Here is a 110,268-nt window from a genome sequence, read left to right on the forward strand (position 1 = left end):
CGCCACGCCCGATCAGATCGAGCAGCCGGTACCGGCTCTGGATCAGCCTGGTCTCCGCCATCTCCCGCGATCGCCCCCGTCGCTGCTCGCCCCGCGCCCTCCCCCGGCCCGTCCAGTATGGCGAGTTATCTGCCGACTTTGTACGGCGCCGGGCGTGAGCCGGGGCCGAGCCGTGACATGGCGCGCAGAATGTGTTTGGGCGGGAGTTGCCAGCGCAGACGTGCGGGAACACAGCGCAGCAAGGTGCCCGTGGCACGCAGGCGCCGGGTCACCGTGGCGGGCGGCGGGGCCGGCCTGCCGTACAACTCGTGGGCGTACGGCGGCAGAGAGGCGTACGCCAGACGCGCCACACGCCGCCACAGCAGTGCGCGCGCCGGTACGAGCAACGGGTGGGTCGGCGGACGCGTCAGGAAGTCGTCCACCTCCCGCGCTTCCGGCCCCGCCGCCAGGTCCGGCAGCACCTTCTCGAAATACGCGGCGAGTTGGGCTCGGTCCGCAGGTACGGCCTCTGGGTCGAGGCCCACCAGCCGTGCGCCGACCCGGTGTTCACCGATGTAGCGGTCGGCCTGCGTGTCCGTGAGACGGAACCCCGAGCGGCGCAGCACATGCAGATAGGAGTCGATCTCCGCGCAGTGCACCCACAGCAGCAGCTCCGGCTCGTCGATCCGGTACCGCTCCCCCGTGTCCGGGTCCGTCGCCGTGAGCATCGTGTGAATCTTTCGTATCCTCGCCCCCGCCCTCTCGGCGGCCTCACTGGTCCCGTACGTCGTCGTCCCCACGAAGTTCGCGGTCCGCATCAGCCGGCCCCACGCGTCGCGCCGGAAGTCCGAGTTCTGCATGACACCCCGCACCGCGCGCGGATGCAGCGCCTGCAAATAGAGCGCACGGATCCCGGCGACCCACATCATGGGGTCACCGTGCATCTGCCAGGTCACCGAGGAGGGGCCGAAGAGCCCGGGGTCGCCTGCGGGAGAGCCGTCCACACCGCCCAGTGTGACCAAGTGCCCCCGGGCCATCAAGCATCGGTGCGCGGCCTCATTCGGCGACCGCGGCCGGGGGCCGGGCGTAGGTCACGGTCAGGACGGCGATGTCGCGGGCGCTCAGCACGATGAGGTTGACGTTCGGCAGGGGTGCGGCGGCCCGGCCGCGGGCGGTCCGGTAGGTGATCTCGCCCCGCAGGGTGAGGTCGCCGCTACCGCAGCGACGCGATCGTCCTCACCGCCGCCGGCGAGGGCCTGTCGACCCCGCGGTCACAAGCACTCACGCGACCGGCAGGTCCGGCCGGACGAGCGTGCCCGACCTGCCGTGGACGATCTCGTACGCCGCGTCCAGAGCGCCGATCGCGGCCAGTCCGCCGGTACGTTCGACGAACCGGCCGGCGGCCTCGGCCTTGGGGCCCATCGAGGCGTCCGGGAAGCCGCCCCGGCGCAGCTCGGCGGGCGTGGCACCGAGCACGGGCCGCTGGTGGGGGGTGCCGTAGCCGTCGTAGACACAGGGCACGTCGGTGAGGATGAGCAGGAAGTCGGCCTTCAGGTCCTCGGCGAGCAGGGCCGCCGTCAGGTCCTTGTCCATGACGGCCTCTGCTCCCGTAAGCGCCCCGGTGTCATGGTCGGCGACGACGGGGACGCCCCCACCGCCTGCGCAGATGACGAGCGTGCCGCTGTTGAGCAGTTCGTGGATGGTCTCGGTCTCGACGATCCGCTCGGGCACCGGGGAGGGGACGACGCGGCGCCAGCCGGTGCTGTCCGCGGCAATGTGCCAGCCACACTTACGGGCCAGTGACGCCGCCAGTTCGTAGGAGTACACCTGGCCGACGAACTTCGTGGGACGGTCGAAGGCCGGGTCGTCGGCTCGAATCAGGGTGTGGGTGACCAGCGCGGCGATCCGGCGTCCGGGGAGCGCGTTGCGGAGGGTGCGGGCCAGCAGGGAGCCGATCATGCCTTGGGTCTGGGCGCCTAGCAGGTCCAGCGGATAGGGGGCACTGAGGGCGGGATCGGCAGCGCTCTCGATGGCGAGCAGACCGATTTGGGGGCCGTTGCCGTGGGTGACAACGATCTCGTGCTCGTGGGCGAGGGCGGCGATCGCGGTGGTCACCCGGTCGATGTTCGTCTGCTGGACGGCCGCGTCGGGATATTCGCCGCGGTGCAGCAGGGCGTTGCCGCCGAGGGCGATGACGATGCGCATGGCTCGGTCCTCCAGGGGGGCGACGAGTACGGCCTTGACGATGTGCAGCCGGTTCTCCGCCTGGTCGAAGACGATCGAGGCAGGCGAGGCACGGCACGGCACGGGCGTGTGTCGTACGAGCAGGGCGCCCACACGGCTTTCAGGTGGAGAGTCGGACGGTTCTCAGGAGGAGAGGTCGATCCCGTAGACCGTGCGCCCGCCGACGAGTTGACGGCCCGTCACCAGCTCGGCCGCGATGCGGATGAAGACCTCTTCGGGCGAGGCCACCCATGAGCGCGGACCGCTCCGGGACAGCCGTCGGTGCTCGACGGGGTCGGTCACCACCGTGGCACGGCCGGTGACGACGACGCTCCAGCCGGAGTGCGCTGCGGCATCGACTTCGTCCACTTCGAAGGCGACGACCACACCGTCGATCGCATCGGCCAGTTCCGAGTCCGCCGAAGTGCGCAGCAGGACCGCGGAGTCGGTGTCCAGGGAGAAGTTGAGGGGCAGCACCGCGGGCAGAGCGTGCCGCGTGTGGACGACGCGGCCGATCGGTGCCCGCTCCAGCAGGCGCAGGCACTCCTGGCGGCCGAGTTCTCGGAAGCCGTCGTTGGGATTCATTACGGGCGCTCAACTTTCACGCGGTACAGGGGTATGCGTCTCATCGTGTGCGGCGACGGGCCTCAGCGGCGAGGGACCATCGGTCCAGGGCGGCCGGAGAGTGTCCGCCCGTCGGCATCCGGGTCAGGGGACCTCGATCCGTCGCCCGGAGATGGCGACCGGGTCGACGCACACCCACAGGAGGCGCTCTCCGCCCGCCCACGGACCGCTGTACGCGAGCTCCTCCAGCCGGCGCACAGTGTCGGGGTCCGTCACGGCACGCGCGCGGCCGCGTACGAGCACGCTCCAGCCCTTGCTGAGTACCTCGTCGATGTGGTCGACCTCGAAGGCGACGTCGGTTCCGACGGCGTGGGCGGCCGCCGTGTCGGCTGCTGTCCTGAAGGTGATCTCACCGTCGACGACGCTGTAGTTCAGGGGGACGACGAGCGGCCCGTCGGGGGTGGTCGCAGCGAGCCGTCCGACGCCGTGCGTGGACAGCCGTTGCCGGCTCTCCTCGGCGCTCATTTCGATCAGCTCGGGGTGGCGGGCGGCCTTGCCGATCCCCGGTGGGAGGTCGGCCTCACCGCCGCGCAGGGCCGCCACGCTGGTCTGCAGGACGTCGGCGAGCCGGATGAGAACGCTGACGCCCGGCATGGCGGTGGGCTGTTCTTCCAGGTACTGGATGTAACCGGAAGCCGTGCCCGCCCTGTCGGCCACTTCCTCCCGGGTCAGGCCGAGCTCCTCACGTCGCTCGGCGATGCGACGCCCGATGTCGCCGTGTGCGTCTGCCGCCTCTGCGGCCATCGCGTTCAGCGGTGTCTGTTCGGACATGGCCCATCACTTCTTCCTGTCAGGACGTCCTGACCGTCAGGGCATCGTGCTGCTGCCCGCCGAGGACGATCTTGAGCGCGCCGGTATCGGCGGCTCTCGAGAAGACGTCGTACGCCTCCTCCATGGCATCGAGCTGGAAGGTGTGGGTGACCATGAACGAGGCGGACAGGTGGCCGGCGGCCATCATGCGCAGCAGAGTCGGAGTGGAGTGCGTGTCGACCAGGCCGGTGGTGATCGTCACGTTCTTGATCCACAGGTCTTCGAGGTGCAGTGTCGCGGGCTTTCCGTGCACGCCGACGTTGGCCACGTGCCCGCCTGGCCGCACCATGCGCGTACACATCTCGAAGCTCTCCGGCACCCCGACCGCTTCGATGACCACGTCGGCTCCGAGGCCCTGCGTGAGGTCGGCCACCAGCTGCTCGGCCTCCTCGCCGGCCACGGCCACGGCGTCGGCACCAAGGCGTTTGGCCGCGTCCAGCCGGGCAGGTGCGAGGTCCACGGCGATGATCTTCTCGGGCGTATAGAACCGCGCCGTGGCGATCGCGGCGAGCCCGATGGGCCCTGCACCGACCACGACGACGGTGTCTCCGGGCCGTACCCGCCCGTTCAGCACACCCACCTCGTAGGCGGTGGGGAAGATGTCGGCCAGCAGCACGGCATCCTTGCTCTCCAACGCGCCGGACAGGAGATGCGTGGACAGGTCGGCGTGTGGCACGCGGACGTACTCGGCCTGCGTGCCGTTGATCAGGTGGCCGAGAATCCAGCCCCCGCCGTCGCGGCACTGCCCGTACGTGCCTTCGCGGCAGAACCGGCAACGGCCGCACGCCGTGATGCACGAGACCAGGACACGGTCCCCGGGGCCGACCGTGTGGACGTTGCTGCCCACCTCGACCACCTCCCCGACGGCTTCGTGCCCGAGCACGGTGCCTGGGCGTACCTCCGGGACATCGCCCTTGAGAATGTGCAGGTCGGTCCCGCAGATGGTGACGGCATCGACGCGGACGATCACGTCGCCGGCGTCCTGGATGCCGGGGTCGGCGACGTCCTCCCATGCGGACTTCCCTGAGCCGTGGAATACCAGTGCCTTCATGTCGATCCCTTCCTGGACCTGGCCGCTGCCGGTCGTAAGGGACCGGGACGACGATGAGTAAGCAGCCGGCCCCTACACCCGACACGCGGCCCCTCCGCTCCCGCCGGAATCATTGATTCCGGCTTTGCTTGGACACCGCTGGGCGGCCTCCTCGTGCGCGGATTGACCTCCTCTGTCCAGCCTGACCGTGGCAGCTGCCCTCCGCATGGGCCGGTCGGTCCCCATTGCCGGACCGAGCGGGCCCGTTCCACGCCGGCGCCGCCTGTGGGTGAGCGCACCAAGCCGACCGCTCCTCACCAACCCGGGCCGAACGGCCCAACGCCGGATGGGAGTGAGCCCGGTCGGCCCAGCGATGCCGTCCGATCGGCCCCTGCCACCACCCACGCCCACCTGTCACGTTGTTGTCTGTGGCGACGAGGAGGTGCATCGCGATGCGCAGGACAAAGCGTGCGAGGCAGTTGCTGTGGCGGTGGCGGAGCAATCCGTTGCGTCGGCACGACGACGTCGTCGAGGCCTGGATCGTTCTGGCCGTCTGGACCGTCATCGCGTTGGGGGGCGCCCTGGTCGGCGTGGTAACAGCCCATGCCGCCGACGATGCCTTCGGGCAACTGCGCCACGGGCGGCACTCTGTCCGCGCCGTCCTCGTCGAGAGCACGACACGGATAGCGCCGGCGGTGGAAGGTACGACCTATGACCGGGTCAGGGCGATGGCCCGCTGGACGGCGTCGGACGGCTCCACCCACACAGGCCGGGCCCTGGTGGGCTCCGGGCACCAGGCCGGATCGCAGGTCGTGATCTGGCTGAACAGCGCGGGACAGCCCACCACGGAGCCGCCGACCGCCTCGGTGGCGGCTTTCGAGGCGGGCATGCTCGGTGCCGGGGCCGCAGTCGCCTTCGCCGGCCTTGCGTTCGCCGCCGGCCGCGTCGCGCAATGGCGGCTCGATCAGCGCCGCTACGACCAATGGGCCCGCGAGTGGGACCGGCTCGGACCGCAGTGGGGACACAAGACCACATGACCTGGAGCGGTTGGCCTCCGCAATGGTCCAACCGTCCAGGCGGAGTCGACATCGCGGGGCCTCCCTGTCGTGGTCGCCCCGTCGTCGTAGCCCCGCCGCGGCACGAGCACGCACCGAACACGGCCGGTCACGGAGGTCGACCGGCCTCCCAGGTCGGTCCGACACGGCCCGTGCGACGTCGCTTCGCGAAACGGCGAGACTGGTCCTGAGCCCGACCCGGCCACTCACACGCCGGGGTGAAGGAGCTGATCACCATGACGACTCTGGTGGGATTCCCGGACCGTCCGGTCCGGGTGAACGCACGTCTGGACGCACCGTTGTCCCAGTGGCTGTGGCTGGTGAAGTGGATTCTGGCCATTCCGCACTACGTGGTGCTGTTCTTCCTCTGGATCGCCTTCACCGTGGTGAGCGTGATCGCGTTCTTCGCCATCCTGTTCACCGAGCGCTATCCGCGCCCGCTCTTCGATTTCAACCTGGGCGTACTGCGGTGGAGTTGGCGAGTCGCCTACTACTCGTACGGCGCCCTGGGCACCGACAGGTATCCACCGTTCAGCCTGGGCGAGGAACCGGACTACCCCGCGCGGCTGGACATCGCCCATCCGGAACGGCTCTCCCGCGGTCTGGTGCTGGTGAAGTGGTGGCTCCTGGCCATTCCGCACTACATCGTCATCGGTTTCTTCCTCGGCGGCGTCCACCACGGCTGGTGGGGTGGCGGACTCATCACCGTGCTGACGGTCATCGCCGCGGTGATCCTGGCATTCACCGAGAAGTATCCGAAGGACCTGTACGACCTGATCCTCGGCCTCAACCGGTGGGTGCTGCGAGTCGCCGCGTACGCGGCCCTGATGACCGACACTTACCCGCCGTTCCGCCTCGACATGGGCGGCTCGGAGCCGACTGTCCCGCAGGACCAGCCGTGATCACCGCGGTGGTGGCGGGCTTCCTGATCGTGCACGGGCGGCCTTGGCGAGTCCGATGACGGATTCGTCGCCGAGGCCGATGTCGAGGATGGTCTCCATCATCCCGGGCATCGAGAACTTGCTGCCCGAACGCACGGACAGCAGCAGCGGGTTGTCCCGGCCGCCCAGCTCACGGCCGGTCCGGCGCTCCAACTCGGCCAGTATGTGAGCGACTTGGGCGCCCAGCTCCCCGGGTTCCTCACCGGTGGCCAGGTACTCCCGGCAGGCCTGGGTGGTGACGGTGAAGCCGTGCGGTACGGGCAGTCCCAGCCGGGTCATCTCCGCGAGGTTCGCGCTCTTGCCGCCGAGCAGGTCCGCCATGTCACGGCCGCCCTCGGCGACGTCGGACGTACCGGGTCATCTCTCTCACCCTCCGGGGCTGTTCAGACGTGCGGGACGACGGCAACGGGGCAGGGCGCGTGGTGCAGCACGGCGTGTGCGACCGAGCCGACATGGGTGCCAGGACGGGCTTCCCGCGTCCGGCGTCCCACCACGACGAGGGCGGCGCCGGCCGAGGCGCGTACCAGCTCACTGGCGGCACGCCCTTCGGTGACGGTCTCGGCGACGGCGACCCCGGGGAACTTCTCGCACCAGGGGCGCAGCGTCGCGACCACTGCGTGCTCGTGCTCGGCGAGCAGCTCCGGGCCGTTCACCGGGGCGAGCCTGTCCACCGCCGCGAAGGCCGACGGGGCGCTGAAGGCGTGGATCACCCGCAGGGGGGCTCCACGGCGTCGGGCGGCGTCGAAGGCGAACTCGATCAGTTCGTCACAGGGACGGTCGGTGCCGAGGCCGAGAACGACGTCGCGGTAGGGGGTCTCGGGTATCTCGTCGGGGGAAATCCCGTCCACCGCCGAGAAGTGCTCGTCGGCCGCGCACTCTCCCGCGCGCACCAGCACCACGGGATTCGGTGATCTGGCGACGACCCGCTGCGACACCGATCCCGTCAGGAACCCCGCGACGCCGCCGAGTCCGCGGGAGCCGAGAACCAGCAGATCCGACTGCTCGGCCGCCGCCAGAAGGGCTGCCACCGGCGAGTCGGCCACGGACTGGTCGATGACCTGCAGGCCGGAGTGCGCGGCGCGCACGCTGTCCGCTGCTCGCGCCAGCAGGTCCTCGGCCCAGGACCGCTGCGACATGTCCGCGGGCACGGACGGGGCCGGCCGCGGCTGCCACTCCCATGCGTGCACCAGGCGCAGCGCCGTGCCTCGGCGCATGGCTTCCCGGGCCGCCCAGTGCGCGGCGGCCAGGCTTTCGGGAGAACCATCGATCCCCGCGGCGACGTGTCGAAGCATGATCCGCACCTCCTGCCTGCATGCCCGTGGATTCCTCTTCTCCCCATCGAGCCTGGTACCGGGGCGGGCACGGTTGCAGGGGCCGGGCAGGCCCTTCCGAAGGGCCCTTCGGCCCAAGGCTGTCCCAGCGCCCACGGCACGAGCGGCATCCCTCCCGCATGGCGCGGGGACAGGCTCGACCTCAGCTCTGACCGATGCCATGCGGCCCGGCCTCGGGGCCGGGTGGCCCATGGTGAAGGCGGGGTGCTGGGGCGAGATTGGAGTTGGCAGGATCACGCTCCCCGGAAGAGGACAGGATCATGAACGCTTCCCCCACTTCCAGCATGCTGCGGGCGTTGCCCGCGGGCCACAGCGAGCGACTGATGGGCATCGCCCGGGAGGTGTCGTTCCCCCAGGGAACCCGCCTGTTCGAGGAGGGACGGCGCGCGGACCGATTCTGGATCATCCGGACCGGCACGGTGGCCCTCGACATCCATGTGCCTGGCCGACGCGCGGCCGTCATCGAGACCCTCGGGCACAACGAACTCATCGGCTGGTCCTGGCTGTTCGGACCGCGCACCTGGCACCTGGGCGCCGAGGCCACCAGCCCGGTGCGTGCGTACGAGTTCGACGCCGAGGTGGTACGCGCCATGTGTCAGGCCGATCCCGCGCTGGGAATGGCAGTGGCCCAGTGGGTGGGTGACATCGTCGCCCATCGACTGCGGTCGGCCAGGACCCGGCTGCTGGACCTGTACGCGCCCTATGGCAGCGGAAACCGCGGCTGACCGCGTCGGAATCCACCAAGGAGTCACCGTGCATGGGAGCCGACCCACACCGTCGCAGCCGTCGGCCGTGGGGCCAACTTCAAGGAAATCGTGCAACTGATGGAGCAGTGGAAGGTCAGCGCCCTGCCCGTCCTGGAGGGCGAGGGCCGGGTGATCGGCGTCGTCTCCGAGGCCGATCTGCTGCCCAAGGAGGAGTTCCGCGACAGCGACCCGGACCGCTTTACGCAACTACGGCGCCTCTCGGACCTGAATAAGGCCGGCGCGTTGACCGCCGGGGAGCTGATGACGTCGCCGGCTCTCACCGTCCAGGCGAACGCGACCCTGGCACAGGCCGCCCGGATCATGGCACACGCCAAGGTCAAGCGGCTCCCCGTCGTTGATGAGACAGGCAAGCTCGAAGGCGTCATCAGCCGCGGCGATCTCCTCAAGGTGTTCCTCAGGGACGACGAGGACATCGCCGAGGTCCGCAGGGAAGTCGTGGCGTACCTGTTCCGCGCGCCGTTGTCCCCTGTGCGTGTGCAGGTGCGGGAGGGCGTCGTCACACTCGCCGGCGAGGTCAGGGACACCTCCTTGGTGCCCGTGGCCGCGCGTCTGGTGCGGGCCGTCGAAGGTGTGGTGGACGTGGACTTCGAGCTGACCGGCCCGGCCCGCCAACCGCAGCCGTGACCCGGGGCCGAACACACAACTACGCTCTGGTTGGGCCGGTCGGCACCTAGTGCATTCGGTTCCGCAGGGCGATGATCGTCGTCACAGTCAGCTCATGGTCCGCAGTCCACCAGCGAACAAGGGGTCGTCATGGCCGAGGCGCGTACCTTTTCGGAACAGGACCCCATCCGGGTCTTCCTGCTGGACGACCACGAGGTGGTACGCCGCGGTCTGACCGACCTCCTGGACGCCGAGCCGGACATCTCGGTGGTCGGCGACGCGGACAGCGTCGAGCACGCGCTGGTGCGCGTGCCGGCGCTGCGTCCGCATGTGGCCGTCCTCGATGTCCGCCTGCCGGACGGTGACGGAATCAGCGTCTGCCGGGAGCTGCGCAGCCAGATGCCGGAGCTGTCCTGTCTGATGCTGACGTCGTTCGACGACGAGGAAGCGCTGCTCGACGCGATCATGGCCGGAGCCTCGGGCTATGTGCTCAAGCAGATCAAGGGCTCCGACCTGGTCTCGGCGGTACGCACGGTCGCTTCCGGTCAGTCGATGCTGGACCCCACGACGACCGCCCGGCTGATGCGCTCGCTGCGCGCGGACCCCACCGAGGCACCGGCCCTGCCACCCGAGCTCGCCAGTCTGTCGCCCCGCGAGCGGGACATTCTCGCGCTGATCGGTGACGGACTCACCAACCGCGAGATCGGCAAGAAGCTCTATCTGTCCGAGAAGACGGTCAAGAACCACATCTCCCGGCTGCTCGCGAAACTCGGTGTCCAGCGCCGAGTCCAGGCGGCCGTCCTGGCCAGCCACCTCGAACAGCCCGACTCCACCGACCACCCGACGCGCTGAGTCCTCCCGGCCTGCCCTCTTCGTCCTGACCCGCGGCCGGGACCACGCCCTCCGACGGGTCAGCCTCCCGCCGCGTCGCCGTCCGCGCGCACGGGAACCCGCCACACCAGCCGCGTGCCGCCGCCCTCCGGCCGTTCGGCGAGCGTCAGTGTTCCGCCGAGACCGACGGCCCGCTCCTCCAGGTTCTTGAGCCCGCTGCGCTGGACGTCGCTGGGCACTCCGCAGCCGTCATCCGTCACCGTGAGCGTCAACTCGCCACCGGCGCACTGAAGTCGAACGTCCACGGCTTGAGCGCCGGAGTGCCGGGCCGCGTTGCTCAGCGCTTCGCCGAGCACCGCGACCGCGTGGTCCGCGATGTGGTCGGGGACGTCCGTCTCGACAAGCCCTTCGATCCGTAGCGCGGGCGGGAATCCGAACGATGTGGTGGATGCCGTCACCGCCTCGGACACCCGGCCCCGCAATCCGTTGCCTTCCCTGCCGCTTCCGCCGTGTGTACGCAGGCCGAAGATCGTGGATCGAATGATCTTGATGGTGTCATCGAGGTCGTCGACGGTTCGTGTCAGCCGCTCCATGCCCTCGGGGTGCTCCATGAAGCGCTGGGCGCTCTGCAGCGTCATCCCGGCCGCGAAGAGCCGCTGGATGGCGAGGTCGTGCAGGTCACGAGCGATACGGTCGCGGTCCTGGAGCAGCGCGATCTGTTCCGCGTCCCGCCGCCGTTCGGCCAGCTCCAGGGCAAGCGCCGCCTGGTCGGCGAACCCGAGCAGCGGTCCGGTGTCCGCGTCGCCGAACGGCGTACCGCCCGGCACTCGCCCGAGCAGCAGCACGCCTCGCGCCTTCCCGCTGGTGCCGAGCGGCACCGCGACCACGGGTCCGAGCCCGGCCCACTGGGGCTCCCCCTCACCGGTGCGGGAGTCGTGCTCGATGTCCGCGCTGACCACCGGCTCCGCGGAGCTCAGTGCGGCGGCGACGAATCCGTCCCGGGCGGGCAGCACCAGTCCGCTGCGCTGCTCCGTGCCCAGGCCGACCGCAAGCACCGGCCGCAGTGTCTCGTCACCCGTCAGGCGCTCCGCGATCATGCCCATGTCCGCGGAGACGATCTTCCGGGCCTCGTCGACGATCAGTTCCAGCACCTCCGCGCTGGGCGCGCCGGTCAGAAGAATGCTCGTGACCTTGCCGCTGGCCCGCTGCCAGCGCTCGCGGAGCCTGGTCTCCTCGTACAGCCGTGCGTTCTCGATGGCGACCCCGGCGGCCACTGCCAGCGTCGACAGGACGGACTCGTCCTCTGTGTCGAATTCCTTGGCACTTCGCTTCTCGGTGAGGTAGAGGTTGCCGAACACCTCGTCGCGTACCCGGATCGGGACGCCGAGGAAGGAGTGCATCGGGGGGTGGTGGGCCGGGAAGCCGTACGACGCCTGGTGCTCCGAGAGCTCCGGCAGCCTCAGGGGCACCGGGTGCCGGATGAGTTCGCCCAGGATCCCGTGCCCGCTGGGCAGCGCCCCGATCTCGGACCTCTGCTCCTCGTCGATGCCGACGGGGATGAACGCGGACAACTTCCGGTCGCTGCCGATCACGCCCAGCGCCCCGTACTCGGCGTCGACCAGGACCACGGCGGCCTCGACGATGCTGCGCAGCACCTGCGGCAGGTCCAGCTCTCGCCCGACCGACAGGACGGCCTCCAGCAGGCTGTGCAGGCGGTCCCGGGTACCCCGCACCGCGTCGATGCGCACCTGTAGTTCGCCCAGCAACTCGTCGAGCCGAAACTTGGGCAAATGCTGCTCGGAACCCCCGCGCGCGTCCACGCCCATCGCTTCCTCCGGCCGATTCAGCGGACAAGAGACCGACCGCGCACCAGTTCGCCTGCCCTCACCGTACTGCTCGGAAGGCCTGGGCATCACTGTGCAATGGGCCGAAGACCGGGTGGGGCCCGGTTGCGCCGAAGCGCTGAGGGGCATGGTCCGGTACTTCAGCAGCACCGGACCGGAGCCGCAGGTCCTGCTGCGGACCGGTCGGCCGACGGGTACGGCTCAGCTCCTCGGGGCCCCGGCCACCAGCTCGGTGCCTATATGCGCGGCCCATGCCTCGATCTGCTCGAAGTCACGGAAGTCCCCGCCCTTCCCGGAAGAAACTATCTTCCGGGCTATGAATCCTTTCGCTCCCTCTTCGAGACAGCCACCGAACGTGACGTGCTCATCGACATCGAGCCGGGTCATGGCCCGCTGCACGCCGGGGACGGGCGGGATGTCCTTCTCCGAGGCCGAGGCATCGAGCGGTCCGCTGCTGAAGAACCACAGAGGGCACCCGACCAGCGCACGCCCGTGACGGCGGACGAAGCGACGGGCGTCCTTGTGCCAGCGCCCCGCGTACAACCCGCCGCCGACCACTACGGCGTCGTACGAGTCCACACTCGTGACGGACCGGGCGGGCTTCGCCTCGGCTTGCACTCCCTGCTTGCGCAGAACTTCTGCGATGGTCTCGGCGATCCGCGCGGTCGATCCGTTCTTCGTTCCATAGGCGACCAGCACATTGCTCGGCATGGCGGTGCGCCTCCTTTCAGAGCCTTCGCAGCCAGTCCTCGGTGACACCGTGCACCGCAGGCTCGTCCGGCCTCAGGTGCGAGTCGTCGAGCCGGTAGGTGAGCTTGTCGACCACCCCGACCACGCCGTCGATCCGGTTGGTCATGGAGGCGGCTGTCTCCGCCTCACTCTTGCGCTCCACGTGGCCGTCGAGCGTGACGACACCCTGGTGCACGCGAGTGAGGGCGTGAGCCACGGCGAGCGGACGAGGACCTCGTCGATCACCTCCCGGCGAATCACATCGTCCGGTTGCAGGAAGACCCGGATCAGGTCGCGGCGGGTGACGATGCCTACGAGCCGTTCCTCTTCGTCCACCACCGGCAGCCGCTCCACGCGGTGCTGCGCCATCGTCCGGGCGGCCTCGGCAATGGTGTGGTCGGCGTGCACGGTGATCGATGGCACGGTCATCAGGTGTCCGGCCGTGCGGGCGTGCGCCTTCGCGGCCTGCCGGCGGGCGCGGCGCGTCAGCCCGGTGAACCGGAAGCGGCGCTTCGTCTCGTACGGGTCGGGTATGTCCGCCTGCCGGGCCATGAGGTCGGTCTCGGAGATCACGCCGAGGACCTTCTCGTCCTCGTCGACGACCGGCAGCCCGCTGATGCGGTGCTCGGCCAGCAGCCGCGCCACCTCCTTGAACGGGGTGCCGTACTGGGCCGTGACGACCTCGGTCGCCATCACGGATCCGACCTTGTTGTGCTTCATGTGTGTTCCTCCTCAGCGCAGTCGGCGCAGATAGGGGTCCTGGGCTCGGCGCGGCAGCAGGCGGACGCGTGCGTCGAGCACGGTGACCGCGGCGGGAGTCGCGAGGACGGGGTTGAAGTCGGCCTCGGTGAGTTGCGGCAGGTCGCCCGCCATGCGGGACAGACGCAGCAGAAGCTGTTCGAGGCCTTCGAGATCGACCGGCCGGCCGCCGTGCGCGCCGAAGAGCAGCGGCGCGCAGCGCGGGGCGGTGATCAGGTCGTGAACGTCGTGGTCGGTCAGCGGGGCGAGGCGGGCCGCGTGGTCGGCCAGCACCTCGGTCGCCGTACCGCCGAGCCCGAACAGCACCAGCGGGCCGAAGACCTCGTCCTGCGCCACGCCCGCGAACAGTTCGGTGCCGCGCGCGGCCAGCGGCTGGACGACCACCCCGGTGATGAGTCCGGCGAACCGGGTCTCGAAGTCCCGGAAAGCGGCGCGCACTTGGGCGTCACCTTCGAGATCGAGATGCACGGCGTGCTGTTCGCTCTTGTGGACCAGACCGGGCCAGTGGGCCTTCATGACCACACGGCCGTCGGGGCCGCGCAGCCGCTTCGCGGCGATGACGGCGTCGTCCTCGGCCTCGGCCCACGCCCAGGGCAATTGCGGAATTCCATAGCAGGCCAGCAGTTCGGCGCAGGTGCGCGGATCGAGCCAGCCGCCGTCCGGGTGGGCGGCGAGGTAGGTCTCGGCGACCGCGTGCGCCCGGGCCGTGTCGACCTGGACGAGCTCTGGAACCGTGCCCGCAGGTCGGCTCAGCCAGGCTGCGCGCCGGGCGGCATGCGCCAACGCCCTTGCCGCCGCTGCCGGCTCTGCGTACGACGGGATCGTGCCCCCCTCCCTCGCGGGCAGCAGCCTGACCGGCAGGTCCTGCTCCAGCCGCACCGCGGCGACCGGCCGGGTCCGACGGCCGGGTCCGTCGGTGAGCGCCCGGACGAGGTCGTCGCCGGTCGCCGCGGCGACCGCGGTGGGAACGAGGGCGAGGAGGACGGCGTCGATGTCCGAGAACCGCAGGAGCCGGTCCACGCAGTCCCTGAGCTGGTCCTCCGTGACGGACGCGGTGACGTCGACGGGGTTGCCCACGGCGGCACCCTGGGGCAGCACGGCGAGCAGGTCGTCGATCAGAGCGGGGGTGGAGGGAGGCAGGGACAGCCCGGCCTCGATGCATGCGTCGGCCGCGAGGACACCCGCGCCGCCCGCGTTGGTGACGATCGCCACGCGGGTTCCGGCCGGGAGTGGCTGGGAGTGCAACAGTGCGGCGGTTTCCAGGAGCTCGCCCACCGAGCGGGTGGCGGTGATGCCCGCCTGGGTGAACAGGGCCTGCCGCGTCATGGTCGGGGTCGCGGCGGCCGCGGTGTGCGAGGTGGCGGCGCGACGACCGGCCTCGGTGCGGCCCGCGTCGACCGTCAGGACGGGCATGCGGCGGGTCACGCGCCGAGCGGTGCGTGAGAACGCGCGCGGATTGCCGAAGGACTCCAGATGCAGCAGGGCGAGGTCGGTGCGGCCGTCGCTCTCCCACCACTGCAGCATGTCGTTGCCGCTGACGTCGTACTTGTCGCCGAGGGACGCGAAGGAGGAGACGCCGATGCCGAGCCGGGACAGGCCGTCCAGGAGGGCGATGCCCACTCCTCCGGACTGCACGGCGACACCCGCCGTGCCGGGGCTGGGGTGGTCTGCGGCGAAGGTGGCGTCGAGGCGGAGCCTCGGCTCGGTGTTGGAGACGCCAAGGCAGTTGGGCCCGACGAGCCGCATGCCGTAGGTGCGACACGCCGCAATCACCGCTTCCGCCTGGTCGCTGTCGAGCCCGGCCGACACGACGAGCAGCGCCCGTACGCCGGCCTTGCCGCACTCTTCGGCCGTGGCAGGGAGGGCTGCGGCCGGGATCGCGAGGACCGCGAGATCGGGGACCTTGGGCAGCGCGCTGACCGACGGGTAGGACGGCACCCCGAGGATCGACGTGACGCTGGGGTTCACCGCAAAAAGCCGCCGGGTGAAGCCGCCCGCGTGCAGATGGTGCAGCAGGGCCCGCCCCACCGACCCCGCCCTGCGCCCGGCACCGACCACGGCGACGGCGTCCGGCCGCAGCAACGGCTCCAGGCTGGCCACGTCGGCGGCCCGGCCACGTGCCTCGACAGCCGTGAGGTAGGCGTCGTCCTCGTCGAGTGCGATGGTGCAGCGCGCCTCGGGGCCCTCGAAATGGCGTGCGGTCCGCAGGCCCAGGTCGGCGAAGAGCCGAAGCACTTCGTGGTTCTCCGAGAGCGCGTCGGCCGTGAACGTGGTGATGCCGTCCGCACGGGCGGCGGAAATCAAGTGCTCGACGAGAAGGGTGCCGACACCCCGGTGGTGCAGCCCGTCGGCCACGGCGATCGAAAATTCCGCGGTGTCCGCGTCGTGTCCGGACTCGTATTCGGCCAGGCCGATCACCTGGCCGCGCGTCTCGGCGAGGAGTGCCCGGTATCCGGGGCGCGGTGGCGCACAGGCCCGGTCGGCGGCCATGTCGGCGCAGCGGCGGCTCGCGGCGAAGAACCGCAGCCGCAGGTTCTCGGGCGACATCTCCTCGTACAGGCCACGCAGTGACTCGCGGTCGCCGGGCTTCACGGACCGAATGCACACGGTGGCGCCGTCCTGGAGCAGGGCGTGAACGGTGGGGCGGCTGCGCTCGTCGTCCGTCATCTCGGGCCTCCTTGAAACCTCTCGACAGTTCGAGCATCCAGCGGTCCGCAGGCACCTCCCAGGGGCTGATCGGGTGCGGCGTATGGGCCGGTCGGCCCCAAGTCCGGCCCAGCACGCTGCGCGGGGCCGGCAGGCCCACTTCGGATCCATACGGCCCCTGTGCGTCGCGTGGGCGTTCGACGGACTGTGAATCCCTGAACTCCACTGCGGACAGAGGATGAATCGCCATGGCGCAGTCGATCGTCGTCGGGTTCGACGGATCCACCCACAGCCGGACCGCGGTCCACTGGGCGGCTGGCGAGGCGGAGCTGCGCGAGCTGCCGCTGCGCGTCGTACACGTCTCACAGTTGCCCGACGAGCAACTGCTGACGACTTGGCCCCACCGCCGCGAACCCGCTCCCGCCGCCTTGGTCAAGTCGCTCGAAGAAGATCACCCCGGGCTCCGGGTCGAGGTGGTCGTCCTCACCGGAGCCACGGTGCCGACGCTGCTCTCGCTCGGCTCTCGAGCTTCCTGCACGGTTCTCGGGCTGCGTGGCGCGGGAGACTTCCCGGGTCCGGCCGTCGGCTCCGTGGCCCACGAGGTCGCCGCACGCTCGGACCGGCCGGTGGTGCTGATACCGCGCAGCCCAGGCCGTACGAACGGCGAGCGGCGGGCGGCGGGCGGACCAGGTGACGCTGGGCATCGACGCCCGCGATGCGGTGCGCGCCGTCGTGGACTTCGCCTTCGACACCGCGCGACGACGCGGCGCCCGGCTGCACGCCGTCCACGCCTGGCACCTGCCCTCCCCTGCCGAGCGGTGGATGCCGTTCGCGCTGCCCGAGGAGGACCGGGGCGCGTGGGAGGACCAGGAAGTGCAGCTGCTGTCGGACACGCTGCAGCCATGGCGGGAGAAGTATCCGCACGTGGACGTCTACGAGGATGTCCGCCTCCAGAGCACGTCGGCCGCCCTGGTCCAGGCGTCGGCCCCGGCGGGGCTCCTGGTGGTCGGCCGCACGGGCCGAACGCTCGGTCCCACGGCACGCGCCGTACTGGAGCACACCAGGTGCCCGGTGGCTGTGGTTCCGCACTGACGACTGACAAGGGCCGCCCGGTCACCGGTCCGGCAGGGTGAGGGCGCAGGATTCTCCGGGAGCCACGGAGACGGTCCGATCAGGGAGGGCGATGTCGATCGGATCCCCGTCGGACGCGGGCACGGCAACCCTCAACTGGTCGGCGGTGAGGTGAAGTTGCACCCCGAGATGGCCTCGGTAGCGGATCGCGAAGCCGTACTCGGACAGCTCCGGCAGCGGCACCGGATCGAGCCGCAGCGCGCCGCCCCGGGTCTCCAGACCAGTCAGACAGCGCTGAACGAGATCGAGAGTGCCGGCCATGGCACCGAGATGGATGCCCTCCCCCGTGGTGCCGCCCTGCAGATCGGCGATGTCCCCGGCCAGCGCCTCGTGCACGAACGTCCACGCCTCCCCGCGCCGCGCCCGGGCCAGCACCCACCCGTGCACCAGGCTGCTCAGCGTCGAGCCGTGACTCGTGCGGCGCAGGTAGTGGTCGACGGTGCGCCGCCACATGGCGTCGTCCACCTCGTGCCCGAGCCTGCGGAACAGGCCGCCGAGTTCGGCGGGCGAGAAGAGGTACCCCAGCATCAGGACGTCCGCCTGTTTGGACGCCTGGTAGCGGTTGACGCTGTCGCCCTCGGCCTCCAGGATCCGGTCGAGCCGCCGGATGTCGCCGTACCGTGCGCGGTAGCCGGCCCAGTCCAGCTCCTCCAGTGCGCCGTAGCCATCGAACTGGCTGATCACCCCGGCGTGGAAGGGCACGTACAGCTTGCGGGAGACGTCCTGCCAGCGGTCGAGTTCGGCCGCGTCGAGGCCGATGCGCTCGCAGAGGTCCCGGCGCGGCAGTTCCGGAAGGTCGTACAGGACGTCGAGGGTGCGGGCGATCACCCAGGCGGCGGTGACGTTGGTATACGCGTTGTCGTCGAGCCCGGGCCGCTCGGCGCCGGGGTAGGCGTCGTGATACTCGTCGGGGCCGACGACGCCGCGGATCCGGTACCGGCCGAGCGCCCCGTCGTACGCGGCGAGGCCGGCCCAGAACCGGGCGATCTGCACCAGCATCTCGATGCCCTTGGTGTGCAGGAACTCCGTGTCACCGCTCGCCTCGCAGTACTGCCACACGTTGTACGCGATCGCCGAGCCGACGTGGTGCTGGAGCCGTGAGTGGTCGGGCAGCCAGCGCCCGGAGCGCGGGTTGAGATGCAGTTGCTGTGTTTCTTCCCGGCCGTCGCTGCCGCTCTGCCACGGGTACATCGCACCGGCGTGTCCGGCGTCGCGAGCCGCGCGGCAGGCCTGCTCCAGCCGGCGATGGCGGTAGGTGAGCAGGGCGCGGGAGACCTCGGGGAAGTGCAGGTTGAGGTACGGCAGGACGAACAGTTCGTCCCAGAAGACGTGACCGCGGTAGGCCTCGCCGTGCAGACCGCGTGCCGGGACGCCGACGTCCAGCTCGGCGGTGTGCGGGGAGAGCGTCTGGAGCAGGTGGAACAGGTGCAGCCGCAGCACCGGGCCCGCACTGTTCGGCACGTCCAACTCGGCGTTGCGCCAGAGCTGTTGCCAGGCCGTGCGATGGGATTCCAGCAGCGTCCCGAAGTCCGGGGCACGGCCGACCCGGTCGAGAGCGGCGTACGCCGGGTCCTTGCTGGCCGGGTCGTGGGAGGTGTGCAGGGCGACCGTCTTGTCGACCGTGACCGTCCGGCCGTCGGCCAGGGAGAGCCGCAGCAACTGAGCGGCCCGCGCGCCCTCGTGCGCGTCGACGGTCTCGACGGCGTCCGCGCCGGTGACAGCCACGGTGCGGGCCGCCAGGCCGATCCTGATGTCGGAGGCGCTGGTCCGGCAGTCCAGCCAGATCGTGTCCGGCGCCGCGGTGCCGGTCCGGACGTCCGTGAGGTGCCGGGAGGCGAGGGAGCGGTAGCGCTCCACTCCGGTGTTGGCGACCGTCCCGTCGAGTGCCGACTCGACCTCGATCTCCCCCGACCAGCCCGCCGCCGTCAACTCCGTGCGCAGCAGCGCCAGATGGGGGTCGGCCATGTGGACCAGCCGCAGCTGACGTACGGCGAGGCACCGGCCGTCCTCGTCCTCGTAGCACAGCGTTCGTTCCAGGGTGCCCGCGCGCAGGTCCAGATTCTGGTGGTGGTCGAGGAGCTTGTGGGTGTCGGGCGAGAGCCAGTTCCCCGAGGCGGTACGGAGACGGAGCGGCAGCCAGTTGGGAAGGTTGACCATGTCCTCGTTCTCGACCCGGCGTCCGGCCACCTCCGAGGTGAGCCGGTTGTAGCAGCCCGCCGCATACGTGCCCGGGTAGTGGGCGGCGTCCGCCACGCACTCGGGGGCTGCGCCGCGGGTGGCGAAGTAGCCGTTGCCAAGCGTGCACAGCGATTCGCGCAGCCGTTCCTGTGCCGGGTCGTAGCCCTCGTATTCCCAGGTCCAGTCGCGCATCCTCAGTCCTCCTGTGCGAGTAGCTCCGCAAGATCGTCGACGACCAGGTCCGCGCCGTGTTTCAGCAGCGCGGCCCGCGTCTCGGGGGTACCGGCCCGGTCCACGCCCACGACGAGCCGGAAGCCTCCGCGTCGCCCGGCCTCGACTCCGGCGAGGGCGTCCTCGACGACAGCCGCACGGTCGGCGGGGACGCCGAGGCGGCGGGTCGCCTCCAGGAAGAGGGCGGGGTCGGGCTTGCCGGGCAGGCCCAGCCGAGCCGCCTCACCGCCGTCCACCATGACGTCGAAGAGGCCGCGTACTTTCGCGCGGTCGAGGAGTTCACCGGCGTGTCGGGAAGCCGAGGCGGCCGCCAGCGGAATCCCGGCCGCCCCCAGGGCGCGTAGCAGCCGGACCGTGCCTGGATAGGCGTCGACTCCCTGGGCCCGCAACCGCTCCGTGAACAACCGCTCCTTGTGGGCGGCGACCGCCTGGATCTCTGCGTCGGTGGGCCGCAGTTCCCGGGCGCGGAGAAAGGCCGCTGCCCCGTCGAGGCGCGACTTGCCGTCGACGTACCGCAGGTAGTCGTCCTGGACGTCGAAGGGGCGCAGGCCGCGCAAGCGCGGAAAGGCGTCGAAGGCCGTTTTCCACGCGGCGGCGTGCACCCGCGCGGAGTCGGTGATGACCCCGTCGGTGTCGAAGACCACGGCTGCGGTACCCCGCAGTACGCGGGGTACCGCAGCCGTTCCGCTCTGCTCTGTACTCATCAGTCGTCGGCCACCAGTGCGGTGAGGTCGAGGAGCCGGTTCGTGTAGCCCCACTCGTTGTCGTACCAGCCGAAGACCTTCACCAGGGTGCCGTTCCCTTGTGTCAGAGCGGGGTCGAAGATGCAGGACGCGGGGTCGCGATCACGGAAGCGGCCGGTGGACTCGACGACGATGTCGGCGCCGTAGTCGGCCCAGTGGAGGGCCGCCGGGCCCGGTTCGGCGGTGACGGCGATGCGCCGGCCGTCGACGGTGATCGAGCTGTCGTCGTGGCTGACCTCGCGTCCTATGTCCCCGAACGTCGAGTCGTGCTCCAGAAGGTGGGCCAGGGTGGCGGGCGGGGCGATGTCGTTGACGGCGACCAGCTCGACGTACTGGGTGCCCGCTTCCGCCCGGTTCGGTGCCGCGCGCAGACAGGTGCGGCCGAAGCCGTTGATGCCGACGCGTACGGTCATGGCGATGAACTCCTCTATGGCATAAGGGCTTTCAGGCGCTCCAGGTCCAGTCGGCGACCTCGGGCAGGTCAGTGCCGTGTTCCCGGATCCAGGAGTGGTGCCGGGTGCGGGCATCGGCCATCTGCTGGCGTACTGCGGCGGCGCGGACGCCGAGGCCGGGAACGCGGTCGATGACGTCCATGACGAGGCGGTAGCGGTCCATGTCGTTACGGACGACCATGTCGAACGGCGTGGTCGTGGTGCCCATCTCCTTGTAGCCGCGGACGTGCAGGTTGGCGTGACCCGTGCGCCGGTAGGCGAGGCGGTGGATCAGCCAGGGGTAGCCGTGGTACGCGAAGATCACCGGCTTGTCGGTGGTGAACAGCCCGTCGTACTCGAAGTCGCTCATCCCGTGCGGGTGTTCCTCGCGCGGCAGCAGTCGGGTCATGTCGACGACATTGACGACCCTCACGGCGAGTTCGGGCAGTTGGCGGCGGAGCAGGTCGGAGGCGGCCAGGATCTCCAGGGTGGGGACGTCGCCGGCGCAGGCGAGGACGACGTCCGGTTCGCGGTCCCCGTTGGCTGAGCCCGCCCAGTCCCAGATTCCGGCGCCGCGGGCGCAGTGGACGCGGGCCTGGTCCATGGAGAGCCAGTCGAAGCAGGGCTGCTTGCCTGCCACGACGACGTTCACGTAGTCGCGGCTGCGCAGTACGTGATCCGCCACGGACAGCAGGGTGTTGGCGTCCGGCGGCAGGTAGACCCGCACGACCTCGGGGCTCTTGTTGAGGACGTGGTCGACGAAGCCGGGGTCCTGATGGGAGAAGCCGTTGTGGTCCTGGCGCCACACGTGCGAGGTCAGCAGATAGTTGAGGGAGGCGATCGGAGCGCGCCACGCCAACTCCCTGGACGTCTTCAGCCACTTGATGTGCTGGTTGACCATCGAGTCGACGATGTGCACGAAGGCCTCGTAGCAGGAGAACAGTCCGTGCCGGCCGGTGAGGAGATAGCCCTCCAGCCAGCCCTGGCAGAGGTGTTCGGAGAGGATCTCCATCACCCGGCCATGGCGATCCAGGTGTTCGTCCACCTGGAGGGTCTGCGCCTGCCAGGCCTTGCCGCTGGCGGCGAAGACGGCTTCCAGCCGGTTGGAGGCCGTCTCGTCGGGGCCGACGAGACGGAAGTCGCGACGCGCCCAGGTGTCCTGCATGACTTGTTCGAGAAGGTCGCCGAGCACCCGGGTGGGCTCGTGCAGGGTGGCGCCCGGCTTGTCGACGGGCACGGCGAAGCGGTCGAGGGACGGCATCGGCAGATCGCGTAGGAGCAGGCCGCCGTTGGCGTGCGGGGTGGCGCCGAGGCGACGCTCCCCTTCGGGGACACATGCGACGACATCGGCGACCGGCCGTCCCTGCGCGTCGAAGAGCTCCTCAGGACGGTACGAGCGCAGCCAGGTCTCCAACTGCCGCAGGTGATCCGCGTTTTCACGGACCCCGGCCAGCGGGACCTGGTGGGCGCGCCAGGTGCCCTCGACGGGCAGGCCGTCGACCTCGACGGGTCCCGTCCAGCCCTTCGGCGTGCGCAGCACGATCATCGGCCAGTGCACGCGCTCGGACACACCGTCCTCGCGGGCCGTGCGCTGCATCAACGCGATGCGGTCCAGCGCCTGGTCGAAGGCGCCGGCCATGGCGCGGTGGACCTCCTGCGGGTCGTCGCCGGTGACGTGGATCGGCTCGTGCCCGTATCCCCGCAGCAACTCGTCGAGCTCGGGCTCCGGGATGCGGGACAGCACCGTCGGGTTGGCGATCTTGTAGCCGTTGAGGTGGAGGATCGGCAGCACGGCGCCGTCATGGACCGGGTCGAGGAACTTGTTGGAGTGCCAGGACGCGGCCAGCGGGCCGGTCTCCGCCTCGCCGTCACCGATGACGCAGGCGACCAGCAGGTCCGGGTTGTCGAAGGCGGCTCCGTACGCGTGCGCGAGGGAGTAGCCGAGTTCCCCGCCCTCGTGGATCGAGCCGGGTGTCTCCGGCGCGACATGGCTGGGCACGCCGCCGGGGAAAGAAAACTGCCGGAACAGCTTCTCCATGCCCTCCGCATCCCGTGTGATGTCCGGGTATGTCTCGGAGTAGCTGCCCTCCAGCCAGGAGTTGGCCAGCACCGCGGGCCCGCCGTGGCCGGGACCCCACACGCACAGCGCGTCGAGACCGCGGGCCTTGATGACGCGGTTGAGGTGGGTGTGGACGAGGTTGAGGCCGGGCGAGGTGCCCCAGTGGCCGAGCAGCCGGGGCTTGATGTGCGCCGGTGTCAGGGGCTCGGCCAGGAGTGCGTTGGCCATCAGGTAGATCTGGCCCACGGCAAGGTAGTTGGCTGCCCGCCAATGGGCGTCCAGGGTGCGCAGTTCCTCGTCGGTCAGTACGGTGCTGTCCTGGTGTTCGACCTTGGGCATGGTGACTCCGTAAGTCATCGAGGCACGTCATTGAAGTACGTCATCGAGCGGAGGAGGCGGCATGGCCGGCAAGAAGACGGCGTCGTTGCCCCGTACGGCGTACGAGCGGGAGCTGCTCCGTCTGCAGACGGAGCTGGTGAAGCTTCAGGAGTGGGTGCGGACCGAGGGCGCCCGGCTCGTGGTGGTGTTCGAAGGGCGGGACGCGGCGGGCAAGGGCGGCACGATCAAGCGGGTCGCGGAACACCTCAACCCGCGGGTCGCGCGGACCGTCGCGCTGCCCAAGCCGACGGAGCGCGAGCGCACCCAGTGGTACTTCCAGCGGTACGTCGAGCAGCTGCCGGCGGCCGGGGAGATCACGCTGTTCGACCGGAGCTGGTACAACCGCGCCGGTGTCGAGCACGTGATGGGCTTCTGCACGAAGGAGGAGTACCAGCTGTTCCTTCGCCAGTGTCCGATCTTCGAGCGGATGCTGGTGGAGGAGGGGATCCTGCTGCGCAAGTACTGGTTCTCGGTGAGCGACGCGGAGCAGCAAAAGCGGTTCCGGCGCCGGCTGAAGGACCCGACGCGGCGCTGGAAGCTCTCCCCGATGGACCTGGAGTCGATCACCCGCTGGGAGGCGTACTCCCAGGCCAAGGACGCGATGCTGGTGCACACCGACATCTCGGAAGCGCCGTGGTTCGTCGTCGAGAGCGACGACAAGCGCCGGGCCCGGCTGAACATGATGGCCCACCTGCTCGACTCCGTTCCTTACTACGAGGTGGCCCCGCCGGTCCTGGAACTGCCGCCGCGGCCACCGTCGACCGGCTACGTCCGCCCGCCTCGTGACCTGCAGACGTACGTCCCCGACCACACGGCGAACCTCTGAGCCGCTCATACTCGTTGAGGTACGACGGCGACCGGACAGGCGGAGTGGTGCAGGACCGCGTGGGCGACCCGGCCGAGCTGGAGTCCGAAGTGCCCGTGGCGCCGCCGGGCGCCGACGACGAGCAGATCGGCGTCGGCCGAGGCGTCCAGCAGCACCCTGTGTGCGGGACCCTCGACGGTCCCCCGGCGCAGCTCCACGGACGGATGATCCGCTGCGGCTTCGCTCAGCGCCGACTCCAGGATCTCCACCGCCCGCTGCTCGTGCAAACGGGCAGGTTCTCCCGCGAGCAGGGGGTGGTCGGTCGTCTCGTGCGCGGGGCAGCGCCAGGCCCGGACCGCTTGCAGGCCTACTTTGCGGGCCTCCGACTCCTGGAAGGCGAAACGCATGGCCGCCGACCCGTGCGGCTCGTCCCCGACTCCGAGGACGATGCGCTGGTGTTTCCCGGCCTTGGCCTGGTTGTCGTGGCTGCCACGCAGCACGATCACCGGGCAGTCGGCGCGGGCAGCCACCGCGAGACTGACCGAACCGAGCAACAGCTCGGCGATGCCGCTGCGGCCACGCGACCCGACAACCAGCGCGGTGGCCTTTCGCCCCTCGTCCAGCAGCACGCTCACCACGTCGTCGGGCAGGACGTCGGCGGAGACCTTCACATCGGGGTCCCGGCGATGAGCGCGTCGCGCGGCGGCGTCGACGATGTCTTCGGCCATCACCTGCTCCGAGGGCCTGTCCAGCCCCTCGGCGAGCGAGGCGCCTTCGTAGCGCTCCCACAACGAGGCGTACACCAGCCGCAGTGGCACCCCGCGCAGCGCGGCCTCGTCCGCCGCCCAGTCGACGGCACGCAGGCTGGGCTCGGAGCCGTCGACACCCACGACCAGGGGCAGCTCCACGGCCCTCACGGCCCTTCACCGAAGTCGAAGACGATCCGGGCCTTGATCTGACCGCGCAGGACCTCGTCGATGGACTCGTTGACGGAGGCGAGGGGCCGGGTCTCCCGGATGACCCTGGTCCGGCCCGCCGCGTGCAGATGGAACACCTCGGCCAGGTCCTGCCGCGTGCCGACGATGGACCCGATCACGGAGGTGCCGCCCAGCACCGTGTCGAAGATCGGGACCTGGATCGTCCCGTGCGCCGGCAGGGCGACCATAACCAGCTTCCCGCCGCGCCGCAGACCGGAGTACACCGCGGAGAACGCGGCCTCGTTCACCGCGAGCGCGAGGGCGGCATGCGCACCGCCGTACCGCTTGAGCACCTCACCGGGGTCGTGCTTCCGGGCGTCGATGACGAGGTCGGCACCGAGCTCGGCGGCGAGTTCGAGTTTCTCGTCGGTCACGTCGATCGCCGCCACGGTGGCGCCGGCGATCTTCGCGTACTGGACCGCCAGATGGCCCAGCCCTCCCACACCCGAGATGGCGACCAGCTGGGTGGGCCGGACGTCAGCGACCTTGAGTGCCTTGTACGTCGTGACACCCGCGCAGGTGAGCGGGGCGGCGTCGAGCGGGGAAATCGCGTCGGGCACCGGCTGAGCGAAATCGGCCCAGGCAAGCATCTTCTCGGCGTACCCGCCGTCGCAGCCGTATCCGGTGTTGATCTGCTGCTCGCACAGCGTCTCCCAGCCGGAGAGGCAGTGCTCGCACCGTCCGCAGGCCTTGCCCAGCCAAGGCACGGCGACGCGCTGCCCAACCGCGAGGTGGGTGACGCCGTCTCCGAGTGCCTCGACCAGGCCGACGCCCTCGTGGCCAGGGACGAACGGTGGGCTCGGCTTCACGGGCCAGTCGCCGTGGGCGGCGTGGATGTCGGTGTGGCACAGCCCTGAGGCCTCCACCCGGATGCGGACCTGGCCCGGACCGGGCTCGGGATCGGGGCGCTCCTCGATGACCAGGGGCTCGCCGAAGGCTCGTACGACCGCTGCTTTCATGCGCTCTGCTCCTTGCGAGGGTCAGTCGTGCGGGACGACGGCGACGGGGGCGGTGGCGTGGTGCAGTACGGCGTGCGTGACGGGCCCGATGTGCGCGCCCAGCGGCGAACGGCGGATGCGGCGGCCCACGACGACCAGGCAGGCCTCGCGCGAGGCGTCCACCAGGTGGTTGGCCGCCTTGCCGGACAGCGAGTCCTCGGCGACGTCCACCGCGGGGAACTTCTGCCGCCACGGCCGCAGTACCTCGCTCACCGCGGCGGATTCCTCTGCGGCGATCTGGGCGTTCATTGCGAGGTCCGGGGGCATGCCGTACGCGATGTAGGGCGGCTCGTTCCAGCCGTGGACGACACGCAGAGAGGTGCCACGCAGGAGAGCCGCCTCGAAGGCGAAGCCGATCACGGTGTCGTCCGGGTCCACGGCGTCGAGACCCAGCACGACGGGCCGGAAGGGGGCCGAGGCCGAAGGGATGCCGGCTGGGTCCGTCGTGTGCTCGTCGGCGGCCTGTTCTCCGGCCCGTACGAGAACGACGGGGCGCTCGGCGTGCGCCACGACGGCCAGGCCGACGGAGCCGACCATGTAACCGCCCACTCCGCTCATTCCGCGGGAGCCGAGAACCAGCAGCTCGGCGTCCTTCGCGGCACTGGGCAGCACCTCTGCGGGCCGCCCCGAGAGTTGCTCCATGACTACGTCGACCCCTGGGTGCCGCGTCCGGATGCCGTCGGCCGCTTCGCGGGGGATCCTCCCCCAGCCTTCGGCCGGGGGTGCCCCCATCTCGCTTCGCTCGCTCCAGTGCTGGTGCGTCTCGGCTCCGAGGAGCGGGGCCTGAGCGATGGGCTCCGGTGCCGGCTCCCGGACGTGGACCACCTTCAGCGGCAGTCCGCGGAGCTTCGCCTCACGGGCCGCCCATTCGGCGGCGGCCCGGCTCTCGGGCAAGCCGTCGAAACCTACGGTGACGGTGCGGGGCATCGTCTCCACCTCCTGAATCGGGCTATCCGATTCCAGCGTCGTGTCGTGGGGGTTCGTGGTGCAGGGGCCGCAGGTCCCCGAAAGGTGCCGATCGGCCCTATGGACCCGCGGCCGGTGCGGGAGGACGGGACCCTGTCCGGGTGCCGCCCTCCCTTCCATGGTCAGCGCAGCCAGCCGTTGCCGCGAACGAACGGCAGCTTGGCCCAGAGCTTGCCGACGCCCAGGGTGTCGCCTGCCGAAGCCAGCGCCAGGGCGATGAGGACGACGGCGTAGATGAGGTGGTAGTCCGCGAACGGGTTGGTGGACATGCTGGCCGAGCCGTCGGACAGGTGCTTGGCCGGCGGCCACTCGGCGATCCACATCAGCGCCATCATCGCGGTGCCCGCGACAGCGGCCGGCCGCAGGGCAATCCCGCCGATCAGGGCGAGCCCGATACCGAGCAGACCGGCCATGAACAGCCAGTCGGCCCAGCCCGCTCCGGCCCAGTCGTGGAAGGTGGACGCCATCGGTCCGGCGGCGACGCCGCTGAGGAAGCCCTTGGTGGGCGAGACCCCGTCGATCCAGCCCTTGCCGGACGGGGTGGCGTAGCCGAAGCCGAAGGTCTTGTCGAGGAACGCCCACAGGAAGACGAATCCCGTCAGCAGACGGAGCGACGCGAAGGAGTAGGCCCGCAGGGTGTGTGTGTCGGTGCTCGCCGACACGGCGGACTCAGAGGTGGACGCGGTCCGGTGCCCACGCCAGGAGGGCAGGTGGAACCCCGGGCTCCGGTGAGGGTGCTCGTGCACGGCCATGGCGGTGATCCCTTCGGGAATCGGAGGTCGCCGGACCGGTGTCCGACAACGCTCACTCTGGGGGCGCGGGGTGGTCCGTGCCGGATGCCGAAGGTCCGTGGCGGTGGGGCTGAACGGCCCTCTCTGCAGGGCCTGTTGGGCTTGCCGTCCAGGCTTCGCTCGTGGCCCTGCGACGGAGGTACCGGCCCACCACGCCCGGAACACGACTCGACGACCCGCGCGCGCTTGTGTACGACCCGCACGCCGCGCTGCGCGTGCCGGCCGTACACAGGGGGAGAACTATTTCTGCCTCGTCCCGTGAGAGCCTCCGCGTCGATGCCACTCCAGGTAGGCGGCCATGGCCGTGGGCAGAGTCGGGAAGATCCGGTCGGCGCCGATGGTCCGGGTCAGTCCGAAGGCGTCCAGATCGTCGAGCAGGTCCTGCTTGACGCGGGCGAGCACGAAGACGATGTGGCGCTGCTCAAATTCCTGGCGCAGGGCGTCGACGGCGTCCAGCGCGGTGATGTCCACCTCGACGATGGCCTCCGTGTTGAGGACGAACCAGTCGACAGGACCTTCGTGTTGGTCGACCGCCGCCAGCGCCCGCCGTTTGAAGTCCTCGGCGTTGGCGAAGAACAGGGGCGAGTCGTAGCGGTAGACGAGCAGGCCGGGGACCGTGTTGGCCTGCGGATAGTCGTCCACGTCGTGCATGCCGGCCAGGCCCGGCACCAAGCCCTCGATCGCGTCGTGCGGGCGGGCCACTCGGGTGAGCAGCTCCGCGACCGAGAGGCCGACCGCCACGAGCACGCCGTACAGGATGTCCAGGGCGAGCACTCCGGCCAGGCAGCCCAGGGCCAGCAGCAGCTCCCGGCGCCGGAAGGCGGCCAGTCGCCGGAACCCGGCCAGATCCATCATGCGGACGGCGGCATAGACGACCAGGGCGCCCAGAACGGTCGTCGGGGTGTGCGCGAGGAGCGGGCTGAGAAAGAGCAATACGGCGAGGACCGCGGCGCAGGCGACGAGTGAGTACGCCTGGGTACGGCCGCCGGCCGAGTGCGCGAGGGCAGTGCGACTGGCGCTACTGCTGACGGGGAGGCCGTGCAGTGCGCCCGCTCCCAGGTTCGCCGCACCCATGGCCAACAGCTCCTGGTTGGGGTCGAGTTCATCGCCCCGCGGCGCGAAGGCACGCGCGGTGAGGATGACATCGGTGTATCCGACGAGGAGCACGCCGAGCGCCGGCAGCACCAGTTGCGGCAGGTCACCCGCTGCCGGCAGGCCAGGTCTTGGCAGTCCGGCCGGTACCGCGCCGATGACGGCGATTCCGCGGTCCTCCAGTCCGAAGGCCGAGACGGCCGCGGTGCCGAGCACCACGGCCAGCAGCGGACCCGGAACATTACGGAAGAACCGCGGAACCGCGAAGAGGAATGCGATGGCCGCCACGGAGAAGATCACCGTGGCGGGATGGACTTCTCCCAGATTCCTTACGAAGAAGAGCAGTTGAGGAAAGAACTCGGACCCCGAGGTCCTGACACCGGTGAGTTTGGGCAGCTGGTCGACGATCATGATGAGCGCCACGCCCGTCATGTAGCCGACCAGGATCGGCCGCGACAGGAGGTCGGCGAGGAAGCCCAGCCGCGCTGCCCACGCGACCAGGCACATCAATCCGACCACGACGGCAAGGCCGGCGGCGAGCGCGGCGTACTCGTCCGGGTCACCCGCGGCAAGCGGCCCCACCACGGTGGCCGTCATCAGTGCCGTGGTGGACTCGGGCCCGACGGACAGCAGCCGCGACGAGCCCAGCAGCGTGTACAGCAGCAGGGCGGGGATGATCGCCCACAGCCCGGCGACCGGCGGCAGTCCCGCGAGGCCCGCATAGGCCATCACCTGCGGAACGAGATACGCCGCGACGGTCACTCCGGCCAGCAGGTCACCGCGGACCCACGAGCGACGGTAGCCGGCCAGTACAGCAAGACCGGGAGCCAGCCGCCGCACGAGCCCGCGTCGGCGTTCCCCGGCGACCGCGTCTGGGCGCTCGGACATGGGGCTCCCTTCGTCACCCCCTTCAGCATCGCCCCAGGGTCAGTCCGCCGCGAGGGCCGGTCGGCCCCGTCCTGACGGCGGAACACCCGGGACCTTGCCGCCCCGCGAGGCGCAGAGGCACGGCACTGAGCGGCCCGCAATGGGGAGCGCGCCGCAGGTTGCGCCGAACGACCCCTCTCCGGGCCCGGGCGGCCTGAAGTGCTCGTCGCAGCCCGTCAGCGCCGAACGCGCGGCATTCCCAGACCGATCCACGAGATGATCTCGCGCTGGATCTCGTTGTTCCCGCCGCCGAACGTGAAGATCACCGCCGACCGGTAGCCGCGCTCCAGTTCGCCGTGCAGGACCACACCCGCGGAACCCTCCTTGAGGACACCGGGCGCGGCGACGATCTCCATCAGCCAGGCGTAGGCGTCCCGGCGCGCCTCGGAGCCGTACACCTTGACGGCGGAGGCGTCCTGCGGGGTGAGCGTGCCCTCCTGGACGGCGTTCACCATCTGCCAGTTGAGGAGTTTCATGGCGTCGAGCCTGGTGTGGGTCTGGGCGAGCCGGCGGCGCACCCACGGGAGGTCGACGACGCGGCGGCCGTCGGCGAGCTTGGTCTCCATCGCCCAGCGCTGTACGTCGTGCAGCGCGCGGATCGCCATGGTGCCGTGGGCGGCGAGGGTGACCCGCTCGTGGTTGAGCTGGTTGGTGATCAGCCGCCAGCCCTTGTTCTCCTCTCCGACGCGGCGGGAGACCGGGACGCGGATGTTCTCGTAGTAGCTCGCGGTGGTGTCGTGCGAGGCGAGGGTGTTGATGAGGGTGCAGGAGTAGCCGGGGTCGGAGGTCGGCACGAGGAGCATGGTGATGCCCTTGTGCGGCGGGGCGTCCGGGTCGGTGCGGACGGCCAGCCACACCCAGTCCGCGGTGTCGCCGTTGGTCGTCCAGATCTTCTGCCCGTTGACGGTGTAGTGGCCGGTGACCTCGTCTCCCTCGCGTACGGCCTTCGTCTTGAGCGCGGCGAGATCAGTCCCCGCGTCCGGCTCGCTGTAGCCGATCGCGAAGTCGATCTCACCGGACAGGATTTTCGGCAGGAAGTAGGCCTTCTGCTCGTCCGTGCCGAACTGCATGATCGTCGGGCCGACGGTGTTCAGCGCCATCAGCGGCAGCGGTACGCCCGCCTGGGCGGCCTCATCGAAGAAGATGAACTGTTCCATGGGGGTCAGCCCGCGCCCGCCGTACTCCTTGGGCCAGCCCACGCCGAGCCAGCCGTCGGTGCCGAGGCGGCGGATGGTTTCACGGTAGAACCGCTTCTGCGCCGCCGGGTCGCCGTACCGGGCGTAGGCGTTGATGGGCACCAACTCGGCGAAGTAGCCGCGCAGTTCGGTCCGCAACTGGTGCTGCTCTGGCGTGTATTCGAGATGCACGGCGCCTCCTGGCTCCCAGTGGCTGAGCTGGTTCTCCCCGGCTTGACGGCGCACAGAGTAGAACGCGTTTCAGAAATTGGGAATGCCGATGCCGCTCACCCTTTGCCGGTGCCGCAAGCGTGGGACGGACCGGCTGTCGCGGGCCGGACGTCCGCTCATGCAGCCGGGCTGAACCCTGCCCCTCCCTCAACTCCACAGCCGAGTCCAGCCCGTGGCCGTTCTCAGCTCAGTGTGGCCATGAAGTCCGTGCAGGCCTGGGCGCATGCGCGGCAGGCCTTCACGGTGTCCTCCGCCCCGGCGCACCGGTCGAAGACGTGCGCGCACTCGAGGCAGGCTGCGCGGCACCACTCCACCTGGACACGGATGCCGGCCTCGTCCCGGTGGGGCTGCTCTGACAGCACATGGCAGGTCGCGTCGCACACTTCCGCGCACAAGATGCCTTTGCGGCGCAGGAGTTCCTGGTCCTTCGGCCCGTCCGGGTCCAGGAGGCTCGCGCGCAGCGCGCAGGCACGGGCACATTCCGTGCAGGCCTGAGCGCAGGCGAAACGGTCCTCCAGGAACCGGAAGAGCTCTTGCTGGGATGTCGTCGATGTCACAACACGCGGGTAGCCGAAGGGAATCGTGTCAAACCCGCAGCCCAGCAGACGACGCCTACGCGCCCGCCGCCTCTACACTTACGCGCCCGCCGCCTCCGCTCCCGCCGCCTCCGCCGCCTCCCGCGAGATCCGCTCGAACTGCGCTCCCATCGCCTCGGAGAGCGCATGAGCCGCCGTCAGCGGGCGGACCATCACCATGAGGTCGTCGATCCTGCCGTCCTCGTCGAAGTGCAGGAAGTCACAGCCGTTGATCACCTTGTCGCCCACCTTCGCCTCGAAGACCAGCGCGTGGTCACGACCGTCGGCGCCGGCGATTTCGCGCACGTAGCGGAAGTCGGTGAAGACTCGGGAGACGCCGCGCAGGATGGCCGCGGTGATCGCCTTGCCGGGGTAGGGCTTGAAGGCGACGGGACTGGTGAACACGACGTCGTCCGCCAGCATGTCCTCGATCGCGGCGAAGTCCCCGGCCTCCACGGCCTTGCGGAAGGAATGCATTGCGCCCGCCTCTCATACTCACCTAGTTGATTAATAGCATGGAAGACTAATGGCGGGGCTGTATGGCGTCCACCCTCGGAGCACGGCGACCTCCACCCTCGGAGCACGGGGAGAGGACGGTCCCGGAGAGGCATGAGATCCCTGGCCCATGGGAGACCCATTGGATGCCCTATGCCTGCAAACGGGTTCTCTATTGGTCACCTATGTCCGACCCGCATACCGTCGTGGACATCGCCGCCCTGACGATCTGAGCGCAGAGCGTCAGGGCGTACGACCGGAACCCCTCCCAGGTCCCTCGGGGCCCGCACCCTCGGAGTAACGCAGCATGTCGAAGATTCTTTTCGTGATGACCGGCGTCGACTACTGGACGCTCGCCGACGGCACCCGGCACCCGACCGGCTTCTGGGCCGAGGAGGCCGTCGCCCCGTACGAGGCCTTCAAGGCCGCGGGCCACGAGGTCGTCGTCGCCACGCCGGGCGGCGTCGTGCCGACCATGGACAAGGGGAGCCTGGCGCCCGAGTTCAACGGCGGCCAGGAGGGCGCGGACCGGATCGCGAACACCCTCGCGTCGATGGTCGAACTCCAGCGGCCGATCAAGGTGGAGGAGGTGAACCTGGACGACTACGCGGCGGTCTACTACCCCGGCGGCCACGGCCCGATGGAGGACCTCGCGGTCAACGCCGACTCCGGCCGGCTGCTCACCCTCGCGCTGGAGTCGGGCAAGCCGCTCGGTGTGGTCTGCCACGCCCCCGCCGCGCTGCTCGCCGCCACCCGCCCGGACGGCGGCAACGCCTTCGCGGGCTACCGGCTCACCGGCTTCACCAACACCGAGGAGACGCAGGCCGGTTTCGCCGACCAGGCCAAGTGGCTGCTCCAGGACCGGCTCGTCGAGGCGGGCGTCGACTTCCAGGAGGGCGAGCCGTGGGCTCCGCACGTGGTCGTCGACCGCAACCTGGTCACCGGCCAGAACCCGTCCTCCTCCGCCCCGCTCGCGGCCGAACTGCTGACGAAGCTGGCCTGAGCGATGGGTACCGACCGGCTCGACGAGGTCCTCGACGCCGCCTACGACTGCCTGACCAGGTATGGCGTACGGCGCACGACGATGGATGACATCGCCTCCGCCATGGGCGTGTCCCGGTCAGCGGTCTACCAGTACGTCCGCAGCAAGGACGATGCCTTCCGCCGCCTCGCCGGACGCCTGCACCAGCAGGCGCTCGGCCGGGCCCGGCAGGCGGCCGCCGATCAGGACGCCCCGTACGCCGAGCGCGTCCGGGGCGTCCTGGCCGCCAAGCTCGACCTGGTGCTCCAGCTGGCCGGCGACTCCCCGCACACGGCCGAACTCCTCGACGAGAAGGCCCGGTTGTTCGGCGACATCTGCCACGCCTTCAGCGGCGACCTGCGCCGCCTGCTGATCGGCCTCTTCACCGAGGCGGACTCCCCGAAGGGCATCGAGCCCGCCGAGGCCGCGGACATCTGCCTCGCCCTGATCACGGGCCTGGAGTCGGCACCCGACGGCAGGCATCTCCTGGCTCCGGCGACCGACGCGCTTCTGACCGGCCTTCTGGGGGCACAGACGCAGAATGGAAGAACACCGTCCTGACGGGCAACAGCGCCCCTGCACGTGACCAGCGTCCGCCGAGAACCGATACCGCACGTGGAGCGGACACTGCAGTTCATCTCACCCCGGAGGGACCCATGAAGATGCTCATCAACGTGTCTTGGTTTGGTACGGCCGCCTCCGAACGGCGCACAGTCTGAGGCCACCGCGGCTCTCGAGGGCCTGGCCACTCCGTCGGCAGAGGCCCTGGAGCCGCCGAGTCGGGGAGTCGCCGCCGCTCGGGCGGTCGTCCTGCGTGTTGTGATCTCGTCGTCGAAGGTTCGAGCTACCACGGAGTCGTTCGACTCCCCGCAGGATTCGCACGACTGATCGGCACCGTCCGGGGAAGTCAGCAGGCAGCGGTGCAGCCGCCGGGATCACGCGTGGTTCGCCGTCCATCGGCAGGAGTAGACAGATGTTGGCATTCGTAGCGGCCGCGCTCTTCGTCATCGCCTTCGTCATCCGCGTCACCGAGACGTCGACCGAAGTGATCTTCAGCCCGACGAGTCTCATGCTCGTCGGACTTGCTTTCCTCGCAGCGCACTCGGCCGGCGTGGGGTCCGGCTGGTCCTCCCGGGGAAGCGGACGTCGGCGCTGAGCAAAAACCGGTGCGTCCCATTCGTCCGCGCAGAATCCGTCCCCTGCCGAGCCCAAGCGAGGTGGCTCTGCCCGTCTTCCGAATCCGTGTCCTCACAGGCGGTTCTCCGGCTGCCCACAGAAACAGAGGCTTGCCGTCGCCCCGCGTACGCACTCAGCGAGGGGCATGCACAGCCCCCGAGCGTTGCCCTGGTGCACCCGGTCCTCGCTCGTCTCTGGCGTGTCCTCGTCCGGCAGGTGCACGTCGTTTACGGCTATGTTCACTTCGACGACTTCCAGGCCCGTCATCCGTTCCACCGCCGCGATCACGTTCTCGCGGACTTCTGCGGCGACCTCGGTGATGCCGACCCCGTATTCGACGACGACCTGGAGGTCGATGGCGGTGTGTTTCTCGCCGACTTCGACGCCGCGCCCCGCGCTCGCGTGCCCGCAGCGCGCACCGACACACGCTTCGACGTGACCCTGGTCGAGTTGACGGGGGGTCAGTGTTTGAAGGCGTCCTTGATCTTTGCCCCGGCCTGCTTGATGTTGCCCTTGACTTGGTGTCCGCGGCCTTCGGCCTGTAGGCGCCAGCTGCCGGTGGCGCGGCCGGTTGTTTTCTTGGCGCCGCCTTTCATCGCTTCGGCTTTGTGCGCGATCTTCTTGCCGATACTCATGGGTGGCCACCGTGGGTGAGTTGTCTGCTGGGTTTCGGTGGGAGGGGTATCCGTGGCGCTGAGCCGGTCAGCGTTCTGCGCGGTGCCCGAACAAGTGCAGTTTGCTCCGATGACCGCCGTCCGGAGCGGGAGTGCGATCACCGGGGGGTGAGTCGTTCCTCCGCGCGTTCGCGTTGTCCGCGCGGGCGGGCTCGCGTTGGTCGACCAGGTCGTCGCGGCCTCTCCCGGCAGAGGCCGTATCGTGGCGCGACTGCTTCAGTCCGTGGCGCGAGACGCTGCCACGGTGAGATGGGCGGTGGCTTACACCGGTCCACACCAGGATCAGCCCGAACAGGGCCGCCGCTCCAACGACGATGCCGTACAGGAACAGCGTGCCGGTGGAGCCGGTCATGTCGTGGCCGAATACCGAGAACCCGCCGGTGAGTTCATGCCCGCTGGCGCTGTTGGTGAGAACACCGGTCAGGCCGACGACCACCGCGGCGATCAAGATGACGAGTCCGAGGACGACGATCATGACGCGCTCCAAGGATCTACCTGCTCCTACAGTAGAACCGCACCGTCCACAAAGCCACGGGGGACGGCAGGCTCACCGGGACTGGTGGCCCACTCGCTGGAGACCATCGGCCGACCGAGATGCCGCTCGGCCGTGACCCGTGCCAACTTCCACGCATCCAGGTGTGGGTTTGTGCTGAAGGCGGCCGGGGGACTTGCTGGACAGGGGGATCACTCCGCGAGATCGGAGGACATCATGATCATCCTCGGAGTCATCCTGCTCGTCGTCGCTTTCGTGGCCAAGATCGCCATCCTGTGGACCATCGGGATCATCCTGGTCGTCATTGGGGTCATCCTGTGGATCCTCGGATCGCTGGGGCACGCGGTACGTGGACGACGGCACTACTGGTAGACGGTCTGAACCTGGGGATCGTCCCGATCCGTTCCTCGCACGACCCGACCTGTGAGCGTTCCTCGTTCCCCTGTCGGGTCGCCCTGGCTGGGCGATCGCAGGCCGCTTGCGTGTGCCAGAGCCACAGCAGGGTGGCCGTGACCGCCGTGCGGTTTTCGGGCGCCAGCCGCGGGGCCGCCGGACGGTGTAAGGGCTGGCAGGTCAGCGGGTGCGGCGTCGGCGCACTGCCGAGCGCACGGCGAGATACCCCACGTCGGCGATGAGGAGCAGTACGCCGATGGAGAGCAGATACGACATGCCCTCGACGGCCACGCCGATGATGCCCAGCACGATCGCGACCACAAGCAGGACCAGGAAGAGGACCATGGCGCTTCGCCTCCTCGGGCGGAGGGGCCACTCTCGACGGCGGGCGCGTTGCGGTTCGCCCCTGGTGCCTTCACCAGCGCCTTGTCGCAGACGACTTGACGGTGCGACCGGCGGGACGCACCGTCCGGCAAACGAAAACCAGGCAGCGCCCGTGAGCGGTCTGATCTGGCTGGTGGCCGGCTACCGGCGGGACCCGTACCGACGTGAATGAGGGGTCACATGTGCTGCCCGTAGTACTTGCCGAGCTGCTCAAGGTAGCGGGGGTCGCCGGTGTGCTTGTCCCTGTCGAACTCGGGCGCGTCCTTGATCTCGCCCTTGGTGCGGTCGACGTAGACCTTCTCCTCGGCGGTGTCGATGCGCGTGATGGTCCCGGCCGGGAGAAGTACATGCTTGCCGAAGATCCAAGCACCTGTGTCGACGACGAGGTGGGCGGCGCCGACATCGTCGGAGTGCTTGTCGATCTTGCCGATGCTGCCATCGGTCGCCTCGACCTTGAAACCGATCAGATCGGTTCCCGTCTGATATCCCGACGCTGGGTGGTAGCCCCAAATGCTTTCACTCACAACAGAATCCCTTCTTTTGCGTGACGCGAAGAGAAGACTGCACGGATTCGTCGGTGAATCCATTTCTGAAACCGGGTACGGGGAGGTTGAGAGGGCAACGACTTCTGGTGACGACGGGGACGGACGTGCGCGAGGTGCTGCCCTGGCCCTACTTCTTGCCCGTGCGACAGAACCGGTCGCAGATGGCCTCCAGCAAGTCCCGGCCGGGGCTGGAGACCATCTGCCATTGAGCGGCCGTGCCTCACTCAGGGGGCTACTGGTTCCGCCCGCCGCCAGCAGTGCCCTTCGACCTGCTCTCACCAGGCTGGCCCTGCTGCTTGGTCTGCTCCTGCAGGCGCCGGGCCTGCTCCTGAAGCTTCTGACGCTCCTGCGGGTCGGTCGTGCGCTCCGCAGCCTCGGTCAGCTTCTGGGCCTTCTCACGCATCTGCTGTGCTCGGTTGCCGGATTCACCTGCGGCGCTCATAGTCACTCCTTGGACTGTCGGGAAGAGCGGGCCCCATCAGCCAATCAGCGCCCGATCACCCCCGCATCCTGAACCGTCACCGTGCGCAATCACCGCAGGCCGGTCGCTCCAGGACACGATCTTGAAAGGTCGCATGACGTGCGTCTTGTGTTCGCGTGCGCCCGGGATGGGCAAACCGACGAAGACGCCGGGCCCGCTGAGGGCAGCTCGCGCGGTGATCACGTTGCGGGTTCATTGTCCGTCGCCCCGGAAGCGGTCGGTACGGTCGCCGCCCCGGCGGCCGGCCGCACCTGGTCATCGACAGTCCCTTGGGGACAACACTGAACCACCGAGCGCCGCGAAAAGAGCCCACCGGGAGAGCGCAAAGCGGGCAACTCGCACCCCAGTAGCGAGAGTCCGGTCATGTGCGCCTCGGTGATCGGCTGGACGGGTCGGGTCGAGAGGGCCAGGCCGGGATCAGGTACTGAGCAGGCGGTCGAAGAAGGACCGGTATTGGCGCAAGGCCAGGCGCAGGTCCTCGGTGGCCGTTCATCTATGCGGGCACCATCCCGATGCCGGGGCAAACCCCCGGATCAGGTCGAACCCGTACACCACTTCCCTGGACGCAACCAGCCGCTGCCACGTCCGGAAGTTTGGTGTTGCACTGCCGCGAGATGTCCACCAGCAGGTTCCTGGCCGGCTCACGGCGGCAAGGGGCCAGAACCATCACCATGCCGCAGGCCTGATCGATGACCGCACGGCCGGCCAGCGCTCGCCGCAGCTGATCGATCTCGGCCCGCAGCACCACGACATCCTGACCCGCCAGGTCCTCCACCGAGGCCTCGGCCGTCAGATCCCACCAATCCTTGGGGAGCGTGGTTGTGCGATTCATGGCATGTACCTCTCCACGATTTCGGCGCGTCCGGCGGGGCTGAAGCCGCCCCGCACCCCCTGGATGTCAGGCAACTTCAACAGTCACCCGCGGCGTTCACGGTCCCGACGGTCCTCGCGCCTCCAGCGCGCCCGATACTGACGGCTGTAGCGGCGATCCCAGCGGTCCTGACGGTCCCGGCGATTCTCGTAGTCCCAGTAGTCCCCGAGATCGGAACCGTCACCACGGATCCAGCCCCCGCCACCACCGCGGCCATACCGGGTGGCGCCGAAGACCAACACGGCCGCGGCCACCCACCAGAGGGGGCCAAGGAAGCCGAGGCCGAACAGGACCACGATCAGGATGAGAAGCAGAACGAACACGGCAGGCCTCCCCGGAGCGGAGCAAGGCATCACTGCCGGGGGCCGGGGCGTGTTCGAACAGCATAGTCCTGCCCAGAGGTTGCGGAAGGGGCCCACGTCAGCGTCCTCCGCCGAGACCGGATGGCCACTTGGCATCTGTTCAGGGAGTGCGGCGAGGCTTAGCGTGCGCGGTGCGGCCCGAGCCCCCGGCAGCGTCGATCACCTCTCGCGCTCCTTCGGGGGCGCACCTCGCGCATCAGTGCCGGAACCCGTCCCGTCACCAACGGGGCCGCTCCCGCATCCGCCGTCGCCACTCGATCCTGGCGCAGCATCGATGCGCCCTGTGCGGGCACCGTTCTGCTGCCCGCCGCGTCGCACGCATCCCACCGCAGGCGGTACGCATGTACGTATTGATCGTTCCAGCTTCGGCCCCCTTCGTCCTGCTTGCCACCGTGCTGGGCCTGTCCTGGTGGGAGGACCGCATCCTGCCGCTGGCCGAGCCGGTCGACGCTCCCGCCGAGGCTCCGTTTGTCCCAGCGGCCTCTGCCCAGCTCGCAGAACTCCCCCGTGTCGACACTGCGTTGACAAGGGGCTCATACCCGCCCCCGCGAGCCGTGACGAGGTCCGCACGATCTCGGGCTTGGCCCCGCGCTGAAACAGCGTGCGGTGCAAGGCAGCGGGCGCAGTGAACAGCGCCGCCGCGAGCACCGCGAGCAGCAGCGTCGTGAGGTATATGGTGCGCTGCGCCGTGTCGAGCATGGGGAAGCGGGCGGTGAAGGCCAGCGTCGGCAGAAACGCGAACAGGATCTGGACCCCGGTCTGGATGTTCCTCAGCTCCTGGAGCAGCTCCCCGTAGTTGCGGTCGGCCCGCTCCAGTGGCCGGGCAGAGCATTCCGCTCCTCTTGAGGCCTGCGGGCAGGCCTCAAGAGGAGTCCGAAGCGGCGAACGCCTCAGTTCCGTCTGGGCAGTTCAGCCGGTCGGTACGGCGAAGCGCAGGCAGCCCGATCCGGCACTCGATACGGTGGCGGGCCTTGTACCGCTCCCGGTCGAAGCCCGGTGGGCAGTCCGCCGGCGGAACCGCGCCGCAGCCGGTGCCCGGCCTGGTCGCGCTTTTCCGGGATGGTGTGCGGGATCCGGCGGCGCCGCAGGTAGGCGCGGATGCGGCGGGAGGGGTAGGCGCGATCGGCAAGGACATGGTCGGGCGCGAATCTCAACAGGCGGAATACCGGGGCGAGTCGGGAATGAAGGCGCAGCGGCTGCATGTTGACCACCGCCGACCGACTCTCCTACCCCTGGGAAGAAGGCAGGCTCATGACGTCCTCGCCGACCACTATGCGCGCCGTCCGGCTCTCCGCCCCCGGCCCCGTGGACAACCTGCGGCTGACCACGCTCCCGCTCCCGCCCGAGAGGGACGGCTGGGTGCGCATCCGCGTCGAGGCGTTCGGCCTCAACCGCTCGGAGCTGAAGCTTCGACTGGGTCTGAGCGTGGGCGTCACCTTTCCCCGGGTGCCGGGTATCGAGGCCGCCGGCACCGTCGACGCGGCCCCGGCCGGCAGCGGGCTGGCTCCCGGGCAGAAGGTCGTCGCGATGATGGGGGACATGGGGCGCACCTACGACGGCGGCTATGCCGAGTACACGTCGGTGCCGCTGTCCCAGGTCATCCCCGTCGACACCGACCTGCACTGGGAGGTGCTGGGCGCCCTGCCGGAGATGGTGCAGACCGCCTACGGCTCGCTCACCATCGGCCTGGACCTGAAGCCCGGTCAGTCCGTGCTGATCCGCGGCGGCACCTCCTCGGTGGGCCTGGCAGCCGCCGCGCTGGCCACATGGCGCGGCGCCACGGTGCTGTCCACCACCCGGCGGGCCGGCCGCCTCGCTTTGCTGAAGGAGCACGGCGTCGACCATCCCCTGCTCGACACCGGCGAGGTCGCGCCCGCCGTGCGCGAGCTGTACCCGGACGGCGTCGACGCCGCCCTTGATCTCGTCGGCACGCCGACCCTGCCCGACACTCTGCGCGCGGTGCGCGTGCACGGCACGGCCTGCTTCGGCGGCAGCCTCTCCAACCAGTGGACGGTGCGGGACTTCTCCCCGAACGAGTACCTGCCGAAGGGTGTGCGCCTGGCGGGCTACTTCGGCGACGCCGCCGACCTGCCTCGGGAGGCCTTCCAGGAGATCCTCGACGCGGTCGCGGCCGGCCGGCTGGCCTTCCCCGTGGACCGCGTCTACGACGGCCTGGAGCAGGTGCCGCAGGCCCACGACGACATGGAGCACGACCGCGCCGCCGGCAAGCTCGTCGTCCGCGTCCGGCATCCGGGGACGAGTGGAGAGTAGGCCGGCAGCATGGCCGCGTCGTAACCGGCGGATGCCAGGCCGCGGTGTCGCAGAACGGGTCCTGGGCGGCCTGGCCGACCGTGGCGCACGGCGCGAGGAGGCCGCGATGCCCTGTTCTTCGCCCGCGAGGGCTTCACCGTGTGCGCCGACGAACCCGAGAGTGTCGCCACACGTGACCACCTCCCCCTGAGCGCCGATACTGCCGAGTGTGAACTGCTCGGCTCGCCCACCTGCGCAACACCAGAACCTGACGATGTATCAGCAAAGTCGGCGACAGGTCAGCATCAGCCCCGCCGGAGCCCGCGTCGAGCCGCCACGGAACGCCAAGATCAACAACCGTCCATACACATGCTGACCAGGAAAAATACCGGTCAGAGGCTAAGCTGGTAGTCACACGAGGAGGTACCCATGAAGATGCTCATCAACGTGGCGGAGACGGTGGTCGCGGACGCGCTGCGGGGTATGGCGGCCGCGCATCCGGAGCTGACGGTGGACGTCGAGAACCGGGTGATCGTACGGCGGGACGCTCCGGTGGCCGGAAAAGTGGGCCTGGTCTCGGGCGGCGGGTCGGGGCACGAGCCGCTGCACGGGGGTTTCGTCGGTCCCGGAATGCTGTCGGCTGCGTGTCCCGGCGAGGTCTTCACGTCTCCGGTGCCGGACCAGATGGTGCGGGCGGCGGCCGCCGTGAACAGCGGCGCGGGTGTGCTGTTCATCGTGAAGAACTACACAGGCGACGTGCTGAACTTCGACATGGCCGCGGAGCTGGCCGAGGACGAGGGCATCCAGATCGCGAAGGTCCTCGTCAATGACGATGTCGCCGTCACCGACAGTCTCTACACGGCCGGACGGCGTGGCACGGGCGCGACGCTGTTCGTGGAGAAGATCGCGGGGGCCGCGGCCGAGGAAGGCGCGCCCCTGGAGCGGGTGGAGTCACTGGCCCGGCAGGTCAACGAGAGCTCCCGCAGCTTCGGCGTCGCCCTCAGCGCCTGCACCACTCCGGCCAAGGGCAGCCCCACCTTCGATCTGCCGCCCGGGGAGCTGGAGCTGGGCGTCGGCATCCACGGCGAGCCCGGCCGGGAGCGGCGCGCGATGATGACCTCGCGCGAGATCGCCGACTTCTCGGTGCACGCGATCCTGGAGGACCTCAATCCGCGCAATCCGGTGCTGGTCCTGGTCAACGGCATGGGCGCGACCCCGCTGCTGGAGCTGTACGGCTTCAACGCGGAGGTGCAGCGGGTGCTGACCGAGCGCGGGGTGCCCGTGGCGCGCACGCTGGTCGGCAACTACGTGACCTCGCTGGACATGGCCGGCGCCTCGGTGACGCTGTGTCAGGTGGACGAGGAACTGCTGCGGCTGTGGGACGCGCCGGTGAAGACCTCGGGCCTGCGCTGGGGTATGTGACCTCGGTCAGCACCCGGTCGGCGGCCGCTCGGCGGCAACCTCGACACCAGGTCAACGTTCGGACCACGCAAGGAGATTCTGTGCTCGACGCCGATTTCTTCCGCCGTTGGATGACGGTCACCGCCGCGTCCGTGGACCGCGAGGCGGAACGGCTCACCGCCCTGGACTCGCCAATCGGCGACGCCGACCACGGCAGCAATCTGCAGCGCGGGTTCACCGCCGTGGTGGCCACCCTGGAGAAGGAGGCGCCGGACACGCCCGGCGCCGTCCTCACGCTCGCCGGACGGCAGCTGATCTCGACGGTCGGCGGTGCGTCGGGGCCGCTGTACGGCACCTTGCTGCGCCGGACCGGCAAGGAGCTCGGGGACGCCGCCGAGGTCACCGAGGAGCAGTTCGCGGACGCGCTGCGCACGGGCGTGGACGCGGTGATGGCGCTGGGCGGAGCCGCCCCCGGCGACAAGACCATGATCGACGCGCTGGTGCCCGCGGTCGACGCGCTCGCCGGCTCCTTCGCCGCGGCGAAGGCCGCCGCCGAGGAGGGCGCCGTCGCGACGACGCCGTTGCAGGCCCGCAAGGGCCGGGCCAGCTATCTGGGCGAGCGCAGCATCGGGCACCAGGATCCCGGCGCCACGTCCTCCTCGCTGCTGATCGCGGCGCTCGTGGAGGCGTCCGGTGAGTGACTCCACGGGCAGGCTCGTCGGCATCGTGCTCGTGTCGCACAGTGCCGCCGTCGCCGCCTCCGTCGCCGAGCTGGCGGCGGGTCTGGCCGGTGGCGGCACCACCGCTCCCATCGCCCCGGCGGGCGGCACCCTGGACGGCGGCCTCGGCACAAGCGCCGAGCTGATCTCCGCCGCGGCCGCCTCCGTGGACCGCGGCGCCGGGGTCGCCGTCATCACCGACCTGGGCAGCGCGGTCCTCACCGTGAAGGCCCTGCTCGCCGAGGGCGACGAACTCCCGGACAACACCCGCCTGGTGGACGCGCCCTTCGTCGAGGGCGCGGTGGCCGCGGTCGTCACGGCCTCGGCGGGCGCGGACCTCGCCGCGGTGGAGGCGGCAGCGGCGGAGGCGTACTCGTACAGAAAGGAATGACGTCGTCGTACACGTGACAGCGGTGCGTCCCCCGGGAGGAGGTCGGACGGCGCATCGCGGCTTCGGCGGGGGCCGTGCGGCCGAGGGCCCGAGCCGCAGTCGGCTCCGGCCACTCGACCGCCCTCGCCGGCGCGGGATCAGCGACGACAGCGGTCCGCGCCGTGGGCGTGAACTCCCCTGAGACAAAAGCGAGTTCACGCCGCGTCAGGATCAGCATACGTACCCGCACCGCGGTCCGGCGAACGGCCGCCCGCCCTCTTGATGTGATCGCGTCAGCCGTGTCTTATAGGTACAGACCAATCCCGTCGAGGGAAGGCAGGCCCGTGCGACGCGTTCAGCTTGCGTTGGTGTGCGGCTCGCTGCTCGTCCTGACGTCCTGCGGATGGGGCGCACGGCACGACGGCCAGGGCGCACGTCTGCCCTCGGCCCCGCTGGGCGTCACCGCCGCGGCGGGCAGTGCGACCAGCGTGCACGTCATGTGGAACCGGGCTTCCGGAGACCAGAAGGTCACCGCGTACGAGGTGTATCGCGGCACCACGAAGGTGAAGGAAGTGCCCGGCGCGGAGCACATGGCCGACATCACCAGGCTCACACCGTCGACGACGTACGTCTTCACGGTCCGGGCCCGCAACGCCGCCGGGGACTCCGGACCGCCCAGCAAACAGGTGCGCGCCGGCACACCGGCAGCGGTCGCGGCCGACCACCTGGCCCCCACCCGCCCGGCCCGGCCGCGCGGCAAGGCGGTCGGGAGCCGGGCGGCCCAGCTGACCTGGCAGAAGTCGACGGACGACCGGGGCGTGACCTCGTACGACATCTACCAGGGCACCTCGAAGATCCACAGCGTGGGCGGCGCCCAGACGGCGACGGTGGTCACCGGGCTGCGGCCCGGCACCCGCTACTCCTTCACCGTGCGGGCGCGCGACGCGGCGGACAACGTCTCGGCCGCGAGCGACGCCGTGCGGCTCACCACAGCGTCGGGTTCGGATGACGTCCGGGGCACCGCACCGACCGGCTTCCGTGCGACGACCCACCGGGCGGACGGGGCCTACTACATCGATCTGTCCTGGCTTCCGCCGGACGCGGACGGCGTGATCACGGAGTATCAGATCCATCTCGACGGACGTCCGGTCACCTCGCTCGTCTGGGGCGGCACACCGCCCAGCGGCACGTCCACGTACAGCTTCTACGTGGGACGGGACACCGGGGTCACGCACCGCGTGCGGATCAGGGCGAAGCTGCCGGACGGCACGTGGGGCGGGTACTCGGCGGAGCGCACGGTGACAACGCGCAACCGGCAATAGGTGCGACGTAGGGTTACCGTTATGGCCCATAGGGAACCCAATGTCGCGCCGCTTGACCTCTCCCTGCTGCGCACCTTCCTCGCGGTGCACCGGGCGGGGTCGTTCACCGCGGCCGCGCGGCTGCTCGGTCTGTCCCAGCCGACGGTCACGACGCAGATGCGGTCGCTGGAGGAGCAGCTGGGGCGGGAGCTGTTCGAGCGGGGGCCGCGCGGTGTGGTGCCCACGTCGGTGGCGGACGAGCTGGCCGCGCAGGTCGCGGCGCCGCTGGACACGCTCGCCGTGGTCGCGGACCGCGGCGGCTTCGGCGCCGACCAGCCGCCCGACCCCGTACACGTGGCGGGCCCGGCCGAGCTGCTGTGCACGAAGGCGCTGCCCGCGCTCGCGCCGCTGGCGGCACAGGGCGTACGGATGCGGGTCAGCACCGGTCTGACCGACGACCTCCTGGAGGGGCTGCGCGGCGGGCGTTTCGACCTGGTGATCGCCACGACACGGCCGCGCGGCCGCACCCTGACGTCCGTGCCGCTGATGGACGAGGAGTTCGTGCTCGTCGCAGCGCCGGAGTGGGCGGAGCGCCTCGGGCCCGGCCGGGTGGCGGCCGAGGGGCCCGCAGCGCTGCGCGGGGCGCCCCTGGTGACGTACGCCGAGGATCTGCCCATCGCCCGCCGTTACTGGCGGCATGTCTTCGGTGTACGGCTCACCGGGCAGGCCGCGATCACGGTGCCCGATCTGCGGGGCGTGCTCGCGGCGGTCGTGGCCGGCGCCGGGATCACCGTGCTCCCCCGCTACCTGTGCCACGACGAGCTGGCCTCCGGCGCCCTGGTGCCCCTGCTGTCCCCCGAGGACCCGCCGATCAACACCGGGTATCTCACCCAGCGGCCCGGGGCCTCGGACAACCCGCATGTGGCGCTCGTCCGGGAGCGGCTGCTGCAGGCGGGCCGTACCTGGTGAGGGTCGGCCATCTGGCGTAACAAGCCTTCAGCCGTCCGCCGGACGAAGGAATTCGTCACCTGCCCGGTCCCCGTCCGCATGCGGGCCCGGCCTCGGGCACGTTGGCTCTCCCTGAGGCAGCACGGGCCTTTCCAATCCTCGGCGGCGCATGGGATGTACCGCCAACCGTGCCGCTGGAGGGCAGTCCTATGCGTTCTACTCAGACACTTCTCCGCTCCGGCCTGACCGTGGCCGCCGCCGCTGCGCTTCCGCTCACCCTGGCCGCCCCGTCGGCCGTCGCGTGGGGTTCGGGGATCTCCGTGAGCACCAGCGGATCCGCGGTTTCGGTCACCACCAGTGCCTGTCCGAGCAACGGCAGCAGCTTCGGCAACGCCTCTTTGCTCTCCAGTGGACAGGCGAACTTCGCTCAGGGGCGCCAGTCGGCGTTGACCGGGACGAGCAATAGCCAGTCGTCGTCCTGGTCGAATGTGAGTGCCGGCACCTACACCGTCATCGTGGTCTGCCAGGACGGGACGACGGCGGGCACCCAGTCCATCGTCGTCTCGGCCGCCGCCGCGACCCCCAGAATCTCCTCGACGGCCTCGACGGCCTCGCCGTCCTCGCCGTCGCGCGGGGTGATGGGCGGTCTCGGCGGCGCCGCCAAGGACTACGGCACCCTCACCGTCGTGGGCGGCGGGGTGCTGGTCGCCGTCGGCACCGTGGCGGCGGCGTGGTTCCTGCGCCGTCGGGCCAAGCCCAACCGGCTCTGATCCGGCGGCCCGCCACCTCACGGGCGGCCGGCGGCCCGACTCCGGTCGGGCGGGCGGCCGCCTACTCGTGCGCCGGCAGGTGCTCGAACTCCTCCAGGGCGTGCGTCAGCCACTGGGTCCAGAAGGTCTCCAGGTCGATGCCGGCACGCAGCACGAGGTGCCGCAGGCGGTCCTGGGGAGTGTCCTTGCCCGGCGGGAAATCCCGCTTCTGGATCTCCTCGTACTCGTGCAACTGCCGCCGGTGCAGGTCAAGATGGCGGCGCAGGTCGGCTTCGACACCCGCGGTGCCGACCACCGCCGCGGCGCGCAGCCGCAGCAGCATCGTGTCGCGCAGGGGCTTGGGGTCCTGGGACGCGGCGGTCCAGCGGGCGAGTTCGTCGCCGCCCGCGGGCAGGACCTCGTAGCTCTTCTTCTGGCCCCGGGCCGGCTGCTCGGAGGGCAGGGCCCGGATGTAGCCCTCGGCCTCCAGTTTTCCCAGCTCGCGATAGATCTGCTGATGCGTCGCCGACCAGAAGTAGCCGATCGACTTGTCGAACCGCCGGGTCAGTTCGAGGCCCGACGACGGCTTCTCGAGCAGGGCGGTGAGGATCGCGTGCGGGAGTGACATGGGGTCATCCTAGGGAGGGCCGCCCACCGGACAGCCCTCCCGCCTTCCTTGCCTAGAGCGCCGCCGCCAGCTCCGTGCCCTGCTTGATGGCACGCTTGGCGTCCAGTTCGGCGGCCACGTCGGCGCCGCCGATGAGGTGCACGCTGCGGCCCGCGGCGAGCAGCTCCTCGTACAGGTCGCGGCGCGGCTCCTGCCCGGTGCAGAGGACGATCGTGTCGACCTCGAGGACCTGACTGCGCCCCTCGACAGTGACGTGCAGCCCGGCGTCGTCGATCCGGTCGTACTGGACGCCCGGGACCATGGTGACGCCCCGGTGCTTGAGCTCGGTGCGGTGGATCCAGCCGGTGGTCTTGCCGAGTCCGGCGCCGACCTTGGAGGCCTTGCGCTGGAGGAGGTGGACGGTGCGCGGCGGGGCGGGCCGTTCGGGGGCGGCGAGGCCGCCCGGCGCCCGGTAGTCCATGTCGACGCCCCAGTTCCGGAAGTACGTCGCCGGGTCCTCGCTCGCCTTGTCGCCGCCGTCGGTCAGGTACTCGGCGACGTCGAAGCCGATACCGCCGGCGCCGAGGATCGCGACGCGGTCGCCGACGGGGGCGCCGTCGCGCAGGACGTCGAGGTAGCCGACAACGCTGGGGTGGTCCACGCCGGGGATCTCGGGGGTGCGGGGGCTGACGCCGGTGGCGACGACGACCTCGTCGTACGCGTCCAGACCGTCCGCGGTGACGCGCGTGTTCAACTCGACGTCCACACCGTGCAGTTCGAGCTGCGTACGGAAGTAGCGGATCGTCTCGTCGAACTCCTGCTTGCCGGGGACCTTGCGGGCCACGTTGAGCTGGCCGCCGATGTCGTGCGCGGCGTCGTAGAGAGTGACATCGTGGCCGCGCTCGGCGGCGTTGACCGCGCAGGCGAGCCCTGCGGGTCCGGCGCCTACGACGGCAACTCGCTTGCGCAGGCGGGTCGGCGCGAGGACCAGCTCCGTCTCGTGGCAGGCGCGCGGGTTGACCAGGCAAGAGGTGATCTTGCCGCTGAAGGTGTGGTCGAGGCAGGCCTGGTTGCAGCCGATGCAGGTGTTGATGGCCTCGGGGCGCCCGGCTTCCGCCTTGGCGACGAAGTCCGGGTCGGCGAGCATCGGCCGGGCCAGCGACACCATGTCGGCGTGGCCGTCGGCGAGCAACTGTTCAGCCAGCTCAGGGGTGTTGATGCGGTTGGTCGTCACCAGCGGGATGGAGACGGCGCCCATGACCTTCTTGGTCACCCAGGCGTACGCCCCACGCGGCACCGAGGTCGCGATGGTGGGGATACGCGCCTCGTGCCAGCCGATGCCGGTGTTGATGATCGTCGCTCCGGCGGCCTCGACGGCCTTGGCCAGCGTGATCACCTCCGCCAGCGAGGAGCCGCCCGGCACCAGGTCCAGCATCGACAGCCGGTAGATGATGATGAAGTCCTCGCCGACCGCCTCCCGCACCCGCCGGACGATCTCGACGGGGAAGCGCATGCGGTTCTCGTACGAGCCGCCCCAGCGGTCCTCGCGCTTGTTGGTCTGCGCGGCGATGAACTCGTTGATCAGATAGCCCTCGGAGCCCATGATCTCGACGCCGTCATAACCGGCCAGCTTCGCCAGCCGGGCGGCGCGCGCGTAGTCGTCGATGGTCTGCTCGACCTCGGTGTCGGTGAGCGCGTGCGGCGCGAAGGGGCTGATCGGCGCCTGCAGGGCGCTCGGGGCGACCAGGTCCTGGTGGTAGGCGTACCGACCGAAGTGCAGGATCTGCATCGCGATCTTGCCGCCCTCGCGGTGCACCGCGGCGGTGATCCCGGCGTGCTGCTCGGCCTCCGCCTCGGTGGTCAGCTTGGCGCCGCCCTCGTACGGCCGTCCCGCCTCGTTCGGCGCGATACCGCCGGTGACGATGAGACCGACGCCACCGCGGGCCCGGGTGGCGTAGAACTCCGCCATCCGCTCGAAGCCGCGCTCGGCCTCCTCCAGGCCCACGTGCATGGAGCCCATGAGTACGCGGTTGGGCAGGGTGGTGAAGCCCAGGTCGAGCGGGTTCAGCAGGTGCGGGTAACGGCTCATCGGGCCCTCCGTGCGCGGTGTCGTGTGTCTGTTGTAGACGACGGCGGAGGGGGGGGGGGGGGGGTTTTCGGCAACCCCCCCCACCCCGCCGCTCCCCCCCCCCGAGCAAACCCCCGACCCTCTCCCCCCCCCCCCCCCCCCCCCCCCCCCCCGCCGTCGTCATGCGCTCTCAGCGGGCGAACGTCTGGGCCCTGGTCCCGATCACGACGTTGGCGTACAGCTCGTCCGAGACCACGAGCCGCGCGACGAGACCACTGCGGGTGAACGTGTCGACGGCCAGGGGAGCCTGGCGTTCGCTTGTCTCGACGAGCAGGCAGCCGCCGGGGGCCAGCCACTCGGGTGCCCCGGCGGCGACCCGGCGCAGGATGTCGAGCCCGTCGGAGCCTCCGTCCAGCGCGACGAGGGGTTCGTGGTCGCGGGCCTCCGGGGGCAGCAGGCCGACCTCGCCGGTGGGGACGTACGGGACGTTGGCGGCCAGGACGTCGACGCGGCCGCGCAGGGTGTCGGGCAGCGCCGTGAAGAGGTCGCCGTGGTGGACGTGACCGCTGAAGGGAGCCACGTTGCGGCGGGCGCAGCGCACCGCGGCCGGGTCGATGTCGGCGGAGTGCAGCTCGGGCCCGCCGAGGGCCGCGGCCAGGGCGGCACCCACCGCGCCCGAGCCGCAGCACAGGTCCACGACGACGGACGCGCCCTTCGCGAGGGCTACCGCCTGGTCGACGAGGAACTCGGTGCGGCGGCGGGGCACGAAGACGCCCGGCTCCACGGAGATGCGCAGACCGTGGAACCCGGCCCAGCCGAGGACGTGTTCGAGGGGCAGTCCCGAGACGCGCCGGTCCACCATGGTGGCGACCTCGTCCGGGGTGCCGGCGGTGGAGAGGATCAACTCCGCCTCGTCCTCGGCGAAGACACAGCCTGCGGAGCGGAGCGCGGCGACAACGGAATCAGACAGAGGGGGCATGGAAGCCGAGAGCCTTTCGGGAGCCGAAGGGCGCTCTCGCGGTCGCCTACGGGCGAGCCGCGTTGCCTTGAGGTGAGAGCACCCGACCTGACACAGCGGTAATGGGTCTCACCTCCTCGGCAACTCCTCGGCTGGGGCGGTCCGCAGCCGGGACGGCAACACTAACAGGAGCGGTCAGACGGCGACCGACTCCTCCAGCTCTTCCTCGACTTCCTCGGCTCCGCCTGCGCCGGCTTCCTCGGCCGCGCCTGCGCCGGTTTCCTCGGTCTCGGCGACCGGCTCGGGCTTCTCCTGTGCGGCTCCACGGGCGCGAACCCGCTCGACACCACCGGCGACGGCCGTGACCAGCATGCCGACCAGCAGCCAGGCGACCAGCGTCCCCACGTTGCCCGCCAGCCCGTCACGGTCGAAGTAGAGGAGGCTGCGGATGCCCTCGACGAATCCCGCACCGTTCCAGAAGGCGTGCAGGGCGCCGAAGAAGCCGTTCTGGAGTTCGGGCCGGAACAGGCCGCCCGAACTGGTGAAGTTGAGCATCACGAAGAGCACCATCATCGCGAGCGTGGTCCAGCGCTTGAGGAACGTGTGGAGTCCGAGGCCGATGAAGAGGATGCCCGCGGAGTAGAGCCAGCTCATCCCCCAGACGCTCGCGAGGTCGTGGTGCGCGAGGTGGAAGACGGGCCCGGCGAGCGCCGCGCCGATGACACTCACGACACCGGAGACCCCTACGGCCAGCAGCGCCCGTATCCGCATGGGCAGGCCCGCGCCCGCGGCGCCGAGCGCGGCGACGGACGCGTACGAGCCGATGCTCAGTGCGATCAGCAGGAAGAACAGGCCCTGGCCCGTGGGGTCGTCGTCGACCGGCGGGGCGACGTCGGTGACCCTCAGCATCGCTCCCTGCTGGGCGGCGACCGGCGTGAAGACCTTCTCGACGGCCATGGCGCCCATGTCGGACGCGGCGGTGGCGACAACCAGCTCCGGCGCCTTCGCGCTCGGCACATAAGCGCCCGTGATGTCACGGGACTTGAGCAGACCGACCGCCTCGGAGCGGCTCGCGACGGTCCGGACGTCGAGCGCGTCCCCCGCCTTGTCCTTGACCGTCTGGGCGAAGACCTTCGCCTCGGCCTCGGCCCCGGAACCGACGACCGCGACGGGCAGGTGATGCGGCTCCGGCGTCACGAACGCGCCCATGTAGGCGAGCCCCATGCCGACGCACATCAGCAGCGGGGTGACCAGGTGCGTCAGCACGTGGCGCAGCGCCGGCGACCGTAGCCCGGTGACCATGCGAACTCCTAATAGTTGGCTTATACAACTCTCACTTCAAGTTGTACTATACAACCAGAAGAGGGAAGGAGGCCCCGTGAAGTCAGCCGAAGGGTCCGATGAGACCGTTGTCACCACCGAGACGTCCGCCGCCGAGACGTCCGCCATCGACACGTCAGCGGCGGACGCGGCCGTGGAGACCATCCAGCGCGAGATGACGGTCTTCGCCCGGCGGGCCCGGGCCTCGGCGGGCCGCATGCACCCCGAGCTGTCCCTGGTCTCGTACACCCTGCTGGGTCACTTGGAGGAGAGCGGCGGCTGTCGTGCCACCGACCTGGCCGCGCACTACGCGCTGGACAAGTCCACCGTGAGCCGGCAGGTGGCCGCACTCGAGCGCTCGGGGCTCATAGAGCGGCGCCTCGACCCGGACGACCACCGGGTGCAGGTGCTCCATCTGACCCGGGCCGGCACGGAGATCCTCGCCCAGGTGACGGAGAGCCGCCGGGAGGCGTTCCGCGAGCGGCTGGTGGACTGGCCGGAGGAGGACCTGGAACGGTTCGCCGCGTATCTGGTGCAGTACAACACGGCGTCCGCAGCGGTCTCCGAAGCCTCTGTCAGGAAGGCTTCCGCGAGCTGAGGAGTTCCTCCGTCAGCGCGTGCAGCCGCCGTGCCGCGCCCCGGTCGAAGCCCTCGTCGTCCACGCCGATGCGCGCTCCCTCGACGAAGGCACTGAGCGGTTCGGCGGGCGGGTCGTCCAGGGCGGCGAGGATCGGCGCGGCGGCCTCCTCCACCGGCCTCCCCAGCCGTTTGAGGGACTCGACGTGGGCGAGCGTCTGCGCGTCGTACTCGCCGGCGAAGCTCCCCGCCGTGACGCCGGGATGGATCAGGACGTACCGGATGCCGGTGGCCGCGTGGCGCTCGGCGAAGGAGACGCCGAGCAGGTCGTTGAGCTTGCCGCCCTGGCCGAGCGCCGCGCCCCCGTGGTAGCCGTGCGCGAGGCCCAGGTCGGCCCAGTGGACGGCGGAGAGGGGCCCGCCGGGCCCTGCCACTCTCCGCGAGGAGGCCGAGATCCGTTGATCCGACCGGATGAAGGAGGCGCCGTCCTGGGCGAGCGCCTGCCCCTTCACCTCGCTGCGGCCGATGACGACAACGCGGTCGCCGCGCGCCCCAGACACGTACGGGCGACCGACGCTCCGATCCCGTCGGTCCCGCCCGCGATCACCACGGTCTTCGTCGTCACCCGACGCCCACGGCCCGCTCGTCCTCCAGGTGCTCGGGTACCCGTGCCGCCATGAACCGGGTGGTGCGGCGCAGCCGGAAGCCCAGGGACTCGTAGAGCCGGATGGCGTGGGTGTTGCCCGCGGCGGTGTGCAGGAAGGGGGTCTCGCCGCGCTCGCGTATGCCGTGCGCGACGGCCAGGATCAGCCGGCTCGCCAGGCCCTCGCCGCGGAAGTCCGGGTCGGTGCAGACGGCGCTGATCTCGGTCCAGCCCGGCGGGTGCAGTCGCTCCCCCGCCATGGCGATCAGGGCGCCGCCCCGGCGGATCCCGAGATAGGTGCCGAGTTCGACGGTGCGCGGCAGGAACGGGCCGGGTTTGGTCCGTTCGACGAGGTCCAGCATCTCGGGTACGTCGGCGGGGCCGAGCCGTACGGCCTCGGCGTCCGGTGCCGCGGCGAGGCCGTCGTCGACGAGCTGGACGCCCTCGATGCTGAACGTCACCTCCCAGCCGTCCGGGGTCTGCCCGAGGAAGCCCGCCAGCGGGGCCTCGGCCCCGGGGCCGGCCAGGGCCGCGAGGTCCGACCAGTCGGCGGCGTCCGGCTCGTCGGGCAGGGCCAGCCACGGCGACACGTCCAGGGGGTAGCGCAGGACGCGGCCCCGGCGTTCGGCGAAGTGGGCGTGCGGGCCGCTCAGCGAGCCGAGCGCGGGATTGTCCAGCGGGTGCGCGCTCATGCGGAGACCTCGATCACGATCTTGCCGCGCACATGGCCGTCCTCGACGGTGCGCAGTGCCTCGTCGGCCCGGTCGAGGGGGAAGGTCCGGGTGACGAACGGCCGCAGCTCGCCGCCGACCACGAGCCTCGCCACTTCGTCGAGCACGGCGGCCGTGCGGGCTCGTTCGACGCCCGCGCCGCCCAGCTTCGCCACCGTCTCCCGGTCGGCACCGGTGATCAGTTTCGTGCGGTCGCTCAGCAGCGTGGCCGCCGCTTCCTGGACCTCGCCGCCGACGAGGTCGAAGACCCCGTCCACCCCGTCCGGGGCCGCCGCCCGCAGGCGCTCGGCCAGGTCGGGCCCCGACGGGACGTGCACGGCCCCGAGCGACTCGACGAAGTCCTTCTTGCCGTCGCTCGCGACCCCGATGACGCGCAGCCCGAAGGCGCGGGCGATCTGGGTGGCCGCGACGCCGACTCCGCCGCCCGCGCCGGTGATCAGCACGGTCGCGCCGGAGGGCAGGCCGAGCTGGCGGATGCCGTCGTACGCGGTCGCCGCCGCGACGGGCAGGGTCGCGGCGTCCGGGAACGACAGCTCGGCGGGCTTGTGCGCGGTCACGGCCACGGGCAGCAGGGCGTACTCCGCGTATCCGCCCGCCACCGGGTTGCCGAAGACCTCGTCCCCCACGGCGAAGCCGGTCACGTCGGCGCCGATCTCCTCGACGACCCCCGCGACCTCGTTGCCGAACACGGCGGGCATCTCGCGCTCGGAGTCTCCCGGACGGCGATGGCCCGTGCGCTGCTTCCAGTCGACGGGGTTCACACCCGCCGCGCGAACCGCGACGAGGATCTGGCCGGGCCCCGGACTCGGCCGGTCCAGCTCCACCAGGGCCTCGGTCTCCGGGCCGCCGTACCGCGTGAAGACGTACGCCTTGGGCATGTGCTCCCTCACTCTCCTTCGCTGTCGCCGGTCCAGGCCGCCCCTGTCACCAGGTGTAGGGGCCACGGGAACCGGCACTAGCGGCAAGGAAGATCGCGCCGCGGCTATTCCCGGGCTCCCGGAGAGTTCATACCGCCGCAATGATCGGGATCCGGCCCCGGCCCGGAGCACGGTCCACCAACGCGTACGGTTGAATGCGTAAGCATTGATCACGCCCGACCCGCGGGCCGCCGCGTGGGGCGGCCTGGAGGCACCACCCGTATGAACGTCACCCGAGGCTTCACCGGACGCTCGCGCGTCGACAACGCCGGACTGCCGCCCGGCCAGTACGACGCGGGCGACGACTGGCCCGTGCTGTCCGCCGAGGTCACGCCCGACCTGGCCCCCGCGGAGTGGACCTTCCGGGTCGACGGTCTGGTGGCCGAGCCGCGCACCTGGAGCTGGGAGCAGGCGCACGCGCTGCCCGCTTCGGCGTACGAGGGCGACATCCACTGCGTGACGAGCTGGTCGAAGTTCGGGGTGCGCTTCGGGGGCGTGTCCCTGGACGCGTTCCTGGACGCCGTACGACCGGACGCGCGTGCCACGCACGCCGTCGCTTACTCGCACACCGGCTACACCACGAACCTTCCGCTCGCCGACCTCACCGGCGGCCGTGCCTGGATCGTGTGGGAGTACGACGGGAAGCCGCTGCCCGCCGAACACGGTGGCCCGGCGCGGCTGATCGTGCCGCACCTGTACTTCTGGAAGAGCGCCAAGTGGATCGCGGGCCTCAGGATCCTCGACCACGACGAGCCGGGATTCTGGGAGCAGAACGGCTATCACGCACGCGGCAACCCCTGGGAAGAGCAGCGCTACTCCGGTGACTGAGACGATGACCGAGACCTTCGTACCCCCGACGCGCTTCGCCGTGCCCGGACGGATCGCCGTGAGCAATCGTGCCGCCGCCACCTGGCAGACGGCCACGCTCACCGAGATCCGCCGGGAGACGCCGCACGCGGCCACCTTCCGGTTCGCGGTTCCGCGGTGGATGGGGCATCTGCCCGGGCAGCATCTGATGCTGCGGCTGACCGCCGAGGACGGATATGTGGCGCAGCGCCACTACTCCATCGCGTCACCGCCCGAGGACGACGGGCACATCGAGCTGACCCTGGATCATGTCGAGGGCGGCGAGGTCTCCGGCTGGTTCCACACCGTGGCCAAGCCCGGTGACTCGGTGGAGGTGCGTGGCCCGCTCAGCGGCTTCTTCGCCTGGCCGGGCGACCGGCCCGCACTGCTGATCGGCGCCGGATCGGGTGTCGTACCGCTGATGTCGATGCTGCGGCACCATCGTGCGAGCGGTCTGGACGTGCCGCTGCGACTGCTCGTCTCCGCGCGCAGCCCCGAAGAACTCATCTACGCGCGGGAGTACGGCGAGGAGACCACGCCCGTCTTCACGCGCGGCGCGCCGGATGGTGTGCCGGTGGGACGTATGGCGGCCGCACATGTGGCGCCGCTCCTGGCCGAGCAGCCTGCCGGTGGGTGGGAGGCCTATGTGTGCGGCTCCAACGGGTTCGCGGAGCACGCCTCGCGGTTGCTGGTGGAGGCGGGTCAGCCGGTGGACCGCATCCGCATCGAGCGGTTCGGCTGAGACGCTCTCCGGGTCCCGCCGTCAGCTGTGCGGCACCACCGCGACCGGGCACGTGGCGTGGTGGATCAGCGAGTGCGCGGCGCGGCCCAGGCCCTCGCCCGTCCGGCGCCCGATGACCAGCAGACCGGCGTGGGTGGACGCCGTGAGCAGATGGTGGCCGGGGTGGCCGTAGACGACCAGCTCGGAGACGGCCGTCTCGGGGAACTTGTGGCGCCACGGCTGCAACGTGCCGGTCAGCACATGCCACTTGCCGTCCTCCTGCTCAGTGGTGTCGCCGGGCAGGAGTATGCCGGACGTGTAGCCACCTGTCGGGGGCAGGGCCCAGGTGTGCACCACGTGCAGGGGCGCGGAGCGAACGGCGGCCGTGTCGAAGGCGAAGCCGATGAGGTCGTCGGCCGGGTGGTCCAGGTCGAGGCCGAGGACCACCGGCAGGTACGGGGCGGCGCTCGGCGGTGAACCGTCGACGGTGGGCATGCGTTCGTCCTCGGGGCGTTCGCCCGCGCGCACGAGGACGACCGGGCGTTCGGCGCGGGCCGCGACCGCGAGGGCAACCGTGCCGACCTGGTAACTCGCGAACCCGGTGAAGCCGCGCGAACCGAGGACCAGGGGCTCGGAGTCGGCCGCCGCCGCGAGCAGCGCCGGGACGGCGGGCGCCTCGGTGGCGCGGGCAATGATGTCCAACGCCGGGTGGGCGTACGACAGTTGGATCGCGGCCCGGTCGAGAGCGGTGCGGGTGCGCCCGGCGGGGACGTCGACGTCCGGGATCCGCGCGGGTGTGACCGGTCCGGGACCCGCGTGCAGCAGACGCAGCGGGAGGCGGCGCCGCCGGGCCTCGCGGGCCGCCCAGTCGGCGGCGTCCAGGCTGGCGCGCGAGCCGTCGATGCCGACGGTGATGGTGCGGGTGCCGGGGCTCATGGCTGCTGCCTTTCGGGAGTCGGGCGGTCAGCCGGTCCGGGACCACTCGGCGGCCCCGGGCAGATTTGGCCGATGGTCAGGGAGTTGACGGTGCACCAGTGCGCTTCGAGTGCTGCTGGACGGTCCTTCGCCATGGTGGCTCCTGTTCGCTGCACGCGGTGGTGCGCGGGTTCCACAGCGGGCGCGGATCAGTCGTACGCGCGGGATTCGGCGCGCGGCCCACCGTGGACGCTCGAGCAGGCCGTGTGCCCGGAGGGCAGGTCGCCGATCGCGGACCACACCGCGTCACTGACGCCCACGGGGATGAACTGGGCGAGCTTCTGCTGCTGTCCGATGACACCGAGCGCTCCGTAATCGGCGTCCACCAGGACGACGGCGGCTTCGACGATCCGGCGCAGCCCCTGCGCGAGATCGAGCTCACGCCCCACCGAGAGCACCGCCTCCAGCAGGCCCTGCAGCCGGTCGCGGGTGCCGCGGACGGACTCGATCCGCCCCTGGAGCTCCTCCAGCAACTCGTCCAGGCGCAGCTTGGGCATAGGTCCCCGCCCATGCGCCCCTCCACTCGGTGAGAGCCGACGAGCCGTCACCATCCGGCCTCTCACGGTGGCCGCTGAACGAGACGGTGACAGTGGGGAGTTGAATACTCGCAGTGACCATGAGCCGGCCGGTCCACGGCTTCACGACCTGACTCACCCCACGGGAGGGACGCAATGCCTACGCTGGGCACGCTGTGCGACGAGCCCGACTTCTGTCTCCGCTTCGCCGACGGAGGCCCGACCAGCGACCGCGTGGTGGATTCCGTGCGGGTCGTGTCGATGACCTCCGCCGCGGGCAGCCGCCTGGGTGACGTCAGGGACGCGCTGGTGGTGATCGGTGACTACTGGGTCTCCGACCGGGAGGCGATCCATGACGGGGTCGAGTTGTTGTTGCGCGAGCTGTCGCGGAAGCGGGTCGCGGGCCTCGCCGTGGTGGTCCCTCGGCATGGCGTGCGCAACGTTCCGGTGGCGATTCGCAGTTCGGCCGCCCGGCTCGACGTACCCCTGCTGACCACGACCAAGGCGCTGCGCGCCTGGCACGAGCTGATCCCACGGCTGCGCGAGTACCGCTACCGGCACGCCGAGTGGCACGCCGATCAGCTCACCGCCCTGCTCAACCGGCTTCCGGACCGGCTCGCGGACGCGGACGCGGGCGCGATGAAACGGATCGCGGACTGGCTGGCGGCCGCCGTGGAAGGCGACGTACTCGTCAGTGATCCACAGCGGGGTGTCCTGGCCGCGGCGCCGGAGACTGCGCCCGGCGCACTCGCCCCGCTGCTCGCCCAGCAGGCCGTGCGGCCCGCGACCGAACCCGCCTCACCGCACACCCGGTCGGTCCCGCTGGCCTCGGCGGGTTCGGCCGCGGTGCTGTCGGTGCGCGCACGCCGTCCGTTCGACGACGTCGGCACCGATCTCGTACGGCACGCGGCCAAGGCGCTGGGCCTGATCGAGCAGGCGCGGTTGCGGCACCCCTTGGCCGAGGCACAGCGCGGAGTTCATCTGAGTGTCCTTCAACTGCTGCTGGTGGGCGAGGAGATGGCCGCTCAGCGCGTGATGGCCGGGCTGGCACCGGGGCTGCTCGCGACCGAGGCCGTACGCGTCCTGGTGATCGACTGCGCGCGGGAGGACCGTGAGGTGACGCTCCGGCAGGCCGAGAGCGCCGTGGGCGGACGGGTGCTGCTGGCGCGGTGCCCGGTCTTCAACCACCTGATCGCGGTGGATCCGTTGTTCGACGCCGAGGACGCTCCGCAGAGCGTGCACCAGGCGCTTCGGCGGGTCGTCGCGTCGTTGCCGGGGCACCACATGGGCGGCAGCCGGGTGCACCCGCTCAGCGAAGTCGGGGACGCCTACGCGCAGGCGGCCACCTCTTTGGTGCGAGCGCGCCGAATGCCCGGCAGAGTCGCCCTCGCCGAGGAGCGGGCCGACCTCGTGGACGTACTTCCCCTGGAGACGGCACGCCGTTGGGCGGGCACGCTGCTGCGTCCGGTACTGACGCTGCCGACGGGGCAGCGTGAACAACTGGTGCGCACGCTGGAGTTGGGGCTCGAGCTCCAGCACACGGCCGTCGGCCGGCTCCTCGGGGTGCACCGCAACACCGTGACGCACCGCGTCAGCAAGGGCTTCGATCTGATCGGTCTCGACCGCGGTCACGTCCTGAACCGGGTGGTCGTCTCCGCGGCGCTCAAGGTCGTCGTCAAGTACGGGCACGACGAACGTTCGCCGGACCCGGCCGCGGATTTCACCGCGATGCTCTCCACACCGGAGGTCCACGCCTGGGCGCGCTCGTTCCTCGAGCCGATCAGGACCGACCGCCGCGATCTGCTGCGCACCCTCCGCGCCTGGCTGGAGAACGACACCCACACCCAACGGACGGCCGCGGCCCTCGACTTGGCGGCGGTGACCGTCCGCAGTCATCTCCGGGCGGCCGCCCCGCTGATTCAGCGCGACCTCCTGGTGGGTCCGGACGGGGGTGACATGCCCGACGAACATGGACATGTGCTCAGCGGTGTACGTCCGCTGGCCTTCGCGCTCCACGCCAGCACCGGCCGCCCCTCCCTGCCGGCCGCCTGAGGCGGGCGGCCGGGCTGTGCACCGGTGACACGGCCCGCCCTCCCTCTTGTGCACCGGGACCCGCCGACCCGGCGTTCCCGAAGCACCCGCCCGCGGATTGTGCATGCGTGACATGGCACGCGCGGACGGCGGTCCCTAGCGTGACGCGTGTTCGCCCGACACCGGGTCGGGATGGGAGCGAGGAGGGGCATCACCATGAATGCCAAGTGCTGGTCGCGGAGGCGCAGCGTGCGGTCGGACCGGTTCCGGGACTCCGGATGGAAGCGGTTTCTGTCCGACAGGAAGTAAGGCCTGGCGGCCCTGACGGTGCCCCACGTACGGTGTGATCACCCGCATCCTGATGTCAAAGGTGGTCCTTCATGGCCCTGTTCGACCTCCCTCTCGACGAACTCCGCGAGTACCGCAGCGCGTCCGCCGAGCCCGAGGACTTCGACGCCTTCTGGGCCAAGACACTCCAGGAGGCCCGCGAGCACGACCTCGCCGCCCGCTTCGAGCCGGTCGAGACGCACCTCAAGACCGTCAAGGTCTACGACGTCACGTTCGCCGGGTTCGGCGGGCACCCGGTCAAGGGCTGGCTGACGCTGCCCGCCTGGGCGAACTCCCCGCTGCCCGCGGTCGTCGAGTTCGTCGGGTACGGCGGCGGGCGCGGCCTTCCGCACACACATCTGCTGTGGGCCTCGGCGGGCTTCGCGCACTTCGTGATGGACACCCGCGGTCAGGGCAGTGCCTGGGGCGGCGGCGAGACCCCGGATCCGGTGGGCAGCGCGCCCGCGTTCCCCGGTTTCATGACCCGTGGTGTCGATGCCCCCGAGAACTACTACTACCGCCGCGTGTTCACGGACGGGGTGCGCGCGGTGGAGGCGGCCCGCTCACATCCGCTGGTCGACGCGGGGCGCGTGGCGGCCGTCGGCGGGAGCCAGGGCGGCGGCATCACCATCGCGGTGGGCGGTCTGGTCCCCGACCTGGCCGCGATCGCGCCGGACGTGCCGTTCCTGTGCGACTTCCCCCGCGCGACGGTGCTGACGGACCGGCACCCGTACCGGGAGATCGGCAGCTACCTCAAGACCCACCGCGGCCGCACCGACGACGTCCTGCGCACGCTGTCCTATTTCGACGGGGTGCACTTCGCGGCGCGCGGCCGGTCGCCCGCCCTCTTCTCGGTCGCCCTGGAGGACCAGACCTGCCCGCCCTCCACGATCTTCGCCGCCTTCAACGCGTGGGCCCATGGCGACAAGGCGATCGAGGTGTACGACTTCAACGACCACGAGGGCGGCGGCCCCTACCAGGAGGCGGCCAAGCTGAGCTGGCTGCCCGGGCACCTCTGAGGAGTCCGATGAGGACGGCGCAGGCCGCGGAGCGGTTCGTCCGGGTGTGGGAGCGGGCCTGGGCGGCACACGACGTCGAGGCGATCGTGGAGTTGTACGCCGACGGGTGCGTCCACCGGTCCATGCCGTTCCGCGAGCCGCACCGGGGGCGGGACGAACTCGCCGCGTATGTGCGCTGGTCGTTCGCGGGCGAGCGGACCGTCGACGTGCGGTTCTCGGCGCCCGTCGTCGGACCGGACGGGGTGGCGGCGGCCGAGTTCCGCGTCCTCGCCGAGGAGAACGGGGAGCCCTCGACCCTCGCGGGCTGTGTCTTCGTGCGCTTCGACGCGGACGGGCTGGCCGTGGAGACGCGGGACTACTGGCACTCCCTCGCCGGCCACCAGGAACCGACCGGCTCCCTCTTCCTCACCTAGGCAGGTGCCCTCGGCCCGCCGTCCCCTTCGCCGCGACCGTGGCCGGGACGACGGGCCGATGCGATCCCTGGCTTCCCTCCAGTCCGACCAGTCGGTACGTTCGGGTCGTCCGGGGCGCACCGTCGCGCTCCGGTGTCCCGACGGGCGACGGAGGTCCCATGTCCCAGCACGCGCCTCACGTTCAAGGCCACTGCGACGCACGCTTCTCGGGGGTGCGCGACGCCTTCGAGGAGAACTTCCGCGACCGGGGTGAACTGGGCGCTGCCGTGACGGTCACGCTCGACGGGGAGACCGTGGTGGATCTGTGGGGCGGCTGGGCCGACGCCGCGCGCACCCGCCCCTGGGAGCGGGAGACGCTGGTCAACGTGTGGTCGACGTCGAAGGGTCCGGCCTCGTTGTGCGCGCACATCCTGGCCGATCGCGGGCTGCTCGACTTCGACGCCCCGGTGGCCTCGTACTGGCCGGAGTTCGCGGCGGCGGGCAAGGAGTCCGTCCTCGTACGGCATCTGCTGTCGCACCGCGCGGGGCTGGCCGGGCTGCGGGAGCCGCACACACTCGCGCAGCTCTGCGACTGGGAGCTGACCGTCGAGCGCCTTGCGGCCCAGGAGCCCTGGTGGGAGCCGGGGACGCGGTCCGGCTATCACGCGCTCACCTTCGGCCACCTGGTCGGCGAGGTGGTGCGGCGGGTGTCGGGGCTGCTGCCGGGCGCGTTCCTGGAGCGGGAGGTGACCGGGCCGCTCGGGATCGACTTCACCATCGGGCTGCCGGAGAAGGAGGCCGACCGGGTGGCCGAGCTGGTGCATCCGCCGGCCGCGTCAAGGAGTGAACAGGCTGCGATCTTCGCCCAGTTGACGCCCGCGGCAGTGGCCGCCCTCACCAATCCGCCGGTCGGCGCCGCCGAGGCCAACACCGCGCAGTGGCGGGCGGCCGAGATCCCGGCCGCCAACGGCCACGGCACGGCCCGCGCGGTCGCCGCGCTCTACGGGATCTTCGCCCGGCGGGGCACGTACGGCACCCGGCAGGTGCTCTCGCCGGAGGCCGCCGAGCGGGTGCGCGAGGGGCAGGGCAGCTGCCGTGACCTGGTCCTCGGCGCCGGGTTCGAGCACGAGACGGAGATCGGGCTCGGGTTGTGGCTGAGCGGGCCCAACGGCTCGTACGGACCCAACCCGAGGGCTTTCGGACATGACGGCTTCGGCGGCTCCTGCGGTCTCGCCGACCCGGAGGCGGGCGTCTCCCTGGGGTACGTCATGAACCGCATGGGCCCGCACATCGCCGACGACCCAAGGAAGATGGCGCTCGTGGACGCCCTGTACAGCGCACTCTGAACGCGCCCCTATCGCCCGGAGGGTGCGGGCTGAAATCGGCCGAACTGCCCGGCCGCTCTTCCCTGGTGGTTTAGACCAATGCTAGATGTGGTCGCGGAATGAGCCCGCACGGCTACGTCTTGTCACCACGCAGGAGGCGCGGACATGGCCCGCACCACCCACCCATCCGACCACGATCCCCGTTACGCACGGATCGCCGCGCAGTTGCTCGGCGAACTGCGCGACGGAACCATTCCGCCCGGCGAACGCCTGCCGGGTGAGCGGGAGTTGGCTGCCCGGTTCGGCGTGAGCCGCGAGACCGTACGGCAGGCGCTGCAGATGCTGCGGCGCGGCGGTCTGGTCTCCACCGACCGGCGCGGCAGCCACGCGACGCTCCCCGGGACCACGGCCGAGCACGTCCCGTCCCTCGACTTCCCCGTCGGGGCGCACACCGCCGAACCATGCGCCGTCCACCGGACCACCGTGACCTGGGAGGCTCCCCCGCCAGAACACGCACAGGCCCTGGGGCTCGCCCCGCGCCGGCCGACGCTGGTCCACCGCTACGAGTCGGCCGCGGCGGACGGCAGCGGGCTGCGGACGGCCGTGACGTCCTTCTCGGCCGTCGCCGTTTCCGAGGTCGAGGAACTCGCCCGCTACCGCGACCGCGCGGACGGCACCGCGTCGGCGCAACTGCGGCGGGCGTACGACTGGATGCGCAAGGCCGGTCTGACCCTGCACCACCGGGACTCGATCACACGGCTGCCGGGGTCCGTACGGGTCACCCGGCGGGTGCGCGACCAGTACGACCGGCCCCTGGAGATCACCGACCTCGTGGTGGACGCCCAACAGGACGCCCTGGTCTACGAGTTCACCCTGCCGGCGGCCGGGTGAGGTCCCCGGGGCGACGGAAGTACATGCGTACCGTGGAGCCCGTGGTCCCGAGGTCCTCGGCGACGAGATCACTCAACTGCCGTACCACCCACATCCCGTGGCCGCCCACGGCCCGCGGGTCGGGCGGCAGATGGCCCGGGAACCGCGCGGGCATCGCGGAGTCGCGCGCGCCGTCGTCGGAGACTTCACAGATCACGTAATGGGGGTCGCTGCCCAGCCGCAGCACACCGCCCCCGCCGCCGAACCGCACGGCGTTGACCACCGCCTCGTGCACCGCCGCCACCATGTCGTACGTCCGCTGCTCGGGCATCCCCGAGCGGCGGGCGTACGCGGCGAGGGCACCGCGCACGGCCGCCGCCTGGCCGCGCCCGAACCGGATGTCGTCGCAGTCACCGGGCAGGCGGGACGCGGGCCGGTCGGCGTCGCACTCGGCGTAGAAGTCGGCCGGGTCTGCGTAGCGTCCGCTGGGGGCCGATGTGCGGGCGCCGAGGGCGAGTTCGGGGTGGGTACGGGTCGCGGTGCGCACGACGTCGGCAGGGAGGGTGCGGGTGTCGTAGGGGCACAGGATCCAGTGGCCCGAGCCGGCGAAGGCGACGTTCAGCAGCGACTCGTAGCGCGTCCACTCGCGGGCCTCGAACTCCGTGCGGCCCGCCCAGACTGGCTCGCCGATGATCCGGACGCGGCGGTCGCTGCCGTGGTCCGCGAAGTACGCGTGGTACTGGCCGAGGGTGCGGGAGGGATAGCGGTACCAGTCGTCGGCGTCGACGAACTCGACCCCGTAGGAGCTGCTGCCGAGTGCCGCTTCGAGGACGGGGATGTTGTGGTCCCTGACGACGGCGAGGACGGCGTCACCCGCGTCCAGGCCGTCGCGGGTGAACTCGAGGCTCCCTTCGAGGAATTCTTCGTCCGAGCCGTAGCACAGCGCCTGGTGGACGAACCCGGTGCGGGTCATGGCGGGTCTTCTCCTTCCATGCGCAGGCCGGGCACGCGGTCCCAGCCGGTCACCCGCATCACCCGCTGGACGTGCGGGGCGACGCCGAAAAGGACGAGGGTGCCGCCCGCCGCGTACAGGGCGAGCGCCGAGAAGACCAGCAGGCGCAGCGCGCCGACGTCGACGAAACGCAGATCGCGCAGGTCGAGACGGGTGCGGATGCCGTTCGCGGTGCGGGCGCGGGCGCGGGCCGTCTCGGCGTGCAGGGCGCGGGCCACGGCGGTGACGTTCGTGTCGTCGATCTCCCCGGCGAGGGCCAGGCCGGGCGGCGCGAAGGTGCGCGTGATGGAGAGCAGCTCGTCGTGCCAGACGAGGTCGGCGGCGACCCGGCCATGGTGCAGTCCGTCGAGCGGGGCCAGTTCGTCCTCGTCGAAGATCCGGCGGTCGTACTGGCAGATGCCGAGCACGGGCAGGGAGGCGAAGACGGGGTCGAGGAGGAGCTCGCTGTCGTGCAGCATCTTGAGCCCCTTGTCCGCCCCGCCGCGCAGCACCTCCATGCTGACGCGCAGGCCGAGGAAGCCGTCACCGACCGCGCGGCGCGCCTCCCGGCGGATCACCTCGTCCAGGTCCCACAGTCCTTCGGGCGCGGCCAGATGCGGATCGACCGCCAGCCGGCCGACCGCGATCTCGTCATCCACGGGGCAGCCGTGCGCCTCCAGGAAGGAGAGCGCCAGGCCCGCCGGGATGTCCCCCGGCGTCAGTACGAGCCCGCGCTGTCCACTGGCCAGCCCGTCGAGGAGGAACGCGGCGAGTACGGTCTCGCGCTCCTCGTCCGTGTCGTAGCCGAGGAGCAGATGGTCTCCGGGACGCATCTGCCCGACGGCTCGCAGCGCCGGTACGACAGCCATTCCCCGCACCCCCCAAGGTCGCCACTCGGTGTGCCGGGCTCCATCCACGCTACGCCTGACGCGGCCTCGGCGTGAGGGGGTTATGGTGACCGCCATCGGGTGCGGCGAGGGGGAACGATGGCGGCCTCAGTGCGCAACGGAAGGACCGGCAATCTGCCCGCCGAGGCCAACGTCTTCGTCGGGCGGAAGGACGAACTCGCCGACATCTCACGCCTGTTGGGCGCCACGCGCCTCGTCACGCTCACGGGCCCCGGGGGTGTCGGCAAGTCGCGGCTCGCGCTCAGAGCCGCGCATGCCGCACGCGGAGCGTTCCCGGGCGGGGTGTGGCTCGTGGAGCTGTCGGAGCTGCAGAACCCGGATCTGCTCACCAACGCGGTGGCACAGGCGACACGGCTCACCGAACAGACCCTCCGGCCGCTGCTTGAGGGTCTCTGCGAGCACCTCGCCGGGGCCCCGCCACTGCTCCTCCTCGACACCTGCGAGCACGTACTCGACGAGTGCGCGCGGGTGGCGCAGGAACTCCTCGCGAACGTACCGGAGTTGCGCATTGTGGCCACCAGCCGGCAGCCGTTGGGCGTACCCGGCGAGCACCTGCTGGCGGTGGCACCACTGCCGCTCGGCGAACGTGACGACGCGGTGGCGCTGTTCTCGGCGCGCGCCGCGGCGGCCGTGCCGTCGTTCGCGCTGACCGACGCCAACCGGGCGAGCGTGGCCGCCGTGTGCGCCCGCCTCGACGGGATTCCGCTGGCCCTGGAACTGGCCGCGGTCCGGCTGCGCGGCTTCCCCCTGGACCGACTCCTGGAAGGCCTCGACTCCCGCTTCGACCTGCTCGTCTCGCCCGCCCGCCCGCGCCTGGCCCGCCATCAGACGCTGCGTACCACGATCGGCTGGAGCCATCAGCTGTGCACCCCGCTGGAGCGGCTGATCTGGGCGCGTCTTTCGGTCTTCGCTGGCGGCTGGGACGTGGAGGCCGCCGAATTCGTGTGCCACGGAGGCCCGTTGGACGCCGAGGAGATCCTCGCGCTGCTCGCCTCGCTCACCGAGAAGTCCATCGTGACCCGCGAGGGCGACGGCGCGGCGGTGCGGTACCGGATGCTCGACACGGTCCTCTCGTTCGGCGCCGAGTGGCTGAACGGCCTCGGCGAGCAGGAGGCCGTACGCCGTCGCCATCGGGACTACTACCGCTGGATCGCCCGGCAGGGCGAGGCCGAGTGGCTCGGCCCCGGCCAGCGGGTGTGGGCCGAGCGGCTCACCGTGGAGCACGGCAACCTGCGGCTGGCGATGGAGGAGTGCCTGGCGGCGCCCGAACCGGAGACCGCGCTCGAACTCGCGGGCACACTCTGGTACTTCTGGTTCGCCTGCGGCTTCGCCGAAGAGGGGCGCGGCTATCTGGAGCGGGCGCTGCGCCGGGTGCACGACCTCGGCCCCGAGCACACGCTGGCCATCTGGACGCACCGCCTGGTCACCGTCGTACCCGACGATCTGGACGCCGCGGAGTCCGTGAGCGCCGCGTACGTCTGGCTCGCCGCGGAGCGGCACCTCCCGGTCCCCGCCCTGCCGTTGACCGGCGCGAGCCTGGCCGTGCGCGGGGAGTCGGCGCGTTCGGTCGTGCTGTACGGAAGCGCCCCGCAGTGGCCCGGAGGTGGCGGAGGCGCGGAGTTCTTCCAGTTGCTGACGCTCGCCGTGCAGGCGTATCTCCTGGCCGGCCAGGGCGCGTTCGAGCGGTGCGCGGTGGTGGCCGAACGGCTGCGTGCGGACTGCGCGAAACGCGGTGAACTGTGGATGCGGGCCTGGGGCGACTTCTTCGTCTCGCTCTCCGGGATCGGTCTGGGACACCCGGACGACGCGCTGCGCACCGGACGCGAGGCGCTGGCCGCCAAGTGGCGCGTGCACGACCGGCTCGGCGCCGCCGCGGTCACCGACCTGCTGGTGGCCGCGCAGGCGTGCCGGGGCGAGCCGGAGCTCGCCGCCCAGCTCCTCGGCGTCAGCAGACGTCTCTGGTACGCGGCCGGGCTCCCCGGGCTCGGCAACTCCGAGACGACCGTCTTCCGGCGGGAGTACGTACGCCGCCTGCGGGCGGCGCTCGGCGACGCCCGCTTCCTCGAAGCGGTGCGCGAGGGACATGAGTTGGGGCCGGACGCGGCGGTGACGCTGGCGCTGGGCGGGGTGCGGGAACAGCCTTGAGGCCGACGTGGCAGACGTGACCGATGGCGCCTTCGAGCCGCTGCTCGGTGATCGACTGTCGATACGGGCCACGGTGTCGTGCGCGCCGTCGGCATGCGTGCTGTCAGGTGGTGAGGCCCTCATCGCGTTTCCTCGCACGGTCGGTTCTGTCGAAAGACATGAGCCGGTCAGTTCGAAAAGCAGACCCGCTATATCCATGCGAGTTGGAAAAACAAATACTCTCCAGGACGGACGTCTCCCCCGACAGGTGGGCCTTGGGCACCTAGGCGGGTGTCGTGCCGCTTCCCCGCGTGGCCACGACCATGCGGCATCGCGGGCTGCCGTCCGGCCGCTGCCCGAATTCGGGCAGGGCGCGGAGCTCGACCTCGAACCCCGCCCGCAGGAGCTCCCGGCGTACGTCGTCGAGCCGGAACGCCCGGTAGTACATGACGAACGGCGGACGCCAGACGGCGTTGCGCACCCGCATCGCCGTGTCGAAGGCCAGCAGGGCCCAGTACCAGGGGGAGCTCGGCCGGGGCGGGGCCGCGATCGGGAACGCGAAGCGCCCGCCCGGTCGCAGTACGGAGTGGACCTGGGCGAACAGGCCCGGCAGCTCCCGCGGCAGGAAGTGCCCGAACGCGCCGAAGCTCACGACGAGGTCGAAGACGGGTCCGAAGGGCAGGGCGCGGGCATCACCGCGCACCCAAGCGAGATACGGCGCTCCGCCGGGGCGCGTACGCTCCTGCCCGCCGGGGCTCACGCCCTCCTGCCCGGCGGGGCTCGCACTCTCTCGCGCGCCAGGGCGCACACGCCCCCGGGCCTCGACCGCCGCCCGCTCCCCCTCCTGCTCCCGCCCCACCTCCAGCATCCCCGCGCTGATGTCAACCCCGGTGACGCTCTCCCGGCACAGCATCCTCAGGACGTCCATGCCCGCACCCGTGCCACAGCACAGGTCGAGCCCGGCGTCGAAGGGGCCCAGCGGGCGCAGCGCCCGACCCACCGCGTCGAGGATCGAGTCGGGTGTCCGGAACGGCGTGTGATCGAACTTCGGGGCGAGCAGGTCGTAGCCGTGCTCGACGGACGAGAGGGCCTGGACGGCCAGTTCTCGGAGGGTGGGACCTTGCGGGGTGAACATCGCGTTCAGCTTAGGGGCAGCGCGTGTCCCGTGGCTTGATCTAGGGTCCCCTGCATGACTTCGTTCCGTCCTGCCCCCGTCTGGCTGGCCGACGCCGTTTTCTACCAGATCTACCCGCAGTCGTTCGCCGACTCGAACGGTGACGGCATCGGCGATTTCAACGGAGTCACCGCGCGCCTCGACCACCTCGCGTGGCTGGGCGTCAACACCATCTGGCTCAACCCGTGCTTCGCCTCACCGTTCCGCGACGCCGGATACGACGTCTCCGACTACCTCAACACCGCGCCCCGTTACGGCTCGAACGACGATCTCGCCCAGCTCGTCGACGCAGCGGGCCGCCGAGGTATCCGCGTACTGCTGGACCTCGTGGCGGGTCACACCTCGGACGAGCACCCGTGGTTCACGGCCTCTGCGGACGACCCGGCCGACCACCGCTACATCTGGGCGCCCGAAGGCCGCCCCGACGGGTTCGCCGCCTCCCCCGGGACACGCTCGGGCGCGTACCTGCCGAACTTCTTCGCCTTCCAGCCCGCCCTCAACTTCGGTTACGCGCACGACGATCCGGCCGAGCCGTGGCGCCAACCCGTCGACGCCGAAGGCCCACGGGCCAATCGCCTGGCTCTCCGCGAGGTCATGAACCACTGGCTGGGCCTCGGCCTGTCCGGCTTCCGGGTCGACATGGCCGCGTCCCTCGTCAAGGACGACCCCGGCAAGACCGAGACCGCCAAGATCTGGGCGGAACTGCGTCACTGGATGGACGGCGCGCATCCGGACGCGGTCCTGCTCTCGGAGTGGGGCGAGCCCGAGGTGTCCGTCCCCTCGGGATTTCACACGGACTTCTTCCTCCAGTTCGGCGGCCCCACCGACGGTCTCGCCCTGCGGTCGCTGTGGAGCAACGCCGAGGGCACGGTCAGCGAGGTCTGGGACCCGTTCGACTGCTTCTTCGACCCGAGCGGCAAGGGCTCGCCCCGTCCCTTCGTCGAGGCCTGGCACCAGGCGTCCACCGCCCTCGGCGACACCGGCTTCATCTCCCTCCCGACCGCCAACCACGACTTCTCCCGCCTCAACTGCGGCCCCCGCACGGCCGAACAACTCCCCGCCGCCTTCGCCTTCCAGCTCACCTGGCCGACCCTCCCGGCGATCTACTACGGCGACGAGATCGGCATGCGCTACCTCCCGGGCCTGCCCGACAAGGAGGGCAGCGTGCTGGGCCCCCGTTACAACCGCGCAGGCTCCCGCACCCCGATGCAGTGGGACGACAGCCCGAACGCCGGCTTCTCCACCGCCCCGCCCGAACACCTCTACCTCCCACTCGACCCGTCCCCGGACCGCCCGTCGGTCGCCACTCAACGCGCCGACGACACGTCCCTCCTCCATCTCGTACGCCGCCTGGTCACGCTCCGCACCAACAACCCGGAGTTGGGCTGGGGCGGCTCGGTGGAGGTGCTGCACTCCGGCTACCCGTTCGTGTACGTACGCGGCGAGCGGTATCTCGTGATCGTCAACCCGCAGCGGAGCGCGGTGAGTTACGAGTGCGGAGGCACTCTGAGCGCACGACCCCTGGAAGTCTCCGGCACGCACATCGACGGTGGCACGATCACCGCGGAAGGGTTCGCGTACGGGATCTTCGAGATCGGCCGGTAGAAAGGCCGGTTGCCCGGAGAGGTCTCTCCGGGCAACCCCTCATGTGTACTCGTTCAGCCGGTGATCACCTCGTTCTTCGCGAGGGCCTTCGTACGCGAAGTGATCGTCGTCCGCAGGGACTTCGACGCGGCGGTGATCCCGGCCGTGTCCGCGCCCGCCTGCTTCGCTTGCGACACGGCCGAGTTCAGCGCGTCGAGGGCGCCACCGGAGCCGAAGAACTCCTTGTACAGCTCCCGGTACGCCGAGTGGTACACGGAATCGAAGGCCTTCGTGTCCAGGAAGCGCGTCTTGAGCGCGTGACCGGAGGACATGCCGCCGCCTCCGCCCTGGGGACGGCCCTGCTGGGCGTCGTCGCCGTCCTCACCGTTGCCCGGTGCCTGGGGAGCGCCGGACGGCAGGCCCTGCGGCTGACCCTGCGCGGCGTTGTCGCCGTCCTGCGTCGCGCCGTTGCCTGCGCCCTGTCCCATTCCGCCTCCGCCTCCGCCTCCGCCGCCCATGCTCATCTCGTCGTCGGGACCGGCCGTCGCGCTGCCGCTGAAGGTGAGGTTGTAGTCCCAGCCGAGGACGGTGAACTTCTTGGTCGCCAGGTCGTACCAGAGGTAGTAGTTCTTGCCCGGACCGCTCATGTCGTCGAAGTTCAGCAGCAGGTTCTGCGTCGCCACGTAGCGGGCGAAGGACTTCACGTCCACATGGTCGCCGAGTTCTGAGGCGAACTCCTTCTCCGTGGCGTCCTCGGTCCACTTGATGAGATCCATGACGGGCTGGAGATCCTGACTGCCGTTCTTCGTGAGCTGCTTGAAGTCCGTCTCGTAGTCGGTCGGGTCATCGCCCTGGTAGGTGAACGAGCCTGTGCTCAGCGACTTGTAGAGCACGCCGTTGGTGCCGACGGTGTTCTCCGCGTACTCCTTCGACGGGTTCTCCACGATCAGCCGGGTCGCCGCCGGGCGGTTGTTGACCGTCAGCGACGAGAAGGCGTAGCGCTGGGCAGCCTGATCGGACGTGTCGACCAGGGCCAGCGAGACGGCCTCGTTCAGCGGGAGTGCGTCATTGCTGCCGGGGCGTACGGCGATCTGCCGCTTGCCCTGGTAGGCGCGGCCCTCGACATACTCGTCGATCTTGATGAGCCACGGCAGCTCCTCGGGCTTGTCGGCGGAGAGCTGGACGCTCATGGCGCCCCCGCCGCCACCCGCGGCACGGCCGCCCTGCTGCTCGGTGTCGCCGCCCTGCTGACCGCCGTTCGCGCCCTCCGGTGCCTGTCCGCCACCCTGCATCTGGCCGCCGCCACCGCGCTGCCCGCTGCCCGACCTCAGGCTCTGCAGCGTCGAGTTGCCCTTCAGCCGGATGCCCACGCTGGTGATAAAGGTGCCGTCGATGGTGGCGTCGGCCTCGATGTACTCCTTGTTCCCGTCGTCCTGGTACTCCTCCATCATCTTGTCGAAATCGTCCTCGTCGTACTCGAGTTGGATCGAGTGCGCCCGGGAGTCGTCGTAGAGGTCGACCGCTCCCACGATGTTCTCGGTGATCGTGTCGCTGTCCTCGGCCGAGGCGCTGGTGACGTACGGCGAAATGCGTGCGTCACCGAAGAAGACCAGCAGGACGGCGAGACCGGCGCAGAGCAGCGCGGCCGGCTTCCAGTGGTGGCGCAGCCGCAGCGGGATGCGGTGCACCAGCCGCTTGCGCGGTGTGTCCGCCGCCATCACAGGTCCGTCTGGTCGTATCCGGTCAGGACGGTCACGCGCTGCCCGAACGTGCGCTCCTGGAGGGCGGCGACCAGTTCGCCGGGCTCGTGGCCCTTCTTGATGCGGACGGTGTAGAAGACCTCGGTGAGCGCGCCGCCGCGGATGGTCTCGGTGGAGACCAGCTCGAACTCGTCGGTGAAGCGCAGCAGCACGTCCTGGATGGCCTGCGTGTGGTCCTCACCCGCGGGGAGCTGGACCTTGACGACCTGGCGCTGGACGTTCAGGTGGAACCAGTTGAACCGGTGCATCACCAGGATGATCAGGCAGATCGCCGCACCCGCTATCGCGGCTAGCGTGTAGAAGCGGGCACCGACGGCCATGCCGAGGCCCATCACCAGGAAGACGAAGCCGACGTCCCTGGTCTCCTTCACCGCGTTGCGGAACCGGACCACCGACAGCGCGCCGACCAGCGAGAACGCTCGGGCCAGGTTGGAGCCCACGACCAGCATGATCAGGGCGACGACCATGCCGACGATGACCAGCGTCTGGACGTACGACTGGCTGTAGGAGACGTTGCGGTGGGTCGCCCGGTAGACGTAGCCGATCGCCGTCGACAGCACGAACGACAGGGTCATCGCGAAGACGATGTCGGTGACACTGAACGTGCCGCTCAGGTCCTGCAGGTTGAAGTTCACGGGTGGAGTGCCTCCGTGGTGCGGTGATGCGTGGGGGATGTGGGGATGGTGTCGGCCGGGACGGGCGGCAGGTCTTCCTCCCGGACGTGGAAGGCGGAGCGCGGCGCCAGGCCGAAGGACTCGATGGACTGGACGTACTTGGAGACCCGGATCAGGCTCAGGTTCCGTTTGGCCGCCAGGTCGGTGATCCAGTACGGGGCGCGTTCGTTGACCTTGATCTCCATCACCGCCATGCGTGGCGGGATGGTGAAGCGGTTCTCCGCGCCCTGCGTCCCGAAGTGGAAGTCGCGGTCGCGGCCGCGGATGCGGCGGTCGAAGGTGACCCGCAGCCCGGTGTCCTCGGCCCGGCCGACCAGCGCCTCGCGCTGGTATCCGGTGATCGCGGTGGGCTGGAGGTTGAGCCGGACGACGAGTTCGAGAACCTCCTCGACAAAGGCCCGCTCCTGCTCGGAGTACTCGATCAACTCCCGTTCGTCGCACAGTCTTCGGGCCGTCGCGTAAGGCAGAGTGATCCGGCGTTTCTGTGTGACGCGGTTGACGCGCTGCTTGATCTCCACGCAGACCGGGGAGTCGTCCGTGACCCGAGCCAGGTCGCCGTAGTGCCGGATCCGCAGTTTGCGGCGGAACTTCAGGCCTTCGATCTTCTCCCAGTAGAAGCGGAGTTGGGGTGTGTCGTAGTACAGACTCCATACCCCGTATCCGCCCACCGGACTGTGCAGGTCCTGGTCCATCCGCTGACCGAGTTCGTCGCGGATGGACGCGGCCTGTTCCACAGGGACCAGGTATTTCAGCTCGTACCGGTTGAACGCGTGCAGTCTGCTGGCCACTTGGAGGGCCTCAGTCATGGCTTCCCTTCATGTAATGGGCCGGTCATCACCAGGTAAGAAACCGGTAAGAGATGAAGGCCCCATGAAGTCCACGTCTGAACAATCTGAGTACACCGAATGAACACGAAGTGAACGCACATTGGTGCGGGTTGACCATGCCGAACCGGTCCGTCACATGACAAACCGGTCCGTCGCGTGATGGACCGGCGTCAGGTGGTGCACATCATGCGTCGGGCGTCAGCACCCCCTCCCCCCGCGAGCCCGTAGGTTCCGCCACCGAGCCAGGCATTGGCATCCGTCGAGGCGTCATACGTGACCGTGTGCCCGTTTCCGGCGATGTTCGCGATCCGGTCACCCCGGACCATCGCTCCGGTGAGTGTGGTGAGCGTCGAGTCCGCGGTGACCGTCCAGTGGCTGGAACGGTCCAGGGTGACCGCTCCGTCCCGTACGGCACCCGTGAGCCGTGCGGCGTCCGCGAGGGCGATCGCCGCGTTCGAGGTGGAGTCCGCCACCACGTCGCCCGCCACGCGGGTCCCGGACACCTGCAGCGTGGCGTCACTGTTCGCCGTGGCGGAGAGCAGGTCGCCGCTCTGCTGGACCCTCGCTCCACCGGTGACGGTGTAGAGAGCGTTCGCGTCGAGTAGAGCCCGGCGGATATCTCACCCGTCGCGGTCAGGGTTCCGCCCTCGACGGTGACGGTGCCGCCGCCCATATCGGTCGCGACGGGCGGCGACCACTTGCCCGTCGTGTCGATGTCCACGCCCCGCCTGCGCAGGCGGGGCGTCTCTCGCGTGGTCTGCTCCTCGGTCTACGGGCTAGCCGACCGTCAGCACGATCGCGCCGGAGTAGCTGCCGCCCGCCTCCATGGCCGTCGCCGTGCCGTCGACCGTCATGGTCACGGACTTGCCGCGCGGCGCCTTCACTGCCGCGTCGTCGTCGAGGGTCAGCCCGGTCAGGTACGAGGTGCCGCTCACCGTCCAGGTCGAGCCGCTGTTCAGCTGGACGATCACACCGTTGTTGACGGCTGCCTGGACGGTGTTGGTGACGTCGCCCAGGTCGTAGAAGTTCGAGGAGTCGATCGTGCTGACGTGGTGCTCGGCCTTCGTCGCCGAGATGACGCCTTGGACGGTGGAGTCCTCGAAGGCGAGGACCATGTTCTTGCCCTTGCGCATGCCGTTGTAGAAGTCGCCCTTGAGTGCGATGGAGGTGAAGGTGGCGGCGCCGTCGGCCGTGTGGACCGCGGTCGTGTCGAAGGTGGAGTCCTTGGCCGGGTCGTCCGTGGGCTCGGTGTAGACGCCGACGTTCATCATCTTGCCGTTGACGTTGACCGGGCCCGGGTCGTCCAGCTCGATCATCTGCAGGATGATCCCGTCGCGCGGGTTGAGCCGGGCACCCTGCGAGCCGTCCACGGTGATCGCGGTCTGCTGGCCCTTGTTGAGGAAGGTCGACTTCTCGGAGTTGATGACCGTGCCGCCGTCGAGCTTCAGCGTGCCGGCGCCGAAGAACATGTAGCCGAAGTGGCCCGAGTCGACTTGCGTGCTCTGGACCGGGATGGCCGCCAACTCGGCGTTGCTCAGCCCGAGTTCCAGTTCGGAGTTGAGTGCGGCGACCGCCTCGCGGGTGCTGTCGCCGTAGTGCACCGACGCGGCGGGGCCCGCGATGATGGTCGCGTAGCTGCCGACGTCGAACCGCGAGCCGAGCACGCGCACGATCGCGTCGCCGATGGCATAGGTGCCGTAGCCGTACGACCCCGTGTTCCCGACATGGCTGTTGATCGCCGTCAGCTTCAGTCCGCTGCCGCCCTCGACCGACAGGGCGCCCCATGTCTCGGAGAGGACAGTGGAGTTGAGGTAGGTGGCCCTGCTGTTCTTGCCGATGAGGTTGGTGGCACGGACGTTGCCGTCGAGGCCGAGCATCCAGGGCACCGACTCCATGTACGGGGTCTCGACGGTGGCCTGGTAGTCGCTGGGCAGAACGCCGTTGCGGGTACGGACGGAGGAGTTCTTGACGATCACGTTCGCGCCGTTGTTGGAGATGACGCCCGTGCGGACCACGCCCTTGGTCGCGATGCGCGCGCCGTCGAGGACCAACGTGGTCGCCGACCCGTTGCCGACGACGGCAGCACCGTATCCGGCGAAGTCGCAACGGCCGTTGCCCGTGAGGGAGATGGTGGGACGAGCGAGCGTGTAGTCGGCGTCCTGCACGAAGACCCCGTCGAAGCATTCGCCGGTCGAGGTGATCGACACGTTCTTGGCGAGGGTGTCGGTGAGTTGGCCGCCGAGCACACTGGTGAGAACGGACTTGGCACGCACCACTCCGTCGGCGTCCACGTACAGGGCCTGCCGGAAGGGGAAGGTGAGGGTCTCGTACGTCACTTCGTTGGCCTCCGCCACCGTGAGCACGACGTCGCCCCGGTAGGTGCCGGCCGAGATCAGGGTCTCGGTTCCGCCCGTCTCGGTCAGGAGCTGGCCGGTCTCCACACCGTCGACGGTCAGCGTGACGCTGTAACCGTCGGGTGCGGCGATCTTCCCGCCCTCGGCGATGGACAGCTCGCTCACCCTGGTGGTCGCGGAGAGCTCGTACGTCTCGCCGGCCCCCACGGAGATCTTGGTCTGCGTGGACGCCGACGGCGCGGCCGTGGCGGAGGCCGCCGGAACCAGCAGGGCTCCGGCCGTGGCGGTACCGGCGATCAGGATCGAGCGTCGGGTGATCAGCGTCATTGGATGCCTTCCCAGGGATGAGTGCGCCGTCGCGCAGCGTGACCGGCCGGCCGTCGAAGTGAGCGTGGCGACGACCCGGGCGGAGGCACCGGAGGTGCGCACGAGGGAGTGAATCAGCCTCGCACACCAGGGAATAGGCACCGTGCACACACATACGGGAGCCCGATGCCTCGGATCACGCGGCCCACTTCATGGCGGTCACACAGAGTCGCCACAGCTGGAGGGGAGGGCAACGCACGACGGCGAGGCAGGCGGCCGGAGCCGTCCACCTCGCCGTTCGTACGGTCCCTGTGACTAGGCCGGGGCGATCATCCCCGCCGACAGATCGATGTCCGCCCCGCACAGGCCCGGCATCGCGAGCATCGCCACCAGCGCGCGGGCGACCTCGTCCTCCTCCACCAGCCGGTTCAGGGCCGCCCGTGAGGCGAAGTCCCGTTCGGCGTCCTCCACGGTGGTGTTGGTCAGTTCGGCCGTCAGCCGAAAGTTGCGGTCCATGCGCGGGCCCCGGACCGGGCCCGGGGAAAGGGAGTTGACGGATACGCCGTGCGGTCCGACCTCTCCGGCCAGTGTCCGGGTCAGGCCGAGGAGGGCCATTTTGGACGCGGTGTACGGAGTCCGGTTGAGCAGGGGCCGTTTGCCGCTCACCGAGGCGATGTTGACGATGTCTCCGCGCCCCGCCTCGATCATCGGCGGCAGGAAGGCCCGGCACAGCAGGTACACGCCGCGGACGTTGGCCGCGAACACGTCGTCCCACTCGTCCGGCTCGATGGCCGTGAGCGGCTTCACCGGACCGGCGACCCCGGCGTTGTTGACGAGCAACGACACGTCCTCGTCGGCGAGTTCGGCGGCCAGGGCGCGCACCGACTCCGGGTCGGAGACGTCGCACACCGCCGTCCGGGCCAGGCCGCCCTCCTTCACCACCCGGGCCGCCGCGTCCGCGAGGGCCTGTTCGCCCCGGCCGACGAGGATCACCCGGGCCCCGGCTCCCGCCAGGGCGAGCGCGAAGGCCCGCCCCAGCGGTCCCCCGCCGCCCGTGATCAGCGCCGTGCGTCCGCGCAGCGTCATGTCCCCGCCCAACGTCATGCGCCGTTCCACGGCAGCTCGTCGCCCGCGGCCTTCGCGGCCCGTACGTCACCGGAGCGGGCGTGGCCCTCGAACAGCTCGACGCGCGAGGCGCGCCCGCACAGCCGGCCGAGCAGAGCCTGCGACGCGGTGTCGGTGACCTCCTGATACGTCACCGTCTTGAGGTACTTCCCCACCCACAAGCCACCGGTGTAGCGCGCCGCACCACGGGTCGGCAGCACGTGGTTGGTGCCGATGACCTTGTCGCCGAAGGACACACAGGTGCCCTCGCCGAGGAACAGGGCGCCGTACTGGGTCATCTTCTCCAACGCCAGGCGCGGTTCGGCCGTCAGGACCTCCACGTGCTCGAAGGCGAACGCGTCGGCGAGCGCGTACATCTCGTCGAGCGAGTCCACGACGTGCACCTGGCCGTGGTCGCGCCAGGCGGGTCCGGCGAAGTCACGCGTGGGCATGCCCGGCAGGATGCGCTCCACCTCGGCGATGGTCCGTTCGGCGACCTCGCGGGAGGTGGTGATGAGGACGGCCGGGGAGTCGGGGCCGTGCTCGGCCTGGGAGAGCAGGTCGACGGCGCAGACGAACGGGTCGGCCTGCTCGTCGGCGAGGACGAGGATCTCGGTCGGGCCGGCGAACAGGTCGATGCCGATCTCGCCGAAGAGCTGTCGCTTCGCCTCGGCGACGTAGGCGTTGCCGGGCCCGGCGATCAGGTTCACCGGCTGCATGGTGTCGGTGCCGACGGCCATCGCCGCGACCGCCTGGACCCCGCCGAGCAGCCAGATCTCGTCCGCGCCCGCGAGGTGCGCGGCGGCGACGGTGGCGGCCGGGATCTCGCCGCGGATCGGCGGCGTACAGGCGACGACCCGGGGCACGCCCGCGACCTTCGCCGTGACGATGGTCATGTGGGCGGACGCCGTGAGCGGGTAACGCCCGCCCGGGATGTACGCGCCCGCCGCCTGCACCGGGATGTGCTTCTGCCCGAGCCGCACGCCCGGCAGGGTCTCCACCTCGAACTCGCCCATGGAGGCGAACTGGTGGCGGGCGAAGGAGCGCACCTGGTCCTGGACGAAGCGGATGTCGTCGATGACCCGCTGCGGGACCGACGCGACGATCTTCTCGATCTCCTCGTCGGAGAGCCGGAAGGAGTCGGGGCTCCACTTGTCGAACTTCTCGGAGTACGCGCGCACGGCGTCGTCGCCGCGCTCGCGGATGTCGGCGATGACACCCGACACGGTCTCGCGCACCTGGTCCAGCGAGGCGGTGACCTCCGCCTTGGGGACGGCCTTCTTCAGGATCGTTGCCACAACTGCGGCCTTTCTGCGGGTGGTTGGGCTGAGCGGGAGCGCGGCTAGACGGGAGGCGCGTCGAAGAGCACGTCGGGGTCGTTGAACTGCTCCTTGGCGACCGACTCGCTCATCGGGTCGGCGGTGCCCCACTGGTCCTGGGTGATCGGGTCGTCGACGTCGTGGCGGCCCGGGTGCCACACGTCCTCTTCGAGGACGGCGAGTTCGGTGGTGTACTCGACGGTGTTGCCGTGCGGGTCGTGGAAGTACGAGAAGGTGTTGTCGCCCGCGAGATGGCGGCCGGGCCCCCAGGTGAGCCGGGTCCCGGCGCGCAGCGCCCGCCCGGTGCCACGCATGTACTCCTCGACGCCGCGCATCTCGAACGACGCGTGGTGCAGGGAGACATGGGGTCCGCGCGCGATGGCGAAGGAGTGGTGCAGGGGGCTGCACCGCAGGAAGTACATGAGGTCGCCCATGTGCGCCGAGTACAGCGTGTCGGTGAGCCGGAAGCCGAGGTGCCGGATGTAGAAGTCCCGCAGCCCTTCCGGGTCCTGGGAGTTGACCACGCAGTGCGAGAGGCGGACGGGGATCGCCTCGCGCTCCTCGATCTTGCGGTGGGTGCGGATCGCGACGTCCGCGGAGACCTCGACGACACGGCCGTCCGGGTCGAAGAAGCGGAAACCGTAGCCGCCACCGGGGGTGTCCAACACCCCCGGTTCACTGATGAGTTGGATCCCGGCTCGACCGAGCCGCACGTGCAGCTCGTCCACGGCGGCCGGCGACACGGCACCGAACGCGACCAGGTCCATCCGCTTCCGCTCGTCCTTGCGGATGCGGACGATGTACTGCTCGGGACTGCCCTCCGCCGCGAAGAACGCTATCCCGCTGTCGTTGGCGACCTCGGTCAGGCCCCACGTGGTGCCGTAGAAGGCGCGCTGCTTGTCGAAGTCCGGTACGGCGAGGTCGACATGGCGCAGATGAGTGATGGGCTGGAAGGTGGTCACTGTCCGCTCCTGACGGTGTTGCGCTGGTGGCCGAGGCCCGTGATCTCCGACTCCATGACGTCCCCGGGCTCGAGGAAGACGCCCCAGTGCGCGCCGTTGCCCGCTGGGGAACCGGTGAGCAGGAGGTCCCCGGGGCGCAGGGTGGTGGTCGAGGAGACGTAGGCGATGAGCCGGGGAATGTCGAAGATCATGTCCTTGGTGGACTCGTCCTGGCGTACGACCCCGTTGTGGCGCAGGGTGATCCGTACGTCTGCGTCTTCGGTGGGGTTGCCGACGAAGGCGGCCGGTACGAGGAAGGGGCCGGTCGGCAGGAAGGTGTCGGCGTTCTTGGCGGTGAACCAGTCGGTGCCGATGGCCTTCAGGTCGGGCCGGTAGAGCCGGTCACGGGTGGTGAGATCGTTGCAGATGGTGTATGCGGCGACGTACTCCATCGCCTCCTCGGCGGGGATGTTCTTGCCCGACTTGCCGATGACCAGGGCGAGTTCGAGCTCCCAGTCGTGCTGGTCGCCGAGCTCGGGCAGCACGATGTCGTCGTACGGGCCGCAGATCGCGCGCGGCGAGCCGAGGAAGACGTACGGGACCCCGTTGCGGCTCCGCTCGTCCATCATCTTCTCGGCGTCGGCGCGCGCCTCCTCGGGCGTGGCGCCGTGCACGCTTTCCTTCTCTGCGGCCACCAAGTCCACTACGTGTTTGCGGTAGTTGGCGCCGCTCTGCAGGACCTGGCCGGGTTCGACGGGCGCGAGGACACGGAGGTCGGCGAGGCCGTACCAGGTCGAGGAGGCGTCCTGGGACAGCTCCAGCAGGCGCGGGAAGAGCACGTCCCAGTCCTCGACGACCGCGCGCACGGACGGTGCCAGGTCGGACAGGTCGCGCACCCGGGGCCCGACGACCAGGCCCGGGAAGACGCCCGAGCCCTCCCCCTCGAAGGTGCCGAGGGCGAACGGTCCGGCATGGGTGGGAAGTCGGTCGGGCACGGGCGTTCTCCTCGTACGGGTGGGTGGCTTGCCACCGACGCTAGGCAGCCCCGGGGCGCGGCGGAAATAGCGATCCGCGATGCCTGGCATCAGGGGGCCGGACGCCCTGTGATCAGCGGCCCATCGTCGTACGGGATGGATGACGTCCCCCTTGCCGATGCCTCGATCCGTTGACCCTGCATCGGGCCTCCCAGCAGGCTCGGAGCACCATCGAAGCGAGGAGTTGTCCGTGATCGTCGAGCATGCCGAGCTGACCGTCGAGGGCGGTCGTGAGCAGGAATTCGAGGCCGCCTTCGAGAAGGCGCGCGAGGTGCTCGCCGAGGCCGACGGCTTCCGCTGGGCCGAGCTGCTGCGCTGCGAGGAGCGGCCGCGGACGTTTCTGCTGCTGGTCGGCTGGGAGTCCGTCGAGGCCCACACGGTGGGGTTCCGCGAGTCGGAGCGCTTCCAGCGCTGGCGGGCCCTGGTCGGTCCGTTCTTCGCCGAGCCGCCGGCGGTCGAGCACTACCGCGAGCTCGGAGACCGCTTCGCCGGCTGACCGCACCGCACCACTCGTCTTTCTTCTACGTTCGCAAGGATCGCCCATGCCCGTACAAAAGGTGCTCGTCGTCGGCGGCGGCATCACCGGAAGCGTGCTGTCCCTCGCGCTCGCCCAACGCGGCGCCGAGGTCGAGCTCGCCGAGATATCGCCCCAGTGGTTCGGTGTGGGCCACGGCATCACCGTCCAGGGCAACGCCCTCAAGGCGCTGCGCTCCGTGGGCGTGCTGGAGCGGGTGCTCGCCCGCGCCGTCCCCTTCGACCGGATGCGGCTGCGCCGGGCCGACGGCGGGCTGATCACGGAGCTGTCCACCCCGCACACCGGCGGCGCCGACCTGCCGTCGACTGCGGGGGCGCTGCGCTCGGACCTCCAGGACGCGCTGTGCGACGCGGTACACGCGCACGGGGTCCGCGTCCGTCTCGGGCTGAGCGTCGAGAAGCTCGACGAGGCCCGCGACCACGTGGACGTCACGTTCACCGACGGCTCCACCGGGCGCTACGACCTGGTCGTGGGCGCGGACGGCATCAACTCCAGGATCCGCTCGATGATCGGGATCACCACGAAGCCCCGCCCGGTCGGCATGTCGATCTTCCGGGTGGTCGCGCAGCGCCCGGCCGAGATGGACTGCGCGGAGGTGTACTACGGCGGCCCGCGCTACAAGGCCGGGTACAGCCCCATATCCCCCGACCAGTGCTACGCGTACCTCCTCGACGAGAACCTGGACGCCTCCCTGATCGGCCCGCGCGCTCCCCTGTCGCTGCTGCGCGAGCGCGGCGCCGGATACGGCGGCACCTGGGGCAAGATCCTCGCCTCGCTGCCCGACGACACGGCAGTCGACTACCGGTGGATCGAGGCGATCCTCGTCGACGAGCCCTGGCACCGGGGCCGTACGGTGATCATCGGTGACGCGGCGCACGCCTGTCCGCCGCTGATCGCGCAGGGCGCGGCGATGTGCGCGGAGGACGCGGTGGTGCTCGCCGAGCTGGTCACCGGCAGCGAGCCGCTCGACCGGGCGCTCGACACGTTCATGGCGCGCCGGCTGCCCCGGGTACGGGTCGTGCTGGAGAACTCGCTGCGCCTGGCCGACTGGGAGATCCACCCGGACACGCCCGGCGCGGACCCCGGCCGGATCATGTCGGAGACGCTCGACTACCTGACGGCGGCCGCATGAGCACCACCGCCCTGGACCGAAAGCCGAACGCCACGCCCGTCGTGGACTTCCACGGCCACCTCGCCGTCCCCGCCGCCGACGCCCTGTGCGCGGGAACCCCGGGCCTCGCCGCCGAGCTGTCGGCCGAGCAGCGGGCCCACTCCTCCGCGTCACTGGCCGTCAACCGCGCTCAACTCCAGCGTCTGGCACCCCTGTTGACGGACGTCACGACCCGGCTCGCCGAGCTGGACGCGAGGGGCGTCGACATCCAGGTGGTCGGCCCGATGCCGATGCACCACTACTGGGCGGACGCGGATCTCGCCGTACGCCTGGCACGGACCGTCAACGAGGCGGTGGCCGCGCACTGCGCGACGGCACCCGCGCGGCTGTACGGCCTGGGCACGGTCCCCCTGCAGCGCCCGGACCTCGCGGTGGCGCTGCTCGACAAGGCCGTCACCGAGTACGGCCTGTACGGCATCAGCGTGTCCACGACCGTGGACGGCCGTGAGCTGGCCGATCCCGCGCACGACCCCGTGTGGCAGAAGGCCGAGGAGCTGGGCGCGGTCGTGTTCGTGCACCCCTGGGGCTGCTCGCTCGGCGAACGCCTGGCCACCCACTACCTGGGCAACACGGTCGGCCAGCCGGTCGAGACGACGGTCGCGCTCTCGCATCTCATCTTCACCGGCGTCCTGGACCGCTTCCCGCGCCTCAAGCTCGTGGCCGCCCATGGCGGTGGCTATCTGCCGACGTACATCGGCCGCTCCGACCACGCCTGGCACGTACGTGAGGACGCGCGGGGCTGCGCCGAGCCGCCGAGCGCGTATCTGCGGCGGATGTGGTTCGACGCGCTCGTCTACACCCCGCGCGCCCTGCGCCATCTGGTCGAGGAGGTGGGCGCGGACCGGATCGTCCTCGGCACGGACTTCCCCTTCGACATGGGGATCGACGATCCGGTGGCCCGGCTGGACGCCGCCGGCCTGATCCCCGCCGACCGTGCCGCCGTCGCCGGGGGCAACGCCCTCGACCTGCTGCTGAAAGGACGTATCCGATGAGTCTGGGTCCCATTGAGGAGGAGCTCGCCAAGGCCCGTTCCGCTTACCGGAATTGGGGTCGCTGGGGCGAGAACGACGTGCTGGGCACGCTCAACTTCATCGACGACGCGATACGAGCGCACGCGGCGAGCCTGGTCCGGCGCGGCCGGTCGTTCTCGCTCTCCCAGGAGTTCAACGAGGACGGTCCGCAGCGCGGCTTCCGCGGCCGGATCAACCCCGTCCACTACATGAAGGACACCGGCTCGGACGCGGCCGCCGGGACGCAGGGCTTCCCGCACGGCTTCGGCGGCGCCGACGACCACATCGTGATGCCGCTCCAGGCCTCCACGCAGTGGGACGGCCTGGGCCACATCTACGACAACAAGCAGGCGTGGAACGGCCGTCCGTGCACCATCGTCAACGGAAACGGCGACTCGGTCACCGGTATCGAGCACATGAGGGACGCGTTCACCGGACGTGGTGTCCTGCTCGACGTGGGCCGCGCGGTCGGCGACGAACTCGGCGAACTCCCGGACGGATTCCCCATCCTGGAGGAACACCTGCGGGCCACGATCGAGTCGCAGGGCGCCACCTCGTCCGTGCGGCGCGGCGACCTGGTCCTCGTCCGCACCGGGCAGCTCGGCCGGGTGCGACGGCTCGGCGAGTGGGGCGGTTATGCCGCCGGGGACGCCCCGGGGCTCTCCTTCACCACGCTCGGCTGGCTGCACCGCACCGAGATCGCGGCGATCGCCTCCGACACATGGGGACTCGAGGTACGCCCGTACGAGTTCCCGCAGCCCGCCATGTCCCCGCTGCACCAGATCGCGATCCCCAACATGGGTCTCCCGCTGGGTGAGATGTGGGACCTGGAGGAGCTGGCCGAGGACTGCGCGGCGGACGGCGTCTATGAGTTCTTGCTGGTCGCGGCGCCCCTCCCGGTGACCGGCGCGGTGGGCGCCCCCGTCAACCCGATCGCGATCAAGTGAGTGAGCAGCGCATGCACGACAACCGTTTCTCCGGCACCCTCCACCTCCCCGGCGACGAGGACTTCGAGGAGGCGTGCTTCGGGCGGATCTTCAACGCCCGCCGCCCGTCGGACCGTTCCCCCGCGGCCGTCCTGAACGCGGTCTGCGAGCAGGACGTCGTCGAAGGGGTGCGGCTCGCGATCGAGCGCGGCTGGCAGGTCGCCGTACGCTCCGGAGGCCACAGCTGGGCGGCCTGGTCCGTGCGCGACGAGGCGCTGCTGATCGACCTCGGGGGCTTCCGCGAGCTGTCGTACGACGAGTCGACCGGGATCGTCACGGCCACCACCAGCGTCAAGGGCGGCGACGAACTCAACCCGTATCTGGGGCGGTTCGGGCGGTTCTTCAACGGCGGGCACTGTCCGTCCGTCGGCATCGGCGGTTTCCTTCTCCAGGGCGGGCAGGGCTGGAACGCGCGCGGCTGGGGCTGGGCGGCCGAGAACATCGTGGCGATCGACGTCGTCACCGCCGAGGGCGAGCTGGTGCGCGCCGACGAGACCCACCACAGCGACCTGTTCTGGGCGGCGCGCGGGGCGGGGCCGGGCTTCTTCGGGGTCGTCACCCGCTTCCACCTCCGCACCCGCCCGCTGCCGAAGCATCTGGCGCACACCGTGCACGCGTACCCGCTCGACCTCTTCGACGAGGTCATGACCTGGCTGCACGGCATGCACCACACGGTCTCCGACCTGGTGGAGATCGTCGCGCTGACGCAGACCCCGCCCGACGGTGAGGGGCCGGTACTGCTGGTCACGGGCGTCTCGATGACCGACACGCCCGAGCAGGCCGTCGAGGCGCTGGCCCCGCTGCACGCCAATCCGTACGCGGACCGGGCGCTGTTCCGGGTCGAGGCGCAGCCGACCACGCTCGCCGAGCAGCTCCAGGGCCAGCGCCTCGCCAACCCCGAGGGGCACCGCTATCTCGTCGACAATGCCTGGCTGACCGGGCCCGCCGACGAGGTCGTCCCGGCGATCCGCCAGGCGTTCACCGAGCAGCCGACCCGGCAGACCTTCACCATCTGGTTCTCGATGGCTCCGCTGCGCGAACTCCCCGACATGGCCTTCTCGTTGCAGTCGGAGATCTACTGCGCGACGTACGTCATCCACGACGAACCCGAGCGCGACGCCGAGCTGCGTGTCTGGCTCGACGAGGCGATGGCGGCGATGGAGCCGGTCACCGCGGGCCAGTACCTCGGGGACTGCGACTTCACCGTCCGGCAGCTGAGGTTCATGGGGGACGAGCAGTGGCACAGGCTCCAGGCCATCCGTGCCGTACGCGATCCGAAGGGCCTCTTCGCGGGCCACCTGAGCGCCGGAACAGTCACCAACTCCAACCACTGGGAGCAGCATGCGGTTCGCGACATATGAGTTCGGTGGCGCGGAGCGCGCCGGAGTCGTCCGGGACGGGATCATCCATCCGCTTCCACCGGGCACCACTGTCCTGTCGCTCATCGAGCAGGAGGAGCTGCTCCTCGCCGGTGCCGAAGCGCTCGCCGTGGACAGTGACCTGCCGGTCGATCAGGTACGGCTGCTGCCGCCGCTGAAGCCCCCGTCCATCCGGGACTTCGTCGGCTTCGAGGCGCACATCGAGGGCGTCGCCAAGTCCCTGGACGGCCTGGAGCACGTGCCCGAGGAGTGGTACCGGGCGCCCAATTTCTACTTCACCAATCCGCACGCGGCGTACGGCGCACACGACGACGTGCCCATTCCGGCGGGGTGTTCCGTCCTCGACTTCGAGCTGGAGGTCGGTGCCGTCATCGGCCGTTCGGGTCGCGACCTCACCCCCGAGCAGGCCCGTGACCACATCGTCGGCTACCTCGTCTTCAACGACTGGTCCGCGCGCGATCTGCAGAAGCCGGAGAAGAACCTCGGCCTCGGCTTCTCCAAGGGCAAGGACTTCGCCAACACGCTGGGTCCCTGTCTGGTCACCGCGGACGAGGTCGAGGACCGGCGCGATCCGGACGGCTTCCTCGACCTGGAGATGACCGTCACCCTCAACGGCGAGCTGATCGGCCGCGACACCCTGGCGAACGTCTCCTGGACCTTCGAGGAGATGACCGCGTACGCCGCCCGCGACGCCTGGGTGCACCCAGGCGACATCCTCGGCTCGGGCACCTGCGGCTGGGGCGCGCTCGCCGAGTTCTGGGGCCGAGTCGGGGAACGTACGCCCCCACCGCTGAAGCCGGGCGACGAGGTGACACTCACCGTGGAGCGGCTCGGCAGCCTCTCCAACCGCATCGTGCCCGGGCGCACCGACGTGTATCTGCCCCGTGCGCGCAAGCGGGGGCGCACACCGCGGCCTTAGCACGGTGGGCTGTGCCGGGCCTGTGCGGGAGCTGTGTCCGCACAGGCCCTTCGGCATGCCCATATTCGCTGGTCCGATGGCTGCCATCGGTTTCCTGAGAGTTGTCTTACAAGACTTCCTCGCCGGGGAACACGTCATTACGCTCCCGTTTCACCGATGCTTCAATGACGTGGCCGGAAGGGGACACCTGTGGGTCTCGGAGCGATAGATCTCAATCTTCTGGTGGCGCTGGAAGCACTTCTGGAGGAGAAGAACGTCACGCACGCCGGTGTCCGGCTCTCCACCAGTCAGTCCGCGATGAGCGGCTCGCTGGCCCGGCTGCGGCGGCACTTCAACGACGAGCTGCTGGTGCGGGTGGGCCGCGAATACGAGCTCACACCGCTCGCGGAGCGGCTGCTGCCGGTCGTCCAGGCCTCCCTGTACAAGGCCGAGGAGGCGATGTCGCTGACCCGCAGCTTCGACCCGCAGCGCAGCCGGCAGCGCTTCTCGGTCGTGATGTCGGACTACGTGATGACGGTGTTCGTGGAGCCGCTGCTGCGGGTCATCGCGCGCGAGGCGCCCGGCGTCCGCATCGACTTCCATCCCCTCGTGCACGGGCAGCCCGAGAGCGAGACGCATCTGCGCTGCCACGACCTGATGGTGGTGCCGCTCGGCTACCGGCTGCCCGGAATCAGCGAGGCGGTGATGCACGACCGGTTCGTGTGCATCGTCGACCCCGACAATCCGCGTCTGGTCGACGGGCGGCTCACCCTGCGCGACCTGGCCGAGCTGCCGCACGCCGCCTCGGCGTTCGGCAAGAGCCTCACCCCCGCCGACCGCCAGCTGGAAACCCTCGGCATCGTGCCGAAGGTGCAGGTCAGCGCGCCCGGCTTCAGTGTGCTGCCGTTCCTGGTGGGCGGCACCGACCTGGTGGCGATGGTGCCGGAACGGCTGGCGCGGCGGTACGAGGGGTTCGCGCGCTGTGTGACGGTGCCGGCGCCGTTCCCCGACGTACCCCTGGTGGAGGCCATGTACTGGCACCACAACCGGCACTCGGATCCGGCGCACCGGTGGCTGCGCGAGACGCTGCGGAAAGTGGGCGCCTCGATCGACGAACCCGCGTCCACGCTCGACGAACCCGCGCCACCGGAGGCGGTCGAGATCGCCGACGTGGATGCCAGCCATGAGGAACGTGCGTTTCCGGAGCTGGCCCCGGCTTCCTAGCGTGGTCAGGGAACCCACGCCCTTTTGGAGGAAGCCGTGAGCCGCACGCGCCTGGCCGGTCGTACCGTCGTCATCACCGGAGCCGCGCAGGGCCAGGGAGCCGCCGAGGTGGCGGCCGTGGCCCGCGAGGGCGCCTCGGTCGTCGCGACGGACGTCCTCGACGAGCCGGGCGAGAAGCTGGCCGCGTCGCTGCGCGCCGACGGCCTGGACGTGCGCTACCAGCACCTGGACGTGTCGTCCCCTGAGGACTGGGCGGGGCTGGCGTCGTCTTTGCAGGCCGTGCACGGTCTCGTCAACAACGCCGGAATCCCCATGCGCGCCCGCCTCGGCTCTGTCGACCTCGCCGACTGGAACCGGGCGTTCGCCGTGAACACCACAGGACCGATGCTCGGCATCCAGGCCCTCGCCCCGCTCATGTCCGCCGGGGCCTCGATCGTGAACGTCGGCTCCGTCGCGGGTCTCACCGCCCATCACGCCGTCGCGTACACGGCGAGCAAGTGGGCGCTGCGGGGCCTGTCGAAGGTGGCCGCCCTGGAGCTGGCGCCCCGTGGCATCCGTACGAACGTGATCCACCCGGGCTACATCGAGACCCCGCTGATGGCGACCGCGAACCCGGTGTTCACGCAGGCCCATCTGTCGATGACTCCGCAGGGCCGCGCGGGAACCTGCGACGAGGTGGCCCCGCTGGTCGTGTACCTCCTCTCGGACGAGTCGTCGTATGTGAACGGCGCCGAGATCACCGTGGACGGCGGCTACTCGGCACACGGCGGGGTGAAGGCGATCACGAACGCGCTCGACTCGTAGTGACCAGCCTGTCCGGAGCCGGTCGCGCGGGCCCCCGCCGCGGCAGGGCCGCCGCACCTGCCAGCCCGGCCACCGCGAGGACGACACACGCCGTGAACGCGGCCTGGTAACCCGCGGTCAGCCCCGCGAGCCCGGGCCCGTCGGTGAAGGAGACCGCGACCGAAGCGACGACGGCGACACCGAAGGCGCCCCCGATCTGGAAGGCCGCGGTGTTGATGCCGGACGCCACGCCCGACTCCCGCTCCCCCACACCGGTCAGCGCCGCGATGGACCCGGCGACCGCACAGGCGCCCAGCCCCGGCCCGAAGACGAGCAGCCCGGGGAACAGATCCCGCACAAAACCGCCGTCCACCGGAACCCCGGCCAGCAGCAGGCTCCCCGCGCCGACCAGCGCGAGTCCGCCGACCGCGACCGGGCGTGCCCCGATGCGGGTGACCAGCGCCTGGCCCGCGTACGAGCCGATGACGGCCGTCGCGGGCATCACGACGTTGTCGAGGCCGAACCGCAGCGGCGAGTAGCCGAGCACGCCCTGCCCGTACTGGGAGAGCGTGTACGACATCCCGAAGGCGCAGCTGCCGAGCAGGAACACGACCAGGTTGCCGCCGCTCACCGACCGCGAGCGCAGCAGCCGCAGCGGCACCAGGGGCCGCGCCGACCGTGCCTCGACGCGGACGAAGAGCAGGCCCAGCGCGGCGGCGACGGCGAACAGGCCGAGCGTCTGCGCCGACAGCCACCCGGCGCGGGGTGCCTCGACGACGGCGTACACGCACGCGACGAGCGCGGCGGTGACGGTGAGCGCGCCGACCGGATCGTACGAGCGGGTGCGCGCCTCGGTGCGGCTCTCGCGCAGCAGGACCGGGCTCAGGCCGAGGAGGAACAGCGCCACCGGCACGTTCAGGAAGAAGACCCACTGCCAGCCGAGTACGTCGGTGAGCGGGCCGCCGATCAGCAGCGCGGCGGTGGCGCCGAAGCCGCCGCTGCCGGACCAGATGGCGAGGGCCTTGTTGCGTTCGGGGCCCTCCTCGAAGGTGTTGAGGAGGAGGGAGAGCGCCGTCGGCGCCATGACGGCGGCGGAGACGCCCTGCACCGCGCGCGCCGCCACCAGCACGCCCGCGCTCCAGGCGAACCCGCACAGCAGCGAGGACAGCCCGAACAGCAGGGTGCCGGTCATGAAGACACGGCGGCGGCCGAGCAGGTCGGCGATCCGGCCGCCGAGAAGCAGCAGTCCGCCGAAACTGAGCAGATAGGCGCTCATCACCCACTGCGCACCGCCCGCGGAGAAGCCGAGCCCGTCGGCGATGGACGGCAGGGCGAGGACGACGATCTGCGCGTCCAGGATCACCATGAATCCGGCCAGGCAGAGCAGGGCGAGGGCGCGCCAGCGGCGGGGGTCGGGTGCAGTGGCGGTGGCGGTCATGGGTTCAGCTCCCCAGTCGGAGACCGGCCAGCCAGGCGTCCGGAGCGCTGTGGGTGCTCGGTGCGCTCGGTGCGCTCGGGCCTGGAGCGACGGGCGTCGCGCGGGTTCGGGACTCCTTCCGCCAGCAGCGCGCGAGCAGCCGGGCGAGAGCCTTCCTGACGGGCGGTGCGGGGACGGCAGTGGCGGCACTAGCGGTGGCGGTCATGGGAACTCCCCAGTCGTCTTCGGGTGTTTTCACCCCACCGACGAACGAGCCCTACGCCGATCGACACTCCGCGAGCCGCTTTTCCAGAAAATTCCGCTCCGCGTCGTTCTCCACCAGCTCCAGCGCCCGGCCGTACGCCTCGGCCGCCTCTTCCAGCCGCCCCATGCGGCGCAACAGATCCGCGCGGGTGGCGGGCAGCAGGTGGTAGCCGTCCAGCTCGCCCTCGCGCTCCAGCTCCGCCACCAGGGCAAGACCCGTCTCCGGCCCCTCGGCCATGCCCACCGCCACCGCGCGGTTGAGACGCACCACGGCGGAGGGCACGAAGCGTGCGAGTTCGCCGTAGAGCGCCGCGACGTCGGCCCAGTCCGTCTCCTCGGCGGTGGCCGCGGTGGTGTGGCAGGCGGCGATGGCGGCCTGGATCTGGTACGGGCCCGGACGCCCGCGGCGCAGGGCGGTCTCCAACAGCGCGGCGCCCTCGTCGACGGCGGCTCGGTCCCATTCCGTACGGTCCTGGTCCTCCAGCGTCACCAATTCGCCCGCCGCGTCGACGCGCGTGCCGCGCCGGGCGTCGTGCAGCAGCAACAGGGCGAGCAGGCCCAGCACTTCGGGCTCGTCGGGCATGAGGCGGGCCAGGACGCGGGCGAGGCGGACGGCTTCCGAGCAGAGGTTGGTGCGCACGAGGTCGGCGCCGGACGTGGCGGCGTACCCCTCGTTGAAGAGCAGGTAGACGACGCCGAGGACGCCCGTGGTGCGTTCGGGGAGGAGGTGCGCGGGCGGTACGCGGTACGGGATGCCCGCGTTGCGGATCTTCCGCTTGGCGCGGACCAGCCGCTGCGCCATCGTCGCCTCGGGGACGAGGAAGGCGCGGGCGATCTCGGGCGTGGTCAGCCCCGCGAGGGTACGCAAGGTCAGCGCCACCCGGGCCTCGATCGGGAGCGCGGGGTGGCAGCAGGTGAAGATCAGCCGCAGGCGGTCGTCCTCGACGCCGCTCTCGTCGTCCGGGTCGTAGGGGCCCTCATGCCGTGCCGGCACCGCCGCCTCCCGCAGTTTCGCCGCGCCCACCGCCTCCCTGCGCAGCACGTCCAGGGCGCGGTGGCGCGCGGTCGTGGTCAGCCAGGCGCCGGGGTTGCGCGGCACTCCGTCGCGCCGCCACCGGTCCAGGGCCTGGACGAAGGCGTCCTGCGCGCACTCCTCGGCGAGGTCCCAGTCGCCGGTCACCCGGATCAGGGTGGCGACGACCTGGCCCCACTCCTCGCGGAAGGCGGCGGCGACCGCCTCCTCGACGCCGTTGTCGTTCACTCCCAGACCGGCCGCACCTCCACCGAGCCGCCGCCCAGCGCCGCCGGATGGCGGGACGCGAGCGCGATGGCCTCGTCGAGGTCGGCGACCTCGATGATGTCGAAGCCCGCGACGTACTCCTTGGACTCCACGAACGGCCCGTCGCTGAGCAGGACTTCGTCACCCTGCACGCGGACGGTGGTGGCGTCGGTGGACGGCCGCAGCCGGGCGCCGCCCTTCACCACATCGCGGCTGCGCACCTCGTCGATGTACGAGGTGAAGCGGGGGTCGTCGGCGATCTCCTCGGGGCTGAGCTCCTCGCCGCCGACCGGGGTGCAGATGAAGAACACGTACTTCATGACTGGCCCTCCTCGGTTCCCGGGATTCCGGCGTCGAACGGGACCGACGTGTGCTGATGGACGATCCGCCACTTGTCGCCGGCCGCACGGTAGCCGGTGGTCACCCGTGCCGTGGTGTCCAGCGACTCGCCGCTGGTGAGCGTGGCCCGCATCCGCACGAGCGCGTGGCTGAACGCGATGCTCTCGTCGACCCGGACGCGGAAGTCGAGCACCTCGCGCTGCACGGGTCCGGCCAGCGTCGCCCACCACCACTCCTCCGCCTTGCGGAGTGCCTCGACTCCGCGCTGCTCCAGGCCGCTGACAGGGTGGAACACCTCCACGTCCGGCGCGTAACAGGCCATGGCCCGGTCGAAGTCCCGCTCGCGGGCGGCGGCGGTCAGTTCCGCGTCGAGACGCCGGATCTCCCCCTCGGCGTCCTCGTCCTCCCAGAACGCCCGCACCTCCATGGCCCCGATGGACGCCACGGGATGCTTCGCCGCCGCTTCGACGGCCTCCTCCAGGCTGTCGCACTCGAGGATGTCGTACCCGGCGACGTACTCCTTCGTCTCGGCGAACGGCCCGTCGGTGCGCAGCACTTCACCGTCGCGCACCCGCACCGTGACCGCCTCGGCGGGAAGCCGCAGCCGGTGCCCGTGCAGCCGTACGCCGCGCTCGGCGCCCAGCTCCTCCACCCACGGTTCGACGGGCGCCATGCCGGAGGCGTCGGCGGTGTCGTCGCCGCAGACCAGCAGCATGTACTTCATGGTTCCTCCCGGTGTTCATGAGCTTCCTACACCCCACCGACGAACGGCATCACGCCGAATCGACACACGCCGACTATTTTTTCGCGCACGGGAGGCGGGCACGTGAAAGGGCCGGGGCTCATGCCCCGGCCCTTTCACGTGTGGTGCGCTACGCGGTGGCCGTCTGTACCGCCGACTCACCGGTGGCGCCGGCCGTCGCGCGGGCGGTGTTCTTCCGCACCAGCAGCAGGGTGACGACCGCGCCGAGCAGTGAGGCGCAGCCGCAGATCACCACACCGAGGGCCATGCCGTGGCCGAGCGCGGTCTGGGCTGCGGCCCTGGCACTGTCGCTGCCCGCATTCACGACGGCGAGGGGACCGGCCGCCGCCTCCATACCCGCGTCCGCCCCGCTGAGCTTGCCCACCAGAGCCGAGGACGCGGCGCTCATCGCGATGGTGCTGATCACGGCCGGTCCGAGGCCCTGGCCGAACTCGCGCACCAGGCTGGTGGCGCCGCTGGCCATACCTGTCATCTCGATCGGTACGGCGTTCACGGCCGCCGAGGTCAGCGAGGACACGACGCAGATGAAGCCGATACCGAGCAGCAGCACCGGGCCGATAAAGGCGGCGAGGGAGGTCGTGGTGATGGGCAGCGCGGCGATCCAGAACTGTCCCGCGGCCATCGGCAGCAGACCGCCCATCAGGAGCCAGCGGGCGTCGACGCGGGTGAGCATCTTGCTCAGTACCGGCGCCAGCAGCAGCGGGATCAGCTGCAGGATGACGAACGGCATGCTGGCCCGCAGGGCGCTCAGATGCATCACCGCGCCGAGCCGGATCGAGACGCAGTACGCAGTGCCGATGAAGCCGAACATCCCGGCCAGCGCGACGACGGCCGCCGCGGCGAACGACGGGATCTTGAGCAGGTCCAGGTTGAACATGGGCGACGCGGCACGGGTCTCCGCGACGATGAATCCGACGAGGGCCACCGCCGCGAGGGCCAGCGAGCCGACGATCGCCGCGCTGCCCCAGCCGCGGTCGCCGCCCTCGATGATGCCCCAGAGCAGCGCGGTGAGGCCGACGGCGATGGTGATCTGGCCCGGCCAGTCCAGGCTGCGGCCCTCGGGAGCCTTGGAGTCGGTGACCAGCTTCCAGCACGCGACCGCGACCACCAGGCCGAGGACGACAGGCGGCACGAACGCCCAGCGGAAGTCGGCGACCGTGGCGAGAACACCGGAGGACAGGGGCCCCACCGCGGAGGCGAGGGAGATGCTGAGGGCCCACGTGGAGACCGCCTTCGCGCGGTCCTTCCCGTCGGGGGTGGCAGCCGCGATGACCGCGAGGGAGCTCGGGAAGAGCGCCGCGGCACCGACGCCCGCGAGGGCCTGGCCGGTCCACATCATGGTGATGTTCTGCGAGGTGGCATTGAGGAGTTCACCGAGTGCGAGGACCAGTCCTCCGAGCACCAGGAGACGCTTTCGGCCGAAGAGGTCTCCGACCACACCGAAATTCAGTTCAAGAATTGCGGTGGGGAGAATGAAGGCGGAGGTGACCCAGGCGACTTGGGAACCCGAGGCCCCGAAGGCGGCCTGGATTTCGCCGTTGATGGGGGACGGAACGGTAATGCACAATTGGGCGGCGGCGACTGCGAGACAGCACGCTATCAGCGTGCCTCTGTCGAGCCTTTTCACGAGATTCGTCATCCCGTACTCCATCTCACTCGGAAAAAGTAGTGCGGCGCTCTATCAGTTCGATGAGGTTGCCCTCGGGGTCGGTGACCCAGGCCATGCGGATTCCGGGCTCGGGGGACGGTCCCGGTGGCATGGCCTCGCCCGCTCCGTGGGCCACCAGGGCCGCGTAGACGGGGTCGAGTTCGGGGGTGGTGACCGCGAAGTGCCCATATCCCTCGGTGAGGGCGGCGGTCAGCGGGTCGGGCGCCCGCAGCCCTGGCGCGGAGCCGGGCCGGGCGAGCAGTTCGATGCGCCAGCCGTGCGGATGCTCCAGAACCACGGCACTCAGTCCGGGCCCTTCGAGGGTGAACTCGAAGACGGTCTTCAGCCCGAAGGCGTCCCGGTACCAGGCCGTGAGAGCGGGCAGATCGCGTACGTTGACGCCCACGTGGTCGAGTCGTGTGGTCACCGGCGCTCAGCCCGCCATCGCGCTGTCGCCGCCGTCGACCATGAGGTTGGCGCCGTTGACGAACGCGGCCTCGTCGGAGCAGAGGAAGGCCGCGGCGCGCGCGATGTCCTCGGGCTCACCCACGCGCCCGGCCGGGATCCGCGCCTCCAGCTGCGCCTTCGGCCCGTCGGGATCGTCGAGGAAGGGCGCGGTCGCGGACGTACGGGTCATGCCGGGGGCGATGGTGTTGACGCGGATGCGGTGCGGGGCGCCGGCCGCGCACAGGTGCTTGCTCATCGCGAGGACCCCGCCCTTGGCGGCGCCGTGCGGCACCATCGGCATGAAGGGGGCGCCCCGCACGGCGGCCACCGAGGCGACGTTGAGGACGGTGCCGCCGCCGCGGGCGATCAGGTGCGGCCAGGCCGCCTGCGTACAGAAGTACGGGATGTCGAGCTCGTTTTTGATGGTGAAGTACCAGTCCTCGGCGGGCATGGTCTCGAACGGCCCGTTCCGCAGCGCGGAGGCGTTGTTGTAGAGGATGTCGATCCCGCCGAACGCCGCGAGGCCCGCGTCGATCCACTCTCTGGCGCCCGCCTCGGTGGACAGATCGACCGGCGCCAGGGACTGCATGATTCCGCCGGCCTTCTCAACCAGTTCGACCGTTTCCCCGGCGGCGTCGGGGTCGAGGTCGCAGCCGAATACGGTGGCGCCTTCCGCCGCGAATATCTGAGCCGCGGCCCGCCCTATTCCAGCCCCCGTTCCGCTGATGAAAGCGATTTTTCCGGCCAGTCGACCCATGATTGCCATGTCCCTTGTCCAGTGCCGCAGGTGTGCGGTGCTGGAAGCGTAGGGACGGCCTTTGGTCAGAACAAGAAAAGGGTCAGCTCAGGGCCATCGCGGTGTCGTATGGCTGGTATGCGCGCGGTCAGCCGCGGGAGGTTCCCGGCCGCACCGGAAGCGCTCGCACGCTGTTGCCCACGAAGCTCGAGTGACGGGAGAGTTCTGCCTCGGGCACGGCGAGGTCGAGGTCGGGGAAGCGGGTGAACAGCCGCTCCAGGGCGATGGTGGCCTCCAGGCGGGCCAGCGGGGCGCCGAGGCAGTAGTGGGCGCCGTGTCCGAGGGAGAGGTGCCGGGCGGCGCCGGGCCTGCCGGGCCGGGTGACGTCGAAGCGGTCGGCGTCCGGTCCGTGCACGGCCGGATCGCGCCCCGCGGCGGAGTATCCGGCGAGCACCGGCGTGCCCTGGGGGATGACGGTCCCGTCGACGGTCAGGTCCCGCACCGGATACCGGAACGGGAAGTAGCTGACGGGCGCGTCCCAGCGCAGCGTCTCCTCGACCACGTCCGCCCAGCTCACCTCGCCCTTCGTGACCATCTCCAGCTGATCCCGGTGGCCGCACAGCGCCCGTACCGCGTTGGTGATGAGGTTCAGCGTGGTCTCGTGCCCGGCGATGATCATCAGCACCAGGGTGCCGATGAGTTCCTCCTGGCTGAGCCGGTCGCCCTCATCGTCCCGGGCGGCGATCAGCGCGCTGGTGAGGTCGTCCCCGGGCCGCTCGGCCCGCGCGGCGGCCACGGCGCTCAGGATGGCGACCAGTTCACGGTTGGCGGCCACCGCCTGCTCCGGGCCGATGTCCGTGGCGACCACCTGGTTCGACAGATGGTGCAGCCGGTCGCGGTACTCGGCGTCGACCCCGAGCAGCTCACCGATGACGCCCATCGGCAGCGGCAGCGCGAAGTGCCTGCGCAGATCGGCGACTTCGCCGCCCTCCTCGGCTGCCTGCTGGAGGTCGTCGAGCAGTCCGGCCGTCAACTCCTCGATGTGGGGCCGCAGTTCCTCGACCCTCCGGACGGTGAACGCCTTGCTGACCAGTGATCGCAGCCGCCGGTGGTCGTCCCCGTCCGCGGTCGTCATTCCCCGCACGGTCGCGAAGGTCATCAAGGGCCATCCGGCGGCTATCCGCCCCTCCCGCAGCGCGGTGAAGTACTGGGCCCCCTTGGCCACTTCGGGGTCCGCGAGGAACTCCTTCAGCGCGTCGTGCCCGAGCACCGCCATGCCCTCCACGTCACCGGGCAGGACCACCGACGCGACGGCGCCCCGCGCGAGCAGCCGCGCGTTGTCGGCGTGCGGGCAGCCGCCCGCCGGGTCCATGCGATGCGGCGTGACGGGTGAGGTGTCCACCGGGTTCTCCTGACTGGGGTGCCGAGTTGGGCCGTACGACGAACAATTCTGCCCGGATCGTACGGTCAATCGAACACCCTCGAACGGCGGTTGACGTGGTCGGCGCCGGCCACCGGCGTACCGGCGGGACTCCGTCCGTGCCGGTCACAGACGTACCGGCGGGACTCCGCCCGTACCGGTCACCGCGCCATGAAGCGGTCCAACTCCCGTACCTTCGTGCGCATCCGGTCCGCCTGTGTCCGCTCGGCAGTGGCGACAGGCGCTGCGGGGTGGAGAGGCACCTGCAGGTCCCGGAATCCGTGGTTCTGTTCATCGCCGGACGCCGACCAGTGCAATTCGGCACCTGCGCGTTGCGCGAGGGCCAGCAGTGTGACGATGAACCCTTCGGAGAGCGCCAGGATGATGGCGTGACCCGTTTGCCGGTACCGCGCCAGCAGAGCGTTGGCGAAGACTCCGAGGGCGACGGGGTCGATCTGACACTCGTCGTTCTCCATGGGTCCGACGCCCGATGGCACGCCGAGCTCCGCCTCGAACACGGCCACCTGCCGCAGGAACAACCGCGCCGCCCCATTGGACGGATTCCACAGCGTCTCGTCGCCCATGTCGAAGTACTGGCTCATCGCACTCTCCACCCGTCAGCCGCACCAACCCGCCCCCAAAGGCAGGTCACCCCACATCGAACACCGCCTTCCCGCGCAACGTCCGGCTCCCCAGTGCCTCCGCCGCGTCCGCGATCTTGTCCCACGGTCCGCGCCAGCCCACCGGCACGCGCAGCCTTCCCGCCACGACCAGGGCGAGCAGCCTGCGCAACTGTGCCTGGCGGTCGGTGAGTCCGACGCCGTTGTAGACGGAGACGATCGCCTTGGGGGTGCGGCTGCCGAGGGTCGAGCCCACCGGCAGGGTGGCCTCGTGCCCCGAGGCCCAGCCGACGCTCTGGAGGCTGCCGTCGGGCGCCAACAGGGCGTATGCGGCGGCTAGCTGGTCGCCGCCGACCGTGTCGATCACGACGTCGACCGGTTCCGTCACCCCCGTGAGGCCGATGGCGACCTCGTCCGCGCCGAGTTCGGTGAGTCCACGGGCGCTTTCCTCGGATCCGGCGGCGGCGATGACATACGCGCCGCCGATGGCCGCGAGCTGCACGGCGAACCCGCCGACACCGCCGGACGCGCCGGTCACCAGCACCCGGCGGCCGAGCAGCGGTCCCGCCTGTTCCAGCGCCCGCAAGGCCGTGCCCGCGGCGACCGGCAGGGTGGCCGCCTCCCCCAGGTCGACGCCGTCGGGGACCACGGCCACGTCCACCGTGTCCATGGCCCGCAGCGCGCCGAAGCCGCCGCCGGACGCGAAGCCCACCACCCGACTGCCGGCCGACGGCCCGCTGCCGTCCGCCGCCGCGGTCACGACGACACCGGACGCGTCGAAGCCGAGGACATCCCCGGGCGCGGCCCGCTCCGCGAAGAACAGCTCGGCCGCGTTGAGCGAGGTGTGCCGGACCTCGACCAGGAGCTGACCGGGGCCGGGTACAGGATCCGTGGCCTCCCCCAGTCGCAGCTTTCCGGGGGCCGTGGGGTCAACGATCAGTGCGCGCATGAGACCTAGCCTCTCTCGTCGTCGGCTACTCGACACGCACCAACTCCCGCCGATCCGGAGTTCTTCCCGCCGTTCCCCGGGCGCGCACGATTGGATGACGACATCTCCGAGGCGTCCGTGACGTCCGCAGTCGACATCGCGGCACGGGCGGGCGCCGACGTCACGTAAGCCCGCCGAGGGCGAGGGCGGCGAACTCCTGCTGGGGCACGACTACTTGGGCGGCCGGGACGCGACGTACACGTACACCGACGGCCCGGCCGTGCGGGGCGCGACCGACAGCTACGAGTGGATGCACGGGCTGGACGACGTCATCAACGCCCTCGTCGGGGCGGGGCTCGGCATTCGGCGTCTGCGGGAGAGCGACGAGCTTCCCTGGCCCCGGTGGCCGCAGATGACCCGTACGCCGTCCGGCTGGTGGCGACTGCCGGAGAGCGAGCCGCGCATCCCGCTGCTGTACGGCCTTCTCGCCGCCCGCTGAACCCCAGGTACGCCTCTCCCCACCCGCTGAACCCCAGGTACGCCTTCTCCCCACCCGCTGAGCCACTGGGCCGCCCGCCCGCGGCTCCGCATGAGCCGGGTGAGTCACACGTCACAGCCGGACCCGGCAAACGGGTGGTACAGTGCGAGCAGCACTTGTGTACGCCCCGTCTCGGGCGCCGGTGCCGGTTCCACTTCATTTCGCTGATACGCCCGTCGCTTTCCGACCGGCCGACCAGCTTCTCAGCACCACCTCTTGAGCATGGCCACGGGCAGTACATCCCGTCCGCCGTACCCGAGGTGATGTCTCCCTGCCGCACGGGGGCGTGAGCACGCCGCCTCCCCCGGCACATCCCCCTCCCTTCCTCATGACCTCATGAACCCGTCCTTGAAAGGACCCCCTCTCATGACCACCACACTCGAACACCCTCCTGTAAAGCAGCAGCTCCCGGCCCAGGCCGCCGGTGTCCTCGACATCGCGCACAACGGGCAGGGGTACCTGCGCGCCGCCGAGAGCTGCCTGCCCACGCCGACCGACGTCCAGGTCTCCGCCGCGCTGATCCGCCGTCACGGCCTGCGCAAGGGCGACACCGTCGAAGGCCTGCGCGGCGGACCCCGCACCCTCGCCGAGGTCGAGCGGATCAACGGCCGCACCCCCGATGAACTGCGCCGCCGTCCGCACTTCCGCGACCTCACCCCGTTGCACCCCCGCGACCGGCTCCGCCTGGAGCACCCGGCGAGCGGTCTTCCCGGACGCGTCGTCGACCTGGTCTCCCCCGTCGGCAAGGGCCAGCGCGGCCTGATCGTCGCTCCGCCCAAGACCGGCAAGACGGTGCTGCTCCAGCAGATCGCCGCCGCCGTGGCGGGCAACCATCCCGAATGCCACCTGATGGTGGTGCTGCTCGACGAGCGGCCCGAAGAAGTCACCGACATGCGACGCTCCGTCCGGGGCGAGGTCTTCGCCTCGACCTTCGACAAGACGCCCAAGCAGCACATCGCACTCGCCGAACTCGTCATCGAGCGCGCCAAGCGGCTCGTCGAGCAGGGCGAGGACGTCGTCATCCTGATGGACTCGCTCACCCGGCTGTGCCGGGCGCACAACAACGCGGCCGCCTCCGGTGGCCGTACCCTCAGCGGCGGTGTCGACGCCGCCGCGCTGCACGGCCCCAAGAAGTTCTTCGGTGCCGCACGCCTCGCCGAGGAGGGCGGCTCGCTCACCATCCTCGCCACCGCCCTGGTGGAGACCGGCTCCCGCGCCGACGACTTCTTCTTCGAAGAGCTCAAGAGCACCGGGAACATGGAGCTCCGCCTCGACCGGACCATGGCCGCGAGGCGCGTGTTCCCGGCCGTCGACATCACCCCGTCCGGCACCCGCCGCGAGGAACTCCTGCTGCCCGCAGCCGAGTTGACGGCCGTGCGAGGGCTGCGCCGCGCCCTGCAGACGCGGGACGGCCAGGCCGCCCTGGAAACCCTCCTGGAGCGGATGCGCGCCACCCCGGACAACGCGACCTTCCTCCGCCAGGTCCAGCCGACCCTGCCCGCCTGATCTCTCTCGCGTGCGGCATCCGGGTACTCGATCCCGCCGCTCGGCCCTGGCACCCCGGCGTACGGCGACTCCGTTCCTACGTTGGCGGAATGACCATCGGATTCTCATCTCGCGCCGGCATCTCCCGCGCCACCGTCTCCTGCTCCGCCATCTGTGTGGTCGGCGCACTGGCCCTGACACCGGGCCCGGCCCTCGCCCGCGCGGGCACGGACCACCCGGACGCGCCGAGACCCGCGGCCTCGCAGCCGCCGCCGCTGTACCGGCCCGGGACACAGGTACGGCCACGGGCCGGGGCACCCGAGGTCCCCGAGGACGTATCCGCGCTGTCGTGGCTGGTGGCCGACGCCCGCACCGGCGAGGTCCTCGCCGCGCACGACGCGCACCTCAAGCTGCCGCCCGCCAGCACCCTCAAGACCCTGTTCGCGCTCACCGTGCTCCCGGCGCTGCCCGGCGGCATCCGGCACACCGTCAAGGCGAAGGAGCTGGAGGGAATCGGCGACGGCAGCAGCCTGGTGGGCGTCGACGAGGGGCACACCTACCGGGTGGCCGACCTGTGGCGCGGTGTCTTCCTCAACTCCGGCAACGACGCCGTGCATGTGCTGGCCGCGATGAACGGCGGCTGGGAGACCACGGCCGCCCGGATGCAGGCCAAGGCCCGCTCGCTGGGCGCCCTCGACACCCGCGTCGTCTCACCCGACGGCTACGACACACCCGGCCAGGTCTCGTCGGCGTACGACCTGGCGGTCTTCGGGCGGGCCGGACTGCGCAACCCGGAGTTCGCGCGGTACTGCTCCACAGCCGAGGCCACCTTCCCCGGCGACGGCTCCACGTACCCGATCGAGAACACCAACCGGCTGCTGACCGGGGCCGACGGCGTGGCGCGGTACCCGGGCCTCATCGGCGTGAAGAACGGCTACACCAGCAACGCGGGCAACACGCTGGTCGCCGCCGCGCGCCGGGGCGGGCGCACCCTCGTCGTCACGGTGATGAACCCTCAGGCGGGCGGCGGCTTCACCGTGTACGAGGAGGCCCGCTCGCTGCTCGACTGGGGCTTCCAGGCATCCGGACATGTCGATCCCGTCGGTTCGCTGATCGACACGCGTGCCGTGCCGGCGGCGGGACCGGCCGCCCTGCCCGTGGCCCCCGCGCTTCCGGAGGACGACGGATCCGGCTGGCCGGAGACGGCCTGGATCGCGGGCGCGGCGGGACTGGGCGCCGGCGGCGTGGCCCTGGCGCTGCGTCTCAAGGGTGGCCGGCTCACCCGCGATTGACCGACGGGCAGCCACAGCAGCAGCCCGAGCGTGATCCACGTATACGTGTTGCTGCCGAGGAACCCGTCGAGACCGGACGCGTCGTCGAACCACAGCCACACCACGCTGCTGCACAGCACCACGTACAGCGCGGCGGCGACCCGCACGCGGCGCCGGTGCAGCAGCACGGCGAAGGACGGCAGCAGCCAGACGAGATGGTGCACCCAGGTGATGGGGCTGACGAGGCAGGCGGCGAGTCCGGTGAGGGCGAAGGCGGCCGTCCAGTCCTCGCCGGCGAGGGCGCGCGAGGTCCGCCACGCCCACACGCACAGGACCACCAGGGCGGCCGTCGCCCAGGCGGCCCGGCTCGGCTCGCCCGGTGCCGCGAGCCGGGCCAGCACGCCCTGCAACGACTGGTTGGAGACATAGGCGAGGCGACCGACGCGGGCCGTGTCCCACACCGCGTCGGTCCAGTAGAAGCGCGAGGCGTCCGGTGCCGCCCAGGCCGCCAGCGCGGTGGCCGCCGCGGCGACGGCCGTCGCGACCCCGGCGGCGCGCCGGCGGCGGGCGAGCAGCAGCAGGCCGATGAAGAGCGCGGGGGTGAGCTTGACCGCTGCCGCCAGGCCGATGCCGACGCCCGCCCGGCGCCCCCGGCCGGTGGACAGCAGCCACGCGTCGCCCAGCACGAGGGCCAGCAGCAGGAGGTTCACCTGACCGAAGCTGAAGGTGTCACGGACCGGTTCGAAGAGGGCCAGCAGACAGCCCGCCAGGGCGAACCCGAACCAGCCGTACCGGCGCAGCGCGGGCCCGACCAGGATCCACACCACGAAGACCAGCGCCGCGAGGTTGAGCAGCACTCCGACGGCGATCGCCGCGCGCAGCCCGACCAGCGCCATCGGCAGCATGCCGAGGGCCGCGAACGGCGGGTACGTGAAGCCGTACGGCGTTCCCGGCACCCGGTAGTCGTAGATCCGGCCGCCGTGGTGGACCCAGGCGTCGACCGTCCCGAAGTAGACGCGCAGATCGAACCAGTCGCGCAGCAGCGGCACGGTGGCGGTGAACACGCCCACGGCGGTGACCAGTCCGAGTACCAGCAGCAGCCGTCCCTGATCGGTGCTCGGTCGTCTCATGCCGTCCGCTCCAGTGCCGGTCGCGCCGCCTGCTGGGCCTGCCTGAGCACGACGAGGGCGAGCACTCCCCCGGAGACGGCCAGGACCACCTGTTCGGCGTCCGGTGGGCCGCCGCTCGGCAGCACGGCGAGGGCGAGCACGCCGCTGGCCGCCGCGACCCGGTGGCGCACCGAAGTGCTGGGCGCCGCCGCGGCGATGAGGAACAGGCCCCACAGCGCGTACCAGGGCCGGATCGCCGGGCCGAACACGGCCACCGCGGCCAGGCTCAGGCCCAGCGCGTAGATCGGGCCGGGTCTGAGGCGCAGCCAGATGAAGAGGACGGCGATCACGGTCATCAAGAGTCCGGCCGTGTGCCAGACAGGGAGGGCGAGCGGCGCGAGACCGCTGCCGAGTTTCTGGAGCAGGGCGCCGGTGACGCGGCCGAGCACGCTGGTGGGCGACCAGTTGTGCGGGGAGACGGGGGTCTTCAGGGCCGCGATCCAGCCGTACCCCGTGCCGGTCGCGGCGGTGGCCGCGACCGTGGTCGCGAGGGCTGTCGCGGTCGTGGTCAGGACGGACTTCGCCATCCCCCGGCGCCCGCGGAGCGCGACGACCGCCAGCAGCCCGAGCACCGCGGGCGCCTTGACCAGCGCGGCGAGGGTGACGAGGACGACGCCCAGGACGTACCACCGGCCGCGCGCGGCGACCAGTCCGACGCCGAGCAGACCCAGCATGATGGCGTCGTTGTGCGCACCGGCCACCAGGTGCAGCAGGACCAGGGGGTTGAGCGCCCCCAGCCACAGCGCGGCGGCCGGGTCGGCGCCGCTGTGCCGGGCGAGGCGGGGCAGCGCCGCCGCCATCAGGGCGACGCCGAGCAGGGCGACCAGGCGCATGCCCAGCAGCCCGGCCGGTATCTCACCGCGGGTGAGTCCGGACAGCGCGGAGGCGACGGCGAGGAAGACCGGGCCGTACGGCGTCGTGGTCTGCTGCCAGACCGGCGCCACCTCGTCGGCGAGCGGACCGCCCAACTGCGCGGGCCCGTGCGCGTACACGTCGATGTGCGCGTCGACCATCGCACCCTGCGCGAGATAGCTGTACACGTCCCGGCTGAACAGCGGGGGCGCGAGGAGCAGCGGCGCCGCCCAGACGGCCAGCACGAGCAGCAGGGCGCGCGGAGTCGGCGGCTTCGGACCTCGTACGACCGTGCCCAGCAGCGCCCAAGCGGCTATCAGCAGGACGACGCCGAAGTACACGCCGACCAGGCCGAGCACGGCACGCCCGGACTCTGGGGCGAGGAGGTCCCGCGCGGGCAGGGCCCCGGCCGTCTCACCGCCCAGCGCGAGAAAGGCGGAACCCGCCAGACCGAGGGCCTGGCAGCGACGGAGATCGACGGGGAAAGCCATGGCCAACACTCGGGAAGCGTGTCAACGCCGGGTGGCCGGAAAGCGACGTGGTGCCCTCCGGGCGGGGGCCTTCGTGTGACGGCTCGCTCCGCCTGGGTGACGCGGAGATCGGCGGGTGGTTTGTCAGCTGCGGGTTTGTCGTGACTGGTCGCGCCCACGCGGCGGAGCCGCATGATGTCGCGCCCCCGCGCCCCTTCGGGACTCACCCTCAGAACACCGACAGCCCCGTCAGTGTCGTGAAGCGGTCCAGCGCCGCCACACCCGCCACCGAATTGCCCCGCTGGTCCAGCCCGGGACCCCAGACGCACAGCGTGCAGCGGCCGGGGACGACCGCGATGATGCCGCCGCCCACGCCGCTCTTGCCCGGCAGGCCGACCCGGTACGCGAAGTCGCCCGCCGCGTCGTATGTGCCGCAGGTCAGCATCACCGCGTTGACCTGCTTGGCCTGGCTGCGGCTGAGCAGCCGGGAGCCGTCCGTCCGGATGCCGTGCCGGGCCAGGAACCCGGTCGCGAGGGCGAGGTCGGCGCAGGACGCCTCGATCGAGCACTGCCGGAAGTACTGGTCCAGGAGCACCGGCACCGGGTTGTCGATGTTGCCGTACGAGGCCATGAAGTGGCCGAGCGCGGCGTTGCGGTCGCCGTGCGCGGCCTCGGAGGCGGCGACGTCCTTGTCGAAGGTCAGGTCCGGGTTGCCGCTCTCCGCGCGCAGAAAGGCGAGCAGGGTGCCCGCCGCGTCGCCGGTCTGGGTCTGCAGCCGGTCGGTGACGACGAGGGCGCCCGCGTTGATGAAGGGGTTGCGCGGAATGCCGTTCTCGTACTCCAGCTGGACCAGTGAGTTGAAGGGGTTGCCTGAGGGCTCGCGGCCGACGTGCTCCCACAGCTCGTCCGCCTCGCGGGCCAGGTCGAGGGCGAGCGTGAAGACCTTGGTGATGGACTGCGTGGAGAACGGCTGCCGCCAGTCCCCCACGCCGTACACCGTGCCGTCGAGCTCCGCGACGGCCATGCCGAAACGGCGCGGGTCGCAGGCGGCCAGCGCCGGGATGTAGTCGGCGGGCCGCCCGCGCCCCGGCGTCTGGGCGATCTCGGTGGCGATGCGCTCCAGGACCGGCTGGAAGGTGAGGGACGACGACGCGGACATGATCACCATTCTGCCGCCCGTCCGGTCCCGGCGCTCATCCGCACGTCAGGCCTGGACGGAGCCCTGGCCCGCGAGAACTTCGGGCCGCAGCAGCTCCGCGAGCCTCTCGGCGGGCAACAGGCCCTTCTCCAGGACGAGTTCGGCGACACCGCGCCCGGTGGCGAGGGCCTCCTTGGCGATGTCGGTGGCGGCCGTGTACCCGATGTGCGGGTTCAGCGCGGTGACCAGCCCGATGGAGTTCTCGACCGCCGCGCGCAGCACCTCGGTGTTGGCGGTGATCCCGGCGACGCAGCGCTCGGCGAGGGTCAGGCAGGCGGCCCGCAGGTGCGTGATGCTCTCGGACAGGGAGTGCAGGATGATCGGCTCGAAGGCGTTGAGCTGGAGCTGCCCTGCTTCCGCGGCCATGGTGATGGTGACGTCGTTGCCGATCACCTCGAAGGCGACCTGGTTGACGACCTCGGGGATCACCGGGTTGACCTTGCCGGGCATGATGCTCGAACCGGCCTGCACGGGCGGGAGGTTGATCTCGTTGAGGCCCGCGCGCGGCCCGGAGGACAGCAGCCGCAGGTCGTTGCAGCTCTTGGAGAGCTTGACCGCGATCCGCTTGAGTACGCCGGACATCTGGACGAAGGCACCGCAGTCCTGGGTCGCCTCGACCAGGTTGGCGGCGGTGACCAGCGGCAGTCCGGTGATGTCCGCGAGGTGGCGGCGCACCGACTCGGCATATCCGGCCGGGGCGTTGAGGCCGGTCCCGATGGCGGTGGCACCGAGGTTGATCTCGTGGATCAGCTCGACGGCCTCGGCGAGGCGGCTGCGGTCCTCGTCCAGCATCACCGCGTACGCCGAGAACTCCTGCCCCAGCGTCATCGGCACCGCGTCCTGGAGCTGCGTACGCCCCATCTTCAGCACGTCGCGGAACTCGAAGGCCTTGGCGGCGAACGCGTCCTGGAGCACGGCCATCGCCTTGAGCAGCCCGCGCACCGCGAAGACCGTGGCGACCTTGACGGCGGTCGGGTAGACGTCGTTGGTCGACTGGCCGAGGTTGACGTCCTCGTTGGGGTGCAGGTGCTGGTACTCGCCCCTGGCGTGGCCGAGGAGCTCCAACGCCCGGTTGGCGACGACCTCGTTGGCGTTCATGTTCGTCGAGGTGCCGGCGCCGCCCTGGATGACGTCGACGACGAACTGGTCGTGCAGTTTGCCGTCCCGGATCTCCCGGCAGGCCTCCACGACGGCGGCCGCCTTGCGGGGTTCCAGCAGGCCGAGTTCCTCGTTGGCGCGGGCGGCGGCCTCCTTGACGGCGGCGAGGGCGTCGATCAGATGCGGGTAGGCGGAGATCGGCGTTCCCGTGATGGGGAAGTTCTCCGTGGCGCGCAGGGTGTGGATGCCCCAGTACGCCTCGGCGGGGACGTCGCGGTCTCCGAGCAGGTCGTGTTCGCTGCGGTGGGCTGCGGCGGTCATGGCTGTGCGGGCCAACTTTCAGCAGAGAGTGGGTGATTCAGACGTACGTGGGGTGCGTGAGCGGGTCGAGCGCGCGGGCGGGCCGGATGTGCCCGACCACCGCGCCGCCCCCGAGGAGCGGCGCGCCGGCGAACTCGGCGAGCGCGGCCGGATCGACCCCGCAGCGCGCGAGGGCGGCCGCGGCCACCGGGATTCGCGCCCGGTCGGCGCCGTCGGCGATCTTCACGGCGACGGCGCGGCCGTCCGGCAGCGCCGCGACCTGCACACCTTCGAAGCCGTCCTTGGTGAGCAGCCCCGGCACGGCCCGCATCAGGGCGGCGACGTCGCGCCCGGACCCGGAGGCCATCTCGGCGTGCTCGCGCATCGCGTCGGCCACCCGCGCCTCGGGGGTGCCCGGCGCGGCGGTGGTGATCCGGGCGGCGGCGCGGGCGAGCCCGTGCAGCGAGACGGAGAAGAGGGGCGCGCCGCAGCCGTCGACGGTCACCTGGGCGATGGCCTGTCCGGTGAGGTCCTCGACGATCTCGGCGATGGCCTGCTGGAGCGGATGGGCCGGGTCGAGGTAGCCGTCGAGCGACCAGCCGTTGAGGTGCGCGGTGTACAGCATGGCCGCGTGCTTGCCGGAGCAGTTCTGGGCGAGCCGGGAAGGCAGGCGTCCCTCGCGCACCCAGGCCTCGCGGACGACCGGGTCGAAGGGCAGGTCCGGGACATTGCGCAGCCGGTCCTCCGGCAGTCCGGCCAGCTCCAGGATCCGCCGGGTCCCGGCGAGATGGCGCTCCTCACCGGAGTGGCTGGCCGCGGTCAGCGACAGCAGCTCGCCGTCCAGCGGCAGCCCCGCCCGCAGCATGGCCACGGCCTGGACGGGCTTGAGCGCCGAGCGCGGATAGAAGGCCGCCTCGATGTCGCCGGTCTGGAGTTCCACGCTGCCGTCGGCGGCCAGCACGACCACCGAGCCGTAGTGGATGCCCTCGATGACACCGCCGCGTACGAGATGGGCGACGGGGGCGTGCAGGGGTTCGCGGATCACCGGGGCCGCGGCGACCGAGGCCGCCGAGGTCACCCCGGCGACCGAACTGCCGTACGTCATGGTCTGGTTCACGCGTCGGCCCCGTCGCGTATTCCGGCGACCCGGCGGCGCACTCCGTACCAGCCCGCGACGAGGGCCGCCACGATCAGCGGCAGACACAGCACGGTCGTCCGGCCCGCTCCTCCGTCGGCGTACATCAGGACCAGTACGGAGGCGAGGAAGCCGATGGTCACGATCTCGGTCCACGGTGAGCCGGGGAGGCGGTAACCCGGCCTGGACAGCTCGCCGTTCTGGGTCTTCCGCCAGAACAGCAGGTGACAGAGCATGATCATGCCCCAGGTGGAGAGGATACCGATCGCCGCGAAGTTCAGCACGATCTCGAAGGCGTCGGCGGGCACGACGAAGTTGAGGCCGACACCGAGGACGCAGATGCCGCTGGTGAGCAGGATGCCGCCGTACGGGACCTGGCTGCGGCTCATCACGCCGGTGAACCTCGGTGCCGAGCCGGACATCGCCATGGAGCGCAGGATGCGTCCGGTGGAGTACAGGCCGGAGTTGAGGGACGACATGGCGGCGGTGAGGACGACGAGGTTCATGACGCCGCCCGCGGCCGGGATGCCGATGTTCGACAACACGGTGACGAAGGGGCTCTGATCCGCGCTGTACTTGCTCCAGGGCAGCAGCATCGACAGCAGGACGACCGAGCCGACGTAGAAGAGGCCGACGCGCCACATGATGGAGTTGATCGCCTTCGGCATGATCTTCTCGGGGTTCTGGGTCTCGCCCGCCGCGACGCCGACCAGCTCGACGGAGGCGTAGGCGAAGACGACGCCCTGGATGATCAGCAGCATGGGCAGCAGGCCGTTGGGGAAGATGCCGCCGTTGTCGGTGATCAGCGACGGGCCGGGGTTGTGGCCGTCGACCGGGTGCTGGGTGACAAGCAGGAAGATGCCGATGAGCATGAAGACGACGAGCGCGCTGACCTTGATGATCGCGAACCAGAACTCCAGTTCGCCGAAGAGCTTCACCGATATGAGGTTCACGGTGAGGACGACGGCGAGCGCGATGAGCGCGATCACCCACTGCGGGATGTCGGAGAACATGCCCCAGTAGTGGGTGTAGACGGCGACGGCGGTGATGTCGGCGATGCCGGTGGTGGCCCAGTTGAGGAAGTACATCCAGCCCGCGACGTAGGCGCCCTTCTCGCCGAGGAACTCACGGGCGTACGACACGAAGGCGCCGGACGACGGCCGGTACAGGACGAGTTCGCCGAGCGCGCGCACCACCAGGAAGGCGAAGAGGCCGCAGACCGCGTAGGCGACGAACAGTGAGGGCCCGGCGTCGGCGAGGCGGCCGCCGGCGCCGAGGAAGAGGCCGGTGCCGATGGCTCCGCCGATGGCGATCATGTTGACGTGCCGGGACTTCAGCGACTTGCTGTAGCCCGCGTCTCCGGCGTCGACGTGCGCGGCCGCTTTCGCGGCGGGTGTCGATGGGGCGTCTTCTTGAAGGGACTGCTCGCTCACGCCTCGGTTCCGCCTTCCGTGGGGGTGTTCGTGTGCGCGGGGCGCACGATGTCGGTGAGGGTGGTCTCGACGCGGTCGAGGTGGTGGGACATCGCCTCCACCGCGTCGTGCTCGCTGCCGTCGATCAGTGCCTCGACGATCGCGCGGTGCTCGCGGTTGGACTGCTCGCGGCGGCCACCGAGTTCGTTCAGGAACGCCGACTGGCGGGCCAGGGCGTCCCGGATCTCTTCGATGACCCGGCGGAAGACCGGGTTCTGGGAGGCCTCGGCGACGGCGATGTGGAAGATCGTGTCCATCGCGACCCAGGCGGTGGTGTCGGTCTCCCGCTCCATCCGGTCGAGGAGATGGGCGAGGTGGTCGAGGTTCTCCGGGGTGCGGCGCACGGCCGCGTACCCGGCGACGGGGATCTCGACGTGGCGGCGCACTTCGAGTAGGTCGCTCGCCGCGTAGTCGCCGAAGGTGGGGTCCTCGACCGCGTTGGCGATCACGAAGGTGCCCTTGCCGGTACGGGACACGGTCAGGCCCATGACCTGCAGGGCCCGTAGCGCCTCGCGGAGCACGGGACGGCTGACCTCGAGGCGGCGGCAGAGCTCCGCCTCGGAGGGGAGCTTGTCGCCGATGGCGTACTCGCCGCGCTCGATGGCGCTGCGGAGGTGGGTGAGCACCGCTTCCATGGCGCTGACGCGCCGCGGTACCGAGCCACCTGTCTGGCTGTCTGACAGGTTCACGGAGGTGATCCTGCGGGTGCCGAGAGGGGGCTGTCAAGGGGAGCGAAAGGAAAAATTCAGGGGGCGCGAAGCCTGAAAATCGGCTTCACGCCCCCTGTGATCAGCGGTTTCCGTCCTCAGCTGTCGAGGACGCCCGTGGTCAGCAGGCCGAGCAGCGCCACGCCGATGATGATCCGGTAGATCACGAAGGCGTTGAAGGAGTGCTTCGCGACGAACTTCAGCAGCCAGGAAATGGAGCCGTACGCGACGACGAAGGAGACGATGGTGCCGACGGCCAGCGGGGCGGCACCGACGCCCGTGCCCAGGGCGT

General features: G+C 70.6%; 104 protein-coding genes and 10 pseudogenes (2 of these 114 only partly in view). 40 read left to right on the forward strand and 74 right to left on the reverse strand.

Going from position 1 to position 110,268, the window contains the following annotated elements; translation table 11 throughout:
• The 7 genes and pseudogenes from ACZ4WS_RS15435 to ACZ4WS_RS15465 all read right to left on the reverse strand — a co-directional run.
• Positions 1–61 carry the start of a serine/threonine-protein kinase gene (locus tag ACZ4WS_RS15435; protein WP_467980633.1) on the reverse strand. Its footprint begins 2,219 nt before the window's first position, so 61 of the gene's 2,280 nt are visible here — the first part of the coding sequence; its start codon is at positions 59–61; its stop codon lies beyond the left edge, outside the window.
• A 64-nt stretch (positions 62–125) separates the two neighbouring features.
• The gene (locus ACZ4WS_RS15440) at positions 126–1,016 is read right to left on the reverse strand and encodes an oxygenase MpaB family protein (protein ID WP_467980635.1); all 891 of its coding nucleotides are present in this window, start codon (positions 1,014–1,016) and stop codon (positions 126–128) included.
• A 244-nt stretch (positions 1,017–1,260) separates the two neighbouring features.
• Positions 1,261–2,184 (reverse strand): carbamate kinase, encoded by a 924-nt coding sequence (locus ACZ4WS_RS15445; RefSeq protein ID WP_467981084.1) that lies wholly within the window; start codon positions 2,182–2,184, stop codon positions 1,261–1,263.
• A 6-nt stretch (positions 2,185–2,190) separates the two neighbouring features.
• Positions 2,191–2,274: pseudogene (locus ACZ4WS_RS15450) on the reverse strand (ornithine carbamoyltransferase, subunit I); the annotation flags it as partial.
• A gap of 72 nt (positions 2,275–2,346) precedes the next feature.
• Entirely contained in the window at positions 2,347–2,787 is a 441-nt protein-coding gene (locus tag ACZ4WS_RS15455; protein WP_467980637.1) for a pyridoxamine 5'-phosphate oxidase family protein, read from the reverse strand.
• A 123-nt stretch (positions 2,788–2,910) separates the two neighbouring features.
• A complete protein-coding gene (locus ACZ4WS_RS15460) occupies positions 2,911–3,597 on the reverse strand; it encodes a helix-turn-helix domain-containing protein (protein WP_467980639.1) in 687 nt (228 codons plus the stop codon).
• Positions 3,598–3,616: 19 nt separating this feature from the next.
• Entirely contained in the window at positions 3,617–4,687 is a 1,071-nt protein-coding gene (locus tag ACZ4WS_RS15465; RefSeq protein ID WP_467980641.1) for a zinc-dependent alcohol dehydrogenase family protein, read from the reverse strand.
• A gap of 431 nt (positions 4,688–5,118) precedes the next feature.
• On the opposite strand from ACZ4WS_RS15465, the gene ACZ4WS_RS15470 reads away from it, so the two are divergent.
• Both ACZ4WS_RS15470 and ACZ4WS_RS15475 read left to right on the forward strand, forming a co-directional pair.
• Complete coding sequence (locus ACZ4WS_RS15470) at positions 5,119–5,703, forward strand: Rv1733c family protein (protein ID WP_467980643.1); 585 nt, start codon at positions 5,119–5,121, stop codon at positions 5,701–5,703.
• A gap of 254 nt (positions 5,704–5,957) precedes the next feature.
• A complete protein-coding gene (locus tag ACZ4WS_RS15475; RefSeq protein ID WP_467980645.1) occupies positions 5,958–6,623 on the forward strand; it encodes a DUF4389 domain-containing protein in 666 nt (221 codons plus the stop codon).
• Positions 6,624–6,659: 36 nt separating this feature from the next.
• Here the strand turns inward: ACZ4WS_RS15475 and ACZ4WS_RS15480 are convergent.
• Positions 6,660–7,023: pseudogene (locus ACZ4WS_RS15480) on the reverse strand (PEP/pyruvate-binding domain-containing protein); the annotation flags it as partial.
• Between the two features lie 22 nt (positions 7,024–7,045).
• Positions 7,046–7,954: a universal stress protein gene (locus tag ACZ4WS_RS15485; protein ID WP_467980647.1), complete on the reverse strand. Its 909-nt coding sequence runs from the start codon at positions 7,952–7,954 to the stop codon at positions 7,046–7,048.
• Positions 7,955–8,253: 299 nt separating this feature from the next.
• Between ACZ4WS_RS15485 and ACZ4WS_RS15490 the strand changes: the two genes are divergently transcribed.
• The 3 genes and pseudogenes from ACZ4WS_RS15490 (at position 8,254) to ACZ4WS_RS15500 (ending at position 10,215) form a co-directional block, all read left to right on the forward strand.
• The gene (locus ACZ4WS_RS15490) at positions 8,254–8,718 is read left to right on the forward strand and encodes a Crp/Fnr family transcriptional regulator (RefSeq protein ID WP_467980649.1); all 465 of its coding nucleotides are present in this window, start codon (positions 8,254–8,256) and stop codon (positions 8,716–8,718) included.
• A 42-nt stretch (positions 8,719–8,760) separates the two neighbouring features.
• Positions 8,761–9,384 (forward strand): annotated as a pseudogene (locus tag ACZ4WS_RS15495) (CBS domain-containing protein); the annotation flags it as partial.
• 129 nt (positions 9,385–9,513) lie between these two features.
• On the forward strand, positions 9,514–10,215 hold the full coding sequence (locus ACZ4WS_RS15500) for a response regulator (RefSeq protein ID WP_467980650.1): 702 nt from the start codon (positions 9,514–9,516) through the stop codon (positions 10,213–10,215).
• A 59-nt stretch (positions 10,216–10,274) separates the two neighbouring features.
• Here ACZ4WS_RS15500 and ACZ4WS_RS15505 read toward each other — a convergent pair whose 3' ends face one another.
• The 4 genes and pseudogenes from ACZ4WS_RS15505 to ACZ4WS_RS15520 form a co-directional block, all read right to left on the reverse strand.
• Complete coding sequence (locus ACZ4WS_RS15505) at positions 10,275–12,020, reverse strand: sensor histidine kinase (protein WP_467980652.1); 1,746 nt, start codon at positions 12,018–12,020, stop codon at positions 10,275–10,277.
• Between the two features lie 219 nt (positions 12,021–12,239).
• The gene (locus ACZ4WS_RS15510; RefSeq protein WP_467980653.1) at positions 12,240–12,749 is read right to left on the reverse strand and encodes a flavodoxin domain-containing protein; all 510 of its coding nucleotides are present in this window, start codon (positions 12,747–12,749) and stop codon (positions 12,240–12,242) included.
• A gap of 16 nt (positions 12,750–12,765) precedes the next feature.
• Positions 12,766–13,487, reverse strand: a pseudogene (locus ACZ4WS_RS15515) (CBS domain-containing protein).
• 12 nt (positions 13,488–13,499) lie between these two features.
• Positions 13,500–16,193 (reverse strand): bifunctional acetate--CoA ligase family protein/GNAT family N-acetyltransferase, encoded by a 2,694-nt coding sequence (locus ACZ4WS_RS15520; protein ID WP_467980655.1) that lies wholly within the window; start codon positions 16,191–16,193, stop codon positions 13,500–13,502.
• 227 nt (positions 16,194–16,420) lie between these two features.
• Between ACZ4WS_RS15520 and ACZ4WS_RS15525 the strand changes: the two are divergent.
• Positions 16,421–16,801, forward strand: a pseudogene (locus ACZ4WS_RS15525) (universal stress protein); the annotation flags it as partial.
• Between the two features lie 61 nt (positions 16,802–16,862).
• The gene (locus ACZ4WS_RS15530) at positions 16,863–17,264 is read left to right on the forward strand and encodes a universal stress protein (protein WP_467980657.1); all 402 of its coding nucleotides are present in this window, start codon (positions 16,863–16,865) and stop codon (positions 17,262–17,264) included.
• A 21-nt stretch (positions 17,265–17,285) separates the two neighbouring features.
• Here ACZ4WS_RS15530 and ACZ4WS_RS15535 read toward each other — a convergent pair whose 3' ends face one another.
• From ACZ4WS_RS15535 to ACZ4WS_RS15550, 4 genes are read right to left on the reverse strand one after another with little or no spacing between them, the layout of a single operon-like run.
• Positions 17,286–19,673 (reverse strand): glycoside hydrolase family 65 protein, encoded by a 2,388-nt coding sequence (locus tag ACZ4WS_RS15535; protein WP_467980659.1) that lies wholly within the window; start codon positions 19,671–19,673, stop codon positions 17,286–17,288.
• A gap of 2 nt (positions 19,674–19,675) precedes the next feature.
• The gene (locus ACZ4WS_RS15540; RefSeq protein ID WP_467980661.1) at positions 19,676–20,416 is read right to left on the reverse strand and encodes an HAD family hydrolase; all 741 of its coding nucleotides are present in this window, start codon (positions 20,414–20,416) and stop codon (positions 19,676–19,678) included.
• Positions 20,416–20,868, reverse strand: a complete 453-nt coding sequence (locus ACZ4WS_RS15545; protein WP_467980663.1) for a glyceraldehyde 3-phosphate dehydrogenase NAD-binding domain-containing protein — start codon at positions 20,866–20,868, stop codon at positions 20,416–20,418. The genes ACZ4WS_RS15540 and ACZ4WS_RS15545 overlap by 1 nt, the downstream gene beginning before the upstream one ends.
• Positions 20,869–20,899: 31 nt before the next feature.
• Complete coding sequence (locus ACZ4WS_RS15550; RefSeq protein WP_467980664.1) at positions 20,900–23,284, reverse strand: phosphoketolase family protein; 2,385 nt, start codon at positions 23,282–23,284, stop codon at positions 20,900–20,902.
• Between the two features lie 61 nt (positions 23,285–23,345).
• Here ACZ4WS_RS15550 and ppk2 point away from each other — a divergent pair, with 61 nt between their 5' ends.
• Complete coding sequence (gene ppk2, locus ACZ4WS_RS15555) at positions 23,346–24,149, forward strand: polyphosphate kinase 2 (RefSeq protein WP_467980666.1); 804 nt, start codon at positions 23,346–23,348, stop codon at positions 24,147–24,149.
• Positions 24,150–24,154: 5 nt separating this feature from the next.
• Here ppk2 and ACZ4WS_RS15560 read toward each other — a convergent pair whose 3' ends face one another.
• From ACZ4WS_RS15560 to ACZ4WS_RS15595, 8 genes are all read right to left on the reverse strand, one after another.
• The gene (locus ACZ4WS_RS15560; protein WP_467981086.1) at positions 24,155–25,036 is read right to left on the reverse strand and encodes a universal stress protein; all 882 of its coding nucleotides are present in this window, start codon (positions 25,034–25,036) and stop codon (positions 24,155–24,157) included.
• A gap of 5 nt (positions 25,037–25,041) precedes the next feature.
• The gene (locus ACZ4WS_RS15565; RefSeq protein WP_467980667.1) at positions 25,042–26,064 is read right to left on the reverse strand and encodes a zinc-dependent alcohol dehydrogenase; all 1,023 of its coding nucleotides are present in this window, start codon (positions 26,062–26,064) and stop codon (positions 25,042–25,044) included.
• A 21-nt stretch (positions 26,065–26,085) separates the two neighbouring features.
• Positions 26,086–27,030, reverse strand: a complete 945-nt coding sequence (locus ACZ4WS_RS15570; protein ID WP_467980669.1) for a universal stress protein — start codon at positions 27,028–27,030, stop codon at positions 26,086–26,088.
• Between the two features lie 161 nt (positions 27,031–27,191).
• Positions 27,192–27,821, reverse strand: a complete 630-nt coding sequence (locus ACZ4WS_RS15575; protein WP_467980670.1) for a hypothetical protein — start codon at positions 27,819–27,821, stop codon at positions 27,192–27,194.
• A gap of 279 nt (positions 27,822–28,100) precedes the next feature.
• Positions 28,101–29,840, reverse strand: coding sequence for a SulP family inorganic anion transporter (locus ACZ4WS_RS15580; RefSeq protein WP_467980672.1), 1,740 nt, complete (start codon positions 29,838–29,840; stop codon positions 28,101–28,103).
• Between the two features lie 215 nt (positions 29,841–30,055).
• Positions 30,056–31,246 (reverse strand): acyl-CoA dehydrogenase family protein, encoded by a 1,191-nt coding sequence (locus ACZ4WS_RS15585; protein WP_467980674.1) that lies wholly within the window; start codon positions 31,244–31,246, stop codon positions 30,056–30,058.
• Between the two features lie 221 nt (positions 31,247–31,467).
• Positions 31,468–31,842, reverse strand: coding sequence for a four-helix bundle copper-binding protein (locus tag ACZ4WS_RS15590; protein WP_467980676.1), 375 nt, complete (start codon positions 31,840–31,842; stop codon positions 31,468–31,470).
• Between the two features lie 78 nt (positions 31,843–31,920).
• A complete protein-coding gene (locus ACZ4WS_RS15595; protein WP_467980677.1) occupies positions 31,921–32,337 on the reverse strand; it encodes a nuclear transport factor 2 family protein in 417 nt (138 codons plus the stop codon).
• A 325-nt stretch (positions 32,338–32,662) separates the two neighbouring features.
• On the opposite strand from ACZ4WS_RS15595, the gene ACZ4WS_RS15600 reads away from it, so the two are divergent.
• The 3 genes from ACZ4WS_RS15600 to ACZ4WS_RS15610 all read left to right on the forward strand — a co-directional run bounded on the left by ACZ4WS_RS15600 (position 32,663) and on the right by ACZ4WS_RS15610 (position 34,532).
• The gene (locus ACZ4WS_RS15600) at positions 32,663–33,358 is read left to right on the forward strand and encodes a type 1 glutamine amidotransferase domain-containing protein (RefSeq protein WP_467980679.1); all 696 of its coding nucleotides are present in this window, start codon (positions 32,663–32,665) and stop codon (positions 33,356–33,358) included.
• A gap of 3 nt (positions 33,359–33,361) precedes the next feature.
• Complete coding sequence (locus ACZ4WS_RS15605; RefSeq protein WP_467980681.1) at positions 33,362–33,937, forward strand: TetR/AcrR family transcriptional regulator; 576 nt, start codon at positions 33,362–33,364, stop codon at positions 33,935–33,937.
• A 412-nt stretch (positions 33,938–34,349) separates the two neighbouring features.
• Complete coding sequence (locus ACZ4WS_RS15610; RefSeq protein WP_467980683.1) at positions 34,350–34,532, forward strand: hypothetical protein; 183 nt, start codon at positions 34,350–34,352, stop codon at positions 34,530–34,532.
• 194 nt (positions 34,533–34,726) lie between these two features.
• Here ACZ4WS_RS15610 and ACZ4WS_RS15615 read toward each other — a convergent pair.
• The 3 genes and pseudogenes from ACZ4WS_RS15615 to ACZ4WS_RS15625 form a co-directional block, all read right to left on the reverse strand.
• A pseudogene (locus ACZ4WS_RS15615) lies at positions 34,727–35,095 on the reverse strand (Asp23/Gls24 family envelope stress response protein); the annotation flags it as partial.
• Positions 35,014–35,187: a CsbD family protein gene (locus ACZ4WS_RS15620; protein ID WP_467981088.1), complete on the reverse strand. Its 174-nt coding sequence runs from the start codon at positions 35,185–35,187 to the stop codon at positions 35,014–35,016. The pseudogene ACZ4WS_RS15615 and the gene ACZ4WS_RS15620, both read right to left, overlap by 82 nt.
• A 67-nt stretch (positions 35,188–35,254) precedes the next feature.
• On the reverse strand, positions 35,255–35,701 hold the full coding sequence (locus ACZ4WS_RS15625; RefSeq protein WP_467980685.1) for a hypothetical protein: 447 nt from the start codon (positions 35,699–35,701) through the stop codon (positions 35,255–35,257).
• 234 nt (positions 35,702–35,935) lie between these two features.
• Here ACZ4WS_RS15625 and ACZ4WS_RS15630 point away from each other — a divergent pair, with 234 nt between their 5' ends.
• Complete coding sequence (locus ACZ4WS_RS15630; RefSeq protein ID WP_467980687.1) at positions 35,936–36,091, forward strand: DUF6131 family protein; 156 nt, start codon at positions 35,936–35,938, stop codon at positions 36,089–36,091.
• A 201-nt stretch (positions 36,092–36,292) separates the two neighbouring features.
• Here the strand turns inward: ACZ4WS_RS15630 and ACZ4WS_RS15635 are convergent, their stop codons facing one another.
• The 6 genes and pseudogenes from ACZ4WS_RS15635 to ACZ4WS_RS15660 form a co-directional block, all read right to left on the reverse strand.
• The gene (locus ACZ4WS_RS15635) at positions 36,293–36,457 is read right to left on the reverse strand and encodes a hypothetical protein (RefSeq protein WP_467980689.1); all 165 of its coding nucleotides are present in this window, start codon (positions 36,455–36,457) and stop codon (positions 36,293–36,295) included.
• A gap of 215 nt (positions 36,458–36,672) precedes the next feature.
• The gene (locus ACZ4WS_RS15640) at positions 36,673–37,020 is read right to left on the reverse strand and encodes a PRC-barrel domain-containing protein (RefSeq protein WP_467980691.1); all 348 of its coding nucleotides are present in this window, start codon (positions 37,018–37,020) and stop codon (positions 36,673–36,675) included.
• A 253-nt stretch (positions 37,021–37,273) separates the two neighbouring features.
• Positions 37,274–37,483 (reverse strand): DUF6381 family protein, encoded by a 210-nt coding sequence (locus ACZ4WS_RS15645; protein WP_467980693.1) that lies wholly within the window; start codon positions 37,481–37,483, stop codon positions 37,274–37,276.
• 532 nt (positions 37,484–38,015) lie between these two features.
• On the reverse strand, positions 38,016–38,354 hold the full coding sequence (locus ACZ4WS_RS15650) for an ANTAR domain-containing protein (protein WP_467980695.1): 339 nt from the start codon (positions 38,352–38,354) through the stop codon (positions 38,016–38,018).
• An 83-nt stretch (positions 38,355–38,437) separates the two neighbouring features.
• Positions 38,438–38,716, reverse strand: a complete 279-nt coding sequence (locus tag ACZ4WS_RS15655; protein WP_467980697.1) for a hypothetical protein — start codon at positions 38,714–38,716, stop codon at positions 38,438–38,440.
• Positions 38,717–39,280: 564 nt separating this feature from the next.
• A pseudogene (locus tag ACZ4WS_RS15660) lies at positions 39,281–39,571 on the reverse strand (DUF6328 family protein); the annotation flags it as partial.
• A 435-nt stretch (positions 39,572–40,006) separates the two neighbouring features.
• On the opposite strand from ACZ4WS_RS15660, the gene ACZ4WS_RS15665 reads away from it, so the two are divergent.
• The 7 genes from ACZ4WS_RS15665 (at position 40,007) to ACZ4WS_RS15695 (ending at position 46,514) form a co-directional block, all read left to right on the forward strand.
• Positions 40,007–41,026, forward strand: coding sequence for a zinc-binding dehydrogenase (locus ACZ4WS_RS15665; RefSeq protein ID WP_467980698.1), 1,020 nt, complete (start codon positions 40,007–40,009; stop codon positions 41,024–41,026).
• A 408-nt stretch (positions 41,027–41,434) separates the two neighbouring features.
• A complete protein-coding gene (dhaK, locus tag ACZ4WS_RS15670; protein WP_467980700.1) occupies positions 41,435–42,427 on the forward strand; it encodes a dihydroxyacetone kinase subunit DhaK in 993 nt (330 codons plus the stop codon).
• 80 nt (positions 42,428–42,507) lie between these two features.
• On the forward strand, positions 42,508–43,107 hold the full coding sequence (gene dhaL / locus ACZ4WS_RS15675) for a dihydroxyacetone kinase subunit DhaL (protein ID WP_467980701.1): 600 nt from the start codon (positions 42,508–42,510) through the stop codon (positions 43,105–43,107).
• Positions 43,100–43,516 (forward strand): PTS sugar transporter subunit IIA domain-containing protein, encoded by a 417-nt coding sequence (locus ACZ4WS_RS15680; protein ID WP_467980703.1) that lies wholly within the window; start codon positions 43,100–43,102, stop codon positions 43,514–43,516. Before dhaL ends, ACZ4WS_RS15680 begins: the two co-directional genes overlap by 8 nt.
• A gap of 323 nt (positions 43,517–43,839) precedes the next feature.
• Positions 43,840–44,817 (forward strand): fibronectin type III domain-containing protein, encoded by a 978-nt coding sequence (locus ACZ4WS_RS15685; protein ID WP_467980705.1) that lies wholly within the window; start codon positions 43,840–43,842, stop codon positions 44,815–44,817.
• A 21-nt stretch (positions 44,818–44,838) separates the two neighbouring features.
• Positions 44,839–45,765 (forward strand): LysR family transcriptional regulator, encoded by a 927-nt coding sequence (locus tag ACZ4WS_RS15690; RefSeq protein ID WP_467980707.1) that lies wholly within the window; start codon positions 44,839–44,841, stop codon positions 45,763–45,765.
• Positions 45,766–45,953: 188 nt separating this feature from the next.
• On the forward strand, positions 45,954–46,514 hold the full coding sequence (locus ACZ4WS_RS15695; protein WP_467980709.1) for a hypothetical protein: 561 nt from the start codon (positions 45,954–45,956) through the stop codon (positions 46,512–46,514).
• 61 nt (positions 46,515–46,575) lie between these two features.
• On the opposite strand, the gene ACZ4WS_RS15700 is transcribed toward ACZ4WS_RS15695, so the two are convergent.
• From ACZ4WS_RS15700 to ACZ4WS_RS15715, 4 genes are all read right to left on the reverse strand, one after another.
• Positions 46,576–47,121 (reverse strand): PadR family transcriptional regulator, encoded by a 546-nt coding sequence (locus tag ACZ4WS_RS15700; RefSeq protein ID WP_467980710.1) that lies wholly within the window; start codon positions 47,119–47,121, stop codon positions 46,576–46,578.
• Between the two features lie 52 nt (positions 47,122–47,173).
• Positions 47,174–49,189 (reverse strand): FAD-dependent oxidoreductase, encoded by a 2,016-nt coding sequence (locus ACZ4WS_RS15705; protein WP_467980712.1) that lies wholly within the window; start codon positions 49,187–49,189, stop codon positions 47,174–47,176.
• Between the two features lie 169 nt (positions 49,190–49,358).
• Positions 49,359–50,147: a putative protein N(5)-glutamine methyltransferase gene (locus tag ACZ4WS_RS15710; RefSeq protein ID WP_467980714.1), complete on the reverse strand. Its 789-nt coding sequence runs from the start codon at positions 50,145–50,147 to the stop codon at positions 49,359–49,361.
• A 174-nt stretch (positions 50,148–50,321) separates the two neighbouring features.
• The gene (locus tag ACZ4WS_RS15715; RefSeq protein WP_467980716.1) at positions 50,322–51,428 is read right to left on the reverse strand and encodes a hypothetical protein; all 1,107 of its coding nucleotides are present in this window, start codon (positions 51,426–51,428) and stop codon (positions 50,322–50,324) included.
• A gap of 193 nt (positions 51,429–51,621) precedes the next feature.
• Here ACZ4WS_RS15715 and ACZ4WS_RS15720 point away from each other — a divergent pair, with 193 nt between their 5' ends.
• Entirely contained in the window at positions 51,622–52,044 is a 423-nt protein-coding gene (locus tag ACZ4WS_RS15720) for a MarR family winged helix-turn-helix transcriptional regulator (RefSeq protein WP_467981089.1), read from the forward strand.
• Here ACZ4WS_RS15720 and ACZ4WS_RS15725 read toward each other — a convergent pair.
• The 3 genes from ACZ4WS_RS15725 to ACZ4WS_RS15735 all read right to left on the reverse strand — a co-directional run bounded on the left by ACZ4WS_RS15725 (position 52,022) and on the right by ACZ4WS_RS15735 (position 54,274).
• On the reverse strand, positions 52,022–52,582 hold the full coding sequence (locus tag ACZ4WS_RS15725) for a hypothetical protein (protein ID WP_467980717.1): 561 nt from the start codon (positions 52,580–52,582) through the stop codon (positions 52,022–52,024). The genes ACZ4WS_RS15720 and ACZ4WS_RS15725 overlap by 23 nt on opposite strands.
• 61 nt (positions 52,583–52,643) lie before the next feature.
• Positions 52,644–53,357: a GNAT family N-acetyltransferase gene (locus tag ACZ4WS_RS15730; protein WP_467980719.1), complete on the reverse strand. Its 714-nt coding sequence runs from the start codon at positions 53,355–53,357 to the stop codon at positions 52,644–52,646.
• A complete protein-coding gene (locus ACZ4WS_RS15735; protein ID WP_467980721.1) occupies positions 53,354–54,274 on the reverse strand; it encodes an NADP-dependent oxidoreductase in 921 nt (306 codons plus the stop codon). The genes ACZ4WS_RS15730 and ACZ4WS_RS15735 overlap by 4 nt, the downstream gene beginning before the upstream one ends.
• 261 nt (positions 54,275–54,535) lie before the next feature.
• On the opposite strand from ACZ4WS_RS15735, the gene ACZ4WS_RS15740 reads away from it, so the two are divergent.
• Both ACZ4WS_RS15740 and ACZ4WS_RS15745 read left to right on the forward strand, forming a co-directional pair.
• Complete coding sequence (locus ACZ4WS_RS15740) at positions 54,536–55,141, forward strand: sulfite oxidase-like oxidoreductase (protein WP_467980723.1); 606 nt, start codon at positions 54,536–54,538, stop codon at positions 55,139–55,141.
• A gap of 4 nt (positions 55,142–55,145) precedes the next feature.
• Positions 55,146–55,901, forward strand: a complete 756-nt coding sequence (locus ACZ4WS_RS15745; RefSeq protein WP_467980724.1) for a ferredoxin reductase — start codon at positions 55,146–55,148, stop codon at positions 55,899–55,901.
• 21 nt (positions 55,902–55,922) lie between these two features.
• Here the strand turns inward: ACZ4WS_RS15745 and ACZ4WS_RS15750 are convergent, their stop codons facing one another.
• On the reverse strand, positions 55,923–56,816 hold the full coding sequence (locus ACZ4WS_RS15750; RefSeq protein WP_467980726.1) for a universal stress protein: 894 nt from the start codon (positions 56,814–56,816) through the stop codon (positions 55,923–55,925).
• 245 nt (positions 56,817–57,061) lie between these two features.
• Positions 57,062–57,406: pseudogene (locus tag ACZ4WS_RS15755) on the reverse strand (histidine kinase); the annotation flags it as partial.
• A gap of 120 nt (positions 57,407–57,526) precedes the next feature.
• On the opposite strand from ACZ4WS_RS15755, the gene ACZ4WS_RS15760 reads away from it, so the two are divergent.
• From ACZ4WS_RS15760 to ACZ4WS_RS15780, 5 genes are all read left to right on the forward strand, one after another.
• Positions 57,527–59,422, forward strand: coding sequence for a hypothetical protein (locus ACZ4WS_RS15760; RefSeq protein WP_467980728.1), 1,896 nt, complete (start codon positions 57,527–57,529; stop codon positions 59,420–59,422).
• Positions 59,423–59,781: 359 nt separating this feature from the next.
• Positions 59,782–60,747: an acetylxylan esterase gene (locus tag ACZ4WS_RS15765; RefSeq protein ID WP_467980730.1), complete on the forward strand. Its 966-nt coding sequence runs from the start codon at positions 59,782–59,784 to the stop codon at positions 60,745–60,747.
• Between the two features lie 8 nt (positions 60,748–60,755).
• A complete protein-coding gene (locus ACZ4WS_RS15770; protein WP_467980732.1) occupies positions 60,756–61,160 on the forward strand; it encodes a nuclear transport factor 2 family protein in 405 nt (134 codons plus the stop codon).
• Between the two features lie 158 nt (positions 61,161–61,318).
• A complete protein-coding gene (locus ACZ4WS_RS15775) occupies positions 61,319–62,485 on the forward strand; it encodes a serine hydrolase domain-containing protein (RefSeq protein ID WP_467980734.1) in 1,167 nt (388 codons plus the stop codon).
• 144 nt (positions 62,486–62,629) lie between these two features.
• Positions 62,630–63,355 (forward strand): GntR family transcriptional regulator, encoded by a 726-nt coding sequence (locus ACZ4WS_RS15780; RefSeq protein WP_467980735.1) that lies wholly within the window; start codon positions 62,630–62,632, stop codon positions 63,353–63,355.
• Here the strand turns inward: ACZ4WS_RS15780 and ACZ4WS_RS15785 are convergent.
• On the reverse strand, positions 63,333–64,307 hold the full coding sequence (locus ACZ4WS_RS15785) for an anti-sigma factor RsbA family regulatory protein (RefSeq protein WP_467980737.1): 975 nt from the start codon (positions 64,305–64,307) through the stop codon (positions 63,333–63,335). The genes ACZ4WS_RS15780 and ACZ4WS_RS15785 overlap by 23 nt on opposite strands.
• Positions 64,304–65,194: an MEDS domain-containing protein gene (locus tag ACZ4WS_RS15790; protein WP_467980739.1), complete on the reverse strand. Its 891-nt coding sequence runs from the start codon at positions 65,192–65,194 to the stop codon at positions 64,304–64,306. The genes ACZ4WS_RS15785 and ACZ4WS_RS15790 overlap by 4 nt, the downstream gene beginning before the upstream one ends.
• A gap of 117 nt (positions 65,195–65,311) precedes the next feature.
• Here ACZ4WS_RS15790 and ACZ4WS_RS15795 point away from each other — a divergent pair, with 117 nt between their 5' ends.
• Entirely contained in the window at positions 65,312–67,378 is a 2,067-nt protein-coding gene (locus ACZ4WS_RS15795; protein WP_467980741.1) for an ATP-binding protein, read from the forward strand.
• A gap of 262 nt (positions 67,379–67,640) precedes the next feature.
• Here ACZ4WS_RS15795 and ACZ4WS_RS15800 read toward each other — a convergent pair whose 3' ends face one another.
• The gene (locus ACZ4WS_RS15800; protein WP_467980742.1) at positions 67,641–68,492 is read right to left on the reverse strand and encodes a class I SAM-dependent methyltransferase; all 852 of its coding nucleotides are present in this window, start codon (positions 68,490–68,492) and stop codon (positions 67,641–67,643) included.
• A 54-nt stretch (positions 68,493–68,546) separates the two neighbouring features.
• Between ACZ4WS_RS15800 and ACZ4WS_RS15805 the strand changes: the two genes are divergently transcribed.
• A complete protein-coding gene (locus ACZ4WS_RS15805; RefSeq protein ID WP_467980744.1) occupies positions 68,547–70,136 on the forward strand; it encodes an alpha-amylase family glycosyl hydrolase in 1,590 nt (529 codons plus the stop codon).
• A 53-nt stretch (positions 70,137–70,189) separates the two neighbouring features.
• Here ACZ4WS_RS15805 and ACZ4WS_RS15810 read toward each other — a convergent pair whose 3' ends face one another.
• From ACZ4WS_RS15810 to ACZ4WS_RS15850, 9 genes are all read right to left on the reverse strand, one after another.
• A complete protein-coding gene (locus ACZ4WS_RS15810; RefSeq protein ID WP_467980746.1) occupies positions 70,190–71,833 on the reverse strand; it encodes a CotH kinase family protein in 1,644 nt (547 codons plus the stop codon).
• A complete protein-coding gene (locus tag ACZ4WS_RS15815) occupies positions 71,833–72,510 on the reverse strand; it encodes a DUF4956 domain-containing protein (RefSeq protein WP_467980748.1) in 678 nt (225 codons plus the stop codon). The genes ACZ4WS_RS15810 and ACZ4WS_RS15815 overlap by 1 nt, the downstream gene beginning before the upstream one ends.
• On the reverse strand, positions 72,507–73,355 hold the full coding sequence (locus ACZ4WS_RS15820) for a VTC domain-containing protein (protein WP_467980750.1): 849 nt from the start codon (positions 73,353–73,355) through the stop codon (positions 72,507–72,509). Before ACZ4WS_RS15820 ends, ACZ4WS_RS15815 begins: the two co-directional genes overlap by 4 nt.
• A 191-nt stretch (positions 73,356–73,546) precedes the next feature.
• The gene (locus tag ACZ4WS_RS15825; RefSeq protein ID WP_467980751.1) at positions 73,547–73,879 is read right to left on the reverse strand and encodes a hypothetical protein; all 333 of its coding nucleotides are present in this window, start codon (positions 73,877–73,879) and stop codon (positions 73,547–73,549) included.
• Positions 73,880–74,152: 273 nt separating this feature from the next.
• The gene (locus ACZ4WS_RS15830) at positions 74,153–76,057 is read right to left on the reverse strand and encodes a hypothetical protein (protein WP_467980753.1); all 1,905 of its coding nucleotides are present in this window, start codon (positions 76,055–76,057) and stop codon (positions 74,153–74,155) included.
• A 294-nt stretch (positions 76,058–76,351) separates the two neighbouring features.
• Positions 76,352–77,140 carry an SDR family NAD(P)-dependent oxidoreductase gene (locus ACZ4WS_RS15835; protein WP_467980755.1) on the reverse strand — a complete coding sequence of 263 codons (789 nt, stop codon included), beginning with the start codon at positions 77,138–77,140 and terminating at the stop codon, positions 76,352–76,354.
• On the reverse strand, positions 77,137–78,438 hold the full coding sequence (gene hisD / locus ACZ4WS_RS15840) for a histidinol dehydrogenase (RefSeq protein WP_467980756.1): 1,302 nt from the start codon (positions 78,436–78,438) through the stop codon (positions 77,137–77,139). Before hisD ends, ACZ4WS_RS15835 begins: the two co-directional genes overlap by 4 nt.
• Positions 78,439–78,482: 44 nt before the next feature.
• Positions 78,483–79,421, reverse strand: coding sequence for a VOC family protein (locus tag ACZ4WS_RS15845; RefSeq protein WP_467980758.1), 939 nt, complete (start codon positions 79,419–79,421; stop codon positions 78,483–78,485).
• A complete protein-coding gene (locus ACZ4WS_RS15850; protein WP_467980760.1) occupies positions 79,418–80,395 on the reverse strand; it encodes a fumarylacetoacetate hydrolase family protein in 978 nt (325 codons plus the stop codon). Before ACZ4WS_RS15850 ends, ACZ4WS_RS15845 begins: the two co-directional genes overlap by 4 nt.
• 229 nt (positions 80,396–80,624) lie before the next feature.
• Between ACZ4WS_RS15850 and ACZ4WS_RS15855 the strand changes: the two genes are divergently transcribed.
• From ACZ4WS_RS15855 to ACZ4WS_RS15890, 8 genes are all read left to right on the forward strand, one after another.
• The gene (locus tag ACZ4WS_RS15855; RefSeq protein WP_467980762.1) at positions 80,625–80,930 is read left to right on the forward strand and encodes an antibiotic biosynthesis monooxygenase family protein; all 306 of its coding nucleotides are present in this window, start codon (positions 80,625–80,627) and stop codon (positions 80,928–80,930) included.
• 46 nt (positions 80,931–80,976) lie between these two features.
• A complete protein-coding gene (locus ACZ4WS_RS15860; RefSeq protein ID WP_467980764.1) occupies positions 80,977–82,101 on the forward strand; it encodes an FAD-dependent monooxygenase in 1,125 nt (374 codons plus the stop codon).
• Positions 82,098–83,132, forward strand: a complete 1,035-nt coding sequence (locus tag ACZ4WS_RS15865; RefSeq protein WP_467980766.1) for an amidohydrolase family protein — start codon at positions 82,098–82,100, stop codon at positions 83,130–83,132. Before ACZ4WS_RS15860 ends, ACZ4WS_RS15865 begins: the two co-directional genes overlap by 4 nt.
• Positions 83,129–84,097: a cyclase family protein gene (locus ACZ4WS_RS15870; RefSeq protein WP_467980767.1), complete on the forward strand. Its 969-nt coding sequence runs from the start codon at positions 83,129–83,131 to the stop codon at positions 84,095–84,097. The genes ACZ4WS_RS15865 and ACZ4WS_RS15870 overlap by 4 nt, the downstream gene beginning before the upstream one ends.
• Positions 84,098–84,108: 11 nt before the next feature.
• Positions 84,109–85,497 carry an FAD-binding oxidoreductase gene (locus tag ACZ4WS_RS15875; protein WP_467980769.1) on the forward strand — a complete coding sequence of 463 codons (1,389 nt, stop codon included), beginning with the start codon at positions 84,109–84,111 and terminating at the stop codon, positions 85,495–85,497.
• Positions 85,478–86,434, forward strand: coding sequence for a fumarylacetoacetate hydrolase family protein (locus tag ACZ4WS_RS15880; RefSeq protein ID WP_467980771.1), 957 nt, complete (start codon positions 85,478–85,480; stop codon positions 86,432–86,434). The genes ACZ4WS_RS15875 and ACZ4WS_RS15880 overlap by 20 nt, the downstream gene beginning before the upstream one ends.
• 222 nt (positions 86,435–86,656) lie before the next feature.
• The gene (locus ACZ4WS_RS15885; RefSeq protein WP_467980773.1) at positions 86,657–87,637 is read left to right on the forward strand and encodes a LysR family transcriptional regulator; all 981 of its coding nucleotides are present in this window, start codon (positions 86,657–86,659) and stop codon (positions 87,635–87,637) included.
• Positions 87,638–87,673: 36 nt separating this feature from the next.
• The gene (locus ACZ4WS_RS15890) at positions 87,674–88,441 is read left to right on the forward strand and encodes an SDR family NAD(P)-dependent oxidoreductase (RefSeq protein ID WP_467980774.1); all 768 of its coding nucleotides are present in this window, start codon (positions 87,674–87,676) and stop codon (positions 88,439–88,441) included.
• On the opposite strand, the gene ACZ4WS_RS15895 is transcribed toward ACZ4WS_RS15890, so the two are convergent.
• The 11 genes from ACZ4WS_RS15895 to ACZ4WS_RS15945 form a co-directional block, all read right to left on the reverse strand.
• Positions 88,419–89,858 (reverse strand): MFS transporter, encoded by a 1,440-nt coding sequence (locus ACZ4WS_RS15895; RefSeq protein WP_467980776.1) that lies wholly within the window; start codon positions 89,856–89,858, stop codon positions 88,419–88,421. The two genes, ACZ4WS_RS15890 and ACZ4WS_RS15895, sit on opposite strands and share 23 nt — an antisense overlap.
• Positions 89,859–89,862: 4 nt before the next feature.
• Positions 89,863–90,063 carry a hypothetical protein gene (locus ACZ4WS_RS15900; RefSeq protein ID WP_467980778.1) on the reverse strand — a complete coding sequence of 67 codons (201 nt, stop codon included), beginning with the start codon at positions 90,061–90,063 and terminating at the stop codon, positions 89,863–89,865.
• Positions 90,064–90,114: 51 nt separating this feature from the next.
• Positions 90,115–91,362: an RNA polymerase sigma factor gene (locus ACZ4WS_RS15905; protein ID WP_467980780.1), complete on the reverse strand. Its 1,248-nt coding sequence runs from the start codon at positions 91,360–91,362 to the stop codon at positions 90,115–90,117.
• Positions 91,359–91,700 carry a YciI family protein gene (locus ACZ4WS_RS15910; RefSeq protein WP_327426599.1) on the reverse strand — a complete coding sequence of 114 codons (342 nt, stop codon included), beginning with the start codon at positions 91,698–91,700 and terminating at the stop codon, positions 91,359–91,361. Before ACZ4WS_RS15910 ends, ACZ4WS_RS15905 begins: the two co-directional genes overlap by 4 nt.
• On the reverse strand, positions 91,697–92,443 hold the full coding sequence (locus ACZ4WS_RS15915; RefSeq protein WP_467980781.1) for a nuclear transport factor 2 family protein: 747 nt from the start codon (positions 92,441–92,443) through the stop codon (positions 91,697–91,699). Before ACZ4WS_RS15915 ends, ACZ4WS_RS15910 begins: the two co-directional genes overlap by 4 nt.
• Positions 92,444–92,591: 148 nt before the next feature.
• Positions 92,592–94,121: an MFS transporter gene (locus tag ACZ4WS_RS15920; RefSeq protein WP_467980783.1), complete on the reverse strand. Its 1,530-nt coding sequence runs from the start codon at positions 94,119–94,121 to the stop codon at positions 92,592–92,594.
• A 13-nt stretch (positions 94,122–94,134) separates the two neighbouring features.
• Positions 94,135–94,557 (reverse strand): VOC family protein, encoded by a 423-nt coding sequence (locus ACZ4WS_RS15925; protein WP_467980784.1) that lies wholly within the window; start codon positions 94,555–94,557, stop codon positions 94,135–94,137.
• A 6-nt stretch (positions 94,558–94,563) separates the two neighbouring features.
• Positions 94,564–95,343 (reverse strand): SDR family NAD(P)-dependent oxidoreductase, encoded by a 780-nt coding sequence (locus tag ACZ4WS_RS15930; protein WP_467980786.1) that lies wholly within the window; start codon positions 95,341–95,343, stop codon positions 94,564–94,566.
• Between the two features lie 118 nt (positions 95,344–95,461).
• Positions 95,462–96,685, reverse strand: a complete 1,224-nt coding sequence (locus ACZ4WS_RS15935; RefSeq protein WP_467981091.1) for a cytochrome P450 family protein — start codon at positions 96,683–96,685, stop codon at positions 95,462–95,464.
• A 209-nt stretch (positions 96,686–96,894) separates the two neighbouring features.
• Positions 96,895–97,335 carry a DUF6086 family protein gene (locus ACZ4WS_RS15940; protein WP_467980788.1) on the reverse strand — a complete coding sequence of 147 codons (441 nt, stop codon included), beginning with the start codon at positions 97,333–97,335 and terminating at the stop codon, positions 96,895–96,897.
• A 46-nt stretch (positions 97,336–97,381) separates the two neighbouring features.
• Complete coding sequence (locus ACZ4WS_RS15945) at positions 97,382–98,302, reverse strand: zinc-binding dehydrogenase (RefSeq protein ID WP_467980789.1); 921 nt, start codon at positions 98,300–98,302, stop codon at positions 97,382–97,384.
• Positions 98,303–98,468: 166 nt separating this feature from the next.
• Here ACZ4WS_RS15945 and ACZ4WS_RS15950 point away from each other — a divergent pair.
• The 3 genes and pseudogenes from ACZ4WS_RS15950 to ACZ4WS_RS15960 all read left to right on the forward strand — a co-directional run.
• Positions 98,469–98,780: pseudogene (locus ACZ4WS_RS15950) on the forward strand (SAM-dependent methyltransferase); the annotation flags it as partial.
• A 405-nt stretch (positions 98,781–99,185) separates the two neighbouring features.
• A complete protein-coding gene (gene rho / locus ACZ4WS_RS15955) occupies positions 99,186–100,325 on the forward strand; it encodes a transcription termination factor Rho (RefSeq protein ID WP_467980791.1) in 1,140 nt (379 codons plus the stop codon).
• Positions 100,326–100,414: 89 nt separating this feature from the next.
• A pseudogene (locus ACZ4WS_RS15960) lies at positions 100,415–101,260 on the forward strand (D-alanyl-D-alanine carboxypeptidase family protein); the annotation flags it as partial.
• Between the two features lie 59 nt (positions 101,261–101,319).
• On the opposite strand, the gene ACZ4WS_RS15965 reads toward ACZ4WS_RS15960, so the two are convergent.
• The 8 genes from ACZ4WS_RS15965 to ACZ4WS_RS16000 form a co-directional block, all read right to left on the reverse strand.
• On the reverse strand, positions 101,320–102,705 hold the full coding sequence (locus ACZ4WS_RS15965; RefSeq protein WP_467980792.1) for a glycosyltransferase 87 family protein: 1,386 nt from the start codon (positions 102,703–102,705) through the stop codon (positions 101,320–101,322).
• Positions 102,702–104,087, reverse strand: coding sequence for a polyprenol phosphomannose-dependent alpha 1,6 mannosyltransferase MptB (gene mptB / locus ACZ4WS_RS15970; RefSeq protein WP_467980794.1), 1,386 nt, complete (start codon positions 104,085–104,087; stop codon positions 102,702–102,704). Before mptB ends, ACZ4WS_RS15965 begins: the two co-directional genes overlap by 4 nt.
• A 208-nt stretch (positions 104,088–104,295) precedes the next feature.
• The gene (locus ACZ4WS_RS15975; protein WP_467980795.1) at positions 104,296–105,234 is read right to left on the reverse strand and encodes a glutaminase; all 939 of its coding nucleotides are present in this window, start codon (positions 105,232–105,234) and stop codon (positions 104,296–104,298) included.
• Positions 105,235–105,270: 36 nt separating this feature from the next.
• Positions 105,271–106,683, reverse strand: a complete 1,413-nt coding sequence (gene aspA / locus ACZ4WS_RS15980) for an aspartate ammonia-lyase (RefSeq protein ID WP_467980797.1) — start codon at positions 106,681–106,683, stop codon at positions 105,271–105,273.
• A 37-nt stretch (positions 106,684–106,720) separates the two neighbouring features.
• Complete coding sequence (locus tag ACZ4WS_RS15985) at positions 106,721–107,767, reverse strand: asparaginase (protein WP_467981093.1); 1,047 nt, start codon at positions 107,765–107,767, stop codon at positions 106,721–106,723.
• 8 nt (positions 107,768–107,775) lie between these two features.
• Positions 107,776–109,230, reverse strand: a complete 1,455-nt coding sequence (locus ACZ4WS_RS15990) for an amino acid permease (protein ID WP_467980799.1) — start codon at positions 109,228–109,230, stop codon at positions 107,776–107,778.
• Complete coding sequence (locus tag ACZ4WS_RS15995; RefSeq protein WP_467981095.1) at positions 109,227–109,904, reverse strand: FadR/GntR family transcriptional regulator; 678 nt, start codon at positions 109,902–109,904, stop codon at positions 109,227–109,229. The genes ACZ4WS_RS15990 and ACZ4WS_RS15995 overlap by 4 nt, the downstream gene beginning before the upstream one ends.
• 170 nt (positions 109,905–110,074) lie before the next feature.
• Positions 110,075–110,268, reverse strand: the end of a protein-coding gene (locus ACZ4WS_RS16000; RefSeq protein WP_467980800.1) for an undecaprenyl-diphosphate phosphatase. Its footprint extends 643 nt past the window's final position; only the last 194 of its 837 coding nucleotides appear in the window; its start codon lies off the right edge, out of view — the gene reads right to left on this strand; its stop codon occupies positions 110,075–110,077.

The sequence above is a fragment of the Streptomyces sp. NPDC029292 genome (genome assembly GCF_055569295.1).

Coding starts and splice junctions, on each gene's coding strand:
- ACZ4WS_RS15705 (WP_467980712.1), bottom strand. CDS start 49,189: ATGAGCCGTTACCCGCACCTGCTGAACCCGCTCGACCTGGGCTTCACC.
- ACZ4WS_RS15835 (WP_467980755.1), bottom strand. CDS start 77,140: ATGACGTTGGGCGGGGACATGACGCTGCGCGGACGCACGGCGCTGATC.
- ACZ4WS_RS15650 (WP_467980695.1), bottom strand. CDS start 38,354: ATGAATCGCACAACCACGCTCCCCAAGGATTGGTGGGATCTGACGGCC.
- ACZ4WS_RS15945 (WP_467980789.1), bottom strand. CDS start 98,302: ATGCGCGCACTGATCGTTGACCCCACGGCCCCCGGAAAGCTGCGACTG.
- ACZ4WS_RS15895 (WP_467980776.1), bottom strand. CDS start 89,858: ATGACCGCCACCGCCACTGCACCCGACCCCCGCCGCTGGCGCGCCCTC.
- ACZ4WS_RS15760 (WP_467980728.1), top strand. CDS start 57,527: ATGCCTACGCTGGGCACGCTGTGCGACGAGCCCGACTTCTGTCTCCGC.
- ACZ4WS_RS15505 (WP_467980652.1), bottom strand. CDS start 12,020: ATGGGCGTGGACGCGCGCGGGGGTTCCGAGCAGCATTTGCCCAAGTTT.
- ACZ4WS_RS15735 (WP_467980721.1), bottom strand. CDS start 54,274: ATGCCCAAGGCGTACGTCTTCACGCGGTACGGCGGCCCGGAGACCGAG.
- ACZ4WS_RS15600 (WP_467980679.1), top strand. CDS start 32,663: ATGTCGAAGATTCTTTTCGTGATGACCGGCGTCGACTACTGGACGCTC.
- ACZ4WS_RS15915 (WP_467980781.1), bottom strand. CDS start 92,443: ATGAAGTACATGCTGCTGGTCTGCGGCGACGACACCGCCGACGCCTCC.
- ACZ4WS_RS15550 (WP_467980664.1), bottom strand. CDS start 23,284: ATGCCCAAGGTCGAACACCAGGACAGCACCGTACTGACCGACGAGGAA.
- ACZ4WS_RS15930 (WP_467980786.1), bottom strand. CDS start 95,343: ATGGCAATCATGGGTCGACTGGCCGGAAAAATCGCTTTCATCAGCGGA.
- ACZ4WS_RS15490 (WP_467980649.1), top strand. CDS start 8,254: ATGAACGCTTCCCCCACTTCCAGCATGCTGCGGGCGTTGCCCGCGGGC.
- ACZ4WS_RS15730 (WP_467980719.1), bottom strand. CDS start 53,357: ATGAGCGCGCACCCGCTGGACAATCCCGCGCTCGGCTCGCTGAGCGGC.
- ACZ4WS_RS15465 (WP_467980641.1), bottom strand. CDS start 4,687: ATGAAGGCACTGGTATTCCACGGCTCAGGGAAGTCCGCATGGGAGGAC.
- ACZ4WS_RS15910 (WP_327426599.1), bottom strand. CDS start 91,700: ATGAAGTACGTGTTCTTCATCTGCACCCCGGTCGGCGGCGAGGAGCTC.
- ACZ4WS_RS15460 (WP_467980639.1), bottom strand. CDS start 3,597: ATGTCCGAACAGACACCGCTGAACGCGATGGCCGCAGAGGCGGCAGAC.
- ACZ4WS_RS15570 (WP_467980669.1), bottom strand. CDS start 27,030: ATGCCCCGCACCGTCACCGTAGGTTTCGACGGCTTGCCCGAGAGCCGG.
- ACZ4WS_RS15750 (WP_467980726.1), bottom strand. CDS start 56,816: ATGAGCCCCGGCACCCGCACCATCACCGTCGGCATCGACGGCTCGCGC.
- ACZ4WS_RS15810 (WP_467980746.1), bottom strand. CDS start 71,833: ATGGCGGCGGACACACCGCGCAAGCGGCTGGTGCACCGCATCCCGCTG.
- ACZ4WS_RS15765 (WP_467980730.1), top strand. CDS start 59,782: ATGGCCCTGTTCGACCTCCCTCTCGACGAACTCCGCGAGTACCGCAGC.
- ACZ4WS_RS15610 (WP_467980683.1), top strand. CDS start 34,350: ATGTTGGCATTCGTAGCGGCCGCGCTCTTCGTCATCGCCTTCGTCATC.
- ACZ4WS_RS15870 (WP_467980767.1), top strand. CDS start 83,129: ATGAGTCTGGGTCCCATTGAGGAGGAGCTCGCCAAGGCCCGTTCCGCT.
- ACZ4WS_RS15965 (WP_467980792.1), bottom strand. CDS start 102,705: ATGAGACGACCGAGCACCGATCAGGGACGGCTGCTGCTGGTACTCGGA.
- ACZ4WS_RS15485 (WP_467980647.1), bottom strand. CDS start 7,954: ATGCTTCGACACGTCGCCGCGGGGATCGATGGTTCTCCCGAAAGCCTG.
- ACZ4WS_RS15880 (WP_467980771.1), top strand. CDS start 85,478: ATGCGGTTCGCGACATATGAGTTCGGTGGCGCGGAGCGCGCCGGAGTC.
- ACZ4WS_RS15520 (WP_467980655.1), bottom strand. CDS start 16,193: ATGACGGACGACGAGCGCAGCCGCCCCACCGTTCACGCCCTGCTCCAG.
- aspA (WP_467980797.1), bottom strand. CDS start 106,683: ATGACCGCCGCAGCCCACCGCAGCGAACACGACCTGCTCGGAGACCGC.
- ACZ4WS_RS15780 (WP_467980735.1), top strand. CDS start 62,630: ATGGCCCGCACCACCCACCCATCCGACCACGATCCCCGTTACGCACGG.
- ACZ4WS_RS15620 (WP_467981088.1), bottom strand. CDS start 35,187: ATGAGTATCGGCAAGAAGATCGCGCACAAAGCCGAAGCGATGAAAGGC.
- ACZ4WS_RS15920 (WP_467980783.1), bottom strand. CDS start 94,121: ATGACGAATCTCGTGAAAAGGCTCGACAGAGGCACGCTGATAGCGTGC.
- ACZ4WS_RS15630 (WP_467980687.1), top strand. CDS start 35,936: ATGATCATCCTCGGAGTCATCCTGCTCGTCGTCGCTTTCGTGGCCAAG.
- ACZ4WS_RS15985 (WP_467981093.1), bottom strand. CDS start 107,767: ATGACGTACGGCAGTTCGGTCGCCGGGGTGACCTCGGCGGCCTCGGTC.
- ACZ4WS_RS15565 (WP_467980667.1), bottom strand. CDS start 26,064: ATGAAAGCAGCGGTCGTACGAGCCTTCGGCGAGCCCCTGGTCATCGAG.
- ACZ4WS_RS15795 (WP_467980741.1), top strand. CDS start 65,312: ATGGCGGCCTCAGTGCGCAACGGAAGGACCGGCAATCTGCCCGCCGAG.
- ACZ4WS_RS15440 (WP_467980635.1), bottom strand. CDS start 1,016: ATGGCCCGGGGGCACTTGGTCACACTGGGCGGTGTGGACGGCTCTCCC.
- ACZ4WS_RS15770 (WP_467980732.1), top strand. CDS start 60,756: ATGAGGACGGCGCAGGCCGCGGAGCGGTTCGTCCGGGTGTGGGAGCGG.
- ACZ4WS_RS15830 (WP_467980753.1), bottom strand. CDS start 76,057: ATGACGCTGATCACCCGACGCTCGATCCTGATCGCCGGTACCGCCACG.
- mptB (WP_467980794.1), bottom strand. CDS start 104,087: ATGGCTTTCCCCGTCGATCTCCGTCGCTGCCAGGCCCTCGGTCTGGCG.
- ACZ4WS_RS15455 (WP_467980637.1), bottom strand. CDS start 2,787: ATGAATCCCAACGACGGCTTCCGAGAACTCGGCCGCCAGGAGTGCCTG.
- ACZ4WS_RS15700 (WP_467980710.1), bottom strand. CDS start 47,121: ATGTCACTCCCGCACGCGATCCTCACCGCCCTGCTCGAGAAGCCGTCG.
- ACZ4WS_RS15720 (WP_467981089.1), top strand. CDS start 51,622: ATGACGGTCTTCGCCCGGCGGGCCCGGGCCTCGGCGGGCCGCATGCAC.
- ACZ4WS_RS15595 (WP_467980677.1), bottom strand. CDS start 32,337: ATGCATTCCTTCCGCAAGGCCGTGGAGGCCGGGGACTTCGCCGCGATC.
- ACZ4WS_RS15865 (WP_467980766.1), top strand. CDS start 82,098: ATGAGCACCACCGCCCTGGACCGAAAGCCGAACGCCACGCCCGTCGTG.
- ACZ4WS_RS15740 (WP_467980723.1), top strand. CDS start 54,536: ATGAACGTCACCCGAGGCTTCACCGGACGCTCGCGCGTCGACAACGCC.
- ACZ4WS_RS15645 (WP_467980693.1), bottom strand. CDS start 37,483: ATGAGCGCCGCAGGTGAATCCGGCAACCGAGCACAGCAGATGCGTGAG.
- ACZ4WS_RS15805 (WP_467980744.1), top strand. CDS start 68,547: ATGACTTCGTTCCGTCCTGCCCCCGTCTGGCTGGCCGACGCCGTTTTC.
- ACZ4WS_RS15510 (WP_467980653.1), bottom strand. CDS start 12,749: ATGCCGAGCAATGTGCTGGTCGCCTATGGAACGAAGAACGGATCGACC.
- ACZ4WS_RS15500 (WP_467980650.1), top strand. CDS start 9,514: ATGGCCGAGGCGCGTACCTTTTCGGAACAGGACCCCATCCGGGTCTTC.
- ACZ4WS_RS15995 (WP_467981095.1), bottom strand. CDS start 109,904: ATGGAAGCGGTGCTCACCCACCTCCGCAGCGCCATCGAGCGCGGCGAG.
- ACZ4WS_RS15745 (WP_467980724.1), top strand. CDS start 55,146: ATGACCGAGACCTTCGTACCCCCGACGCGCTTCGCCGTGCCCGGACGG.
- ACZ4WS_RS15710 (WP_467980714.1), bottom strand. CDS start 50,147: ATGCCCCCTCTGTCTGATTCCGTTGTCGCCGCGCTCCGCTCCGCAGGC.
- ACZ4WS_RS15470 (WP_467980643.1), top strand. CDS start 5,119: ATGCGCAGGACAAAGCGTGCGAGGCAGTTGCTGTGGCGGTGGCGGAGC.
- rho (WP_467980791.1), top strand. CDS start 99,186: ATGACCACCACACTCGAACACCCTCCTGTAAAGCAGCAGCTCCCGGCC.
- dhaK (WP_467980700.1), top strand. CDS start 41,435: ATGAAGATGCTCATCAACGTGGCGGAGACGGTGGTCGCGGACGCGCTG.
- ACZ4WS_RS15975 (WP_467980795.1), bottom strand. CDS start 105,234: ATGGTGATCATGTCCGCGTCGTCGTCCCTCACCTTCCAGCCGGTCCTG.
- ACZ4WS_RS15785 (WP_467980737.1), bottom strand. CDS start 64,307: ATGACCCGCACCGGGTTCGTCCACCAGGCGCTGTGCTACGGCTCGGAC.
- ACZ4WS_RS15545 (WP_467980663.1), bottom strand. CDS start 20,868: ATGACCGTACGCGTCGGCATCAACGGCTTCGGCCGCACCTGTCTGCGC.
- ACZ4WS_RS15540 (WP_467980661.1), bottom strand. CDS start 20,416: ATGAGTACAGAGCAGAGCGGAACGGCTGCGGTACCCCGCGTACTGCGG.
- ACZ4WS_RS15445 (WP_467981084.1), bottom strand. CDS start 2,184: ATGCGCATCGTCATCGCCCTCGGCGGCAACGCCCTGCTGCACCGCGGC.
- ACZ4WS_RS15900 (WP_467980778.1), bottom strand. CDS start 90,063: ATGACCGCCACCGCTAGTGCCGCCACTGCCGTCCCCGCACCGCCCGTC.
- ACZ4WS_RS15575 (WP_467980670.1), bottom strand. CDS start 27,821: ATGGCCGTGCACGAGCACCCTCACCGGAGCCCGGGGTTCCACCTGCCC.
- ACZ4WS_RS15860 (WP_467980764.1), top strand. CDS start 80,977: ATGCCCGTACAAAAGGTGCTCGTCGTCGGCGGCGGCATCACCGGAAGC.
- ACZ4WS_RS15695 (WP_467980709.1), top strand. CDS start 45,954: ATGCGTTCTACTCAGACACTTCTCCGCTCCGGCCTGACCGTGGCCGCC.
- ACZ4WS_RS15625 (WP_467980685.1), bottom strand. CDS start 35,701: ATGATCGTCGTCCTCGGACTCGTCATCTTGATCGCCGCGGTGGTCGTC.
- ACZ4WS_RS15940 (WP_467980788.1), bottom strand. CDS start 97,335: ATGAGCCAGTACTTCGACATGGGCGACGAGACGCTGTGGAATCCGTCC.
- ppk2 (WP_467980666.1), top strand. CDS start 23,346: ATGGCCGGCAAGAAGACGGCGTCGTTGCCCCGTACGGCGTACGAGCGG.
- ACZ4WS_RS15690 (WP_467980707.1), top strand. CDS start 44,839: ATGGCCCATAGGGAACCCAATGTCGCGCCGCTTGACCTCTCCCTGCTG.
- ACZ4WS_RS15820 (WP_467980750.1), bottom strand. CDS start 73,355: ATGACTGAGGCCCTCCAAGTGGCCAGCAGACTGCACGCGTTCAACCGG.
- ACZ4WS_RS15790 (WP_467980739.1), bottom strand. CDS start 65,194: ATGGCTGTCGTACCGGCGCTGCGAGCCGTCGGGCAGATGCGTCCCGGA.
- ACZ4WS_RS15665 (WP_467980698.1), top strand. CDS start 40,007: ATGACGTCCTCGCCGACCACTATGCGCGCCGTCCGGCTCTCCGCCCCC.
- ACZ4WS_RS15715 (WP_467980716.1), bottom strand. CDS start 51,428: ATGGTCACCGGGCTACGGTCGCCGGCGCTGCGCCACGTGCTGACGCAC.
- ACZ4WS_RS15580 (WP_467980672.1), bottom strand. CDS start 29,840: ATGTCCGAGCGCCCAGACGCGGTCGCCGGGGAACGCCGACGCGGGCTC.
- ACZ4WS_RS15605 (WP_467980681.1), top strand. CDS start 33,362: ATGGGTACCGACCGGCTCGACGAGGTCCTCGACGCCGCCTACGACTGC.
- ACZ4WS_RS15635 (WP_467980689.1), bottom strand. CDS start 36,457: ATGGTCCTCTTCCTGGTCCTGCTTGTGGTCGCGATCGTGCTGGGCATC.
- ACZ4WS_RS15535 (WP_467980659.1), bottom strand. CDS start 19,673: ATGCGCGACTGGACCTGGGAATACGAGGGCTACGACCCGGCACAGGAA.
- ACZ4WS_RS15800 (WP_467980742.1), bottom strand. CDS start 68,492: ATGTTCACCCCGCAAGGTCCCACCCTCCGAGAACTGGCCGTCCAGGCC.
- ACZ4WS_RS15775 (WP_467980734.1), top strand. CDS start 61,319: ATGTCCCAGCACGCGCCTCACGTTCAAGGCCACTGCGACGCACGCTTC.
- ACZ4WS_RS15475 (WP_467980645.1), top strand. CDS start 5,958: ATGACGACTCTGGTGGGATTCCCGGACCGTCCGGTCCGGGTGAACGCA.
- ACZ4WS_RS15935 (WP_467981091.1), bottom strand. CDS start 96,685: ATGGACCCGGCGGGCGGCTGCCCGCACGCCGACAACGCGCGGCTGCTC.
- ACZ4WS_RS15875 (WP_467980769.1), top strand. CDS start 84,109: ATGCACGACAACCGTTTCTCCGGCACCCTCCACCTCCCCGGCGACGAG.